This window comes from Streptomyces sp. BB1-1-1, assembly GCF_031597775.1.
Lineage (GTDB): Bacteria > Actinomycetota > Actinomycetes > Streptomycetales > Streptomycetaceae > Streptomyces > Streptomyces thinghirensis.
The window spans coordinates 6,725,172-6,837,212 of record NZ_CP134203.1 but is presented as its reverse complement, the minus strand read 5'-3'; the positions used below and the strand labels follow the sequence as shown (position 1 = coordinate 6,837,212).

Here is a 112,041-nt window from a genome sequence, read left to right as displayed (position 1 = left end):
TCTCCGAACCAACCACTGAGGTTTTACGTATAACGTCCGTCGCCATACGTACCATGTCGCCTGTTCAGGAGTCCAGACGAAAGCGCAGGCGAACGGTGGCACGAGGCAGCACCCGCCCCACGAGCCGGGACGTCGCCCAGGCCGCCGGCGTCTCCCAGGCGGCGGTGTCCCTGGTCCTCGGCGACAAGTGGCGCGGCCGCGTGTCGGAGCCCACGGCCCAGCGGGTCCGGGAGGCCGCGCACCAACTGGGCTACCGCCCGAACCTGGCCGCCCGCAACCTGCGCCTCGGCCGCACGCGCACGGTGCTGCTGGTCGTCCCCGCGCTGACCACGGAGTTCTTCGCGGAGGTGTACACGGGCGCCGCGCGGGTCGCCGCCGAGCACGGCTTCGGGGTGGTCCTCTATCCCTCCCCCGAGGGCGTCGGCCCGGCCCGGGACCCCTTCGCCTCGGCCCGGGCCGCCCTGGACGGTGTCATCGCGTCCTCGATGGCGGCCGACGCGCTCAGCGCGATCCGGGGCGACCAGCTTCCCCTGGTCATGCTGGACAGCGACCCGGAGGGCAGCCTGGGCGCCGCGACGGTCAACCTGGACATCGCCGACGGCATCCGCCAGGTCGCGGAGCACCTTCTGTCCCTCGGCCACCGCCGCTTCCTCCACCTCGCGGCGGACGTCCCGTCCTGGACCTTCGAGGTGCGCGCCCGGGAACTGGCCACACGGCTGGCCGCCGCCCCCGGCACCGACCTCCGCACCGTCCACGCCCCCATCTCCATCGAGGGCGCCCAGCGGGCCACGGAGGCCGCGCTCGCCGCTCCGGGGCCCCGGCCCACGGCGCTGGTCTGCGACGACGACAAACTCGCGGTCGGCGCCTACAAGGCGGCCCGGCGGGCCGGGCTCCGCGTCCCCGACGACCTCTCGGTCACCGGTCTGGACGACCTCGGCCTCGCCACGGCCATCGACCCGGAGCTGACGACCGTACGCCTGGACGCGGAACTCTTCGGTGAGCGCGGGATGCGCGCCCTGCTGGCGGTCATGGAGGGACAGGCACCCCAGGAGGGCGACATCCCGGTGCACCTGGTCGTACGGGGCTCCACGGCACCGCCACCGCAAGACTGAGCGGCGCCGGGGCACATGGCACCCGGCGCCGCGCGAAGGCTTCCGTGCAGCGGCTGTCCGCTACTCCTCGCCCTTGTCCCCGCCCTCGTCCTCGTCCGGCAGGGGCAGGTCGTCCGTGTCGGCGGCTCCGGCCGACGCTCCCGATTCCAGCAGTCGTGACAGCTGCGCCCCCACGATCCGCTTGAACTTCCGCTTCTGGGGACGCGTGCGGTCCAGCACCGCCACTTCCAGCCGCTCCGCCGGGATCTCCCGCTCGCTGCCGTTCGTGTCGCGGGACAGCGACTGCACGGCCAGCTTCAGCGCCTCGGCCAGCGTCATGCCGTCCCGGTGCCGCTGGTCCAGGTATCCGCTGATCTGCTCGGCGTTGCCCCCGACCGCGACCGAGCCGTGCTCGTCCACGATCGAGCCGTCGTGCGGCAGCCGGTAGATCTGGTCGCCGTCGGCGCTGTCGCCGACCTCGGCGACGACCAACTCCACCTCGTACGGCTTCTCGGCCTGGCTGGAGAAGATCGTGCCCAGCGTCTGGGCGTACACGTTGGCCAGGCCGCGAGCCGTCACATCGTCACGGTCGTACGTGTAGCCGCGCAGGTCGGCGTAGCGCACGCCACCGATCCGCAGGTTCTCGTACTCGTTGTACTTGCCGGCGGCCGCGAAGCCGATCCGGTCGTAGATCTCGCTGAACTTGTGCAGCGCGCGGGACGGGTTCTCGCCGACGAACACGATGCCGTCGGCGTACTGCAGCACGACCAGGCTGCGGCCACGGGCGATGCCCTTGCGGGCGTACTCCGCCCGGTCGGCCATGGCCTGCTGGGGTGAGACATAGAACGGCGTCGACACCGGTTATCCATCCCTTTCTGGAGACGTCACTGGACCACCTGACAACACGGCCGCACCCGCTACAGCAGCGCGGCCCGCGGACCGTCGGGGTGTTCGAGCCGCCGCTCCAGCACCGCGCGGGCGAGCGCCGAGCCCTCGTCCTCGCTCAGCCGGCGGAAGCCGTCCTCGGTGATCACAGTGATGATCGGGTAGATCCGGCGGGCGACATCGGGACCACCGGTCGCCGAGTCGTCGTCTGCCGCGTCGTACAGCGCCTGGACCACGAGCGTCGTGGCCTGCTCCTCGGTCAGGTCCTCGCGGAAGAGCTTCTTCATCGCGCCCCGGGCGAAGATCGAGCCCGACCCGGTGGTCGCGTAGTTCTGCTCCTCGGAGCGCCCGCCCGTCACGTCGTACGAGAAGATGCGGCCCCTGCCCCGGTCCACGTCGTACCCGGCGAACAGCGGCACCACGGCCAGCCCCTGCATCGCCATGCCCAGGTTGGACCGAATCATCGTGGACAGGCGGTTGGCCTTGCCCTCCAGGGACAGCTGGGCCCCCTCGACCTTCTCGAAGTGCTCCAGCTCCAGCTGGAACAGCTTCACCATCTCCACGGCCAGTCCCGCCGTGCCGGCGATGCCCACCGCCGAGTACTCGTCGGCCGGGAAGACCTTCTCGATGTCCCGCTGAGCGATCATGTTGCCCATGGTGGCCCGCCGGTCACCGGCGAGGACGACACCGCCGGGGAACGTCACCGCCACGATCGTGGTGCCGTGCGGCGCCTCGATCACACCCTGCACCGGCGGCAGCTGCCGGTTGCCCGGGAGCATCTCCGGCTGGTGCTCACCGAGGAAATCCATGAACGAAGAGGACCCAGGCGTCAGGAAGGCAGCTGGTAGACGCCCGGTGCTACGAGTGTTGGCTTCCACGCGATTCCTTCCACGTATGCGACAGCTATGCCACGGACCCTACCCGGCTGCGGGCAGTGATCCACATACTCGGCGGGAACCATGGAACGAACACCCCGGCCCCCGTCTCAGGCCGCGCGCGGCACGGTTCCCACCGCACCGCGCGCGACTCTCACGTTCTGCTCGTCCGCCCCTCATGCGGCCCGCGGGCCTGTGAAGCGAAGGAGAAGCAGGCCTTCAGCAGGCCTACTGGCCACCCTTCTGCACGAAGGACCGCACGAAGTCCTCCGCGTTCTCCTCGAGGACGTCGTCGATCTCGTCCAGGACGGAGTCCACGTCGTCGTTCAGCTTCTCCTGGCGCTCCTTGAGGTCCTCGGAAGCCTGCGCGTCCTGCGCCTGCTCCTCGACCTCCTCGGTGGAACGCGTGGCCTTCTGCTGCCCGCCGCCGGTGTCCTTGGTCGCCATAACCCTCACCCCGCTCGGTTCGCCCGACACAGTTGCTCGGTCAAGATCAGACCCTACAAGCCGGGTCCGACATCGGCCCCGCAGTTTCCTCAACGTACGGGTGCCACCTCGATGGTTCCCGGACCCGGGTGTTTCCACCCTGTCCGGCCGATTCCTCCCGTGTACCCGCTCGGCCCGGTCACCCGCCCGACAACACCTTGACCAGGTCTTCCGCGGTGCGGCAGCGGTCCAGGAGCTCCTTGACGTGATTACGCGTTCCGCGAAGCGGTTCCAGGGTTGGCACCCGCTGGAGCGAGTCCCGGCCCGGCAGATCGAAGATCACCGAGTCCCAGGAGGCCGCCGCGACGTCGTCCGCGTACTGCTCCAGACAGCGCCCGCGGAAGTACGCGCGCGTGTCCTCCGGCGGCTTCGTACGGGCCCGCTCGACCTCCGTCTCGTCCAGCAGCCGCTTGATGCGGCCGCGGTCCACCAGACGGTTGTACAGGCCCTTGTCGGGCCGTACATCGGCGTACTGGAGGTCCACGAGGTGCAGCCGGGCCGCGTCCCAGTCCAGGTCGTCGCGGCGGCGGTAGCCCTCCATGAGCTCCCGCTTGGCCACCCAGTCCAGCTCGCCGGCCAGGCTCATCGGGTCGTTCTCGAGCCGGTTGAGGGTGTCCTCCCAGCGGCCCAGGACGTCCTTGGTCTGGTCGTCGACGTCCGCCCCGTACCGTTCCTCGACGTACTTGCGGGCCAGCTCGTAGTACTCCATCTGGAGCTGCACCGCGGTCAGTGTCCGGCCGCTGCGCAGCGTGACCAGGCGCTTCAGCGACGGGTCGTGCGACACCTGGTGGAGGGTGCGCACCGGCTGGTCCACGGCCAGGTCGACGGCGATGAACCCGTCCTCGATCATCGACAGCACCAGGGCCGTCGTACCCAGCTTCAGATAGGTCGAGATCTCCGACAGGTTCGCGTCACCGATGATCACGTGCAGTCGCCGGTACTTCTCGGCGTCCGCGTGCGGTTCGTCGCGCGTGTTGATGATGGGCCGCTTCAGCGTCGTCTCCAGGCCCACCTCGACCTCGAAGTAGTCCGCGCGCTGACTGAGCTGGAAGCCGTGCTCGTGCCCGTCCTGGCCGATGCCGACGCGGCCGGCGCCGGTGAAGACCTGGCGGGAGACGAAGAAGGGCGTCAGGTGGCGCACGATGTCCGAGAAGGCGGTCTCCCGCTTCATCAGGTAGTTCTCGTGCGTGCCGTAGGAGGCGCCCTTGTTGTCGGTGTTGTTCTTGTAGAGGTGGATCGGCTGGGCACCGGGCAGCTGGGCGGCCCGCTCGGCGGCCTCGGCCATGATCCGCTCGCCGGCCTTGTCCCACAGCACGGCGTCCCTCGGATTGGTGACCTCCGGAGCGCTGTACTCGGGGTGGGCGTGGTCGACGTAGAGCCGTGCCCCGTTGGTGAGGATCACGTTGGCCAGGCCGATGTCCTCGTCGGTGAGCTGGCTGGAGTCGGCGGACTCGCGGGCGAGGTCGAAGCCCCGCGCGTCCCGCAGCGGATTCTCCTCCTCGAAGTCCCAGCGGGCCCGGCGGGCCCGGTGCATCGCCGCCGCGTAGGCGTTGACGATCTGGGACGAGGTGAGCATGGCATTGGCGTTCGGGTGGCCGGGGACGGAGATCCCGTACTCCGTCTCGATGCCCATTACTCGCCGTACGGTCATGCGGCCCTCCTTGCCCGGCGGCGCCCGTCGTGGGCGCCGCTCAAGTACCGCTGGCGCTCCGATGCGTGTGCGGTGCCCGTCCCCGCACTGCGCGACTCGGCGGTACGGAAGAGCCTAGAACGCCTTTGCGCTGGTGGGGAGATCATTTGCGGCATTGCCTTGCTCCAGTCGGGGCTCCGGAAAACAGTCGGCTGCGGGTACCCGCTGAGGGCACCCGCAGCCGCCCCGCCTTTTACAGGTACTGACCGGTGTTCGCCACCGTGTCGATGGAGCGTCCGGTGTCCGCGCCCTGCTTTCCGGTGACGAGCGTACGGATGTAAACGATCCGCTCGCCCTTCTTTCCGGAGATCCGGGCCCAGTCGTCCGGGTTGGTGGTGTTGGGCAGGTCCTCGTTCTCCTTGAACTCGTCCACGCAGGCCTGGAGGAGGTGGGAGACGCGAAGGCCCTTCTGGTTCGCTTCCAGGAAGTCCTTGATCGCCATTTTCTTGGCGCGGCCCACGATGTTCTCGATCATGGCGCCGGAATTGAAGTCCTTGAAGTAGAGGACTTCCTTGTCGCCATTGGCGTAGGTGACCTCCAGGAAGCGGTTCTCCTCGGATTCCGCGTACATCTGTTCCACCGCGGTCTGGATCATGCTCTGGACGGTGGCCGCCCTGTCCTTCTCGTGCTCCGTGAGGTCGTCCACGTGGAGCGGGAGGCGCTCGGTGAGGTACTTGCCGAAGATGTCCTTGGCCGCCTCGGCGTCCGGACGCTCGATCTTGATCTTCACGTCCAGCCGGCCGGGCCGCAGGATGGCGGGGTCGATCATGTCCTCACGGTTGGAGGCACCGATCACGACCACGTTCTGCAGGCCCTCCACACCGTCGATCTCGGCGAGCAGCTGCGGGACGATGGTGTTCTCCACGTCCGAGCTGACACCGGAGCCACGGGTACGGAAGAGGGACTCCATCTCGTCGAAGAAGACGATGACGGGGGTACCCTCGCTGGCCTTTTCCCGAGCCCGCTGGAAGACCAGGCGGATCTGCCGCTCGGTCTCACCCACGTACTTGTTGAGCAGCTCGGGGCCCTTGATGTTGAGGAAGAAGCTCTTGCCGGCGGCCTGGCCGGTCACCTCGGCGACCTTCTTGGCCAGCGAATTGGCGACCGCCTTGGCGATGAGCGTCTTGCCGCATCCGGGAGGCCCGTAGAGCAGGACGCCCTTGGGCGGACGCAGCTCGTGCTCCCGGAACAGGTCGGGGTAGAGATAGGGGAGCTCGACCGCGTCGCGGATGGCCTCGATCTGTCCGCCGAGGCCACCGATCTGCTCGTAGCCGATGTCGGGGACCTCTTCGAGGACGAGTTCCTCGACCTCGCTCTTGGGAACGACCTCGTAGACATAGCCCGAGCGGGGTTCGAGCAGGAGTGCGTCGCCGGGGCGGATGTTGATCCCGCGCAACGGCTCCGCGAGGCGCACCACCCGCTCCTCGTCGGTGTGCCCGAGCACCAGGGCTCGCTCGCCGTCCTCCAGGATCTCCTTGAGGGTGACGATGTCACCGACGCTCTCGTACTCCATGGCCTCGACCACGTTGAGAGCTTCGTTGAGCATCACTTCCTGGCCGCGCCTGAGCTCGTCGAGCTCGACGCTCGGGCTGACGTTCACCCGTAGCTTGCGGCCGCCGGTGAAGATGTCTGCGGTGCCGTCCTCGTTCGCCTGAAGGAAGACACCGAAGCCCGCCGGTGGCTGGGCCAGCCGGTCGACCTCTTCCTTGAGGGCCACGATCTGGTCGCGGGCCTCGCGGAGTGTTCCGGCGAGTCGTTCGTTCTGGGCGGACACGCCGGCCAGGTTGGTCTGCAGCTCGACAATCCGCTCTTCGAGAATTCTCGTGTGCCGCGGAGATTCGGCGAGCTTGCGTCGCAGGACGGCGATCTCCTGCTCAAGGTAGGCCACCTGCCCGGCCGGGTCCTCGGACCCGCGTCCCGGGCGGATGCCGCGGTTCATGTCGTCGTCGTGGGCTGCCACGGTCCTCACCTCCTCCAAGGGGAGCTGGACGCTTCCAGACCCTACCTGGGTGGGTGTCGATTGAAACCCCTAGATCACAAAGACTGTCGGGGTGTGTCCGATCTTCACCCTTGCGCTCTCCCTCACGCCAGGGGAATACCCACGGAACGTGAGTGGAACCCAGCCGGAGGTAGGGTCGAAGCGTTCAACACCCGTCAGAGCTGGCCGGATTCCCGAACGGCTCGGCGCAGGAAACGGCAGGAGAGATGACCGTGCAGCAGGAGGCCGGAGTCGACGGCGAGGCACTGGAGGTCTGGATCGATCAGGACCTGTGTACCGGCGACGGCATCTGCGCCCAGTACGCGCCCGAGGTGTTCGAGCTGGACATCGACGGTCTGGCCTACGTCAAGGGCGCGGACGACGAGCTTCTGCAGGCCGCTGGAGCGACAACGCCCGTGCCGTTGCCGCTTCTCACGGACGTGGTCGACTCCGCGAAGGAGTGTCCGGGCGAGTGCATCCACGTACGTCGCGTTTCGGACAGGGCCGAGGTCTACGGTCCGGACGCAGAGTGACCAAACCGTGACTCAATCCGCACGCTCCGTGACCGCTGTCTGATGTGTCACACCATCCGTCGCAGGACGGCGGTCAAACGGTCCGCGCCTGGGACGGCGCGTCGCGGACGAACGCACCGTTCTCCCACTGCCACTTCACGTCGTCCGTGACGTCGGGGCAGCAACTGGGCACGTCGGCCGTCGAGTAGCCGAGAAGCGTGGCGTGGACGGCGCCGCCGCGCACCGCGAAGTCGGTGACCGTCCGGCGGTCCCGGGGGTTCACGAGGGTGGCCACGACGCGGGGCTTGCCGCCGTCGGAGTCCCGCGTGATGACGTACACCCCGTCGGGCGGGGTCCCCATGGGCGCGTCGCAGTGCACGACGGCCACCGTCTCGGGCCGGCCGTCGCCGTCGAGGTCGCCGGAGGCCTTCTTCTGCACGACTGCCTTGACCGGACCGCACTCCAGGGGAAAGGCGACGGCCGCCGGATCTGGCGGGGTCCCGTGCGCCGGGGCGTTCTTCGTCTCGGGCGCGGCGGTCTGCGCCGCCGTCGCGGCGTCGGGCTGAAGGACCGAGGAGAGGGCCACCACACCGGCGAGGGCCGTGGCGGTGGCGACCCAGTGGATCGGGCGGGCGTGGGTGTGTGACAGATCCGGAACGGCGGGGTGCTGCACGAGGAGTGTCTCCTGTGAGGGCTGTGCCGGCGGGGGGTGGCCAGCATCGTGCCACACGTCACAGTGCGGGGGAACGGCGGGGTGGGTAGTCGGCCGGGCTGCGCCGTTCCGCACCGCGTCTCCGGGTTCGGCCGCGGGACCCGGTCGAGGCCTCGGGGCCCGGTCGAGCCGCGGGCCCCGGTCAACACGAAAGCGCCGTGGTGGAGTTCCCGAAGGGTCTCGGGAACTCCACCACGGCGCCTGTACGTTGTTCGCGGCACGGGCCGCCTCAGCGGCCGGAGCCTCCGCCGGCGTTGGGGCCCTCGTAGTCCTCGCCGTAGGCGCCCTTGGCGGGGCGGCGGCGGCGCATGGGCGGCTCGACGCCGTCCGCGAGGCGGCGGGCGGTCAGCAGGAAGCCGGTGTGGCCGATCATCCGGTGGTCCGGGCGGACGGCCAGGCCCTCGACGTGCCAGTTGCGGATCATCGTCTCCCAGGAGGTCGGCTCGTTGAAGCAGCCGATCTCGCGGATGGACTCGACGGTTCGGGCGAGCTGGGTCGTCGTCGCGACGTAGCAGCACAGGATGCCGCCGGGCACGAGCGCCTTCTTGACGACGTCCAGGCACTCCCAGGGGGCGAGCATGTCGAGGATGACGCGGTCGACGTCGGTGTCGGACAGGTTGTCCTGGAGGTCGCCGACGGTGAGCTGCCAGGCGGGGTGCGGGCCGCCGAAGTAGCGCTCCACGTTCTGCTGGGCGATCTCGGCGAAGTCCTCGCGGCGCTCGTAGGAGTGCAGCATGCCCTGGTCGCCGATGGCGCGCAGCAGGAAGCTGCTGAGGGAGCCGGAGCCCACACCGGCCTCCACGACGCGTGCGCCGGGGAAGATGTCGGCGAAGGCGAGGATCTGCCCCGCGTCCTTCGGGTAGACGACGGCTGCCCCGCGGGGCATGGACAGGACGTAGTCGGGGAGCAGGGGGCGCAGCGCGAGGTAGGCGACGTTCCCGGTGGTGCGGACAACGCTGCCCTCGGGAGCACCGATCAGTTCGTCGTGGGGGAAGGAACCCTTGTGGGTGTGGAAGTTCTTCCCGGCCTCGAGCGTGAACGTGTAGTGGCGGCCCTTGGGGTCGGTCAGCTGAACCTGGTCCCCGACCTTGAAGGGCCCGCGCCTGCGGGCGGCACCGGTCGGTTCGGACATGTGACCAGCCTACCGGTTCCCCGCCGGGGGCTTGACCAGCGTAGGAGGGTGGTGGCCGCGGTGCGTGCGAACGGCGCGGGCCGTATGGGGTTGCTCGCGCCCCGCGGCGGAGCCGCTGTTGTCACAGCCCCGCGCCCCTCCGGGACGCGTTCAGCTGGGCCTTGCCATGGCCTTGACGAAGGCCCGCTCGACGTCGGCCGCGGACAGCACGCCGTAGATCTCGCCGGTCTCCTCGACCACCAGGTACTCGGTGGCCGGGTTGGCGCGCAGAGCGTCCAGGAGTTCCTCGCCGGACAGTTCGGCCGACAGGCGCATGCCGTCGGTGAGGTCCTGGGCGAGGGTGCTGACCGCCACCCAGGGGCGCCGGTGCTCGGGCACGCCGACGATGGCGGCCTCGCGGACCAGCGAGACGGGGGTGCCGTCGCCGTCGACGACGACCAGGGCGCGGGCCCCGGAGGCGTTGGCGCGGCGCAGCGCCTCGGAGAGCGGGGTGTCGGCCGGGACGGGGACGGCGCGCCTGGTGAGGGCGCGGGCGCGCAGCTCCGGGAGGTGTTCGCGCAGGCGGGCCATGCGCAGACTGTTCCCGGCGCCGGTCCAGATGATCGCGGCGAGGATCGCGGCGAGCAGGGCGTCCAGGACGGTGTCCATGCCGACGTCGTCCGCGGCGCCGGAACCGAGGGACTGGGTGAGCAGCGGCAGGCCGACCAGCACGGCGATGGCGAGGGCCCGGCCGACCCAGGCGGCGGCGATCGTGCCGTGCATCGGCTTGCCGGTGATCTTCCAGACGACGGCGCGGAGCATCCGGCCGCCGTCGAGGGGAAGGCCGGGCAGCAGGTTGAAGGCGGCCACGAGGAGGTTGGAGACCATCAGGCCGGCCAGCAGGACGCCGGGGACGCTGTCGGGCTCGACGGGCAGCAGGGCGGCGTAGAAGACGCCGGCGAGGACGAGGGAGAGCACGGGGCCGACGAAGGCCAGCACGAACTCGCGGCCGGGGGTCTCGGCCTCCTTCTCGATCTCGGAGACGCCGCCGAAGAACTGGAGCTGGATGCGGCGGACCGGGAGCTTGAAGCGGAGGGCGGCGACGGTGTGGGCCAGCTCGTGGACGAGGACGGAGGCGTAGAAGGCGACCGCGAAGAAGAGGGCGACCAGGTAGCGGGCGCCGCCCAGCCCGGGCAGCACGCGGTCGAGCTGACCGCCGAACACCCAGGTGATCAGGGCGGCGACCAGGAACCAGCTCGGCGCGACGTACACGGGCACGCCGAAGGGCCTGCCCATCAGCAGCCCGCCCCCGGGCTCCGGCTTCCGCTGCGGGGGCCGGCCGGGACCGGGGCCGACCTTGGTGTGGGCCTCGCGACCGTCAGGACTGCCCGCGCCGTTCACGGACGGCCCGGTGGACGGTTGGCCGGCGCCGTCCCCGCCCGGGGCCTGCCCGCCCTGCGCGTCGCCCGCGCCGGCGTGCTCGGGCACCGGGCGCCGCGGGGAGCCGACGGGGTCGGCCTCGCGGGACGGGGACGGCGAGTTCGGGGGCGGGGTCGGGGCCGGGGCGGGGTCCTGCGGGGTGTTCCGGGCGGGCTCGTTCGGTGCGGGCTCGTTCCGTGCGGTGGCTCCCGCGGTGTTCTTCCGTAGCGTCTCGGGACCCGGCGACGGGCGGCCCGGCGTCTCGGGATCCGGCGTCTCGGGATCCGGCGACGGACGGCCCGGCGTCTCGGGACCCTGCGACGGGCGGCCCGGCGTCTGCTCGGGCGGGCTGGAGTCCGCGGGGCCCGGCTGCGCGGGCTCGGCGGCCGGGGCCGTGGGTCCTGCCTGGGGCTCGGCCGACTCGTCGTTGCCGGACCGCGGCTGCCCGCTCCCGCCGCTCACGTCCACGGTGTCCCCTCGTTCGAAGCGTCTCCCGCGCCTGCCGGGCGAGAGGGTCTCGTGTCGATGGTATGCGTCCGTCGCGGACCGTTCCGCCCCGGCACCCCTGTCCTTCCCTTCCGTCGCACGGGTCACGGCCGCCGGCCGGGTCACTGTCAGTGGCGGGCCGTAAGGTCTGTGGGCATGGAGACGAGCATCGAGGATGTCGCGGAGGACGCCGGCGGACCCGCCCGACCGGCGGCGACGGTGGCGGACCACGGAGACGCGACGGTGGACCCGGCGGTGGACCCGGCGGTGGACCCGGCGGCGGCCGCCGTCCCCTCACCCGTGCCCGTGGCCATAGCGCCGGCCTCGCTCTCGCCCTCCCGGGCCGGCGACTTCATGCAGTGCCCGTTGCTGTACCGGTTCCGGGTCATCGACCGCCTGCCGGAGAAGCCGAGCGAGGCGGCGACGAGGGGCACCCTGGTGCACGCGGTGCTCGAGCGGCTCTTCGACGCCCCGGCGGCCGAGCGCACGGCACCGCAGGCGAAGGCGCTGGTCCCGGGCCAGTGGGACCGGCTGCGGGAGAGCAGGCCAGAGGTGGACGAGCTGTTCGCGGACGACCCGGAGGGCGAGCGGCTGGCTCGGTGGCTCGGCGAGGCGGAACAGCTCGTGGAGCGCTGGTTCACCCTGGAGGACCCGAGCCGGCTGGAGCCCGCCGAGCGCGAGCTGTTCGTCGAGGCCGAGCTGGAGTCCGGGCTGCGCCTGCGCGGCATCATCGACCGGGTCGACGTGGCACCCACCGGCGAGGTGCGGATCGTCGACTACAAGACGGGCAAGGCGCCCCGGCCGCAGTACGCGGAGGGCGCGCTGTTCCAGATGAAGTTCTACGCGCTGGTGGTGTGGCGGCTGAGGAAGGTCGTCCCGCGCCGCCTGCAACTCGTCTATCTCGGCAGCGGCGACGTGCTCACGTACGACCCGGTCCTCGCCGATCTGGAGCGGGTCGAGCGCAAGCTGCTGGCGCTGTGGGAGGCCATCCGGCTGGCGACCGAGACGGGCGACTGGCGGCCGCGTCCCACCAAGCTGTGCGGCTGGTGCGATCACCAGGCGCACTGCCCGGAGTTCGGCGGCACTCCCCCGCCCTATCCGCTGCCGGTGAGGGCGGCCGACTCCGGCGGCACCGAGCAGGGCAGAATGGGACCGGACTAGCGAAGGAGACTTACGTGGCCATCCGCGTCCTACTGGTCGACGACCAGCCGCTGCTGCGCACCGGCTTCCGGATGATTCTTGAGGCCGAGCAGGACATCGCTGTCGTCGGCGAGGCCGGAGACGGCCTCCAAGCACTCGACCAGGTGCGGGCCCTGCAGCCCGATGTGGTGCTGATGGACATCCGCATGCCGCGGATGGACGGTGTGGAGGCGACCCGGCAGATCACCGGGCCCGAGCGGGACGGCCCGGCGAAGGTGCTGGTGCTGACCACCTTCGACCTCGACGAGTACGTCGTGGAGGCGTTGAAGGCGGGCGCCAGCGGTTTCCTGCTGAAGGACGCCCCGGCCAACGAACTGGTGCAGGCGATCCGCGTGGTGGCGAGCGGCGAGGCGATGCTCGCGCCGAGCATCACCAGGCGGCTGCTCGACAAGTACGCCACCCACCTGCCGTCCGGCGACGAGCCGGTGCCGGACGCGCTGCACACGCTGACCGAGCGTGAGGTGGAGGTGCTGAAGCTGGTGGCCCGCGGCCTGTCCAACGCGGAGATCGCCGCCGACCTCTTCGTCAGTGAGACCACCGTGAAGACACACGTGGGTCATGTGCTGACCAAGCTGGGTCTGCGTGACCGGGTGCAGGCCGCGGTGTACGCGTACGAGAGCGGCCTGGTCCGCCCCGGCGCGCAGTAGACCGCTCGACACCCGTCCCGACGCGCGACACCGGCGCGTACGAAACCCGAAGGGCGCCCTCTTCCCGCGAGAAGAGGGCGCCCTTCGGTTCTGTCCGGCGGGACGTCAGCCGCTCACACCCCGGCCCAGCTCCCACAGCTGGAGCGTCGAGGAGGAGTTGAGCACGTAGGCCGTGCCCGTGACGTCGTCCCCGGCGGCGACGTACTGCTTGCCCTGCCACAGCGGGATCACCGGGACGTCGGTGGCGGTGATGTCCTGGATCTCGGTGAGGCTGTCCACGGCGGAGAGCCGGTCGGCCTCGCGACGGGACTCGGGGATCAGGGTGTTCCTGATCTCCGGGTTCGCGTACGGCGAGTTGAGGGTGTTGTCCTTGTCGAGGAACGGCGCGATGAAGCTGTCCGCGTCCGGGAAGTCGGGGAACCAGCCCATGCCGAAGACGTCGTACTCGCCCTTCAGCTCCGCCGGGCGGAACTTGTCCCAGGGCGTGCCCTTGATGTCGATGTCGAAGAGACCGCTGTCGTTCAGCTGCTTCTGGAGCTGCTCGAACTCCTGCTTGGTCGCGGCACCGTAGTGGTCCGTCGTGTAGTGCATGGTCAGCTTCACCGGCGTCTTGATGCCGGCGTCCTCCAGCATCCCCTTGGCCTTGTCCACGCTCGGGTCGCCGTACTTGTTGAAGAACGAGTTGGAGTGACCGGTGATGCTGGCCGGGACCATCGAGTACAGCGGCTCGGCCTGGGAGCCGTAGACCTCGGAGACGAGTTCGCTGCGGTTGATGAGCTGGGCCATCGCCTGGCGGACGGCCTTGTCCTTCACCGTCGGCGCGTCCGTGTTGAAGCCCAGGTAGCGGATCTCGAGGCCGGCCACCTCGATCAGGTCGACGTCGCCATCCGTGGCGTTGGAGAGCTTCCGGATCTGGTCCGGCGTCATCGCACGCGTCATCACGTCGATGTCACCCTTGTCGAGCGCGGCGCCCATGGCCTCGGCGTCGTCGAACGACACCATCTCGACCTTGTCGTTGTTCACCTTCAGGCTCCCCTTGTAGTCGGGGTTCTTGGTGAACACGGCCTTGGTCATCTCGTCGTTCTTGACCTCGGCCTTCATGGTGTACGGGCCGGAGCCGGTCAGCTCGAAGCCCTCGCGCAGCTTGCCCTTCTCGTAGTCGTCCGGGTTGACGATGCCCGCGACCGGGGTCGACAGCTTGAACGGGAAGGTGGCGTCGGCGGTGTTGAGGTGGAAGATGACCTCGCGGTCGCCCTGCGTCTCGACGGTGTCGACGGTCGACAGCAGGCCGTACACCTGGCTGTCGGCCTTGATGGACAGGGCACGCTCGATGGAGAACTTCACGTCCTCCGCGGTGACGGCGTCTCCGTTGGCGAACTTCAGGCCGTCGCGCAGGGTGCAGGCATAGCGCTCGTTGCCGGTATCGGTGAATCCGCACTTCTCGGCCGCCTCGGGTACGGGTTCACCGTCGCCGCGGGGCTGGATCATCAGGGTCTGCGTGGTCTGACGCAGGATGTTCCAGGAGCCGACATCGTAGGCGTACGCCGGGTCGAAGGGCGCGGGTGCCTCCTCCGAGGCGGTGAACCGGTCCGTGGTGCCGACGACGATCGCGTCCCCGCCACTGCCGCTGTCGGACCCGCCGCAGGCGGCGAGCACCGGCGCGAGCAGGCCGACGACGGCCGGCAGCACCAAAGTCTTGCGGTTCATGCTCGAGTTTCTCCAGAGCTGTCGGTCCGTGTATCCGGCATGCAGGGGTGTCGCGGCGGATCACGGGGGTAGTGGCCGATGTTCTCGCGACGAGATTAGTCCGCGCCCGCACGGGGGCTCGCAGCCACCGGAGTTGAGGACTCATCACAGAGCGAAACCGGTCGTGGACACACCGAAAACCCGACAGTGGAAGGATTAGTGCAGGGTTTCACCAATCAGGACACAAGGGCGCCTCGACAACGTTCGCCAGGCGCGAGCCAGCACACCTGCGCCACCCTGTCGACCCCTGACAACGTGGCGAACGTCACACATCAGCTTCTGCCGGCGAGTACCTGAATTCGGCCATCCGGAGCGGCGGAATTCCCCCGCCGGGCGCCCCCCGTGGTCTCCCGCGGATGTTCCGGGAATTGCCGCGTTAACGCCGCCCCACGCTGGGTGAACGCCTAGCGCATTTGTGTCATCAGACCGCGCAGAAATGTCAGGTCGACTTCTTCCAGCGAGTCGACCACCGTGCGGCGTACGGCCGGGGTGATGGGAGCGACGGAGGGAACGGCCACGACGTGGCAGCCGGCGGCCTCTGCGGCGGCGACCCCGGTCGCGGTGTCCTCGACGACGGCGCACCGGGCCGGGTCCACCCCGAGGCCGGCCGCGGCGGCCAGGTACGGGTCCGGGTGGGGCTTGGTGCGCGGCACCTCGTCGCCCGCGACGGTGAGGCCGAAGTGCTGGGGCCCCAGCGAGGTCAGCACGCGGTCGATGATGCGCCGGTGCGAGGCGGAGACCAGGGCCGTGGGGATCTCGTGCGCGGAGAGTTCCGCGAGCAGCCGGGCGGCTCCCGGCATGAGCGGCAGGGTACGGCCGATGCGCTTCTCGAAGCCGTCGTTGAGCAGCACGCTGAGTTCGGCGAGGGTGATGTCGGCCCCGGTGGCCTCGATCAGGAATCCAGCGCTGCGGCTCATGGGGCCGCCGACGACCACGTGGCGCCAGGAGTCGTCGAGGGTGTGGCCGAGGGAGGCGAAGACCTCGGCCTCGACGTCCCACCAGAAGCCCTCGGTGTCCACCAGGGTGCCGTCCATGTCGAGGAGCACTGCCTGGAGGGCTGAGCCTTCGGCCGTACGGGTTCCGAGCGCGGGGACCGTACTGGTCATCCACGTACCTCCTTGAAGGGACGATCAGGCCGGTTCCCACAAAGGGAACCGGCCTGCGGTGGACCGACCAGTGTACGTCGTGCGAGACAGGAACGCCTGGTGTGGCCGCCGAAGCGGCACGGAGGCGTCCCACGGCGCCTCAGCGGGCGTTGAAGTACTTCGCCTCCGGGTGGTGGATCACGATGGCGTCGGTGGACTGCTCGGGATGGAGCTGGAACTCCTCCGACAGGTGGACGCCGATGCGCTCCGGCTGGAGCAGGTCGGCGATCTTGGCGCGGTCCTCCAGGTCCGGACAGGCGCCGTAGCCGAGGGAGAAGCGGGCGCCCCGGTACTTCAGGGCGAACATGTCCTCCATCTCGGCGGGGTCCTCCCCGGCGAAACCGAGCTCGGAGCGGACGCGGGCGTGCCAGTACTCGGCGAGGGCCTCGGCGAGCTGTACGGACAGGCCGTGCAGTTCGAGGTAGTCGCGGTAGGCGTTGGCCTGGAACATCCGGGCCGTCTCCTCGCCGATCCGGGAGCCGACGGTGACGACCTGGAAGCCGACCACGTCGATCTCGCCGGACTCCTCCGGGCGGAAGAAGTCGGCCAGGCACAGGCGCCGGCCGCGCCGCTGGCGCGGGAACGTGAACCTGGTGCGCTCGTTGCCGGCCTCGTCGAGGACGATCAGGTCGTCGTCCTTGGAGACGCACGGGAAGTAGCCGTAGACCACGGCCGCTTCCAGCAGGTTCTCCGTCTGGAGCCGGTCCAGCAGCCCGCGCAGTCGCGGCCGGCCCTCGGACTCGACCAGTTCCTCGTACGAGGGTCCCTCGCCGGTCCTGGCCTGCTTCAGGCCCCACTGGCCCTTGAACAGGGCGCCCTCGTCGAGCCAGGACGCGTACTCCTTGAGCTGGATGCCCTTGACGACGCGCGTGCCCCGGAAGGGCGGCTCGGGGACCGGGTTGTCGGTGGCGACGTCGGAGCGGACATGGCCCTCCTCGGGACGCTCCTCGACCTCCACCGCGGCGGCGCGGACCCGGCGCTGGCGCAGTTCGGGCAGTTTCGCGCCGGGCACGCCGCGCTTGATGCCGATCAGGGCGTCCATCAGCCGCAGGCCCTCGAACGCGTCACGGGCGTAGCGGACCTCGCCGTCGTAGATCTCGTGGAGGTCCTGTTCGACGTAGGCGCGGGTGAGCGCGGCGCCGCCGAGGATGACGGGGTAGTCGGCGGCCAGCTTGCGCTGGTTGAGCTCCTCCAGGTTCTCCTTCATGATCACCGTGGACTTGACCAGGAGCCCGGACATCCCGATGACATCGGCACGGTGCTCACTGGCCGCCTCCAGGATCGCGGAGACCGGCTGCTTGATACCGAGGTTGACGACGTTGTAGCCGTTGTTGGACAGGATGATGTCGACGAGGTTCTTGCCGATGTCATGGACGTCGCCGCGGACGGTGGCCAGCACGATCGTGCCCTTGCCGTCGTCGTCGGTCTTCTCCATGTGCGGCTCCAGATGGGCCACCGCGGTCTTCATGACCTCCGCGGACTGGAGCACGAACGGCAGCTGCATCTGCCCGGAACCGAACAGCTCACCGACCACCTTCATGCCGTCCAGCAGCGTCTCGTTGACGATGTCCAACGCCGGACGCTGTGTCAGGGCTTCGTCCAGGTCGGCCTCCAGGCCGTTCTTCTCGCCGTCGATGATGCGGCGCTTGAGGCGCTCGTCCAGCGGCAGGGCGGCCAGCTCGTCGGCCTTGGAAGCCCGCAGCGACTTGGCCGTGGCACCCTCGAACAGCGCCATCAGCTTCTGCAGCGGGTCATAGCCCTCCCGGCGACGGTCGTAGATCAGGTCCAGGGCCGTGGTGACCTGCTCCTCGTCGAACCGCGCGATCGGCAGGATCTTCGAGGCGTGCACGATCGCCGAGTCCAGACCCGCCTTCACACACTCGTCCAGGAACACCGAGTTGAGCAGGATCCGGGCAGCCGGGTTCAGCCCGAACGAGATGTTCGACAGCCCCAGCGTGGTCTGCACGTCCGGGTGACGGCGCTTGAGCTCACGGATGCCCTCGATGGTGGCGACACCGTCACCCCGGGACTCCTCCTGACCGGTGCAGATCGTGAAGGTCAGACAGTCCACGAGGATGTCCGACTCGTGAATGCCCCAGTTCCCGGTCAGGTCGCCGATCAGCCGCTCGGCGATCTCGACCTTCTTCTGAGCGGTGCGGGCCTGGCCCACCTCGTCGATGGTCAGCGCGATCAGCGCCGCCCCGTGCTCCCGCGCCAGCCTGGTCACCTTCGCGAAACGGGACTCGGGGCCGTCGCCGTCCTCGTAGTTGACCGAGTTGATCACCGCCCGGCCGCCCAGCTTCTCCAGCCCGGCCCGGATGACGTCGACCTCGGTGGAGTCCAGGACGACCGGCAGCGTCGACGCGGTCGCGAACCGCCCGGCCAGCTCCTCCATGTCGGCGACCCCGTCGCGGCCGACGTAGTCCACACACAGGTCCAGCATGTGCGCGCCCTCACGGATCTGGTCCCGGGCCATCTCCACACAGTCGTCCCAGCGGCCCTCCAGCATCGCCTCACGGAACTTCTTCGACCCATTGGCGTTGGTCCGCTCACCGATCGCCAGGTAGGAGGTGTCCTGCCGGAACGGCACCGTCTGGTAGAGGGAGGCCGCGCCGGGTTCGGGACGTGGGTCGCGGGCGGTCGGCGTGGTCTCGCGGACTCGCTCCACCACCTGGCGCAGGTGCTCGGGCGTGGTGCCGCAGCAGCCGCCGACCAGGGACAGGCCGTACTCGCGCACGAACGTCTCCTGCGCGTCCGCCAGCTCCGGCGCGGTCAGCGGATAGTGCGCACCGTCCTTGCCCAGGACCGGCAGACCCGCGTTGGGCATGCACGACAGCGGAACACGCGAGTGCCGGGCGAGGTAGCGCAGGTGCTCGCTCATCTCCGCCGGACCGGTCGCGCAGTTCAGACCGATCATGTCGATACCCAGCGGCTCCAGCGCCGTCAGCGCCGCACCGATCTCCGAGCCCAGCAGCATCGTCCCGGTCGTCTCCACCGTCACCGAGCAGATCACCGGCACGTCCAGCCCCAGGGCGTCCAGCGCGCGCCGCGCACCCAGCACCGACGCCTTCGTCTGCAGCAGGTCCTGCGTCGTCTCCACCAGCAGCGCGTCCGCGCCGCCGGCGACCAGACCCTCCGCGTTGCGCTGATAGGCATCGCGCAGAACGGTGTACGGGGCATGGCCCAGGGTCGGCAGCTTCGTGCCCGGGCCCATGGAGCCCAGCACCCACCGCTGCCGGCCGTCCCGCGCGGCGAACTCGTCGGCCACCTCACGGGCCACCCGCGCACCCGCCTCCGACAACTCGTGCACACGCTCGGGAATGTCGTACTCCCCCAGCGCCGAGTGGTTCGCACCGAAGGTGTTCGTCTCCACACAGTCCACGCCGGCCGCGTAGTACTCCTCGTGCACCGAACGCACGATGTCGGGCCGGGTCAGATTCAGGATCTCGTTGCAGCCCTCCAACTGCTGGAAGTCGTCCAGCGTCGGGTTCTGCGCCTGCAACATGGTGCCCATCGCACCGTCGGCCACCACCACACGGGTGGCGAGTGCCTCGCGCAGGGCGGACGCACGGGTCCGGGTGTCGGCGGACGGGGTGGATGGCGACGAGGCCATGAAAGGGCTCCCTAGGATGCGACGGCTGTCGGCTTTGCGCTGCCCGGTGCCGTCCGCTGGGAACGTCCCGGGGGAGAACGCACGCCGCCAGGGTAGCCGGGACCGGGGGCTGATGGTCGGGGCGTCCACGAGACGGACGAGTATGGCGGGGCGGACGCCCGCCGACGGTGCCCGCCGAAGGGGTGAACATCCCGGCCCCGGGACGGGCCGGAAACGGGCCCGGGCCGGTCCGGAGACAGGCCGGGAACGGTCCGGGGGCGCTCCGGAAGCGGTCCGGAGACGCGCCCGGGGCGGTCCGGAGGCGGTCGATGGGCCGCTGATGGGCGGGCCGGGACGCAGGCCCGGCCCGCCAGGACGTGGCCGGAGTGCAACAGTTGCCCGCCGACCATTAGCGGGAGGTCGGCATCGACCGGTAGTGTTCGGCATTGCCGAACGACGTCAGCGACGCCGCGGTCGGCAGTCGAAGGGACGGAGGCAGTACGTCGATGGCACGGAACATCCAGTCGCTCGAACGGGCGGCCGCGATGCTGCGCCTGCTCGCGGGCGGCGAGCGGCGGCTCGGCCTGTCGGACATCGCCTCGTCGCTGGGCCTGGCCAAGGGCACCGCCCACGGCATCCTGCGCACCCTCCAGCAGGAGGGCTTCGTCGAGCAGGACGACACCTCCGGGCGCTACCAGCTGGGCGCCGAGCTGCTGCGCCTGGGCACCACCTACCTCGACGTGCACGAGCTGCGGGCACGCGCCCTGGTGTGGACGGACGACCTGGCGCGGTCCAGCGGTGAGAGCGTCCACCTCGGCGTCCTGCACCAGCAGGGCGTCCTGATCGTGCACCACGTCTTCCGGCCCGACGACAGCCGGCAGGTGCTGGAGATCGGGGCCATGCAGCCGCTGCACTCCACGGCACTGGGCAAGGTGCTGTCGGCCTACGACCCGGTCGCGCACAGCGAGGCCCTGGAGGCCGACCGCAAGGCGTACACGGACCGGACCGTCTGCGAGCCGGACAGGTTCGAGCACATCCTGGACATCACGCGCGCGCGTGGCTACGCGGCCGACGTCGAGGAGACCTGGGAGGGCATCGCCGCCATCGCCGCCCCGATCCACGACCGCAGGCGCATGCCGGTCGGCGCGGTCGGCATCACCGGGGCCGTGGAGCGGCTGTGCCGGGACGGCGAGCTGCGGCCCGAGCTGGTCGCGGCGGTACGGGACTGCGCCCGCGCGGTGTCGCGGGACCTGGGCGCCGGACGGTTCTAGGGCACGCGGGCACGAGTCGGAAAGCCGAAGGCCGGGACGCCGAACGCGTTCCGGCCTTCCGCGTTCCCCGGCAGCTCCCCGGCAGGACACGCCGCGCCCGAAGATCGATAGCCCACGACGATCAATAACGATCGTGCTTTCGATTACAGAGCTCTTGACGCATGCGCGACGCCGAAGCGAGACTCGCGTCCATCGGTCGGCATTGTCGAACACCTACCGGCAATACGCGTTAGAGTGTGACAACGCCAAGGGCCGCCATCGCTCTCACACCGAGGGCGCCGGAACACCCGGAGGGACCCGGGGTTCGGCTTCCCCTGGACGAAGGACAAAGGAGTCGCGGGTGTCCAGCTCCGACATCTTCATCGGCGAGACCATCGGTACCGCCATACTCATCCTGCTCGGCGGCGGGGTCGTCGCCGCCGTGACGCTCAAGGCCTCCAAGGCCCGCAACGCCGGCTGGCTCGCCATCGCCTTCGGCTGGGGCTTCGCCGTCATGACGGGGGCGTACATCTCGGGCCCGGTGTCCGGCGCCCACCTCAACCCCGCCGTGACGGTCGGCATCGCGATCAAGGACGGCGAGTGGGGCAACGTCCCCATCTACTTCGCCGGACAGATCCTCGGCGCCATGATCGGTGCGACCCTGGTCTGGGTCGCCTACTACGGCCAGTTCCAGGCTCACCTCACCGACCGGGAGATCGTCGGCGGTCCGGGCGCGCAGGACACCACGGCCAAGGCGGTCCAGGCCCAGGAGAAGGGCGCCGGCCCCGTGCTGGGCATCTTCTCCACCGGCCCAGAGGTGCGGAACGCGGCGCAGAACCTCGCGACGGAGATCATCGGCACCTTCGTCCTGCTGCTCGCCATCCTCACCCAGGGCCTGAACGACGAGGGCAACGGCCTCGGCGTCCTGGGCTACCTGATCACCGGATTCGTGGTGGTCTCGATCGGCCTGTCCCTCGGTGGACCGACCGGCTACGCGATCAACCCGGCCCGTGACCTCGGCCCGCGCATCGTGCACGCCCTGCTGCCCCTGCCCAACAAGGGCGGCTCCGACTGGTCCTACGCCTGGGTCCCGATCGTCGGTCCGCTGATCGGCGGTGCGCTCGCCGCAGGTGTCTACAACGTCGCGTTCGCCTGAGCGGGCTTCCGCTCGGCCATCATCGAGCCGCAGAACACGCGCCGTACGCACCGGCCACCACACCACGGAACCCCAGGAGCACACTGTGACCGACGCTCACACCGCAGGCCCCTTCATCGCCGCGATCGACCAGGGCACGACCTCTTCCCGCTGCATCGTCTTCGACCGCGACGGGCGCATCGTCTCCGTCGACCAGAAGGAGCACGAGCAGATCTTCCCCAAGCCGGGCTGGGTCGAGCACGACGCCACCGAGATCTGGACCAACGTCCAGGAGGTCGTCGCCGGGGCGGTCGAGAAGGCCGGCATCACCCGCGACGACATCAAGGCCATCGGCATCACCAACCAGCGCGAGACCACCCTCGTCTGGGACAAGAACACCGGTGAGCCCGTCCACAACGCCATCGTCTGGCAGGACACCCGCACCGACGCCCTCTGCCGGGAACTGGGCCGCAACGTCGGCCAGGACCGCTTCCGCCGCGAGACCGGCCTCCCCCTGGCCTCCTACTTCGCCGGCCCCAAGGCCCGCTGGCTGCTCGACAACGTCGACGGCCTGCGCGAGCGCGCCGAGGCGGGCGACCTGCTCTTCGGCACCATGGACACCTGGGTCATCTGGAACCTGACCGGCGGGGTGAACGGCGGCAAGCACGTCACCGACGTCACCAACGCCTCGCGCACCATGCTGATGAACCTGCACACCATGCAGTGGGACGAGAAGATCGCCGAGTCGATCGGCGTGCCGACGCAGATGCTCCCCGAGATCCGCTCCTCCGCCGAGGTCTACGGCGAGATCACCGGCGGCCGGCTGGGCGACCTGCTCGGCGGCATCCCGGTCGCCTCCGCGCTCGGCGACCAGCAGGCGGCCCTGTTCGGCCAGACCTGCTTCTCCGAGGGCGAGACCAAGTCGACGTACGGCACCGGCACCTTCATGGTGATGAACACCGGTGACAAGCTCATCAACTCCTACTCTGGCCTGCTGACCACGGTCGGCTACAAAATCGGCGACCAGGACACGGTCTACGCCCTGGAGGGCTCGATCGCCGTCACCGGTTCGCTGGTGCAGTGGATGCGCGACCAGATGGGCCTGATCTCCACCGCCGCCGAGATCGAGACCCTGGCGATGCAGGTCGAGGACAACGGCGGCGCCTACTTCGTACCGGCCTTCTCCGGCCTGTTCGCCCCGTACTGGCGCTCCGACGCCCGCGGTGTGATCGCCGGCCTCACCCGGTACGTCACCAAGGCGCACCTCGCGCGCGCCGTCCTGGAGGCCACCGCCTGGCAGACGCGGGAGATCGCGGACGCCATGACGAAGGACTCCGGTGTGGAGCTGACCGCCCTCAAGGTCGACGGCGGCATGACCTCCAACAACCTGCTGATGCAGACCCTCGCCGACTTCGTGGACGCCCCCGTGGTGCGCCCGATGGTCGCCGAGACCACCTGCCTCGGCGCCGCCTACGCCGCCGGTCTCGCCGTCGGCTTCTGGAACAGCACCGACGACCTGCGCGCCAACTGGCGGCGGGCCGCCGAGTGGACCCCCCGCATGGACGCGGAGATCCGCGACCGTGAGTACAAGAGCTGGCTCAAGGCCGTCGAGCGGACCATGGGCTGGCTCGAGGACGAGGAGTAAGAACCGCAATGACCACTCAGTCCACCCTGCAGTCCGTGCCTGCCCTGGGGACGCACCCGGCCTCCGGCTCGAACCCGAGCCGGGCCGAGACCCGGGAGCAGCTCTCCAAGGCGTCGTACGACCTTCTCGTGATCGGCGGCGGCATCCTGGGCATCTCCACCGCCTGGCACGCCGCGCAGTCCGGCCTCAGGGTGGCCGTGGTCGACGCCGGCGACTTCGCCGGTGCCACTTCCTCCGCCTCCTCCAAGCTGCTCCACGGCGGCCTGCGCTACCTGCAGACCGGCGCGGTGAAGCTGGTGGCGGAGAACCACTTCGAGCGCCGTGCGGTCTCCCGCCAGGTGGCCCCCCACCTGGCGAACCCGCTCACCTTCTACCTCCCCGTGTACAAGGGCGGGCCGCACGGCGCGGCGAAGCTCGGCGCCGGTGTCTTCGCGTACTCGGCGCTGTCCGCCTTCGGTGACGGCGTCGGCCACCTGCTCTCCCCGGCCAAGGCCGCGCAGGACGTGCCGGAGCTGCGCACCGACAACCTCAAGGCCGTGGCCGTGTACGGCGACGACCAGATGAACGACGCGCGCATGGCGCTGATGACCGTCCGCGCGGCGGTCGATTCGGGCGCGGTCGTCCTCAACCACGCCGAGGTCACCGGCCTGCGCTTCACCAAGGGCCGGGTGACCGGCGCCGAGCTGAAGGACCGGCTGACCGGCGACGAGTTCGGGGTCAGCGCACGCCTGGTGCTCAACGCCACCGGCCCCTGGGTCGACCACCTGCGCCGCATGGAGGACCCGAACGCGGCCCCGTCCATCCGCCTCTCCAAGGGCGCGCACCTGGTGCTCAAGCGCACCGCGCCGTGGAAGGCCGCGCTGGCCACCCCGATCGACAAGTACCGGATCACCTTCGCCCTCCCCTGGGAGGACATGCTGCTGCTCGGCACGACCGACGAGGAGTTCGAGGGCGACCCGGGGGACGTCGCGGTCAACGACAAGGACATAGCGCAGATCCTCGACGAGGCCGCGTTCTCCATCCGCGACCAGCAGCTCGACCGGGACCTGATCACGTACTCCTTCGCGGGTCTGCGCGTGCTGCCGGGCGGTCCCGGTGACACGGCGAAGGCCAAGCGCGAGACGGTCGTCAGCGAGGGCCGGGGCGGCATGCTGTCCGTCGCGGGCGGCAAGTGGACCACCTTCCGCCACATCGGCCGTACGGTCATGAAGAAGCTGGAGGCGCTGCCGGGCCACCCGCTGGGCGACGACTTCGAGCCGATCGCCTCGCTGCCGAAGAAGCTGCCGCTGCCCGGCGTGGCCAACCCGCGCGCGGTCGCGCACCGGCTGCTGGTGGACGGCCCGGCGCCCGGCCCGCGCATGGCGGCGGACACCGCCCGGCACCTGGCCACGCACTACGGCTCGCTGGCCTTCGACATCGCCCGCCTGGCCAACGACAACCCGGAGCTGGCCGAGCGGGTCCACCCCGACGCCCCGGAGATCTGGGCGCAGGTCGTGTGGGCCCGGGACAACGAGTGGGCCGAGACGCAGGACGACGTGCTGCGCCGGCGGACCACGCTGACGATCCGCGGCCTGGCCACGGACGACGTCCGCGCGAAGGTCCAGGACCTGCTCGACAAGAAGTAGGACCTGGCCACCCGCTGCGTGAGGCGGCGGCTCCGCGCCGATGGAGCCGCCGCCTCACGCGTGCGCGTCGCACGCCGCGCCGCCCTTCATAATGTCGAGAGACATCGGATGTCTGAGCGGCATCCCGGAGATACAGGGAGGTCGGCCGTGGCGGTCACCGACGAGGCGATCGAGAAGATCAAGGGCATGATCGTCTCCGGCGCGCTGCGGCCCGGCGACCGGCTTCCCAAGGAGAGCGAGCTCGCCGCCGGCCTGGGGCTGTCCCGCAACTCCCTGCGCGAGGCCGTGCGCGCCCTGTCCCTGATCCGGATCCTGGACGTGCGGCAGGGCGACGGCACCTACGTCAGCAGCCTGGATCCGCAGCTCCTGCTGGAGGCCATCGGTTTCGTCGTCGACTTCCACCGCGACGACACGGTGCTGGAGTTCCTCGCCGTGCGCCGCATCCTGGAGCCGGCCGCGACCGCGATGGCGGCCTCCCGGATCACCGACCGGGTGCTGGACGAGCTGGAGGGCGGGCTGGACGCCCTCGGCGCCGAGCCGTCGGTGGAGGAACTGGTCGCCTGCGACCTGGAGTTCCACCGGGGCATCGTCGGAGCCTCGGGCAACTCGGTGCTCTGCTCCCTCCTGGACGGTCTGTCCGGGCCCACCACCCGGGCCCGCGTCTGGCGCGGGCTCACCCAGGAGGACGCGGTCAGCCGCACCCTGTACGAGCACCGCGCGATCCTCGGCGCGCTGCGCGGCCGGGACGCGGAGGCGGCGCGTTCCTGGGCGACGGTGCACATCGCGTCCGTGGAGCAGTGGCTGCGCTCCACCCTCTGACCCGGCTCCGATCCGGCCTTGGCGGCGGGTGTCCGGCCGCCGGGAACGGGGCAGTGATGCGTTCACTCCCCCGTGCAAGGGGGCTGCGGGCGGTCCCTCGGCACGCCGTAAGGTTGGGGGGTACGCGAGGGCACGTCGGAAGGAGGCGCTGGGTGATCGAGCTCGAGGGGGTTCCCGAGCTGGTCGACCCGGTCATGGTGGCCGCGTTCGAAGGCTGGAACGACGCCGGCGACGCCGCCTCCACCGCGGTCGCGCATCTCGACAGGGAGTGGAAGGGCGAGGTGTTCGCGGCGCTGGACGCCGAGGACTACTACGACTTCCAGGTCAACCGCCCCACGGTGTTCATGGAAGCCGGCGTCCGCAAGATCACGTGGCCGACGACGAGACTCTCGGTGGTCCGGGTCGGCGGCGACAAACCACGCGACCTGGTCCTCGTCCGCGGCATCGAACCGTCCATGCGCTGGCGGTCGTTCTGCAACGAGCTGCTGGGCTTCGCCCACGAGCTGGGCGTCGAGCTGGTGGTCGTCCTGGGCGCCCTGCTGGGCGACACGCCGCACACCCGTCCGGTCCCGATCAGCGGAACCACGTCGGACGCCGACCTGGCCCGGCGCATGGACCTGGAGGAGACCAAGTACGAGGGTCCCACGGGCATCGTCGGCATCCTCCAGGAGGCGTGCACGCACGCGGGCGTACCGGCCGTGTCGCTGTGGGCCGCGGTGCCGCACTACGTGTCGCAGCCGCCGAACCCGAAGGCCACGCTGGCCCTGCTGAACCGGCTGGAGGACCTGATCGACGTGCGCATCCCGCTGGGCGAGCTGCCCGAGGACGCGCGTGCCTGGCAGGTGGGTGTGGACCAGCTGGCCGCCGAGGACAGCGAGGTCGCCGAGTACGTCCAGTCGCTGGAGGAGGCCCGGGACACCGCGGAGCTGCCGGAGGCGTCGGGCGAGGCGATCGCCCGCGAGTTCGAGCGGTATCTGCGGCGCCGGGACGGCTCCGGACCGGGCGGGCCGGGCGGCCACGCCACTGCGGACGGCGGCGACGGCACCTCCGGGACGCCGTATCTGCGGGACAATCCCAGCGGCCGTACGCGTCCGCCGAGGCCGCCGAAGACGAGCGGGGACGACGAGGAGTCGTCGGAGGACTGAGCGAACGGCAGCAGGGGCGCTTCCCGCCGGGAAGCGCCCCTGCTTTCGTCTGTGCACCTGCTGATTCGGTATGTGCGCCCGCTTACAGCGCCACGCCCAGCAGCGCGTCGACCGCGCGGGAGACGACGCCGGGCGCGCCGATGTCCGTGCCGCCGCTCTCCTGCTGGAGCGCGGCCCAGCGATCGACGGCGTCGAGCGCGGCCGGGGAGTCCAGGTCGTTCGCGAGGGCCTCGCGGATCTCCTCGACGAGCGCCTCGGCGGGCGGGCCGTCGGGCCGGGAGACGGCGGCGCGCCAGCGCTCCACCCGGGCGAGCGCGTCCTGAAGCACCTGGTCCGTCCACTCCCAGTCGGAGCGGTAGTGGTGGGCGAGCAGCGTGAGCCGGATGGCGGCCGGGTCGACACCCTCGCGGCGCAGCTGCGAGACGAAGACCAGGTTGCCCTTGGACTTGGACATCTTCTCGCCGTCGAGACCGACCATGCCGGCGTGCACGTACGCCTTGGCCATGGGGAACTCGCCGGTGAGCGCCTGAGCGTGCGAGGCGCCCATCTCGTGGTGCGGGAAGGCCAGGTCGGAGCCGCCGCCCTGGACGTCGAAGCCCATGCCGAGGTGGTCGAGGGCGATGGCGACGCACTCGATGTGCCAGCCGGGGCGCCCGCGGCCGAGCGAGCCGCCGTCCCAGCTGGGCTCGCCCTCGCGAGCGGCCATCCACAGCATCGGGTCGAGCGGGTTCTTCTTGCCCGGCCGGTCCGGGTCGCCGCCGCGCTCGGCGGAGAGCAGCCGCATGGCGGCGGCGTCGAGGTGGGAGACGCCGCCGAAGTGGGGGTCGGACTCGACGGAGAAGTAGGTGTCGCCCTCCAGCTCGTACGCCGCGCCCGCGTCCCGCAGCCGCTCGACGAGCGGGACGATGCCGGGTATGGCCTCCACGGCGCCTATGTAGTGCCGCGGCGGCAGCATCCGCAGCGCCGTCATGTCCTCGCGGAAGAGGACGGTCTCCTTCTCGGCGAGGGCGGTCCAGTCGACGCCGTCGCGCACGGCCCGCTCCAGCAGTGGGTCGTCGACGTCGGTGACGTTCTGGACGTAGTGAACCTGCCGCTTGTTGTCGAGCCACACGCGCTGTACGAGGTCGAACGCGTTGTAGGTCGCCGCGTGCCCCATGTGGGTGGCGTCGTACGGCGTGATGCCGCAGACATAGATGCGGGCGACGGGACCGGGGTCGAGAGTGACCAGGCCGCCGGTCGCGGTGTCGTGGATCCTCAGGTCGCGACCCTGACCAGGCAGGGCGGGGACCTCGGAAGCGGGCCAGGCATGCATGTCATGAGCGTAACCGGACGGGTGTTCCGTACACGAACCGGACCGGGCCGGATGGCCGGTTAGGCGCTCTTGCGCGAAACCGGCCGTTGTGCGGTGGGGGCGGTACCGGCTCGCTAGACCGGCGGCCAGGGGATGGCCGGCCACTCGCCGCTCGGCTCCGGGTGCTTCCCGGAGGCCAGCAGCGCGTCGACACGCGCGCGCGTGGCGTCGAGTTCGGCGGGGGTGATCAGCGCGCCGAGCCGGATCGCCAGGGTCCCGCCGTCCTTCAGGGCTTCTCCGAGGGCGTCGAGCACCGCCAGGGCCTCCCCGGTGAGCGGGTCCCCCGCCCAGCCCCACAGCAGGGTGCGCAGCTTGTTCTCGGCGTGGAAGGTCACCCCGTGGTCGATGCCGAACAGCCGTTCCCCGTTCGCGGGCAGCAGATGGCCGCCCTTGCGGTCGGCATTGTTGAGTACGGCGTCCAGCACGGCGAGCCGGCGCAGCCGCTCGTCGTCGGCGTGCACGAGCAGCGCGGTACGGCCCTCGCCGACCTCGGCGAGGGCGATCGCCTTCCAGCCGGGTCCGGGCTCCTCGTCCTCCACCAGGGCCAGCAGCTCCGTCTCCGGCACCGCCTCGATCCACAGCTGGCACATGCCCTCGCCGTACGGACCGTCGCGCAGCACGGTGGGCGGCACGAGCCCCCAGCCGGTCGCCTCGGAGACCTCGTACGCGGCGACCTCGCGCTGGGCGAGGCTGCCGTCGGGGAAGTCCCACAGGGGCCGCTCCCCGGCGACCGGCTTGTAGATGCAGGCCGCCTCGCGTCCCTCGTGCGTCACCGTGCAGTACAGCGCCGCGTTGGAGGCGTCACGGATGCGTCCGCGCACGGTCAGCTCGCCCCGGGCGAGCAACTCGGCGGCCGCCGCGTCGGTGGTCACGCTCCGCGGCGGTATCCGTTCTGGCGCGGACATACGTGTCCTTCCGGGTCGAGCGGGAGGCTGCACAGCGGGCACGGCGGCCGCCCGGCGTTGACGACGTCGAGGGCGCGCTTGGCGAAGGCCCTGGCCTGCGCGCCGGTGAGGCGGACCCGGAGCATCGGGGGGCCGTTCTCCTCGTCCTGGAGCAGCCGCTCCTCGGCCTCCGCCAGGTCCTCCTCGGACTCGGCGTCCAGCTCCACGAGGGCCTGCGCCTCGACGATCATGCGCTGGTCCTCACCGTCCCAGGCCAGCGCCATGGTGCCGACCCGGAACTCCTCCTCGACGGGGGTGTCCAGCGGGGCGGTGTCGGCGGGTTCCGTGGGCGCCATGGCGGGGACGACGGTGCTGCCGCCGCTGCGCCGTACGACCTCGTCGAGGAGTTCGTCCATGCGCTCGGCGAGAGCGGCGACCTGGGTCTTCTCCAGGGCCACGCTGGTCACCCGGGAGCCTGCGGTGGCCTGGAGGAAGAACGTACGGCGCCCGGGCAGCCCGACCGTACCGGCCACAAAACGTTCCGGTTGGTCGTAGAGGAACACCTGACGGGACACGTCCTGTCTCCATGGAAGTCGGGGGAAGGTAAGCGGGGGCACTGCTGCAACCGCTTCACCCTACTGCGGCCGACGATCACGGTGCGCCCGCACCACCACCGACGGGGGCCTGGTCGCCAGGGGGCTCCTCGTGCGGGGCCAGGGAGGCGAAGTCACCGGTGTCGCCGAGGCGGACGAGGAACGGGCGCAGCCGGGTGTAGCGGATCGCGGTGACGGAACAGGGCTCGACGGAGATCCGCTGGAAGAGGTCGAGATGGAGGCCGAGTGCCTCCGCGACGAGGGACTTGATGATGTCGCCGTGGGAGCACATGAGGTAGACGGCGTCGGCGCCATGGTCGCGCTCCACGCGCGCGTTCCACTCGCGCACCGCCTCGGCGGCTCGGGTCTGCATCGCGCGCATCGACTCGCCGCCGGGAAACGCCGCGGCGGAGGGGTGCGCCTGCACCACCTCCATCAGGGGCTCGTCCTTGAGCTCGGCGAGCTTGCGGCCGGACCAGTCGCCGTAGTGGCACTCCCCGATCCGTTCGTCGGTGTGCGCCTTCAGCCCGGGCCGGGCGTCGAGCAGTGGGCGGATCGTCTCCTGGCAGCGCTGCAGCGGGCTGGCGACGATCTCTGAGAGGGGCAGGGCGGCGAGCCGGCCGGGCAGCGCGGCGGCCTGCGCGGCCCCGCGTTCGTCGAGGGCGACGCCGGGCGTCCAGCCGGCGAGCAGCCCCTCGGTGTTGGCGGTGGAACGTCCGTGCCTAACCAGGATCAGCGTGGGCATGCGGCCAGGGTAGGCGTACGGCGCGGTGCGAGGGCGCCGGGGCGAAGGGAGAATGCGTTCGGTGATCGTCGACTGTGCCATCTACCGGGACGGGCACCGCACGGACGGACCCGAGGACTTCTCCGACGCGCTCGGCGAGGCGCGGACCGCGGGCGGCTTCGTCTGGATCGGGCTGCACGAACCGACGGAGGACGAGTTCGACCTGGTCACCCAGGAGTTCGGGCTGCATCCGCTGGCGGTGGAGGACGCCCTGAAGGCCCACCAGCGGCCCAAGCTGGAGGTGTACGAGGACTCGCTCTTCGCCGTCCTCAAGCCGGTGGTGTACGAGCCGGAGAGCGACGCCGTCTCCACCGACGAGCTCATGATCTTCCTGGGCGACGCCTTCGTGGTCGTCGTCCGGCACGGCGAGGGCGCCCCGCTGAAGACCGTACGGCAGCGACTGGAGCACGAGCCCGAGCTGCTCGGCAAGGGGCCCACCGCGGTGCTGTACGCGATAGCGGACGCCGCCGTCGACCACTACCTGGACGTCGCCGTCGAGCTGCAGAACGACCTGGAGGAGCTGGAGGCCGAGGTCTTCTCCCCGGACGGCGGCGGCTCGCGGCACACCGCGTCCCGGATCTACACCTTCAAGCGGCAGGTACTGGAGTTCCGCCGGGCGACGGGCCCGCTGGCGCCGCCGCTGGCCCGGCTGGCGGGGACGGGGACGGGGGCGTTCGGCGCCGGGGTGCCGTTCGTGAACGAGAAGGCGCGGCCGTTCTTCCGCGACGTGAGCGACCACCTCACGCGCGTGAACGAGTCGGTGGAGGGCCTGGACCGGCTGGTCTCGGACATCCTGTCGGCACACCTGGCGCAGACGAGCGTCCGGCAGAACGACGACATGCGGAAGATCTCCGCGTGGGCGGCCATGGCGGCGGTCCCCACGATGCTCGCGGGGGTCTACGGCATGAACTTCGACCACATGCCGGAGCTGCACTGGGAGTGGGGCTACCCGGCGGTGATCGTGCTGATGGCCGCTCTGGAGGTGCTGCTGTTCCGGCTGTTCAAGCGCCGGGGCTGGCTGTAGGGCCAGGTGGCCCGCGGTCGGCCGTCAGGCGACCTCCGGGGCCGCGGCGGCGGGACCGCCCAGCGCGTCGCGCCGTTCGGGTGTCCGCAGCGTCACCATGCGGTGCCAGCCGGCCAGCCGCTCGTAGGCGTACATCGCGTGGATGCCCGCCGCGAGCATCGCCGACCTGGTGCGCGGCCAGCCGAGGAGGCGCCCCATACGGTCCATCACCGCGAGGCTGACGTCCCGGTGGACGCGGATCTCGGCGAGCGCGCACTCGCGCAGCGTCCGCTGGATGTACCGGCCGTGTCCGGCGGCGGCGAAGCGCAGCAGCTCCTCGTGGGAGTAGGCGAGGTGGTTGTCCTCGTCGGCCGAGATCATCCGGACGGCCCGGCCCAGGTCGGGGTGGTCCGCGAAGTACTTGAGGAGCATCGCCATCTGCTCGGCCGCGCGCTGCTCGGTGACCCTGCTGTGCGCGAGGTAGGTGATGATGTCCCGTTCCGTGAGGGGCGCGTCGGCCTTGAGCTTCTCGTGGGCGAGGCCGATGCCGTGCCGCTCCAGGAGCATGGTGTAGTCGGTCTCGGGGGGCACCGCGACGGGTTCGAGGCCGCGCTTCTTCAGCAGGGCGTGGAAGATCCGTCCGTGCTTGTCCTCGTCCGCGCCGTGCCGGGTGATCTTCGGGGCGAGCGCGCGCTCGCTCTCCGGTACGAGCGCCGCGATGCGCGCGTTCTCCCAGCCGCCCTGCGACTCGCCGCTGGCCGCGATGGAGCAGAAAAGACGGAACGACTCGTCGTTGTCGAGGATCTCCTGGAACAGACTCTTGGCCGAAAGCATCGGTGGCACCTCTCTGCCTCTGCAAGGTGGCGCAGGTTCCGCAGACTCCGCAAAGACCGAGTCAAGTGCGGGAGATGAGGGGCGGCAACAGGTACGGGCGGCAACTCAGCCAAAAGAAGGACGGCCGGGAGCGCGAGGAGGCGTAACCACACGCGCGTGGGCGCGTTGTTATCCGTGACGGCCGTGGCGGGGAAGACCCCCGAGCCCCCACCACGGCCGCAGAAACCCACCGACGGACCTGGCTCCCTACGCGAGTCCGGCCCGCTCCAGGGCCTCCGTGCCGGCGCGGAGCGCGGCGAGCCGCTCGTCCAGGGTGAAGCCCGCGGGCGCGAGGGTCAGCGTGGTGACGCCGGCGGCGGCGTAGGCCTTCATCCGGTCCGCGATGCGGTCCACGGAACCGAGCAGCGTCGTCTGGTCGATCAGGTCGTGCGGGACGGCCGCGCCGGCACCCTGCTTGTCGCCGGACAGGTACTTTTCCTGGATATCGGCGGCCTCCGCCTCGTAGCCCATGCGCTGGGCGAGCTGGTTGTAGAAGTTCTGCTTGCGGCTGCCCATGCCGCCGACGTAGAGCGCGGTGTAGGGCCGGAAGGTGTCGGCGAGCGTCGTGACGTCCTTGTCGTCGCCGAGGGCCAGCGGCAGGGTCGGGCAGACGTCGAAGCCGTCGAGGGTCTTGCCCGCCTTCTCGCGCCCGGCGCGCAGGTGCCGGATCGCGGTGTCCTCCAGGTGGTCGGCGGACGGAAAGATGAGCAGGGCGCCGTCGGCGATCTCGCCGGTCTGCTCCAGGTTCTTCGGGCCGATCGCGGCGATGTACAGCGGGATGTGCTCGCGCTGCGGGTGCACGGTCAGCTTGATCGGCTTGCCGGGGCCGCCGGGCAGCGGCAGCGTCCAGTGCTGCCCCTCGTACGACAGCCGCTCCCGCGTCATCGCCTTGCGCACGATCTCGACGTACTCGCGCGTGCGGGCCAGCGGCTTGTCGAACTCGACGCCGTACCAGCCCTCGGAGACCTGCGGTCCGGAGACGCCGAGGCCGAGGCGGAAGCGGCCCTTGGAGAGGGAGTCCAGGGTGGCGGCCGTCATCGCGGTCATCGCGGGCTGGCGGGCCGGGATCTGGAAGATGGCCGAGCCCACGTCGATGCGCTCGGTCTGGGCGGCGACCCAGGTGAGCACGGTGGCCGCGTCGGAGCCGTAGGCCTCGGCGGCCCAGCAGACGGCGTAGCCGAGCCGGTCGGCCTCCTGGGCGACGGCCAGGTTGTCCGCGTCCATTCCGGCACCCCAGTAGCCGAGGTTGATCCCGAGCTGCATGGCCGATTCCCCTTACTGATGAGTAACGTTTTCTGGGCCCCGACCTTAGCGCGGGAATTCGGTTGTCCACAGGCCCCCACAGCGCAAGCCGTGGCCAGTAATGTCGGCGTTCATGGAGCAGAGGCATCTCGGCCGCACCGGCCTGCGCGTGTCCCGCATCGGTCTCGGCACCCTGACCTGGGGCCGGGACACCGACGAGCACGACGCCGCGGACCTCCTGAAAACCTTCTGGGAAGCGGGCGGGACCCTCGTCGACACCGCGGACGTGTACGGCGACGGGGAGTCCGAGTATCTGCTCGGGCGGCTCATGGAGGGCCTGGTTCCGCGTCGGGACCTGGTGATCTCCACGAAGGCCGGCAGCGTGCCGGATCCCGACCGCCGCTTCGACGGTTCGCGCGCCCACCTGCTCTCCGCGCTGGACGCCTCGCTGGCCCGTCTCGGCACGGACCACGTCGACGTGTGGCACCTGCACGCCTTCGACCCGCACACGCCGCTGGAGGAGACGCTGCACGCCCTCGACGTGGCGGTGAGCAGCGGACGCGCCCGGTACGCGGGAGTGTCCAACTTCTGCGGCTGGCAGCTGGCCAAGGCGGCGACCTGGCAGCTGGCGGCACCGGGCGTGCGGAACCGGCTGGCGAGCACGCAGATGGAGTACTCGCTGCTCCAGCGGGGCATCGAGCGCGAGGTGCTGCCGGCCGCCCTGGACCTGGGCATCGGTCTGCTCCCCTCCTCGCCGCTGGGCCGCGGGGTCCTCACCGGCAAGTACCGCAAGGACGCGACGCCGTCGGACTCGCGCGGCGCCTCGGAGCATCTGGCCCCGTTCGTCGCGCCCTACCTCGACGACACGGCCGGTCACATCGTGGACGCGGTGGCGACGGCGGCGGACGGGCTCGCGGTGACGCCGCTCCAGGTGGCGCTGGCCTGGGTCCGGGACCGGCCCGGCGTGGTCGCCCCGATCGTCGGCGCGCGCAACGCGCAGCAGCTCACGGCGGCGTTGTCAGTGGAGACCCTTAGTCTTCCTGACGAGATCTGCCGGGCTCTCGACGACGTGTCGACGCCCGTGCACCGCTATCCCGATCACGACTGGAGCACGCTGTGAGCACGGAGCCCGAGCCCGTCTCTGAGGACACCGCGGACGCCGTGGACGCCGGGCCGGAGACCCCGGGCACCGCGGACGGGGCCGAGCCGGACGCCGCCGGGGGCGAGGTACCGGCCGACGGGACCGAGGTGCCGGCCGACGGCCGGGCTCCCGACGCCGAGGCTGCTGCCGGGGAGGCCGGCGACGCGGGGGACGAGATGCCCGCCGGGCAGCCGGGTGGTGAGAGCGCGGACGGCGGCGGCGCGGCGGCTCAGGTCTCCGAGGCCGAGGCCGAGCTGGCCGCTCAGCGGCTCGTGCGGGAGCGGATCGAGCGGCGGAAGGCCGAGAAGCAGGCCCCGATCGACGCCGGGACCAAACTCAGCGGCACGGCGGCCGATCTGCTCGCCGCGGTGAGGGCCGTGGAGAGCGGCGAGAAGCCGGCGGCCACGGTCTTCGGCGACCCCGAGCCCGCCCCGCGCCGTCCCGCCCCGGAACCGGTACGGCAGCCTCGGCCGGCGCCGGCCGAGGCGACCGCCGGGCCCGCTGGACCCGCGCCGGAGACCGTCCAGTCCGTGCGGGGCGTACTGGCCGAGGGCGGCGCCCCCGAGACGCTCGCACCGCAGACCGCCGCGCTCCTCGGTGAGGGCGCGGAGGAGGCGCTGCGCGCCGACCCCTGGCAGCTGCTCCGGGTCGGCGGAGTGCGGCCGGAGCAGGCCGACGGCTTCGCCCGGGCGCTGCTGGGCGCGGCGTGCGGCCCGGACGACGAGCGGCGCGGCCGCGCGGTCACGGTGTGGCTGCTGGAGCAGGCCGCCCTGGCCGGGCACACGGCCCTGGAGCTGCCCCGGCTCACGGCCACGCTGGCCCAGCGCGGCGTGCCGGACCCCGACGCCGCCGTGCAGAGCACACTCGCGGAGGGCGAGGCGCTGGCCTTCCAGGACGCCCTGGAGGAGACCGGTGTCCGCCAGGACGACACCGCGGGCGGGGCGGAGGGGACGGACGAGGACGAGGAGCGTCCGGTCCGGGTCCTGGTCGGTCTGGAGCGGTACGCGCTCGCCGAGGAGAGCCTCGCCGACGGCCTGGCCCGGCTGGCCAACTCGGCGCCGAAGCAGGACGGTTCCGCGGCGGACTGGGAGCGCGCCGCCGCCTCCGCGCAGGGGTCCGCCGCCGACCTGATCCGCGCCGTCGCGGACCACGGGCTGGTCCTGCACACCGGCGGGGAGGCGTCCCTGGCCGAACCGGCGGCCCTGCTGCACGCCGCGCACGCCTTGGGCCTGCGCGCCTGGGCCGCCGCACCCGGACCACTCGGCCGTGACCGCTTCGCCGCCCTGCTGGGCGACCCGTCGTCCGCGCCACAGCCTCCTGCCCCCACCGCCCCGGACGTCTCCGTCCCCGCCGGTCCCGCCGTCGTCACCCTGGCCGGGTTGCTGGCCGGGGCCGAGGGGCCGGGGCGGGACGCGGACGGTGCGCTGGACCTCGATCTGCTGGTCGTGCTCGACGCGCCGCAGCTGGACGTCGAGGCGGGCGCCCTGCTGGCGGAGTCGCTGCCGGACGGGGCGCGGCTGGTGCTGGCCGGGGACCCGGCGGTGCTGGGGTCCGTGGGGCCCGGGCGGGTCTTCGCGGATCTGCTGGCGGCGCGCGTCTGCCCCCAGACCGCCTCCCGGCGCCCGGACCCGGGCCCGCTCGGGGAGCTGGTCTCCGGCATCGGCATCGGAGAGCTGGGCCAGGTGGAGGCGCCCGGCAAGGAGGTCGTGATCGTGCCGGTGCGGGACGCGGGCGAGGCCGTGCACCGCACCGTCCAGCTCGTCGCGGACTCGGTTCCGCGTGCGATCGGCGTCCCCACCGAGGAGACCCAGGTGATCACGCCGGGCCACGGCGGCGCGGCGGGCACCCGGGTCCTCAACGCCGCATTGAAGGAGCGGCTGAACCCGGGCCCCGGCCGCTTCGGCGGCTTCGACCCCGGGGACCGTGTCGCCTACTCCCCCGTGCCGGGCCGTACGCTGCCGGGCCGGGTGGTGAAGGCCGACGCCGACGGGCTGCACCTGTCGTGCGCGGGCGAGGCCGTCGTCGTACCGAAGGAGCGGGTGGAGCAGTCCGTACGGCACGGATGGGCGCTGACCGCGCACCAGGCGGTGGGCGGCCGTTGGCCGGCGGTGGTCGTGGTCCTGCCCGGCGATGCCGCGCAGGCCCTCAGCCGCCCCTGGATCTACACGGCGTTCGGCCGGGCCGCCCGCCACCTGTCCGTGGTGCACGGCGTGGAGCAGGCGCTGCCCCGTGCCGTGGCCGAGGTCCCGGCGAAGCCGCGCACGACCCGTCTGCCGGTGCTGCTCGCGCCGCAGGTGCCGGTGGACGGCTGATCCCGGGAGCACACCGGGCCGCGTAAGCCCGGACACCTCGCCCAGGCCGCCCTGCCGGACCGGCCTGGGCGAATGCGACGGCGGCGGTCACGGGGACAATCCCCGTGACCGCCGCCGTCGTGCCGTTCAGCGACCCGCCGCTCAGCGGCCCGCCTACAGCCGCGCCCGCTCACCGTCCTCGTCACGGTCGTCGGCCTCGTCCCCGTGCGGGTCGAGGTCCTCGTCCGCGTCCAGATCCTCGTCCGTGTCCAGATCCTCGTCCAGATCCGTGTCGAGGTCCTCCTCCAGCTCCCGCACGCCACCGCCACCGGCCGCGTCGTCCTCGTCGTCATCGAGGCCGTCGTCGAACTCGTCGTCGAACACCGCGCTGACGTCGAAGCGGCAGACCACCCGTTGCGGGTCGGCCTGTTCGAAGGGGGCCTCCAGCCACTCGCCGGGTTCGGCGGCCTCGTCCGCGGCCGTCACCCAGAGCGTGGAGTCGCCCTCCTCCAGGCCGAACTCCTTGTGTCGGGAGGCGATCTCGTCCGGCTCGAACTCGCCGAACAGGAGGCCGAGCGCCCCGTGAACCGTGCCGGAGGCCTCGATGCCCGCCCCCTCGTCGTCCGCCGCCTCGATCCGCCGGGCCTGGGCCATCAGCCGCTGCGGCTCGGCCACGGCGTAGTCACGTCGGATCAGGACGCTCAGCGCGCTGGGCTCCTCGGGGCCCGTGTACGGCGGCATCGAGTCGTCCGCGCCGGGGATCTCGAAGGGGGTGACCTCGTCGTAACGGTCGTAGAGCAGTTCGTCGTACGCCTCCGCGGCCGCGGCCAGCTGGTTGAACGCGTCGTAGACGGTCGGGTCGTCCTCCCCCGACCGGCGTTCGACCGCGGCCAGGTGGCGGTCGAGCGCGGTCTTGACCGCCTCGGCGGCGGCGCGTACCTCGGCAGCGGTGGGCTGCGCAGCATCAGACATAGTGCAGACGCTATCCGTACCGGGCACCAGCCCGCACAATAGATGCGATGCCGGAATACGAATTTGTCGACGTGTACCTGCCGCGCGGGGTTTCCCGCAAGGAGACGACACGTCTGCTGACCGACCACGCCGAGTACGGACACTGGGAGTTGTACCGCCTGAGCCTGCTGCGCGACGGCAGCCGCAAGGTGCGGCTGCGGCGGCGGATCATCCGCCAGGTACGGGCGACCTGGTGAGCCGGTACCTGGTGAGCCGGTGACCGGGCTCGACCACGCGCGAGTGACGGAACCGGAGACGGAACGGGCCCCGCCGGTGCGGGGCCCGCTGTACGTGCCGGTCGCCCGGCCCGAGCGGCGTCACGCCGAGGCGCGCGCCTTGCGGTAGAGCACCGTGCCCGCGAGCAGCGCGCCCGCGCCCACCGGCAGGGCGAGGCCCAGAGGCAGGTCGCTGCCGGTCTCGGCGAGTTGCGCGTCGCCCTGCGGCTGGGCGACGGTCCGGGTGCCCGGCTGGTTGACGTGCGAGGAGCCCCCCGGCGTCTCGTCGCCCGAGTCGGGCGGGCTGCCCGGAGTGCCGGGCTCCCCCGGGTCTCCGGGGTCGCCCGGGTCTCCGGGGTTGCCCGGGTCTCCAGGGTCGCCCGGGTCTCCAGGGTCGCCCGGCTCCCCGGGGTCGCCCGGGTCCCCGGGCGGCGTCTCGTGGCCATCGCCGGGCGGCGTCGAGTGATCCCCGCCACCGCCGTTGCCACAGTCGTTGCCGGTGGTCGGGTTGAGGGCGCCGACGACGTCGACGCTGTTGCCGCAGACGTTCACCGGCACATGGATCGGCGCCTGCACGTGGTTGCCGGAGCCGACGCCGGGTGAGTCGGTGGCGTGCCCGCCGGCGTGCGAGCCCCCGTGCGAGCCGCCCTGCCCCTCGGAGTCGCCGTAACCGCCGGACGCGCCGCCGCTCTGGTTGGCGCACGAGTTGCCCATCGCCGGGTTGAGGACACCGATGACGTCGACCGTGTTGCCGCAGACGTTCACCGGCACGTGCACCGGTGCCTGCACCGTGTTGCCGGACAGTACGCCGGGCGAACCCGAACTCGAGCCGTGCGCCCCCGAGTCCGCGTGGGCGGTGCCGCCCGCGGCGGCGATCACGCCGGTGGCGGCCGCCATCGTCATCAGGCCCTTGCGGGTGACCTGTCGCATTTCCTGAATCCCTGCCTTGCCCTAGTCCCGCTAGTACCGAGAATGCCGAGAACGCCGGGAATTCCGACGTCGCCGTCGTTCCCCGCCCTCGAAGGGCTCCAAAGGCCGCCGGCCCCGGAGCGCGTGGCGCGCGCTCCGGGGCCGGCGGACTCAGACCCTCACAGGGCGAGGCACAACGTCACTTGTTGATGCAGACGTTGCCGAAGGCGGGGTTCAGCAGACCGATCACGGAGACCGTGTTGCCGCAGACGTTCACCGGGACGTGCACGGGCACCTGAACGACGTTGCCGGAAAGGACGCCGGGCGAGTGCACGGCGGCACCCTGGGCACCGGAGTCGGCGACGGCCATGCCCGCGCCCGCGAGAACCAGACCGCCGGTGGCAGCCGCGGCGGCGACGACCTTCTTGAACATTATTCCTCCTAGTTGGCAAACGCGATCCCAGCTTGCTGATCGCATCACCTGTAACGAGGAGGAACTAATGAGGCTACGAGCTTATGAGCGCATTCACTCTTCCCGGTCGACTCCCGCACGTGCGGCCGAATACCGTCGCGTGCGGAAGTCACGTTTCATCGGGCGAATCCGGACGTGTCGGCGAATCAGGGCCCGTCGATGAATCAGGACGCGTCGATGAATCAGGACCCGTCGATGAAGCGGTCGAGCACCCGCACGCCGAACTGCAGCCCTTCCACCGGCACCCGCTCGTCCACTCCGTGGAACATGCCCGCGAAGTCCAGCTCCGGCGGCAGCTTGAGCGGCGCGAAGCCGAAGCAGCGGATGCCGAGGTCGTCGAAGGACTTGGCGTCGGTGCCGCCGGAGAGCATGTAGGGCACCGCGCGCGCGATCGGGTCCTCGGCGCGCAGGGCGGTCTGCATGGCGTCGACGAGCCGGCCGTCGAAGTCGGTCTCCAGCGCCTTGTCGGCGTGCACGTCCTCGCGCCGCACGCGCGGGCCGAGGATGCGGTCGAGGTCGGCGAGGAACTCCTCCTCGTAGCCGGGCAGGAAGCGTCCGTCGACGTGCGCGGTGGCCTGGCCGGGGATGACGTTGACCTTGTAGCCGGCACCGAGCTGGGTGGGCGCCGCCGAGTTGCGCAGGGTCGTGCCGATCATCCGGGCGATGCCGCCGAGCTTGGCGAGGGTCTCCTCCATGTTCTCGGGGTCGAGTTCGGTGCCGAGCGCGTCGGACAGCTCGTCCAGGAAGGCCCGTACGGTCTTGGTGACCCTGACCGGCCACTTGTGCCGGCCGAGCCGGGCCACGGCCTCGCACAGCTCGGTGATCGCGTTGTCGTCGTTGGTCATCGAGCCGTGCCCGGCCGTGCCGTCGACGGTGAGCCGCATCCAGTGCATGCCCTTCTCGGCGGTCTCGACGAGGTAGAGCCGCAGCTTCTCGTTGACCGTGAAGGAGAACCCGCCGACCTCGCCGATCGCCTCGCTGACACCCTCGAACAGCTCGGGGTGCTTGCGCACCAGGTGCTTGGCGCCGTACGTCCCGCCGGCCTCCTCGTCCGCGAGGAACGCCAGCACGATGTCGCGCGGAGGCTTGCGCCCGCTGCGCAGCCGGTCGCGGACGACCGCGAGGGTCATCGCGTCCATGTCCTTCATATCGACCGCGCCGCGCCCCCACACGCACCCGTCCGCGATCTCGCCGGAGAAGGGGTGGTGGGTCCAGTCGTCCGCGTTGGCCGGGACGACGTCGGTGTGGCCGTGGATGAGGAGCGCGGGCCGGGACGGGTCCTCGCCCTCGATCCGGGCCACCGTGGAGGCGCGTCCGGGGTGGGACTCGAAGATCCGTGGTTCGAGTCCGACCTCGGCGAGCTTCTCGGCGACGTACTCGGCCGCCTTGCGCTCGCCCGGACCCGAGTGGTCGCCGTAGTTGCTGGTGTCGATCCGGATCAGCTCGCGGCAGAGGTCGACGACCTCGTCCTCGCCGGTGACGCTCCTGGCCGTGCCCGAGTCGCTCACGTGGTTCCTCCCGCTGTCACTGCTGGTGGGTCCCCCTCATCCTCCTCCCCGGACCGTCCGGGCCCAAGGAGGGGGTGATCGGCCATCCCGGAAAGCCTGGTAATGTTTACGTCGTCGCCGCGGGCAACAGCCCGCACGACAGACACCTTGTCCGGGTGGCGGAATGGCAGACGCGCTAGCTTGAGGTGCTAGTGCCCTTTATCGGGCGTGGGGGTTCAAGTCCCCCCTCGGACACCAGTCGAGACCCCTGCCGCGGCAGGGGTCTTCTGCTTTTCCGGGGCGTGTCCCGGACCGGGCACAATGGCCGCCATGACCACGCCTTCCTGCCCGTGCGGGCTGTCCGGGCCGTACGAGAAGTGCTGCGGCCGCTTCCACGCGGGAGCCGCCTCCGCGCCGACCGCCGAGGCCCTGATGCGTTCGCGCTACAGCGCCTTCGTGCGCCTGGACGGGGGCTACCTGCTGCGGACGTGGCACCCGAGGACGCGTCCCGAGCGCCTCGACCTCGACCCGGGAATGCGGTGGACCGGTCTGGAGATCCTGGGCACGAGCGACGGGTCCGCCTTCCACTCCACCGGGACCGTGACCTTCCGGGCGTCCTACCGCGGTGGCTCGCTGCACGAGCGGAGCCGGTTCGAGCGCGTCGACGGGGCGTGGGTGTACGTCGACGGGGAGTTCCTGGCGTAGATCCGCCCGGCATGGCTTCAGGGCGCCAGGATGTCCAGTTCCTGCAGCGCCCCGACGGTGATCTCCCGGGTCAGCCGCTCGGCGCGCTCGGCGTCCCGGGCCCGCACCGCCTCGGCGACCTGGACGTGCAGGGTGACGGCGGCCGGGTCGGGATCCTCGAACATCACGTCGTGGTGGGTGCGCCCGGCCAGGACCTCGGCGACGACGCCGCCGAGGCGGGCGAACATCTCGTTGCCGGAGGCGGTCAGGATGACGCGGTGGAAGGCCACGTCGTGGAAGAGGTACGCCTCCAGTTTGTGGCCGCGCGAGTTGGCGACCATGCCGAGCGCGCACTCGGTCAGCTCGGCGCACTGCTCGGACGTGGCGTGCCGTGCCGCCAGGCCCGCCGCCACCGGTTCGACGGCCGAGCGCAGCACGGTCAAGGAGCGCAGCTGCCGCGGGCGTTCGGAGCCGGCCAGGCGCCAGCGGATGACCTGCGGGTCGTAGACGTTCCACTCGCACTCGGGCAGGACGGTGACGCCGACGCGGCGGCGCGACTCGACCAGGTGCATGGACTCCAGCACTCGCACGGCCTCCCGCATCACGGAACGCGACACCTCGAAACGCTGTGCCAGCTCGTCCGTGCGCAGAACGCTGCCCGCAGGGTACTCGCCCGCTGTGATCGCGGGGCCGAGGGTGTCCAGTACGCGGCCGTGCAGCCCTCGGCCCGGTGTGCTCATGCACTCAGCGTACGGGGCAGATCACGGGAACAAAAAGTCAGACTTATATGTCACAGACTCTTGAATTCGTCGTACCTAATGGGTTTCAGTTACGTCGACATCACGTGTCGACGAAGACAGCAGACAGCGAGAGTGCGATGCAGCGACTGCACACCCCCCATGTCGTCGTGGTCATGGGCGTAGCGGGCACCGGTAAGACCACCATCGGCCCCCTGCTCGCGGCCCGGCTCGGCGTTCCCTACGCCGAGGGCGACGACTTCCACCCGCCGGCCAACATCGCCAAGATGACGGCCGGCACCCCGCTCACCGACGAGGACCGTTGGCCCTGGCTGGACGCCATCGGCGACTGGGCGCACGGGCGGGCGGGGCTCGGCGGGGTGGTGAGCAGTTCGGCGCTGAAGCGGTCGTACCGCGACCGGCTGCGGGCCGGCGCTCCCGGTGTCGTCTTCGTACACCTCACGGGCAGCCGCGAGCTGATCGAGGAGCGGATGTCGGGGCGGCAGGGGCACTTCATGCCGACGGCCCTGCTCGACTCCCAGTTCGCCACGCTCCAGCCCCTGGAGCCGGACGAGGCGGGAGTCGCGGTGGACGTCGCCGGCACCCCGGAGGAGATCGCCGAACGGGCGATGAACGCCCTGACGGACCTTCCCGAGCCGACCCAGTAACCCCCCACGCCCTCCCCCGGGGTCGTGCCGCCATGCGCGGACACGGCCCCGACCTCCCCCGAATCCCCATCACCGCAAGGGAACCACCGTGACCAGACTCAGCGTCGAGATGCTGGCAGCGGACACCGTCGAGCCGATCACCTCGGCCGGCCATGCCCAGCTGGGCATCGCCGTGCTCCTGGGCATCGCCGTCATCGTCCTGCTGATCACCAAGTTCAAGCTGCATGCCTTCCTGTCGCTGACCATCGGGTCACTGGCGCTCGGCGCGTTCGCCGGGGCGCCGCTGGACAAGGTCATCACCAGCTTCACCGCCGGGCTCGGCTCCACCGTCGCGGGTGTCGGCGTGCTGATCGCCCTCGGCGCGATCCTCGGCAAGATGCTCGCCGACTCCGGCGGCGCCGACCAGATCGTGGACACCATCCTCGCCAAGGCCAGCCCGCGTTCGATGCCGTGGACGATGGTGCTGATCGCCTCCGTCATCGGACTGCCGCTGTTCTTCGAGGTCGGCATCGTCCTGCTGATCCCGGTCGTCCTGATGGTCGCCAAGCGCGGCAACTACTCCCTGATGCGCATCGGCATCCCGGCGCTGGCCGGTCTGTCCGTGATGCACGGTCTGGTCCCGCCGCACCCCGGCCCGCTGGTCGCGATCGACGCGGTCGGCGCCAACCTCGGTGTGACGCTCGCGCTGGGTGTCCTGATCGCCATCCCGACGGTGATCATCGCCGGTCCGCTGTTCTCGAAGTACGCGGCCCGCTGGGTGGACGTCCCGGCCCCCGACCGCATGATCCCGCAGCGCGCCTCGGAGGAGCTGGAGAAGCGCCCCGGCTTCGGCGCGACCCTGGCCACGATCCTGCTGCCGGTCGTGCTGATGCTGGCCAAGGCGCTCGTCGACATCATCGTCGACGACCCGGAGAACCTGGTGCAGCGCACCTTCGACGTGATCGGCAACCCGCTGATCGCCCTGCTCGCCTCCGTGATCGTCGGCATCTTCACGCTGCTGCGTCCGGCCGGCTTCGGCAAGGAGCGCCTCTCGGGCCTGGTCGAGAAGGGGCTCGCGCCCATCGCGGGCATCCTGCTGATCGTCGGCGCGGGCGGCGGCTTCAAGCAGACGCTGATCGACTCCGGCGTGGGCCAGATGATCCTGGAGATCTCCGAGGACTGGTCGATCCCGGCCCTGCTGCTGGCCTGGCTGATCGCGGTGGCGATCCGGCTGGCGACGGGTTCGGCGACCGTGGCGACCGTCTCGGCGGCCGGTCTGGTCGCGCCGCTGGCGGCCGACATGTCGACGACGCACGCGGCCCTGCTGGTCCTGGCCATCGGCGCCGGTTCGCTCTTCTTCAGCCACGTCAACGACGCCGGTTTCTGGCTGGTGAAGGAGTACTTCGGCCTGAACGTCGGCCAGACCATCAAGACCTGGTCCGTCATGGAGACGATCATCTCGGTGGTCGCGGGCGCTCTCGTCCTGCTCCTGTCACTGGTCATATAGCCGCACGACCCAACGGTCATCCAGGAGTACGACGATGACGGCTCACCCCCTCTTCGACATCGGCGGGCGCACGGCCCTGGTGACCGGTTCCAGCCGGGGCATCGGGCTGGCCCTCGCCCGGGGCCTGGCGGAGGCCGGCTGCCGGGTGGTCCTCAACGGACGCGACGGCGACCGCCTCACCAAGGCCGCCGCCGGCCTCCCCGGCGACGTCCACACGGCCGTGTTCGACGTGACCGACGGTCCGTCCGTGGCGGCCGGGATCGCGGAGGTCGAGGAGCGGGTGGGCCCGCTCGACATCCTGGTCAACAACGCCGGCATGCAACTCCGGGCGCCCCTGCTGGAGTTCGCCGACGCCGACTGGCACCGCATCCTGGACACCAATCTCACCAGCGCCTTCCTGGTCGGCCGGGAGGCGGCGCGCCGGATGACGGAACGCGGCCACGGCAAGATCGTCAACATCTGCTCGCTGCAGAGCGAGGTGGTCCGTCCGGGCATCGCGCCCTACGCGGCCACCAAGGGCGCGCTGAAGATGCTCACCAAGGGCATGTGCGCGGACTGGGGCCCGTACGGCGTCCAGGTCAACGGTCTCGGTCCCGGCTACATCGAGACCGAGCTGACCCGGCCCCTCGTCGAGGACGAGGAGTTCGGCGCCTGGGTCCGCCGGCGCACTCCGGCCGGCCGCTGGGGCCGTACGGAGGACCTGGTGGGCGGGCTGCTGTTCCTCGCCTCGCCCGCCGCGGACTTCGTCGGCGGACAGATCCTGTACGTCGACGGCGGCATGACGAGCGTCCTGTGAACCCCGCACGCGACTCGCTTGCCCCACTCGCCCCACTCGCCCCCGAGGAGGCGGCTTCGATGCTCGGCTGTGTCATCCACGGCGCCGGCGATCTGCGCGTCGAGGAACTGCCGGTCCCCCGCCCCGGCCCCGGCGAGGCGCTGGTCGCCGTCCGCTACGGCGGCGTGTGCGGCTCCGACCTGCACTACTGGCGGCACGGCGGGGTCGGCGACTTCCGCCTGAAGGAGCCGATGCTGCTGGGGCACGAGGTGGTCGGAACAGTCGTGGCATACGGCTCCCCGGACACGGACACGGACGCGCCGGGCCCGGCCGCCGGTACGGCCGTCGCCGTGCACCCGGCGACCCCGTGCGAGGTGTGCCCGGAGTGCGCGGACGGGCGGCGCAACGTCTGCCGGGACACCCGCTACCTGGGCAGCGCTGCCCGCGTCCCGCACGTCCAGGGCGGTTTCGCGGCGCGGATCGTCGTCCCAGCCGAACAGCTGCGCCCCCTGCCCGCCGGCCTCGACCCGCGCCGGGCCGCCCTCGCGGAGCCCCTCTCCGTCGCGCTGCACGCCGTACGCCGGGCCGGGGACCTGACCGGCCGGCACCTGCTGGTCACCGGCGCCGGGCCGATCGGCTGCCTGGTGGTCGCGGCGGCGAAGGCGGCGGGCGCGGCGCACGTGACGGTGACGGACCTGCTGCCCGCCGCCCTGGAGTACGCGCGTGCCGCCGGCGCCGACACCCTCGTACGGGCCGACGCCCCCGAAGACGCCGGGTGGCCGGCCGGGGTGGACACGGCGATCGAGGCCTCGGGGGTGGCCGCGGGGCTGGACACCTGCCTGCGACTGGTCCGGCGCGGCGGTGTCGTCGTGCAGCTCGGCATGCTGCCGCCGGGGCAGAGCCCCTTCGCCGGGAACCTGGTGGTGAGCCGGGAGATCGAGCTGCGCGGAGCGTTCCGCTTCGACGACGAGTTCGACGAGGCGCTGGAACTGCTCGCGGCCGAGCCCGCGTTCGACGCGCTGGTCAGCACGGTGGTGCCGGTCCAGGACGCGGAGTCGGCGTTCGTGCTGGCCGCGGACCGGGGCCGGTCCTGCAAGGTGCTGCTGGACTTCGGCGCGGCCTCCGGCTCCTGAGCCACTCCCCCGGTACTTCCCTGGCGGAGGGCGCACCCGGATGATGGGAGACTCCCGGTGCGCGTCCGGGGGCGGTCACGTCGGGGGGCGTCATGGGGGTTTCGCTCGGCACGCGGGTCGCGGGTCTGTGCCTCGCCGGGACGGTGGCGGTGGTCGCGGCCTCCTGTGTCGCCGGTGAAGCCGGACCACCCAGTGGTGGCCGGGACGTGAGCGTGGCGGGCGGGCTGTCGAACGGCGGCCCGGACGGTACGCCGCGCAGAGCGGCCGAATCCTCCGAGCCCGCCCCTTCCTGGCGCCCCGACGGCAGCGGCGGCCCGGTGGGCGCACCGGCACCCGACCGTCCGTCACAGCCACCACCGCCCACCCTCGCCACCCCGACGCCCACGCCCCGCTCGGACCGACCGGCGAAGGACGAGGGCGCACCGCCTCCCACCGCCCCCGCCTGGCTCCCGCCCGGCCCCGCCTCCCCCGACACGGACGCCGTACCGGACCCGGCCGGCCTCTACGACCGGCTCCGCACGCCCGCCACCGGCTGCGCGGACGTCCTGCGCACGATCCCGTCGCTGCCCCCGACCGACGACCGGCGGTTGCTGCGCGGTCTGGCCAACGGCTGCCTGGCGGTGCAGGGCCGGGGCGGCAGCTGGGAGACGGCGGCCCGCGACCACGCGGAGCTGGCGGGACGCCCGGACGGCTGCAAGGGCCGCGCCGCCTATGCCGTACTCACCGGCCTGCTGCAGTTCCACGAACAACATCCCGGCGCCACGGTGCGGCTCGGGAGCGCACCGGACGGTGCCCCGGCGTGCGCGTACGGGATCGCCGCGGTGGACGCGGGACCCGACGGAACCGCCCGGCCCGGCGAGGTGATCCTGATCGAGCTGCGCGGCACGTACTTCGACCACGCCGAGCTGCTCCGCGACGGCGGCGTGTCCGTCGACGGGGTGAGCGTGCCGGGCCCCTTCACCCCACTCCCCGGGTCACGGCCCGACCACCTGCGCCTCACCGTCACGCTTCCGCCCTTGTCCGCCGCCCCCGGAACGCCGGTCGACGTGCGCGTCCGGTACGGCGGTACGGAGGTGGCCCGGGAGGGCGCCTTCACGCTCGCCGCCCCGGATCTCACACCCTCGGCGTCCCCGTGAGGGTCAGGAGGACGCCGCCTTGTCCAGCTGGAACGCCTCGTTGCCCTGGCCGATGCGGGCGTGCCGCTCGGGTGCGCGGGAGCGCAGGACGAGGCCCTGGACGAGGCCCGCGATCGCGGCGAGGCCGATGATGCCGGGCAGCATCCAGCTCAGGGAGGAGTCGGGGCCCGCGCCGACCAGGACGTCGAAGTCCTTGACCGTGTAACCGGCGATCACCACGAGGGCCACGCCCGCGACGGTGGAGGTGGCCAGCCGCACGCCCTGGGTGCCGGCGGCGCCACGGCGGACGAAGAAGGCGACGACGGAGAACGAGGCCGCGGCCATCAGCACGATCACGCCGAGGGCGCCGATGTTGCCGCCCCAGGTGAACAGGTGCAGCACGGGCTGGGTCGGGTCGCCGTTCGGCTTGTCGTCGGCGATCGCGAAGCCGATGACCACGACCGCGGACACGGCGGTCTGGAGCAGCGAGCCGGTGCCCGGGGCGCCGCTGGAGCCGCTGGTCCGCCCGAAGGCGGCGGGCAGCAGCCCCTCCCGCCCCATGGCGAAGGCGTACCGGGCGACGACGTTGTGGAAGCTGAGCAGAGCGGCGAACATGCCGGTCACGAAGAGCACGTGCAGAACGTCGGTGAAGGTACCGCCCAGCCGGTCCTCGGTGAGGAAGAACAGGAGCCCGGCGCTCTGCTCCTGCGCGGTGCCGACGATCTTGTCGGGTCCGGTGGCGACGGTCAGGGCCCAGCTGCTGAGCGCGAAGAAGACCGCGACCCCGCCCACCGCGAGGAACATGACACGCGGCACGAGCACGTGCGGCCGGCTGGTCTCCTCGGCGTACACGGGCGCCTGCTCGAAGCCGAGGAAGGCGGCGATGCAGAAGCACAGCGCGGTCCCCACGCCCGCTCCCGTCAGGGTGTCGGGGTTGAAGGCGTGCAGCGACAGCCCCTGCGCTCCCGGATCGGCGACGGCGGCGATGTCGAACACGACCACGAGCGCGACCTCGATGAGCAGCAGAACACCCAGCACGCGCGCGTTGACGTCGATCTTCAGCCAGCCCAGCGTGCCGACCGCGAGCACGGCCAGCAGCGCCGGTATCCACCAGGCGACCTCCAGGTCGGCGTAGGTGGCCAGGAGCCCGGAGACCTCGAAGCCGAAGATGCCGTAGATGCCGACCTGGAGTGCGTTGTAGGCGACCAGCGCGACCATGGCGGCGCTCGCGCCGGCGGTGCCGCCGAGTCCGCGGGAGATGTACGCGTAGAAGGCCCCAGCGTTGTGGACGTGCCGGCTCATCTCGGCGTACCCGATGCTGAACAGGATCAGCACCACGCCCAGCAGCACGAAGAGCAGCGGCTGCCCGACGATGCCCATCACCGCGAACGTGGTGGGCATGACCCCGGCGACCACCATCAGCGGGGCGGTGGCGGCCAGCACGGAGAGAAGCAGGCCCCCGGTACCGAGCCGGTCGGCGCGCAGCGCCCGCTCCTGCCCCTTGAAGGTGCTGATGGCGCCACCGCTCGCGGATCTGCTCCTGCTCGAACTGCCCGTGGTCATCGGAGGACGTCCTTCTCTCGTTCGTCGGGGGTGTCAGGCCGTGCCGAGCGCACTCGCGCGGGCGGCTCGGAAGGCGGCGTACGGGTCGCGGTCCGGGTACGACCAGGGGGCGGGCGTGACATGTTCGCCGATGCGGTGGAACAGGGCGGCGGCCTCGGCGCCGCGGCCCTCGCAGTATTTGGCGTGGGCGAGGAAGTTGAGGTCGATCAGCCGGCGCGGGTGGCCGTCCTGCTCCCACTCCAGCCACCAGTCGAAGGCCGCCTTCATCACCAGCCGGGCACGGCGGCCGACCCAGTGGCCACAGGCGTTCGGGTCGGCGGACTCGTGGCCGGCGGCGGCGAGCACGCGGTAGCGCTCGGCGTGCGCGACGACCGGGAGGATGGCCAGCGGGGAGTCGGCGGGGGCCTGCTCGGCCGCCCAGTTGGCGAAGTCGTACACCTCGTGCAGCGGGTCGGCACCGCCGTCGCCGCCGCGTTCGGCGAGCCGGGCCACCATCAGGTGATGGGCGTGGTGGTGATCGGCGTATCGCGCCCGCACCGCCTCGAAGACCCGGACGACCTCGTCCACCGCGCCGAGCGAGCGCTCCAGCAGGAGAAGCCCGAGCCAGGGCGTCGGATCGTTCGGGACGAGCGCGGCGGCCTCCCGGCACATCTCCCGGACCCGGGCGGGCTTCTCCTTGCCGCGCAGGGCGCGGTGGACCAGGGCGAGGGCGAGCAGTATCGAGGCGTCGGCGGAATCGGGCTCGGCCAGCAGCCACTCGCGGGCCCAGGGGGCGCTGTAGGGCTCCTTGGCGAGCACGGTCACCCGGTGCCCGCGGCGGTCCCAGTCGTCCCCCGTGTGGACCAGCAGGGAGCGGGCGGACTGCCATCGACCCTGGGCCAACGCGGCACGGGCGGAGGCGAGTTCGGCGTCGTCGAGGGCGTCGTCGAAGGCCTGGGCCGCGCGTTTGCGGCCGCGGCCGAGGGGAGGCGGAGGTGGGGACACCGCGGGAAACTTCCTCACGCGACGCGGTAGGTCGTCGTAGCCGGTCTGCCATGAACTGATCACGCACAGCAAAGCGGCAGCCAACGCTTTCCGTCAAGGCCCGGCATCCCGTTACACGCGTCAACTGACCTGAGACCAAAGGAACTTGCCCCATACCGCCACACCACCCCCTCCCCATTTCCTCGGCGAGGACGTGGCCGCTGCTTGGATGGACGGATGAGCGCTGCTGACGAGATCCTCGACATCGTCGACGAGAACGACCGCGTCACCGGGCAGGCCCGGCGGGGCGACGCGTACGCCCAGGGCTTGCGTCACCGCTGCGTGTTCGTGTTCGCCCGGGATCCGGCCGGACGCGTCTTCGTCCACCGCCGCACGGCGACGAAGCTGGTGTTTCCATCCCTGTACGACATGTTCGTCGGCGGGGTGGTGGGCGCGGGCGAGTCCTACGACGACGCGGCACTGCGGGAGGCGGAGGAGGAACTGGGGGTGACGGGGCTGCCGCGCCCGGAGTTCCTCTTCAAGTTCCTGTACGACGACGGCGCCGGGCGGACCTGGTGGTCGGCGGTGTACGAGGTGCGCTGCGATGGGCCGGTTGCTCCGCAGGTGGAGGAGGTGGCCTGGCACGGGTTCCTCACGGAGACGGAGGTGGAACGGCGCCTCGGGGAGTGGGAGTGGGTGCCGGACGGGTTGGACGCGTATGCGCGGCTGCGGGCTTGGCGGGGGTGACGTGCAGGTCGTGACGGTGCGGGCCGGGGGTGGGTCGCGCGGCCCGGCGCTACGGGGTGCCGCTGCGCCCACCCGTGCCGCCCCAGCGGCACGACTGCCCGCAGCTGGGGGGGCGGCACACGACTGCCCGCAGCTACGCGGGGCTGGACGGAGAGCCGCGTGCGGCGTGGAGGGGCGTGTCGGGGGGTGTTCGCCCGCAGCGGTTGGCGCGTCAACAGACGGCACTTCTGTGGCCGACCGATTCCGCGCCGTTCCGAGGACGGACACCCCCCGGCGCGCCCCGACCCACGACGAAACAGAACGCGCTACCCGAACCCCCACCAAACCCGCGCAGGCCGCCGCAGGCATTCCGTGTCCGCCCGATAGGGTCCCCGCGTGATCGAATTCGTGCGGAACGCCCGGCTCTGGTTCGCGCCCGAGGAGATCCGGCGGGAGGGCAGCACCCCCGACTACCGGTTCTCCCTGGCGAACGAGCGCACCTTCCTCGCCTGGCTGCGCACCGCTCTCGCCCTGATCGGCGGCGGCTTCGCGGTGGACCAGTTCCTGCCCGACCTGCGCTGGGGCTGGCGGGTGGGCCTCGCGCTGGCGCTGCTCGCGGCCGGCGTGTTGTGTTCGCTGCGCGCGGTGAACCACTGGGTGCGCTGCGAACGGGCCATGCGCCGCGGCGACGACCTCCCCGTCTCCCGCTTCCCGGCCCTGCTCAGCCTGGTCGTCGCCGTGGTCGCCGTGGCGATGGTCCTCGTGGTCCTCGTCGGATGGGAGGGCTGAGCATGAGCGCCGCCCCGGACCCGGACGCCGACCCGGCCGACCCGGCCGACCCAGGCCGTGACCCCGGACTCCAGCCCGAACGCACAAGACTCGCCTGGCGCCGCACGACCCTGTCCGGCACCGTCGTGGCCGTACTCGCCGCGAAGACCGCACTGCACGGCGGCGCGACCCCCGCCACGATCGTCGCGGGCACCCTGTGCTGCGCTCTCTGGCTTACTTTCCTGCGCATCGCCCACGGCCGCATCCGCACCCTGGCCTCGACGAACAGACCCCGCGCCCTGACCCCTCCGTACGCCACGGCGGCCACCCTGTGCACGGTGGCACTGGCGGTGTGCGGCGCGTTCCTCGTCTTCTAGACCCGGTGAACGCCCCCCCCGCGCCCCGCGCCCCGCTACTCCCACCCCACCGTCACCACGATCTTCCCCCGAGTCCGCCCCTCCTGGTTCAACCGATGCGCGTCCGCCGCCCGCTCCAACGGAAACGCCTCCGACACGTGCACGCTCACGACCCCCTGCTCCGCCAGCTCACTCAACCGCAGCAGATCCGCCGCGTCGGGACGCACGAAGAGGTACCGCCCGCCGTACTCGACGACGTCCGCGTCGGCGATCGACACGAGGCGCCCCTCGGTGGCGAGCAGGTTCGCCGAGACCGTCAGCGTCTCGCCGCCGACCGTGTCGAACACCGCGTCCACACCCTCGGGCGCCAGCCCCCGCACCCGTTCGGCCAGCCCCTCCCCGTACGAAACCGGCTCCGCGCCCAGCCCTCGCACGAAGTCATGGTTGCGCTCGCTCGCCGTACCGATGACCCGCGCCCCGAGATGCCGCCCGAGTTGCACGGCGATCGAGCCGACCCCGCCCGCGGCCGCGTGCACGAGGACGGTCTCGCCCCGCTTCACCTCCAGCGCCTTCACCAGCACCTGGTACGCGGTCAGCCCGGTCAGCGGCAGTCCGGCCGCCTCCTCGTAGGTGAGGTTGCGCGGCTTGCGCGCGAGGGTGCGCACGGGCGCCGCGACGTACTCGGCGAAGGTCCCCCGGGACAGGAAGTCCTCACGGACGTAGCCGATGACCTCGTCCCCGACGGCGTACTCCGTGACGGAGGCCCCGGGCCGCACGACGACCCCCGAGACGTCCCACCCGGGAATCACGGGGAAGACGGGCTGGAGGATGGCGTCGAGATGGCCGTCGCGGCACTTCCAGTCGACGGGATTGACGGCGGCGGCCCGCACCTTCACGAGCACCGAGTCGGGCCCGACCCGCGGATCCGGGACGTCCCCGTACTCCAGAGTCTCGGGACCGCCGTACCGTGCGTAACTGATCGCCTTCATGGCTCCGACCCTCCGGGGTACCCGGACACCACGCAAGCTGAATGTCCGGATATGCACCGATAAGGTGAGGCCATGACCACTCTCCACCAGGAACACCCCGCCCAGGACCACGCTCATGACCACGGCCCGGACTGCGGCCACACAGAGGTGCCCCACGGCGACCACGTCGACTACGCGCACGACGGGCACCTGCACCGGCAGCACAGCGGCCACTGGGACGAGTGCGAGCCCTCCGGGCACACCACGCACGAGAGCCACGACCACCGGCACGGCGAAGGCTGCGGACACGCGGGCGTCCCCCACGGCGACCACGTCGACTACCTGCACGACGGCCACCGCCACGCCGCCCACGACGGCCACTGGGACGACCACTGACAACGGCGACCCACCCCGCCCCACACCACCACCCACCCCCCAGACCCACCCATACCCGCACATCACCCCCCACCCGACGGCTCCCCGCGCCCCCGCGCGGGGAGCCGTCGTCCTATCGTGGCGCCGATCACGTTCCGCTCCCCTACTGGACGGCATACCGACCGGTCGGCATCATGAGTCGGGTACTGTTCACCTGCCCGTAGGAGCGACGATGAGCCCCGACCACCCGCCCGGACTCGATCTCGACCGGTTGCGCGGCCTGCTCGACCGCGAGCGGCCCGGCCTGGTGACCGGCCCGCTGTCCGGCCGGCTGATCGAAGGCGGACGGTCGAACCTCACCTACGCGGTCTCGGACGGTACCGCGCGCTGGGTCGTACGACGACCCCCGCTCGGCCATGTCCTGGCCACCGCGCACGACATGAAGCGCGAGCACCGTGTCATCAGCGCCCTGCACCCGACGGACGTACCGGTGCCGCGCCCGGTCCTCCTCTGCGAGGACGAGGAGGTCATCGGGTCGCCCTTCTACGTCATGGAGTTCGTCGAGGGCACCCCCTACCGCACCGCCGACCAGCTCGCCCCGCTCGGCCCCGAGCGCACCCGGGCCGCCGTGCTGAACCTGGTCGACACGCTCGTCGAGCTGCACGCGGTGGACCCCGCCGCCGTGGGCCTGGGCGACTTCGGCCGCCCCGAGGGCTTCCTGGACCGCCAGCTGCGCCGCTGGGCCAAGCAGCTGGACGCCTCCCGCAACCGCGACCTGGCCGGCATCGACGAGTTGCACGCCACCCTCGGCCGGGAACTGCCCCGCTCCCCCGCCCCGACCGTCGTGCACGGCGACTACCGCCTGGACAACGTCCTGATCGGCGGCGACCGGGACGAGATCAACGCGATCCTCGACTGGGAGATGTCCACCCTCGGCGACCCGCTCACCGACCTCGGCCTGCTGGTGATGTACAGCATGCCGCTCGGCATGCCCGACTCCCCCGTCTCCACCACGGCCCAGGCCCCCGGCCACCCCGCCCCCGCCGAGCTGATCGAGCGGTACGCCGCGCGCTCGGGGCGCGACGTGTCCGCCGTCGCCTGGTACACGGCGTTCGCCTGGTTCAAGCTCGCCGTGATCCTGGAGGGCATCCACTACCGCTACACGCTGGGCCAGACCGTCGGCCGCGGCTTCGACCGCATCGGCGACCTCGTCCCCGTCTTCATCGAGCACGGCTTGACCACCCTTCAGGAAGGCTGAACCGTCATGGACTTCGCGTTCGACGCACGCACCGACGAACTCCGCGCCAAGCTGCTCGCCTTCATGGACGAGTACGTCTACCCGGCCGAGCAGGTCGCCCACGAGCAGCGGGCCCGGCTCGCCTCCCCCTGGGACACCCCGCAGGTCGTGGCGGACCTGAAGGCCGAGGCCCGCCGCCAGGGCCTGTGGAACCTCTTCCTCCCCGACGCCGAGCACGGCGCCGGCCTCACCAACCTCCAGTACGCGCCGCTCGCCGAGATCACCGGCCGCAGCCCGCACCTGGCGCCGACGGCGACGAACTGCGCGGCGCCGGACACCGGGAACATGGAGGTGCTGACCCAGTTCGCCGACGAGGCGCAGAAGAAGCAGTGGCTCCAGCCACTGCTCGCCGGTGAGATCCGCTCGGCGTTCGCGATGACGGAGCCGGACGTGGCCTCCTCCGACGCCACGAACATCACCACGCACATCGAGCGCGACGGCGACGAGTACGTCATCACGGGCCGCAAGTGGTACATCTCCGGGGCGATGAACCCGGACTGCCAGATCTTCATCGTGATGGGCAAGACCGACCCGGACGGCGAGGACATCCGCCGCCAGCAGTCCATGGTGCTGGTCCCGCGGGACACACCGGGCGTCACCGTCGACCGGGCCATGCAGGTCTTCGGCTACGAGGACCACTACCACGGCGGCCACGCCGAGGTGACCTTCGACCACGCGCGCGTGCCGGTGTCGAACCTGATCGGCGAGGAGGGCGGCGGCTTCGCCATCGCCCAGGCCCGCCTCGGTCCGGGCCGTATCCACCACTGCATGCGGCTGATCGGCATGGCCGAGCGGGCCATCGAGCTGATGTGCCGCCGCGCGGTGTCCCGCGACGCGTTCGGCAAGGCGCTGGCCCAGCAGGGCGTGGTGCACAACTGGATCGCGGACGCGCGCGTCACCGTCGAGCAGCTGCGGCTCCTCGTCCTGAAGACCGCCTGGCTGATGGACACCGTCGGCAACCGGGGCGCCCACACCGAGATCCAGGCCATCAAGATCGCCACGCCCCGCGCGGTGGTCGACATCATCGACCGGGCGATCCAGCTGCACGGCGCGGGCGGCGTGAGCCAGGACTTCCCGCTGGCCGAGCTGTACGCGGGCGCCCGGACGCTGATGATCGCCGACGGCCCGGACGAGGTCCACCAGCGCTCGCTGGCACGCCGGGAGATCAAGAAGTACCTCTGAGCGAGGCGGCGCCCCCCGGGACCCGGGGGGGGCCGTCACCTCACGGCCGCAGTGCCCGCAGCAGCAGGTCGGCCAGGTGGTCGGCGACCTCCTGCGGGCCGAGCGGGCCGTCGGGCCGGTACCAGGTGGACAGGTGGTGGACGGAGCCGAAGTGGTAGTCCACCACCAGGTCGGCCGGGGACTCCTTGGTGAAGACGCCGGCCTGCTGGCCCTCCTCGATGAGCGCCCGGAAGCGCTCGTGGTACCGCCGGCGCTCCGCGCGCACCTGCTTGTTCTTCTCCGGGCTCAGCTGGTGCATGGAGCGGAAGAAGATCGACGCGTCGTCGAGGTTGTCGATGGTCGTGACGACGACGTCGGCCGCCGCGTCCCGCACCCGCTTCTCGACCGGATCGCCGGAGTCCGCGAACGCGTCCAGGCGTTCCTGCTGGAGGCGCAGCACGCGCGCGTAGATTTCGTGCAGGAGGTCGTCCTTGGAGCCGAAGTAGTGGTACAGCGCTCCCTTGGTGACGCCGGCCGCCTCCACGATCTCCTGTACCGAGGTGCGGTCGTAGCCCTGCTCCGCGAAGAGCCGGGTGGCGGCGGCCAGGAGCCGCTGCGGCACCGGAGTGCCGTCCCCGTCCGTGGTCCTGGGCACTGCCGTCACCTGCCTTTCCGTTCTTGACTGTCCGTCTTCACTGTCCGTCGTCGTGCCTACGGGAACGCAGTTCCCGACGGAGGATCTTCCCACTCGCCGTCTTCGGCAACTCGGGCAGGATCTCCACCTGACGCGGGTATTTGTAGGCGGCCAGTCTCTCCTCGCAGTACGCGGCGAGCGCGTCCGGGTCCGTCTCGGCACCCGGACGGAGGCTGATGTACGCCTTGACGGTCTCCCCGCGGTACCCGTCGGGCACGCCGACGACGGCGGCCTCGCGCACCGCCGGGTGGGTGTAGAGGACGTCCTCGACCTCGCGCGGCCAGACCTTGAAGCCGGAGGCGTTGATCATGTCCTTCTTGCGGTCGACGACGTAGAGCCACCCCTGGGCGTCCATGAAGCCGATGTCGCCGGTGCGCAGCTCGCCGCCGGGGAAGGTCTCGGCGGTGGCGTCGGGGCGCCGCCAGTAGCCGGGGACGACCTGCGGACCGCTGACGACGATCTCGCCCTGCTCCCCGAAGGGCACCTCGGCGCCCTGCTCGTCGACGATCCGGACGACCGTCTCGGGGCCGGGCACGCCGACGGCGAGCGTCCCGGAGACCGGGTCGACGGGCGCCTCCAGGTGGGGCGGTACGGAGGCGCAGGGAGCGGTGCACTCGGTGAGTCCGTAGCCGTTGCGGATGTACGGCCCGAAGCCCGCGCGGAACTTCTCCACCAGGGCGGGCGGCAGTGGGGCGCCGCCGGAGGAGATGTTGGCGAAGGAGGCGAAGTGCTCGCGGGTGACGGACGGATGGGCGGCCAGCGCCATGAAGGCGGTGGACGGGCCGACCGTGTAGTGCGGCCGGTGCTCGGCGAAGGCGTCCAGCACGACACCCGCCTCGAAGCGGTACGCCAGGACGAGGGTGCCCACGCTGTTCAGGCAGGCGCCGAACTCGCAGACCATGCCGGTGATGTGGAACAGCGGCGCCAGCGCGAAGTAGACCGGCGCCTCGGGCAGACCGAGCCCGGTGCGCTGCCGCTCCGCGTTGTACATGATGTTGCGGTGCGTGTTGGTGGCGCCCTTGGGCGTGCCGCTGGTGCCCGAGGTGTAGCTGATGAGCGCGGTGTCGCCGGGCTCGGGGTCCCGGCCGGCCGGAGCCTCGTGTCCGGCGCGGGCGGCCTCCGCGAGGTCGTCGGCGTCGGTGGCGCCCGGCAGCCGCTCGAAGGTCAGCACGCGCGCGTCCTGACGGGTCTGGAAGTCCAACTCGCACCCCGTGAGCACGATCCGCACCGGCGAGTGGGCCGCCGTCTCGCGCAGGTACGACTCCCAGGCCCGGTCGGAGCAGATCAGCGCGGCCACCTCGCCGTCCCGCAGGACGTGGCCGACCTCCCCCGACTTGTACATGGGGTTGACGGGCACGACGACCGCGCCCGCCTTCCAGGCGCCGAGGACGGCGAGCACGAAGTGCGGCGAGTTCTGCAGCAGGACCGCGACCCGCTCGCCGCGCTCCAGGCCGCGCGCGGCGAGGTGCCCGGCGACGGAGTCGCTCAGCTCGTCCACCTCGCGGTAGGTGAGGCGGCCGTCGAAGTAGGCGAGGAAGGCGCGGTCGGGAGCCTCGGCGGCGGCCCGGCGCAGGGCGTGCACCAGGGAGGCGTCCGGGTCGAGCGGGGCCTTCTGGGCGTCGGTCAGCAGGTCCAGCCAGGGCTTGGCCGCGTAACGGGAGCCGGTCATCGGGCCGTCGCCTCCTCCCACTGCCGCTGGAGCCGGTTCATGCCGTGCAGCCAGCGGTCGGGCTCGGCGGCGCGGGCCTGGTAGTACTCGGCGACCTCGGGGTGCGGCAGGATCAGGAAGCGGTCCTCCTCGATGCCCTTGAAGAGGGCGTCCGCGACGTCCTGCGGCTCGATCGCGGTGGGCTGGAGCACCAGTTCGCCCGCGCTGCCGCTCGCGGTGAGCATGTCGGTGCGCACGCCCTGCGGGCAGATGGCGTGCACCTTGACCCCGCGGTGGCGGTACGTGAGGGACAGCCACTCGGCGAAGGCATAGGCGCCGTGCTTGGTGACGCTGTAGGGCGCGGCGCCGATCATGGTGAGCAGTCCGGCGGCCGAGACGGTGGAGACGAAACGGCCGCTGCCGCGCTCCAGCCAGTCCGGGATCAGTTCGTGGGCCGCCCGTACGTGTGCCATGACGTTGACGTCCCAGGCGAGCGCCCAGACGGCCTCCTCGGCCGCCTCGGAACCCCCGGAGCCGACGCCCGCGTTGGCGCAGTACACGTCGACCGTGCCGCCGAGCGCCTCGCGCGCCTCGGTGACGATCGTGGAGGCGTCGCCCGGGACCGCGATGCCGCCGATCTCGTCGGCGACGGCCTCGGCCCGGTCGGCGTCCAGGTCGTTGACGACGACCCGGGCGCCCTCGGCGGCGAAGCGGCGGGCCAGCGCGGCACCGATGCCGCCTCCCGCTCCGGTGACGACGACTCCGGCATCCTGCACGGTTTCCACCATCGGTCTCCTTCGACACGGCTGCGACACGGCTGCGCCACCACATGCGGGCTCTGCCGCAGCGCCAGACTAACCAGTCGGTATGTGCGACGGAAGAGGCGAACCGCGGTCTACTCCATTCCGTGCGGCACGCGGCGCGGGTTAGCGTGCGTGCGCATGACACCCGCCGCGATCACGGAGGTCACCGCATGACGCTGTCCAGACGGAACCTGCTCGCCACGACGGCCGCGGTGGCGGCCACCGCCACGGCCGCCACGACCGGCACGGCACAGGCGGCACCCGGAGGCCACGGCGGCCGCCGGCTGCGCACCGGCTTCGAGCGCCTCGCCGACGGCGGCTACGCCCTCCTCGACGGACAGAAGGTCGGCGTCGTCACCAACCCGACCGGCATCACCCGGGACGTACGCCACATCGTCGACGTCATGCACGCCGACGACCGCGTGGACCTGACCGCCGTCTTCGGTCCCGAGCACGGCTTCCGCGGCACCGCGCAGGCGGGCGGCTCCGAGGGCCGCTACGACGACCCCGCGACCGGGCTGCCGGTCTACGACACGTACCTGAAGAGCGGACAGCCGCTCGCGGACATCTTCACCGCGTCCGGCGTGGACACCGTCGTCTTCGACATCCAGGACGTCGGCGCGCGCTTCTACACGTACATCTGGACGCTGTTCGACTGCATGGAGTCGGCCCGGCTCGCGGGCAAGCGGTTCGTGGTCCTGGACCGGCCGAACCCGGTGACCGGGCGGGCGGCTCTCGGCCCCATCCTGCACAAGGAGTTCGCGACCTTCGTCGGCCGGCAGCCGATCGCCCAGGCGCACGGCATGACGGTCGCCGAGCTGGCGCGGCTCTTCAACGGCGAGTTCCTGACGTCGCCGGTGCCGCTGGAGACGGTGCCGATGTCCGGCTGGAAGCGCTCGGAGTTCTTCGACGCCTCCGGGCTGCCCTGGGTGCCGCCGAGCCCCAACATGCCGACGCCGGAGTGCGCGCTCGTCTACTCGGGCACGTGTCTGTTCGAAGGCACCAACCTGTCGGAGGGGCGCGGCACCACCCGCCCGTTCGAGCTGATCGGGGCGGAGGGCATCGACGGGAGCTGGGCCGCCGCCGCGAACGGCCTCGACCTGCCCGGCGTGCGCTTCAGGGAGGCGTACTTCGCGCCCACCTTCTCCAAGTTCCAGGGGAAGACCGTCGGCGGCGTGCAGCTCCATGTGCACGACCGGGCCGCCTTCGACCCGGTGCGCACCGGGATCGCCCTCCTGGTGACCGCAAAGCGGACCTGGGACGGCTTCGCCTGGCGGTCGGACAACTGGATCGACAAACTCACCGGCTCCACGCAGGTGCGCACGATGATCGACGCGGGCGCGGACACCGACGAGGTGGTGGGCGGCTGGGCGAAGGAACTGGCGGCGTTCCGCGGGACGCGCCGCCAGTACCTCCTCTACAGGTGACCGTGCGACCGGCCGGTCACCGGTGGGACGTGAACTCCACGACCTGCTGGTAGGTCGGCCGGTTCTGCCAGCTGATCCCGCCGTGCTTGATGCCGCCCAGCGTGCGGTGGATCACCGAGTCGGCACACCACTGGTCGCCCGCCGAGCAGTTGTCGTCGCCGGGATAGACCTGGGCGGGCGTCCGGCCCGCCGCCTCCTTCAGGGTGGAGAGCAGCGTGTCCCGGCAGGCGGCGAGGTCGCCGTCGCCGCAGTACGCGCGCGCGAGCGGTCCCTGGACGGACTCGCCGAGCACGGACCGGATGTCCTTGTCGACATAGCTCCACCAGCCGTACTGGAAGGCGCTGCCGGCGTGTGCGCCGGTCGGGCCGTGCGCGGCGGACGGGGACTCGTCGACGGGCAGGTTGCGGGTGAAGGCGTTGTACAGGTCGCTGCCGAGGCCCGGTTCGAACTCGGCCTTCACCAGCAGCGGCCACCAGGCGTCCAGGGTGCGGATCGCGTCGGCGTGGGCGTACTTCTTTGAGCCGGCCGAGGTCTCCGTGCGCAGGGCGCCCGCCGCGTGCCACGCCTTGAGCCGGTCCACGGCCTCCTCGGCCGCGGGGTCGGTCACCGGCGCGGAGCCGATCACCTTCAGCAGGTCCGGCAGTACGTCCTCGGCCCGCAGGTCGGCGAGGCCCGCCTCGGCCATGGCCTTCACCAGTGCGGCGCGGGTGACGCCGCCGTCGGCGACCAGCTTCTTCACGCGGTCGTCGAGGAGGTCGCCGCGGTGGACGGAGCCGTTGCCCCAGGGCGCGGTGGCGTAGTCCCTGGCCTGTTTGTTGTTCCAGGAGACGTAGTAGTCCTGGTCGAGGGACTGGGGGTGGGCGGACGCCGGTGTGTACTCGGCCGTGTTGGCGGCCGGGTCCCAGTCCTTCCACTCGTGCGCCGCTCGCGCCCAGACCGGGAAGTCGGCGTCGACGCCGTCGGCCCGTACCGGGTTGTCGCCGCTGTTGTAGTACGCGGTGTGCTCGGAGTCGGCGTAGAACCAGTTGAAGGTGTAGTTGATGTTCTGGACGGCGCTCCGGAAGCGCTCGGGGCCGTTCAGGTACTCGGGGTCGTTGAGCATCTGGAAGCCGATGATCGAGTCGGCCTCGTGCATGAATGAGGAGCGCAGGCTGGTGTAGGCGACCTTCTTGCCGCCGACCGTGGCGCGGTACTCGACCGGGCCGTACTTCGTGCGCCAGACCCGCATCGTGTAGGAGCCGGCCGCGGTGGAGTCGGCGACGGTCGGCTTCCAGGCGTTCTTCCGCTCGATCTTCTCCATCGGCGTGCAGGTGCCGCGGTAGAGGTAGTGGTAGTCGTCCTGGCACAGTTCGACCGCGTAGGTGTCGATGATGTCCTGGCCGGAGGTGGTCGCGCTCCACGCGTAGTCCTGCCCGCGGCCGAGTTCGACGTACATGCTCAGGCCCGCGAAGGAGGCGCCGCGGGCGCTGATGCCCGGGCCCTGGATCTCCTGGAGCATGAGGAGCTGCGGCGCGAAGTAGCCGGTCTGCGGGCCGAAGACGGCGACCGGGTGGCCGCTCTCGGTGTGCTCGCCGCTGACGACGAGGGCGTTGGACATACCGCGCCGGGCCGAGGTCACGGCCGCGTCCGCCGCAGTGGCCGAGGCGCCGGTCGCGCTCGACGCGGCGGCGCTGCCCGTACGGTCGTACACCAGCGGTTCCGCCTCGACCGAGCCGGCGTCGGGCAGGGCGCGACCCTGCGGGTCGTCCGGCTTGGGCAGGTACGGGAAGCTGCCGGCGTGCTGGGTGAGGACCGCCTCGGGGTCGTTGCGCTGGCGGAAGGACTCCCAGACCTTCGTGCCCTCGGCCACGCCGTACTTCTCCTGGGCGGCGAGCAGCGAGAGCGCGTTGCTGACCTCGCCGCCGCCGCCGGCGCCGAAGAGGGATCCGATGACGGAGGCCAGCGCGATCAGGTCGGTGCGCTTGAAGTGCTCGATGGTGCCGGCGTTGGTGATGGCGTTCTTGTGGCCGGTCAGGACGTACTCGCCGGGGAAGTAGCGGCCCTTGTCGGAGGCGTCGATGTAGGCGTTGATGCCGGCGACGTAGGCGTCCACGTCGGCCAGGGCCAGTTCGCCGCGCTCGCCGGCCTTGGCGGCGGCGCTCTCGATCTGGGCCGCCAGTTCGGCCTCGGTGTACGGGGCGCTGCGCCAGAACTGCTGCTCCAGTCCCTGGTTGGCGGGGGCGCCGCCGGCGAAGGGGGTCAACTGGCCGCGTCCGACGTGCCGGAAGAGGTCCATCAGCCACAGCCGGTCCTGGGCCGCCGCGTAGCCGGCGCCGAACTCGGTGCCGTAGCGGGTGGTGCCGGTGATGTGCGGCACACCGGTCCTCTTGTCGCGGACGATGGTCACGTCGCCGCGCCCCGCCGGGCGGACGGTGGAGGCCACCTGGCCGTCGGGGACGCCGAAGGAGGCGTCGTTGAAGAAGGTGTTGATCTTGTCGTTGGTGAGGCCGGAGTAGCCGGTGGCGAGGCCGGCGTAGGGCCCGAGCTGGTCCTCGGCGTGGGCGGGCTGGGTGCCGAAGGCCTGGTTGAGGAGGATCTGGGCGAGGGTGGCGTTGCCGTTCTGACCGGGCGGCAGGATGTCGGAACACTGGCCGCCGCAGTGGTCGTTGGCCGCCGCTTTCGAGATCGTTCCGGCTGTCGCCGGTGTGGTCTTTTCCGAGGTGGGAGCCGTTCCGGCGGCCATCGCGGGGGAAAGCGGCGACAAAAGGCCGGCAATAAGGGCGCATACGGACGCGCCCTTCAGGAACCCGTGGAAGCCGCGGGGAGTTCTCAGTCTGTCGAGGGCGTTGCGTGGGGTGCGCCGTGGCATGGCAGCTCCTCCCGACGTGGGGTGCGCCGGACGTTACCGCCGGTATCCCCGAGTTGGAAGATGAACACGCGTCACTTTTTTTGAGCGGGTGGATCGGCTTATGAGGGGCATCGGAAATCGGATGGAGCCGAATCGCGTGTCGATACGTCTATTCGGCGACGTCCGTTCGACGACGCCGAAGTGACCGAAGTACAGGTGCAGGTGTGACGGAGGTGCAGGGCGATGGCCGGTTTCCGGAGTCTGGCGAGACAGGTCCGCGATCCACGGTGCGACCTGGCGCTACGGCGCTATTCGCTGCGCAAGTGCCTTGAGCGGTTCGCCCCTTATGGGCACAGGGCGACCTGGGACCATCTGTGCTCCCGGGCCGGGTTCGGACCCGAGGACCGCTCCCCCGACCCAGCGCGGCTCGTGGCCGCACTGGAGGAGCTGGAGGCGGCGCGTTCGGTGTGGCTGGCCTACGAGGTCGGATTCGCCGAGCGGCGCAGGAAGGAGAAGCACGACGGGCTGCGCAGGCCGGGCAGCGTGGACGACTGGCACCGGCTGACCTGGGGCGGTTTCGGGGTCGCCTGGTGCGACGACCCCCGCGTCCATCCCGACGGGCCGCTGGCGGAGGTGCTGCGCGGCCTGATCTCCGCACTGGAGCGTGAACCGGGGTCCGTGTGCCCGGTGTGCGACGGGGAGCGCCTCGTCTGGAAGTACGACCTGGACCACGAACCCTCGACGGGACCGGTCTGCACGGACTGCGGGATCCTGGTCCCGCGGCCCGTCCTCACCCCCGACGCGCTGGCGGACGCCCGGCGGGGTCGGTTGCTGATGACGGCGTAGGGGGTGTCGTTCGGATCAGGCCGGCTCCGGGCAACGGTGCCTTGCGACTCACCCGAGCGGGGTCTGGTGCGTGCAGCTGCAAGGCGGAGGAGGGCGACAGGGCGGAGCCCTGGCAACCGACGACAACGCCGCAGATGAGCGTGCCAGACCCCGCGACCCCGGCAGGATCCGAACGACACCCCCTGACCGACCGCGGAGGTGTGCCGGGGATGCCGCACCTCCGACGGCCCGTTCGGGCCTCGCGGCCCGCGGGTGTTGTCAGTGGCGCCCCGCACCATGGGGGAATGGTGCAGGTGTGTGTGAACGGAGCCCGTGGCAGCGTCGACGGCGCGGTGGTGCCGCTGTCGCCGGAGGCGCTCGCCGAATCCGTCGCGGCGGCGGTGTCCGCCGGGGCCACGGATGTCCATGTCCATCCCAAGACACCGTGCGGACAGGACTCGTTGTCGCCCCGCGTGCTCGCGGCCACGCTGGAGGCGATACGCGCACGGGTGCCGGCGTCGGTGCCGGTCGGCGTGACGACGGGCGCCTGGGCCGAGCCCGATCCCGTCGCCCGGGCGGCCCGGGTACGGAGCTGGACGATCCTGCCCGACCACGCCTCGGTCAACTGGCACGAGCCGGGCGCCGAGGAGGTCGCCGCCGCCTTGATCGAGCGCGGGGTGGGTGTGGAGGCCGGTATCTGGTCGGGCACGGATGGCGCGGCCCGGTTCCTGCGCTCACCGCTCGGGCCGAAGGTGCTGCGGGTCCTGGCGGAGGTCACGGACACCGACCCGGCGACCGCGGAGGACACCGCGCACGCCCTGCTGACCGCACTCGGCACGGCCCACGGCCGCCCCGTCCTGCTGCACGGCGAGGACGCCGGTGCCTGGCCGGTCCTGCGGCTGGCCGGCCGGCTGGGCCTCCCGGCCCGCATCGGCCTGGAGGACACCCTGTTCCTGCCGGACGGCCGCCGGGCCGCGTCCAACGCCGAGTTGGTCACCGAGGGGCTGGCCGAGTGGGACGCGGCACGACAGGGCGGCGTCCGACGCGGCGCCGGGTGACCGGACCGTCAGTCGCAGCACTCCACTTCCGGTCCGTGGCCGCGCCCACGGCCACGGCTCGTGGCCGCGGCCTTGCGCCGGGTCGTGGAGTCGCGGCGCTCCACCAGCAGGCGGGAGCCGGTGAGGCGTTCGCCGAAGACGTCGTCGGGGTTGGACAGGACACAGGTGTCCAGGGACAGGCAGCCGCAGCCGATGCAGTCGGTGAGGTGGTCGCGCAGCCGGTTCAGCTGCTTGATCCGCTCGTCCAGTTCGGAGCGCCAGGCCTCGGAGAGCCGGGCCCAGTCGTCCTCGGTGGGCGTGCGCTCCTCCGGCAGCTCGGCGAGCGCCTCGCGGATCGTGGCGAGCGGAATGCCGACGCGCTGCGCCGCGCGTACGAAGGCGACCCGGCGCAGCGCGTCGCGGCTGTAGCGGCGTTGGTTGCCCGAGGTGCGGCGACTGCTGATCAGCCCTTTGGACTCGTAGAAGTGCAGGGCGGAGACGGCGGCGCCGCTGCGCGCGGCGAGCTGGCCGACCGTGAGCTCGTGAATCTTCTCGGGAATCTGAGGCACTCCTCGAACCCTACCGACCCCGTCACCCGTGCGGCGCCCTCCGGCCCGTTGACATGAGCGTCGCGCGCGACCATGCTAAGCAGTCGCTTAGAGTCGCGTGAGTAGGTCGAGCGAGCAGAGAGGCCGGGACATGGCAGAGCCGAGGATCTTCACATCCGCCGACGAGGTGAAGGCGGCGGTGGGCGAGCAGCTGGGGTACACCGACTGGCTGGACGTCGACCAGAAGCGGATCGACCTGTTCGCGGAGGCGACCGGCGACCATCAGTGGATCCACGTGGACCCGGAGAAGGCCGCCGCGGGCCCGTTCGGAACCACCATCGCGCACGGCTATCTGACCCTGTCGCTGCTCCCGCTCTTCGGACCGCAGCTGATCGCCGTCGAGGGCGTGAAGATGGGCGTCAACTACGGCACCAACAAGGTCCGTTTCCCCTCCCCCGTCCCGGTCGGCTCGCGGCTGCGCGCCACGGCGACGATCACCGGCGTCGAGGACGTCAAGGGAGGGATTCAGGTGGCCGTCGCCTTCACCGTGGAGCGCGAGGGCGGCGACAAGCCGGTGTGCGTCGCCGAGTCGGTCTCGCGCTACTACTTCTGAGCGGCGCCGGTTGGTTCGGCTCCCACCATCCGCAGCACGAGGTCGGCGTAGAGCGCGCCGACCTCGTCGGGCGTCCGGGGGCCGTTCACGTTGAACCAGCGGGCCACGTCGATGCAGAGCGACAGCACGGCGAGCGTCGTGCCCTTCACGTCCGGCACGTCGAACTCCCCCGACGCCACACCGTCGTCGATGATGCCGCGCACCGCGGCATCGCACTGCCGGCGCAGCGTGAGGATCTCGTCGCGGGCCTCGGGGCCGAGCGCGTCCAGCTCGTACTGCACCACCCGCGCGGTCGTGCGCCGCCCGGCGTGCCAGCGCACGAAGGAGCTCACGGCGTCGGCGAGCCGCTCGGCGGCACTGCCCTCGCCCTGGGCCGCGGCCCGCAGGATGGCGACCGCCCGGTCGTGGCCGATCCGGCTGATGCGGTGGAGCAGCTCTTCCTTGGTCTTGTAGTGGATGTAGAGCGCGGCCGGGCTCATACCGGCCCGCCCGGCGATGTCGCGGGTCGTGGTCGCGTGGTACCCGCGCTCGGCGAAGGCCTCCACCGCGGCGACCAGGAGCCGCCGGGCCGCGTCCGGGGTGACCTCTTCCCACGGCTCGATGTCGCCGCCCGTCGTCTCGGCCGCCGTACTCATCGCTTGTTCGCCCCTCTCGGTGACAGGAGCACCACCATACCGCCGAAGCTGAGCGATCGCTTAGTGCGACCTTCGGGCGGACGCGTCACCCGAGTTTCTCGAAGGGGTCGTGTTCGGCGAGGAGCTTCTCCAGTCTGGCCTGGTCCACGCGGCTCACGATCTGCCCGGCCTCCTGACGGTCCCGGATGATCTTGGCCAGCGTGAAGGCCGAGGTGACGAGGTACAGGACGGCGACGGCGAGGAAGGCACGCACCCAGGCGTCGGCCTGGAGGTTGTAGATACCGACGGCGGTGGCGATCATCGCCACCGCGAACGAGGCCACGGCCTGCCCGTAGAAGGCCGCCGTGCTCTGCTGCTTGACCGGTGTGTCACTCATGGGGCCAAGCATCGGCGGATGTGGCCCCCGCCACATCCGCCGTCGTACTCAGTCCACGTACTCAGAAGGCCGAAACCCCGGTCAGCGCACGCCCGATGACCAGCTTCTGGATCTGGCTGGTGCCCTCGTAGAGGGTCATCACGCGCGCGTCGCGCAGCAGCTTGCCGGCCGGGTACTCGTCGATGTAGCCGTAGCCGCCGAAGACCTGGAGGGCGTTGTTCGCGGCGCGCACGGCCGCTTCCGAGGCGAACAGCTTGGCCTTGGAGGACTCGACGGTGAAGGGCTGCCCGCGGTCGATCAGGTCGGCCACCCGCCAGGTCAGCAGCCGGGCCGCGTCCACGTCGAGGGCGATGTCGCTGATCAGCTCCTGCACCAGCTGGTGGTGGGCGATGGTCTTCCCGAACTGCTCGCGCTCGCCCGCGTACTTCACGGCTGCGTCCAGCGCGGCCTGGGCTATGCCGACGCAGCCGGCCGCGACCGACATCCGCCCCTTGGCGAGGGCCGACATGGCGACCGAGAAGCCCTTGCCCTCGGGGGCCAGCATGGCGGAGGCGGGTACGCGGACGTCCTCCAGCACCACCTCGGCGGTGGCCTGGCCGCGCAGCCCGAGCTTGCCGTGGATGGTGCGGCGGCCGAGCCCGGGGGTGTCGGTGGGCACGAGGAAGGCGGAGACGCCCTTGTGGCCGGGGGCGTCCGTGGAGCGGGCGAAGAGCAGCACGACATCGGCCCAGGTGCCGTTGGTGATGAACATCTTCGTGCCGTTGATGACGTAGTCGTCGCCGTCGCGGACCGCGCGGGTGGAGAGATTCCCGGCGTCCGAACCCGTGCCGGGCTCCGTGAGGCCGAAGCAGCCGACGTACTCGCCGGAGGTGAGCCCCGGCAGCCAGCGCCGCTTCTGCTCCTCGTCGCCCCAGGCGGCGATCGTCTTGGCGACCAGGCCGAGGGAGACGGACACGATCCCGCGCACGGAGCTGTCGCCGCGGCCCAGTTCCTCCGTCACCAGGCAGTACGCGAGGTGGTCGCCGCCGGAGCCGCCGTACTCCTCGTCGACGGTCAGCCCGAGGAAGCCGACCTCGCCGAGCTTCTTCACGATGGACCGGTCCACCTCCTCGGCCCGGTCCCAGGCGACGACGTGCGGGGCGATCTCGCGCTCCACGAAGTCCCGCGCGAGCTGCCGTACGGCGCTCTGCTCCTCGCTGAGCTCCAGGTTCATGCCGAGTCACCCCACAGAAAGACAGATCTCGAACGGCGGATCTTGGACCGATATTGAACGGCGGACATTTAAATTAGCACTGCTAGTTTACAGCCGCAGCCCTACTATGTGCGCCATGGCCCGACCGCGCAAGCCCCTGCTCAGCACCGACCGGATCGTCGAGACGGCCCGCGCGCTGGTGGACGCGGAGGGCCTCGCGGCCGTCTCCACGCGCCGGCTCGCCGCGGAGCTGGGAGTCAGCGGGCCCTCGCTCTACAACCACTTCCGCACCAAGGACGAGATCCTGGAGGCGGTCGCCGACTCGGTGAGCGCGCAGGTCGACCTGTCGATGTTCGAGGACGGCCGGGAGTGGCGGACGGCGCTGCACGACTGGGCCGTCTCCTACCGGGCGGCGCTGCGCGACCACCCCAACATCGTCCCCGTGCTGGCCCACGGCCCCGGCCGCCGCCCGGCCGCGCTGCACCTCGCGGACGCCGTCTACGGCGCGATGGTCGCGGCGGGCTGGCCCCCGGCCCAGGCCACGTCCATCGGCGCGCTGATGCGGTACTTCATCATGGGCTCGGCGCTGGGTTCCTTCGCCGGCGGCTTCGTGGACGACGCCGGTGCCTACGACCCCGCCGACTACCCGCACCTCCAGCAGGCGCACCTCCTGGCCGAGCAGCAGGAGAAGATCGACGAGCGGGCCTTCGAGACCGGGCTGACGGCCCTGCTGGACGGGCTGGCGCAGCAGTACGCGCAGGTGGCGCGGGGCGCCTGAGAACACTTCGGTGCCCACCGAACCGTGCGTACCGCATCCTGGGACGCATGACCGACAAGGACGCCGAGGCGCCCGGGCTCGCGCGGCTGGCCGGGCTGATCGCCGACGAGACCAGGGCCGCCTGTCTGCTGGCACTGCTCGACGGGCGGGCGTGGACCGCCGGTGAGCTGGCCCGGCACGCGGGGGTCGCCGCCTCGACGCTGAGCGAGCACCTCGGCAAGCTCGTCGCGGGCGGACTGCTCGCCGAGGAACGGCAGGGGCGGCACCGGTACGTGCGGCTTGCCGACGAGCGGATCGCGCAGCTGTTGGAGGACCTGGCCGCGCAGGTCGCGCCCGAGGCGGCGGCACGGCGTCCGCGCACCCTGCGGGCGGCCGGCGCCGGATCGGCGATGGCCCGGGGCCGCACCTGCTACGACCACCTAGCCGGGCGGCTCGGCATCACGGTCACCGACGCGCTGACCGGGCGCGGCCTGCTGCGCCAGGACACCGGCTTCGCGCTCACGGACGCCGGGCTCGGCTGGTTCGAGACCGCCGGCATCCCCCTGAAGCCCACCGGCCGCCGGCCGCTGGCCCGGGCCTGCCTCGACTGGACCGAACGCCGTCCGCACCTCGCGGGCGTCGCGGGCGCGGCCCTGTGCCGGCACGTCCTGGACACGGGCTGGTGCGTACGCATCGGCTCGGAACGCGCGGTGAAGGTGACGCCGGCGGGCGAGGACGCGCTGTCCGAGCTGCTGGGCATCGACCCGACGGGGCTGCGCTGAGCACAGCTTCCCGGTCCGGAATCCGCCAGCGGGAGCATCCTCGCGCCGCCTAGGGGGTGTCGTTTGGATCAGGCCGGTTCCAGGCAACGGTGCCCTGCAACTGACCCGAGTGGGGTCTGGTGCGTGCAGCTGCAAGGCGGAGGAGGGCGACAACGCGGAGCGTTGGCAACCGACGGCAACGCGGCAGATGCGCGTGCCAGGCCCCGCGACCCCGGCAAGATCCAAACGACACCCCCTAGCCTCTGGAGCATGATGAGCACCGCCCGTCCCGCCCCTTTTCGTCGTCCGGAAGTCCTCGCGGCAGGCGCCGCCACGGTCACCGTCGTCCTGTGGGCCTCCGCCTTCGTGTCGATCCGCAGCGCGGGCGAGGCCTACTCGCCGGGCGCCCTGGCGCTCGGGCGGCTGCTGTCGGGCGTGCTGACGCTCGGCGTGATCTGTCTGCTGCGCCGGGAGGGACTGCCGGCGCGGCCCGCCTGGCGGGGCATCGCGATATCGGGGCTGCTGTGGTTCGGCTTCTACATGGTCGTCCTGAACTGGGGCGAGCAGCAGGTGGACGCCGGCACGGCCGCCCTCGTGGTGAACGTCGGGCCGATCCTCATCGCGCTGCTCGGCGCCCACCTGCTGGGGGACGCGCTGCCGCCGCGGCTGCTGGCGGGGATGGCGGTGTCGTTCGCCGGTGCGGTGACCGTGGGCCTGTCGATGTCCGGCGAGGGCGGTTCCTCGCTGTTCGGGGTGGTGCTGTGCCTGCTGGCCGCGGTGGCGTACGCGGGCGGCGTGGTGGCGCAGAAGCCCGCGCTGGGGCACGCGAGCGCGCTCCAGGTGACGACCTTCGGGTGCCTGGTCGGGGCGGTGCTCTGCCTGCCGTTCGCGGGGCAGCTGGTGACCGAGGCGGCCGACGCGCCCGTCTCCGCGACGCTCAACATGGTGTACCTGGGCGTGTTCCCGACCGCGCTGGCGTTCACGACGTGGGCGTACGCGCTGGCCCGTACGACCGCGGGCCGCATGGGCGCGACCACGTACGCCGTGCCCGCGCTCGTCGTGCTGATGTCGTGGCTGGCGCTGGGCGAGGTGCCGGGGCTGCTGACACTCGCGGGCGGCGCGCTGTGCCTGGCGGGCGTGGCGGTGTCCCGGTCCCGCAGGCGGGCACGGGCCGCGGCCCCGGCCGAAGTCACGGAGTCGCGGCCCGAGAACGCCTCGCGGTCAGCGTGAACGCGCCCTGTCGGACAGCACCTTGATGGACATCAGGGCGATCACCGACAGGCCGATGATGTAGCCGGAGACGGCCATCGAGGTGCCCGTCGCCTCCAGGAGCAGCACCATGACGAAGGGCGCGAGCCCGCCCCCGCCGACGGCCGCGATCTGGTAGCCGAGCGAGGCGCCGGTGTAGCGCATCTCCGGCGTGAACAGCTCGGCGAACAGCGCGGCCTGGGGGCCGTACATGATGCTGAGGAAGCAGCTGGCGACGAAGGTGCCGACCGCCAGCCACACCAGTGAGCCGGTGTCGATGAGCAGGAACAGCGGGACGGCCCACACCGCGATGCCGACCGCGCCGACGGTGTAGATCCGGATGCGGCCGAACTTGTCGGACAGGGCGGCGGCGGCCGGGATCAGCACCAGCTGGGTGAGGCTGACGCAGAGCGAGACGGCGAGCACCGCGCCGTGCTCCATGTCCAGTTCGCGGGTGGTGTAGTCGAGGACGCCGGTGATGAGGATGTAGAACGTCGCGGTGTTCACGGCGAAGGAGCCGCCGGCCAGCAGCACGGTGCCGAGGTGATCGCGCATGATCGTGCGCAGCGGCGAGGACTGCTCGCTCTGCTCCTTCTCGGCCAGCGCGCGCTCGGCCTCCCGGAACTCGGGGGTCTCCTCGACGCGGGTGTGGATGTACCAGGCGAGTACGAGGACGAGCAGGCCGACCACGAACGGCACCCGCCAGCCCCAGGCCTCGAAGGCCGACTCCGAGGTGAACGCGCCGGCCAGCAGGAAGACGGTGTTGGCGGTGACCACGCCGATGGGGACACCGAGCTGGACGACGCTGCCGTAGATGCCGCGCTTGCCCTCGGGCGCGTACTCGGTGGCCAGCAGCATCGCGCCGCCCCACTGGGCGCCCACGGCGATGCCCTGGACGATGCGCAGCAGGACGAGCAGGATCGGGGCGGCCACACCGATGGTCTCGTACGTGGGCAGCAGGCCGATGCCCGTGGTGGCCACGCCCATCAGGGTGAGCGCGAGGACCAGCATCGGCTTGCGGCCCTTCTTGTCGCCGAGCTGGCCGGCGACGATGCCGCCGATCGGCCGGGCGAGGAAGCCGACGGCGAAGGTGGCGAAGGCGGCCAGGACCCCGGCGGTGGGGCTGCCGGCCGGGAAGTACAGGTCGCCGAGGACGAGGGCGGCGGCGATGCCGAAGACGAAGTAGTCGTACCACTCGACGGCCGACGCGAGGGCGGCGGCGGTGGCGACGCGACGGCGGTTGGGGGCCGCGGGCGGGGCGGTGGTGGGGAGGGGCTGAGCGGAGGGGGTGGTGTCCATACGTGCACGCTCCGGGTGGTGCGGGGGGACGTCGGGGACGTGTGGGACGTTCCCGGGAACGTACTGACCGGACGGTATGTGGTCAACGGTCGTGCGAGATGTTTATCGAACGGCGATCGTGGCGGCGTGGGTGGCGAGAGCGGTGGTACGAACGGCACGCGGACGCAGGGAACCGGGGCGCCGGGGTGGCCCCGGCACCCTCGTGCCCCGCGTGCGTGCGATGCCTGCGGCTAGAACACCACCAGCGCCCGCCCGCCCTTGCCGGCCAGCATGTTCTCGAAGGCCGCCGGGATGCCGTCCAGGGCGATGCGCTCCGTGACCAGGGAGCCCAGGTCCAGGCGTCCGGCGCGGACGTGTTCGGCCAGCACCGGGAGGTCCCGGGCCGGGTCGGCGTTGCCGTAGACGCAGCCGGAGAGGGTGCGGCCCCAGTGGAAGATCTCCAGGGCGTTGAAGGTGACCTGCTGGTCCTTGCCGCCGATGCCGACGACCGTGGTGCGGCCGCCGCGTCGGGTGGATTCCCAGGCGGTGCGGATGGTGACCGCACGGCCGACGCACTCGACGGCGACGTCCACGCCCTGCTTGCCGGTGAGGGCGCGGATCTCGCGGGCGGTGGTGTCGGAGGCGATCAGGTAGTCGGTGGCGCCGGCGGCGCGGGCCAGTTCCTCCTTCTCGGGGGACACGTCGACCGCGACGATCTTCGAGGCGCCCGCGATGCGGGCCGCCTGGAGCGTGGCGAGGCCCACTCCCCCGACGCCGAACACCGCGACCGTCTCGCCCTCGCGGACCTTCGCCGAGTGATGGACGGCGCCGTAGCCGGTGAGGACGGCGCAGCCGAGCAGGGCGGCGTCGGTGAGCGGGATGCCGTCCGGGACGGGCAGGACGCAGGCCGCGGACACGACCGTCTCCTCGGCGAACGCGGCGACGTTCAGGCCGGGGTGCAGGTCGGCGCCGTCGTCGGCGCGGCGGGCGTGCACGCCCGCGGCACCGGCCAGGGCGTTCGCGCACAGCCAGACCTCGCCGAGCGAGCAGGCGTGGCAGGCGCCGCAGGACGGGGCCCAGTTGAGGACCACGTCGTCGCCGGGCGCGACGCGGGTGACGCCCTCGCCGACGGCGAGGACCGTGCCGGCGCCCTCGTGGCCGAGGACGGCGGGGACGGGCACGCGCATGGTGCCGTTGGACAGGGACAGGTCGGAGTGGCAGACCCCGGCGGCGGCGAGCTTCACCCGGACCTGCCCCGGTCCGGGCTCGGGCAGCTCGATCCCGGTGACCTCCAGCGGGGCGCCTACGGCGGGTACGACGGCGGCACGGACAGCGGTGCGGACGGCCATGACGTGGACAACTCCCCTGGAGCTAGAACTGGAGGGACTTGGTCTGGAGGTACTCGGACAGGCCGTGCGGCCCCAGTTCGCGGCCCACGCCGGACTGCTTGTAGCCGCCGAAGGGCGCCAGCGGGTTGAACCGGCCGCCGTTGATGTCGACCTGGCCGGTGTCCATCCGGCGGGCGAAGGCGACGGCCTCCGCCTCGTCGCCGGCCCAGACGGCGCCGGCGAGGCCGTAGACGGTGCCGTTGGCGATCCGGAGGGCGTCCTCCTCGTCCTCGTAGCGGAGGATGGACAGGACCGGCCCGAAGATCTCCTCCTGGGCGATGGTCATGTCCTCGCGCACGTCGGCGAAGACGGTCGGGCTGACGAAGTAACCCCGCTCGCGCGGGGCTTCGGGGCCGCCCGCGACGACGCGCGCGCCCTCGGTGACGCCCTTCTCGATGTAACCGCGCACCCGCTCCTGCTGCTTGGCGTTGACGACCGGGCCGATCCGGTCGCCGTACTTCGCGGCGGCCTCGGCGGCCAGCTGCACGGCCTCGTCGTACCGGTCGGCGTGCACGAGCATGCGGGTCCAGGCGCTGCACGTCTGGCCGGAGTTGGACATGACGTTGGCGACGCCGACGTTCACGGCCTTGGCCAGGTCGGCGCTCGGGAGGATGACGTTGGCGGACTTGCCGCCGAGTTCGAGGGCGACCTGCTTGACGGCGGCGCCGGCGAGGGCGCCGATCCGCCGGCCCACGGCCGTGGAGCCGGTGAAGGAGACCAGGTCGACGCCGGGGTGCTCGGCGAGGGCCTGGCCGGCGACCGGGCCGAGGCCGGTGACCAGGTTGAAGACGCCCGCCGGGACGCCGGCCTCGTGCACCGCCTCCGCGAAGAGCTGGGCGGTGAGCGGGGTGTCCTCGGCGGGCTTCAGCACGATGGTGCAGCCGGCCGCGAGCGCCGGGGCGACCTTGGCGACGATCTGGTGGAGCGGGTAGTTCCAGGGGGTGATGGCCCCGACCACGCCAACCGGCTCGTGGTGGACGACGGAGTTGCCGATCTTCTCCTCGAAGGCGTACGTCGCCGCCAGCTCGGCGTAGGAGCCCGCGACCGTGATCGGGGCGGCGGCGTGCACGGCCTGCGAGAACTTCAGCGGCGAACCCAGCTCCGCGGTGACCGTCTCGGCGACCTCGTCCTTGCGGGCCACCAGTACGTCCCGCAGGGCGGCCAGGCGGGCGGCCCGCTCGGCGGGCGGGGTGGCGGCCCAGGCCGGCAGGGCGGCGCGGGCGGCCCGTACGGCGGTGTCGACGTCCAGGGCGGTGCCGGCGGGGACCTTGCCGATCACCTGCTCGTCGGCCGGGTTCACGACCTCGATCGTGTCCCGGCCGTCGGCGGGCCGCCAGGCTCCGTCGATGTACATGCCGTCATGTGCCTTCATCGCGTTCCTTCCGGGCGGGCCTCGTCGTCCGCGCCCCAAACTAGCGCCGATAGTTTTACGGCACCAGGGGCGGCCCCCATGGTGGCGCGGGTCACCTTCCCGGCGGGCCCGGTCCCGGCGGGATCACTCCCCCAGGTCCGGCAGCCGCGCCGGGGCGGGGCAGATCCGCTCGCCGTGCTGGTCGAAGACGAACAGGTGGGCGAGGTCGACGAGGAGGGGGACCTGCATGCCGTGACGCAGGTCGATGTCGGGGGTGGTCCGGACGATCAGGTCACCGGGGAGGCGGCCGTCGGGGGCGGCGACCGCGGGTCCGGCGACCTCGGGGTCGTCCATGACCACCACCGGTCCGGCGCGCAGGGCGCCCGCCCGCTCCTTCAGCCGGTCCAGGACCGTGCCGTCGCGGCGGCGGCGCCTGGCGGGGCGGGTGGCGGGGCGCGGAGCCTCCAGGTCGGGCACGACGGCGGGCCGCGAGCCGGTGTTGAAGTGGACGAGGACCTCGTGCCCCTGGAACTCCACGTGCTCCACCAGGCCGGTGAGCAGCACCTCGCCGGGGCGGGCGGAGGCGGGCTTCGCGATCCGGACGGCCTCCGAGCGCAGGCCGACGATGACCTCTCGGCCCTGCTGGACGCGGAGCAGCTGGTGGTCCAGGGAGAGCGGCTCGGGCAGGCGCAGGAACTGCTTGCCCAGGCTGATGGTCATCGCGCCGTCGAGCGGCGCGCGGACGAGGCCGCGCAGGAGGTTGATGCGGGGGGTGCCGATGAAGGCGGCGACGAAGACGTTGCGCGGCAGGGCGTACACGGCGCGCGGGCTGTCCACCTGCTGGAGCACGCCGCCGCGCAGGACGGCGACGCGGTCGCCGAGGGACATGGCCTCGGACTGGTCGTGGGTGACGTAGATCGTGGTGACGCCCAGCTCGCGGGTCAGTTTGGTGATCTCGGCGCGCAGGTGGTTGCGGAGCTTGGCGTCGAGGTTGGACAGCGGCTCGTCCATGAGGAAGGCGCTGGGGTGGCGGGCGATGGCCCGGCCCATGGCGACGCGCTGGCGTTCGCCGCCGGAGAGCTGGGCGGGGAAGCGGTCGAGGAGGTCCTCGATGCCCAGCATGCGGGCGGTGGCGTCCACGCGGGGGCCGGGGTCGGTCTGAGGAGCCTCGACGCGCAGCGGGAAGCCGATGTTCCCGCGGGTGGTCATGTTCGGGTACAGGGCGAAGTTCTGGAAGACCATCGCCATGCTCCGCTCGGCGGGGAGCAGGTCGTTGGCGTACGCGCCGTCCAGCAGCAGCCGCCCGTCGGTGATCTCCTCCAGGCCGGCGATCATGCGCAGCACGGTGGACTTGCCGCAGCCGGAGGGGCCGAGCAGGACGAGGAACTCGCCGGGCGCGATGTCCAGCGACAGCCGGTCCACCACGCGGACGCCTCGCGCGTAGGTCTTGCTCACGTCGTGCAGGGAGATGGCGCGTGTCATGGGAGGTGCCCCCGGGGGCTCACTGAGCGCTGGTGCTCCGCGGTCGGACGCCCTCGTGCGGGTCGTACGGGGCGTTTGAGTCACGGAAGCTAACGGAATGTGCGCGGCCGGGGGAAGACACTGGACCGTATCTCGGTGCCACCGTCCACCTGGTGAGAAAGCGGACGACCGAATTCAGGATCGGGGCGTCTTGGGTGAGGGGCCGGTGGGAGCCGCGGGGCGGCGGATGGGATGCGGCGGACGGGCCCTGGCCGTCCTAGCGGGCCGATCGGCGTAGCGGGCGGCGCCGGGGTGTGTCGTCGGGGGTGTCCTCGGTGGGCGGGAGGCCCGCGGGAGGCTCGGTGGGTGGGTGGTTCGTGGTCGGTTCGGTGGACGGGGCGCGCAGGGCGATGCCGGAGGACAGGAGCAGCAGGGCGCCCAGCATCACGAACGGCGCGGCCACGCCCGCGACGCCGGCGATCAGGCCCGCCGCGGCGGGTGCGGCGACCTGGCCGAGGCGGTTGCCGGTCAGGCGCAGGGCGAGGGCGGTGGAGCGGGCTCCGTCGGGGGCCGCCTGGACGACGGTCGTCATGGACAGCGGCTGGCCGACACCGAGGCAGAAGCCGAGGACGGCCAGCATCAGCGCGAGCGCCCACACCGGCACCGGCAGCGCGACACCGGCGCACAGCAGAGCGGCCAGCAGACACGTGACCGTGAGCAGCGCGGTGCGGCCGAGCAGCCGCAGCAGCGGCGTCAGCACCAGCCGGCAGGCGATGGTGGCCGCCGCGCGGAGGCTGAGCAGTACGCCGATCACGGCCGGGGAGATGCCCCGGTGCTCGCCGACCACCGGCAGGTAGGCGGTGAGGATGTCGGTGGCGGACAGGACGGACAGGCTGATCAGGATGCCCGCGGGCACGCCCCGGGCGCGCAGGATGCTCCCCACGGGCACGCGCGCGCCCGCCTCCGTGCGGGACTTGGCGGCCCCCGGGTGCTCTATGCGCCACAGCGACGTGAACGCGACCGCCGCGCCCGCGCCCGCCACCACCAGGGCCAGGGCGCTGCTGCGGGCCATGTCGTGGCCGCCGATCAGCGCGCCCGCCGCGATGGGCCCCACGAGTTGGCCGAGCGAGGCACCGATGGTGAAGTGGCCGAAGTTGCGGTCCTGTTCGTGCGGCGCGGACTGGCGGGCGACCAGCGACTGGGCGCCGATGACGAAGCAGAGGTGGCCGAGGCCCATGACGCCGCTCCACAGGGCCATCGCCCACAGGGAGCCCGCGACGCCGCTCAGGGCGCAGCCGCCGGCGATGAGCACCACGCCGACGGGCAGCAAGGGCGCGCACCGGCCGTGGTCGGTGCGGCGGCCGAGCGGGACGGCGGCGAACAGCGGCAGCAGCGCGTACACGCCGGCGATGACGCCGACCGCCTGTTCGTCCGCGCCCAGCGCGAGGGCCCGGTAGGAGACGGCGGGCCGGGCCATCGACACCGCCCCCTGCGCGAAGCCGAAGGCGATGACGAGGCGGAGCAGCCAGCCGCGGTTGCCACCGGGCGCCATGATCGTGTCCTTCCCGCGAACCCGAAATGCCGGCTCCCTGAACGAGTTCCCAGGGAGCCGGGCCGATCATCAGATGATGCCGAACAGGATGCCCGCCGCGAGAATCACGAGGCTCGTCAGAACCGCCCACTTCACCACGAACCGCGTGTGGTCGCCGAACTCGACCTTGGCCATGCCGACCAGGACGTAGACGGCCGGGACGAGCGGGCTGGACATGTGCAGCGGCTGGCCGACGATCGAGGCGCGGGCGATCTCCAGCGTCGACACGCCGTGCGCCTGACCGGCCTCGGCGAGCACCGGCAGGACGCCGAAGTAGAAGCCGTCGTTCGACATGAAGTAGGTCAGCGGCAGGCTCAGCAGACCGGTGACCAGGCCCATCTGCGGGCCCATGCCGTCGGGGATGGTGTCCACGAGCCAGTTGGCCATGTGGTCGACCATGCCGGTGCCGGTGAGGACGCCGGTGAAGACGGCGGCGGCGAAGACCATGCCGGAGACGTTGAGGACGTTGTCGGCGTGGGCCGCGATCCGGGCCTTCTGGTCGGGGATGTGCGGGAAGTTGACGGTGAGCGCGAGCGCGGCGCCGAGCAGGAAGAGCACCGGGATCGGCAGCACCTCCATGATCATGGCGCTGAGCAGCGCGACCGTGAGCAGCGCGTTGAACCAGTACAGCTTGGGGCGCAGGGTGGGCCGGTTCGGGTCGAGGCCCTTGAAGTCGTCGTCGGAGTCGGCGTCGGACTCGCCGTTTTCGGCGGCGGCGTCCTGGGACCCGAGGGACCCACCCCCGCCCGCAGATGCCTTCCCCGAACCCGCACCCGCACCCGCACCCGCACCCGCACCGGAGGCCGTGCCCGAACCCGCGCCGACCAGCACCGTCTCGCTCTCCGGCTCCCGCACCAGCGCCTCGTCCAGCGTCAGCGTGCCCAGCCGCCTGCGCTCGCGCAGACCCAGCACGTACGACAGGGTGATGACCGCGAGCAGACCGACGGCCAGGGCCGGGATCATCGGGACGAAGATGTCGGTGGCGTCGACCTTCAGGGCGGTGGCGGCGCGGGCGGTGGGGCCGCCCCAGGGCAGGGTGTTCATCACACCGTTGGCCATCGCGGCGACGCCGGTCATCACGACCAGGCTCATCTTCAGGCGCTTGTACAGCGGGTACATCGCCGAGACCGTGATCATGAAGGTGGTGGAGCCGTCACCGTCCAGCGAGACGATGGCGGCGAGCAGGGCCGTACCGACGACGATCCGCATCGGGTCGGCCTTGCAGAACTTCAGGATGGCCCGGACGATCGGGTCGAAGAGCCCGACGTCGATCATCACCCCGAAGTAGACGATCGCGAACATGAGCATCGCCGCGGTGGGGGCGAGGCTGGACACGCCGTCGATGACGTAGTCGCCGAGGTGGGCGCCCTTGCCGACGAACACGCAGAACAGCGCGGGGATCAGCACGAGCGCCGCGATCGGCGACATCTTCTTCATCATGATCAGGACCAGGAAGGTCGCGATCATGGCGAAGCCGAGGATGGTCAGCATGTGTGAGTACCTAACGTTCGCCCTTGAACATTCCACCGGGGCAGGCGGTGCGAGCGACGTTAGGTGGCGCAAAGCAGCGTTAACAAGACGTTGACATGCGAGCAATAAGCGCAAAACTCCAGGTCACAGCGGTACGCCGGTCAGGGCCGGGGCGCGGGGGCGATCGCGACGGGTATGCCGTTGAGGACCGCGTTGCCCGAGAGCGGGTCGAGCAGGGTGCCGTCGAGGAGCTGGTTGACGTTGACGCCGGGCTCGGTGGCGGCGTGGGTCAGACGGGTGCCGGGGCGGCCGTGGCCCCAGCCGTGCGGAAGGCTGACCACGCCCCGCCGCACCGCGTCGGTGACCTCCGCGGGGGCGGTCACCTCTCCCCCGGCGCCCGTCACGCGCACGGGCTCTCCGCTGCGCACGCCGAGCCGTTCGGCGTCGTCGGGGTGGAGGTGCAAGGTGCAGCGGTTGGAGCCGCCGGTGAGGGCCGGGATGTTGTGCATCCAGCTGTTGTTGGACCTCAGATGGCGCCGGCCGACGAGGACGAGCCCGTCGGGCCGCTCGGTCAGGGCCTGCCTGAGCCGCGGCAGATCGCCGGCGATCGGCCCCGCCAGCAGCTCCACCTTGCCGCTGCGGGTCTTCAGCGGCTGCGGCAGCCTGGGGCGCAGCGGGCCGAGGTCGATGCCGTGCGGGTGGGCGAGCAGCCGCCGCAGGGACAGCCCGTCGGGCCGTACGCCGAAGCCGTCGCCGTAGGGGCCGAGGCGCAGCATCATGTCGAGCCGCCGCTCGGGGCCGTTGTCGCCGGTGAGCTGGGCGGTCAGTTCGCCCGGGTCGCGTCCGTGCACGGGTGAGTGCGGCTCCCGTACGGCCTTGCCGAGGGTCTGTTCGATCACCATGGCGTCGACGGCGGCCGGGTCGGCGCCGTGCCTGCCGGTGGCGGCCAGGATCAGCCGGGCCAGGATCTCGGTCTCGGCCATCCGGCCGGGTTCCAGCGGGACGGCGGGGCGGGTGTAGCGGACCTGGTTGCGCACGGCGAGCGTGTTGAAGGCGAAGTCGTGGTGCGGACTCTGGGCCGGCGGGGGCGGCGGCAGGACGACGTGGGCGTGGCGAGAGGTCTCGTTGAGGTAGGGGTCGACGCTCACCATGAAGTCGAGCGAGGCCAGCGCCTTGTCGAGCCGGTCGCCGTCGGGTGCGGACAGCACGGGGTTGGCGGCGATGGTGACCAGCGCGCGGACCGGCTCGCCCGCCTCGACGGCGGTGGCGGTGCGGGTGTCGGTGGCGGTGGCGGTGTCGATCTCCTCGGCGAGGGCGGACAGGGGCAGTTCGCCCTTGGCCTCGGGGTGTCCGCTCACCCGGGAGTGCCAGCGGCCGAGCGCGAAGCCGTGGCCGGGTCCGGCGGGGCGGGGAGTCCTGTCGGTGGCGGCCTGCGGGAAGAGGGCACCGCCGGGCCGGTCGAGGTTGCCGGTGAGGATGTTGAGGACGTCCACGAGCCAGCTGGCGAGCGTGCCGTGCGGGACGGTGCAGCTGCCGATGCGGCCGTAGACGGCAGCGGTGGGGGCGGCGGCGAGTTCGCGGGCGAGGGCGCGCGTCACGTCGGCGTCCACGTCGCAGGCGGCGGCGACGGACTCCGGCGTGAAGTCGGCTACGGCAGCGGCGAGTTCCGTGACTCCTTCGACATGCGGGGCGAGTGCGCCGAGGTCCACCAGGCTCTCTTCGAACAGTACGTGGGCCATCGCGGCGAGGAGCAGGGCGTCGGTGCCTGGGCGGATCGCCACGTGTCGGTCGGCGAGCCTGGCGGTGCGGGTGCGGCGCGGGTCGATGACGGTGAGGGTGCCGCCGCGGGCCTTGAGCGCCTTGAGGCGGCCGGGGAAGTCGGGAGCCGTGCAGAGGCTGCCGTTGGACTCCAGCGGGTTGGCGCCGATGAGGAGCAGGTGGTCGGTGCGGTCGAGGTCGGGCACCGGGATGGCGTTGGCGTCGCCGAAGAGCAGCCCGCTGGAGACGTGCTTGGGCATCTGGTCTACCGTCGACGCGGTGAAGAGGCTGCGGGTGCCGAGGGCGCCGATCAGGACGGTCGGGTAGAGGGCGCCGGCCATGGTGTGCACGTTGGGGTTTCCGAGGACGACGCCGACGGAGTTCGGCCCGTACCGCTCGACGACGGGCCGGACACCGGCGGCGATCGCGTCGAACGCCTCCTCCCAGGTGGCCTCGCGCAGCTCGCCGTCCCTGCGCACCAGGGGGGCGCGCAGCCGGTCGGGGTCGGAGTCGACGGCCCCGAAGGAGGCGCCCTTGGGGCAGATGAACCCGCGGCTGAAGACGTCGTGGCGGTCCCCTCGGGCCGCGGTGACCGTGGTGCCGTCGATGGTGAGCGCCAGGCCGCAGGTGGCCTCGCACAGGGGGCAGATACGCAGGGCGGTGCGGGACACGGGTCCTCCCGTAGGGCGGCGGCAGCGACGCTCTCTCGCGGCGAGCATACCGACCGGTAGGCATGTTGGGGAGCCCTGTCGGGTGATCCCAAGCCCCGGCGGAGGGCCATGGGGCACCGCCCCGTCAGTCCAGCACCCGCCCCAGATACGCCCGGAGCAGTTCCCGGGCCTCCTCGATGATCTTCTCGTCCCCGCCCGGCGCGACCCGGAAGGCGAGCTGCACGAGGGTGTCGGCCGTCTCCACGGCGACGAGGAAGGTGCGGCGCAGATCGTCGTCCGGGCGGCGGCCGAGGTAGCCGGAGAGCAGCTCGGTGAGCCGGTCGGCGACGCGGTGGTTGGGGACGGCGTGGCGGCCGCCGACCGGTATCTGGTTGCCGAAGTCGATCAGGGAGAAGCCGGGGGCGGTCCGTTTCATCGCCAGGTACTCGTCGAGCACCGCGTCCAGCGCCCCGCGCCAGCCGCCGTCGCCCGTCTCCGTCAGCCGTTCGGTCACGCGCTCCGCGTAGCGCTCCAGGTTGCGCTGGGCCAGCGCGTCGGCCATCTGCCGCTTGTTGCCGAAGAAGCGGTACACGGAGCCGATGGGGACGTCCGCGCGCAGCGCCACGGCCCGGGTGCTCAGGGCGTCGTAGCCGACCTCGTCGAGGAGGTCCGCGCAGGCGTCGAGGATCCGGGTCAGCCGTTCGGCGCTGCGCCGCTGCACGGGGGCACGGCGGAGCGAGGTCGCGTGGGACACGGTCTTCATGATGCCCTTCCGCCGCGGTCCGGTGAACTGTGACCTTCAGTACGGCGGTGGCCACCCGCTCCGCTCACCGCACCGCCGTGCGTGCGGGAGGCGACCGGCCCTGCGTCTCCCCCGGCTCCATCTCCTCCGGCTCCGTCGGCTCCCTCGGCTCCGTCTCCGACGCCGTGATGTCCGCCGTGCTCTCGACGGGTTCGCCGTCGACGGCCCAGACGGTGCCGTCGTCGGCGTACAGGCGGACCGTGAGCTGGTGGGTGCCGCGGGGCACGAGGTCGGCGGCGAGGCGGTACTCCGGTCCGCGCAGGCGGGTGAGGAGGTCGCCGTCGAGGAAGAGGTGGGCGACGCCGCGGCCGGCCACCGCCTCCGCCTCCGTCCCGGCCGGCGAGAACCTGAAGTCGCGGACGGTCAGGCGTACGACCCAGCTGTCGTCGGTCTCGGGCTGTACCTCGATACCGACCTCGGGAGCGCGCTCGCCGTCCACTTCCCGGTAGCGCCGGCCCTCCTCGTCGGTGGCGTCGAGCAGCCTGCCCACCGGCGTGGCCGAATCCCGGGCCTCCGGTTCGCCCGTACCGCCCGTATCACTGGAGCCGCAGCCGGCGGGTCCGGTCAGCAGCAGGACACAGACCGCGAGCACGGCGAGCACTCCCCGCATCCACGACATGACGGGAGACTAGAACACCGGTCCGACAGTCCGGATCCCCCGGGGGTCTGGTTCCGGTCATCCTCCTCCGGGACTACCCGCGTGGACCAGAACCCCGTACGACCTCTTGCGCACGGGAAACCGCAATCCTACGGTGTCCCATAGGAATCGGGTGGGAATCGGTTTGCGAGGGAGCGATCAATGAGCGGGGACGCGCGGAAGACCGCGGAGGGGCTGGCCTACCTGTCCGGTTTCGGCAACGAGCACAGCTCGCAGGCCGTTCCGGGCGCCCTGCCCGAGGGCCGGAACTCGCCGCAGCGGGCGCCGCTGGGACTGTACGCGGAGCAGCTGAGCGGCACGGCGTTCACGGAGCCGAGGGCGGACAACCGGCGCTCCTGGCTGTACCGGATCCGCCCGTCGGCCGCGCACCCGGCGTTCGCCCGCGCGGGCAACGGCGCGATCCGCACGGCGCCCTTCACCCAGGCCGTGCCGGACCCGAACCGGCTGCGGTGGAACCCGCTGCCCGAGCCGGAGACGGGGACCGACTTCCTGGCGGGCCTGTGGACACTGGGCGGCAACGGCGACGTCGCCCAGCGCACCGGCATGGCCGTGCACCTGTACCACGCCACGGCCTCCATGGAGCGCGTCTTCAGCGACGCCGACGGCGAACTGCTGATCGTCCCGGAGCACGGCGGCCTGCTGCTGCGCACCGAGTTCGGACTGCTGCACGCCGAGCCCGGCCATGTGGCGCTGATCCCGCGCGGGGTCCGCTTCCGCGTGGAACTGCTCGACGAGAGGGCCCGCGGCTACGTCTGCGAGAACTACGGCGCCCCCTTCCGCCTCCCCGACCTCGGCCCGATCGGCGCCAACGGCCTGGCGAACGTGCGGGACTTCATGGCACCGGTCGCCGCCTACGAGGACGTCGAGGGCCCGGTGGAGGTGGTCAACAAGTTCTGCGGCAACCTCTGGACCGCGACCTACGACCACTCCCCGCTGGACGTGGTCGCCTGGCACGGCAACCATGTGCCGTACGTCTACGACCTGCGCCGTTTCAACGTCATCGGCACCATCTCGTACGACCACCCGGACCCGTCGATCTTCACGGTGCTGACCTCTCCGTCGGACACCCCCGGCCTCGCGGGCGTCGACTTCGTGGTCTTCGCGCCGCGCTGGCTGGTGGGCGAGGACACCTTCCGGCCGCCGTACTTCCACCGGAACGTGATGAGCGAGTACATGGGCCTGATCGAAGGGGCCTACGACGCCAAGGCGGAGGGCTTCGTTCCGGGCGGCGGCTCGCTGCACAACATGATGTCGGCGCACGGTCCGGACCGGGAGACCTTCGACCGGGCGAGCGCGGCCGAGCTGAAGCCGCAGCGGATCGACGACGGGCTGGCGTTCATGTTCGAGACGCGCTGGCCGGTGACCCTCACGCCCCACGCGGCCCGCGCCGAACACCTGCAGCAGGGTTACGACGACGTCTGGCAGGGCCTGGAGCGTCACTTCCGCCCCTTGCACTGAGGATTCCCTACCGGTACGGATGGCCCGTGACCTCCTTCGCCCCGGACTCCATCGTCCTGAACCGCAAGCTGCCGCTGTGGTACCAGGTGTCGCAGTCGCTGCGCGCCTCGATACTCGGCCGCTCGCCCCGGGACCCGCTGCGCCTGCCCACGGAGGAGCAGTTGGCCGGTCACTACGGGGTGAGCGTGCTGACCATGCGGCAGGCGCTGAAGGAGCTGGAGGACGAGGGGCTGATCACCCGGCACCGCCGGCGCGGCACGTTCATCGAGCCCGACGCCCGGCGGGGCGCCCCGGTGCGGCTGCTGGGCTCCGTCGACGCGATCGTGGCCCAGCAGTCCGGCATGAAGGCCGAGCTGCTGGGCCACGGCACCGGGCCCGTGCCGCCCGAACTGGCCGAGTTCTTCCCGGACCTGGCGGAGACGGCGACGTACCACCGGCTGCGCTGCGACGAGAAGACGGGTGAGCCCACCAACCACGCCCACAACTACGTCCGGCCCGAGGTCGCCGCCCGCATCGACGTGGACGACCTGGCCCGCTGGCCCATGACCAAGGTGCTGCGGGACGTGGTGGGCATGGACATCAGCCGGATCACGGACACCGTGGAGGCCCGGCTCGCGGACCCGGAGACGGCGCGGCTGCTCGAAGTCCCGCTGCTCAGCCCGATCCTGCACTACACGGGCATCACGTACGACACGGCGGGGCGGGTGCTGGACGTGGCGGTCATCCACTACCGGGGGGACCGTTTCTCGTTCACGGTCACCCTGGATGCCACGTGAGGCCCGGGCGCCCCGTCGTACGATGCCCAGCGTGACGCACGACGACGCTCCGCCGCTGGCGGACCTCATGCCGTGGTCCGTCGCACCGCCGCGGCTCGGCCGGGGGTGGCCGACGGCACCCGACGCGGCGTCCCTCAAAGCCCGCTGGGACGCCCTGATGAAGGCCGAGGGACCCGACCGTGAGGGCCTGTTGGAGCCGACGCGCTCGCGGACCGCGCACACGGCGGTCGGACAGCTGCCGGGCGGGGCCGGCGGCACCGAGAAGCTGGCGCGCGCCTCGGGGCCGTGTCCGGAGCCGGTGCGTGTGCTGCGCGCGCCCTTCGACGAGCAGTGGCTCATTCCCGACCACCGGCTGATCGACGCGGCCCGTCCCGAGCTGTGGCGGGTGGCGGACGAGCGACAGGTCTTCGTGGTGGAGGCGCCCGACGCCGCCGGCCCTCCCCTGCTCGTCGCGACCTCGCGGCTGCCGCTGCTCGGCGGCGCCCGGGTGCGCCCGCTGTACCGGCGTCCCGATGGGGCGGAGCCGAACCTGGCCCCCGGCCTCCTCGACCACCTGGCCGCCCGGCTCGGCCGGCGTCCCGCGCCGGAGGACGTGCTGGCCTGGGCGGTGGCGACCGTGCGGGAGGGCTCCGTCGTCCCGCTGACCGCGGACCCCGCGCTGTGGGAGCGCGGTGTCGGCCTGGGCCGGCGCGCCCTGTGGTTGATGCGCCGCGACGGGGAGCGCCCCAAGCTGCCCGGCGGCCGTCGCCCGTACGTCCGCGCCCCACTGCCCGGGCGCCCGCTGACCCTGCGCTACGACCGGGACGAGGAGGCCCTGCACCTGGACGAGGGCCGGGTCTCCCCCGTGCCGCCCGGCGCCTGGGACTTCGAGGTGGGCGGGGTGCGGGTGCTGGAGCAGTGGTTCGCGGCCCGTACCGCCGAGGGCGAGCCGGGCACGCTGGCGGCGATCCGCCCGGCCACCTGGCCGCAGACCTGGACGTCCGAGCTGCTGGAACTGATCACGGTCCTCGCCCTGCTCGCCGAACTGCGGCCGCGGTGCCGGGAACTGACCGTGACGGACGGGATCACGTCGGCCGAGCTGCGCGAGGCGGGCGTCATCCCGGCGCCCCCGGCGGCCCGTCGGCCGGCCTCCGTCCTGGACGGCCGGGAGGAGGGGCCGGAAGGGCAACTGGCGCTGCTGTAGGCCCGCCCCGACTCGGGCCGCCGGGATCTTCCCGCTCAGGCCCCGCGCGGAGCACCGCTCGAAGCCCCGCTCAGGCCCCGCTCAGGCGAACCCGTCCAGCACCCGCGTCAGCGCCCGCTCGAAGACCGCCTCCAGGTCGATCGGACCGGCGTCCTGGGCGAAGGACGCCGCCAGCCGCGGGTAGGCGCCGCTCGCGACCTGCCGGCCCAGGTAGGCGATGCGCATGGCGTTCTCCTGCTCCTCGGACCAGGGCAGTGAGCGGGTGCGCTCGACGGTGGCGATCTCGTTGCTGACGTAGGTCGTCACGACGCCGTTCACCATGGCGACCAGCTCCATCTTCGTGCCGTAGGGCGCGTCGAAGGGGTCGAGGCAGGCCAGGCAGTGCTCCAGGTAGCGCAGCGCGTTGGGGCTGAAGCCGTAGACCGGGGACATCAGGCGGGGCAGCCAGGTGTGGCGGTGCATCAGCGCCCGGGTCTGGTGGGCCACCCGGATCATGTCGGCGCGCCAGTCGCCGCTCGGCTCCCACAGCTCGTGCTCGGCGCTGACGGCGTCCATCATCAGCTCGTACAGGTCCTCCTTGCGGGGGACGTAGTTGTAGAGCGACATGGTGCCGCAGCCCAGCTCGCCGGCCACCCGGCGCATGGAGACCGCGTCCAGTCCCTCGGCGTCGGCGATCCGCACCGCGGCGGCGGCGATGTCGGCGCGGGTGTACGCCGGTCTCGGCCCCCGGCCGGTGCGCTCGGGGCGCGACCAGATCACTTCGGGTACGGCCGCTCGGCCCGCCATGGTTCATCACCTCGGCCACCATCCTAGTTACGTACAGCGTACGTAGTGCGCTATGGTCGCCCCATGACTACTACGTACGCTGTACTTAGTGAGGGCCTGGAGAAGCGCTTCGGCGATGTGCACGCGCTCCGCGGACTGGATCTGGCGGTGGCCGAGGGCACGGTGTGCGGGCTGCTCGGGCCGAACGGGGCGGGCAAGACCACGGCGGTGCGCCTGCTGACCACGCTGCTGCGGCCGGACGCGGGTTCGGCGCGCGTCGCCGGGCACGACCTGGTACGCGAGGCCGCCGCCGTCCGCCGCCGGATCGGTGTGACGGGGCAGTACGCGTCGGTGGACGGGGACCTCACCGGACGGCAGAACCTGCGGCTGTTCGCCCGGCTGCACCGGGTGCGGGACGCGTCCGCGCGGGCCGACGAGCTGCTCGACCGGTTCGCGCTGACCGACGCCGCCGACCGGCCCGCGTCCACCCTGTCGGGCGGCATGCGGCGCCGTCTCGACCTGGCCGCGAGCCTCGTCCGGCGCCCCGAGGTGCTGTTCCTGGACGAGCCGACCACGGGTCTCGACCCGGCCAGCCGCAATCAGATCTGGGACGCCGTACGCGCCCTGAAGGCGGAGGGCACGACCGTGCTGCTCACCACGCAGTACCTGGAGGAGGCCGACCGCCTCGCCGACGACATCGCCCTGGTGGACCGGGGCCGGGTCGCGCACACGGGGTCGCCGGCCGAACTCAAGGCGCTGGTGGGGGCGTACGCGGAGGCCGTCGTCGCGGACGGGGACGCCATGGCGCGGGCGGCGGCGGTCCTGGACCGGCTCACCGGCGCGGAGCCGGCGCTGGACCACGACCGGCGCACCGTCGGCGCGGTCAGCACCGATCCGACGCTGACCCTGCCGCGCCTGGTGCGCGAACTCGACGCGGCGGGCGTTCCCCTGCTGGACGCGAGCCTGCGTCCGCCGACCCTCGACGACGTCTTCCTCCGCCTCACCGGCGACAACAAGGAGCTTGTGGCATGAGCACGGTGACCCACGACCTGGCGTACGACGGCACGGCGATGCTGAGCCGGCAGCTGCGGCGGCTGCGGAACAATCCGGGGCTGCTGATCCTCACCCAGACGATGCCGGTCACGATGCTGCTGTTCTTCGGCTACGTCTTCGGCAGCGCGCTGGCGATGCCGGGCGCGGAGTACCGGTCCTTCCTGGTGCCGGGCCTGCTGGTCGCGACGGCCGCGAACGGCATCATGACGGGCATGTTCCAGGCCGCCCAGGACACGCACCGGGGCGTGACGGACCGTCTGCGGACCCTGCCGGTGAGCCGGGCCGCGGTGCCGCTCGGGCAGTCGGTCGCGGACGTGCTCGTCACGGCCGCCGGGACGGTGCCCTTCCTGCTGGTCGGACTCGCGGTGGGCTGGCGGGTGGAGGGCAGTGTGCTCGGCGCGGTGGGTGCCGTGGGGCTGTTGCTGCTGTTCCGGTTCGCGACGACGTGGGTCGGGATCTTCCTGGGGCTGCTCACCCGGAACGAGGAGGCCGCCGGTCAACTGGGCGGCGCGACCTTCATCCTGCCGCTGCTTTCCAACGCGTACATCCCGACCGAGGGACTGCCGGGCTGGCTGCGCACGGTCGCCGAGTGGAACCCGATCAGCGCGGTGACCACGGCGCTGCGCGATCTCTTCGGCAACGCGCCCGTGCCGGAGGGGGCCGCCTGGCCGGTGGCGCATCCCGTCGCCGGGTCGCTGGCCTGGTGCGCGGTGCTGCTCGCGGTCTTCGTCCCGCTCGCCGTACGCCGGTACGCGCGCGGGGAGGGCTGAGCGGGCCGATGGGCGCCACGCCGGGTGGGAATCGGCGGGACGGATGTACGGGAGATACGGACGTACGGGCGAGACGGGCGTACGAACGGTTACGGGGCGTACGGAGGATTACCCGCGCTCGGGAGCACACCGGGGCGCCGCTGCGTGCCGTGGGGATGACGGACTGCGCGGCGCCGCGCCGGGTCGGTGTGACCGCCGGCGCGCGGGCCTCAGTTGCCGCCGAACAGCGAGCGGCGCAGTCGGCGCAACGGCGCGAACAGCGAGACCCGGCGCACCCTGGCACCCCTGCTGCTGCGCTTGTGCGCGGGCTCACGCGCGGTCAGCTCACGCATCAGCGACGTCGCCTCCACCGTCTCCCGTTGCGGGAGGGCAGGCCCTCCGAGCACCGCGAGATGACGGTCGAGACGCGAGCTGGTCGCGCTGCTTCCGCAAGTGATCGCAGGGACCCTTGCCCTGCTGCGCACTGTTATCTGTTCCATGTCACTCCCCACCCGTACGAGTCCACCCGGCCCGGGCAGAGTAACCCTATCGCCCCGGTACGGCATGCGTGTATCGCGGTCACAGGATTCACCTTCCCCGTAAGGGGGTTGACGATTACTCTCCGAATCCAACAGATTCCAGGGTGAGTTGGACAACCGGCCTGCTCGTCGGGCGGGCCGAACCCCCGTCGGGCTCGATCGTCACGGCCAGTGATGTGGCGGCCCGGTTCAGGCCGGAGGCGATCAGGGGCGTGTCGCCGTCGAGGAGCCCGAGGGAGCGCGGTACGGCGCCGGGGCGCATGAGCCAGAGTTGGTGCACGCGGTCGCCGGACGGCTCGCCGTACCCGCTCAGGGTGACGACCGCGCGCCCCTCGGACGCTGAGGCGACCACTCCGATACCGCGGCCCCGGTCGTCCTCGCCGCTCGTCGCGCGGGCGTCCGGCGCGGCCAGAACGTGGGCGATCTCACGTGCCCGGTCCCGCGCGGTGTCCAGTTCGCCCTGTGTCCGGTTCGCCTGGACGGCGAAGAGCGAGGCGACCACGAGCGCCGCGGCGGCCGTCGCCGTGGCGAAGGGCACCAGCAGGGAGCGCGGCCGGGACGCGCGGGAGCGCTCCGGCGGCGGCTGGGCGCCCCACACGTGCGGCGGCAGCCGGCGCACGGGCCCGCGCACGGGCGCGGGCTCCTGCGGAGTGCTCCGTACGGCGGCCAGGACCCGCTCGCGCAGGGCGGCCGGCGCCGGGGCGGCCGTGGACCAGGCCAGCCGGACGGCGTCCTCGGACAGCGCCCGCACCTCGGCGGCGCAGCGCTCGCACCCCTCCAGGTGGCGTTCGAAGCGGACGCGTTCGGCGCCTTCGAGGGCGTCCAGGGCGTACGGGGCGGCGAGCGAGTGGAGGTCGCCGCGGCGCGGCAGCCGGCCGAAGAGGTTCATGCGGCACCTCCCAGGCAGTCGCGCAGGCGGTTGAGTCCGTCTCTCATCCGTGTCTTCACCGTGCCCAGCGGAAGGGAGAGGCGCTCGGCCACCTCCCGGTAGGTGTAGCCGTCGTAGTAGGCGAGGGTGACCGACTGGCGCTGCAGTGCGGTCAGGCGGTCCAGGCAGCGGCGCACCCACTCGCGTTCGAGGCCCGCCTCGACCTCCTCGGAGACCTGGTCGAAGGCGGGGTGGTGGGCGCGGCGGGCCTCGCGCTGCTCGCGTTCGCCGGCCGCGCGGGCGCTGCGCACCCGGTCGACGGCGCGGCGGTGGGCGACGGTGAGGATCCAGGACAGGGCGCTTCCCCGGCGCGGGTCGAACCGGGCGGCGGACCTCCAGAGTTCGAGCAGCACCTCCTGCGCCACCTCCTCCGACTGGGCGGGGTCGCGCACCACGCGCCGTACGAGTCCGAAGACCGGTCCGGAGACCAGCCCGTACAGCTCCTCGAAGGCCTTCTGGTCACCGTCCGCCACGAGCATCAGCAGCTCGTCCGCCTCCACCCGGTCCCCCTCTCCCCGCGGGCCGCGCCCGGCCCGTCCGCGTCACCACCGGGCGCGCGCGGCGTGCGCGCCCTCCGCAGGAGTTACGGATAGGTGGGCGGAAAACGCGGGTCGGACGGGCACGGGTTGGCGGCGGAACCGGATTCCGGGTTCTTTGCAGGGTCTTCCGGGCTCTGCTCGGGCCCTTCCCGGGAAGGGCGGGCAGTGTTCGCGGGCGTCGCGCTTCGTCGTGGGTGCCGCTCTGCTGGCCGTAGGGCTGACGGCGGGGCCTTGACCGTCGACGGAGTACGGGACGGTCGTGGCGTCGTGGTGACCGGTGTGCCGAGGGGCGGCCCGGGACTGCCGAACGGCGTCCGCCCGGACGCGAGTATTCCTGCTCTGCAGGCCCGGCTCCGTTTCCCAGCCTCGGGAATTCGGCGGCTGGGCGGCCCCTCGGGCTGGGCCTACGTCGAACAGGCTCGCACCGACGCGACGGCGGCCTCCCGCTACCTGCGGACCGAGCCTTGAAGCGAAGCGCTCCCTGGAGTTGAAGCCCAGCAATGACCAGGCCCTCGCCGACTGCGCCGCTCCCGCCGCCGCCCGGCACTACTTCGCGGAGGCGCTGGCGCACGCCGACCGCGCTCTGAAGGCGAACCGTTCCTATTCAATGTGAAGGAGAGAGTCTTGGACCCATTCCTTCTCACTGCGGACATCCCGAACGGTTTTGAGTGTCCTGGTCGCCCGTGTTCGCTCCACGTCCGGCGGCACGGATCGGTTCCGTGGTCCGGGAACGCGGGGGCGGGGTCCCTCACGCCCAGAGGTTTCGGGTGGGGCCTGGACGGTCCGATGCCCGCATCCATCGCTCTGGTGGGGACGGGGCGGTGCCGTCCGACGCCGGACTGGATACCCCTGGGCGCGTCGCCCGATCGCGATGCTCGCCGCATCGTGACGGGATGTCTTACGGGTGGTGCTGTTCAGTGGCTTCTGCCAGTGCTGGGCGCCCCACTTCGATGTGTAGGCCGGATCCACGGCGATGACCGTGATCCCCGTCTGGTCGGCCATGGAGGTCAGACGGGCGCGGAGCCGGCCGGTGGGCATACCGGAGACCAGCTGCCGGAACCGTGTGCGCCCGCCGTGCTTCTCACGGGTCTTCTCGGCGGTGAAGTCCAAGTCCTCGACGGCGACCGCCTTTGCCCCACAGGCCCGGGCCCAGTGCAGCAACCGGGTCAGGGCGTGGCGGACCTGCGCGTCACGGTGACCGGCCGGTCCGGTCACGTCGTAGGAGAACCGGCGTGGGTGCCCGACAGGGTTGCCGTGGACGTCGAGGCGCCAGGCGGCGAGGTGGTCGGCGTTCATGTCAACACCGATCACTCCCTCCGTCAGCGCCGCGGTCAGCGGAATAGTGCGGGTGACGGGCTTATGTCAGGAGCCGGTCACATACCAGCGGCCGCGTAGGGCGTCGTAGTGGATGCGGTAGGCGACAGCCCGGTTCGCCGCGACGCGGTCGGCCCATTCCTGCCCACGGTGCGCGAACCGGATCCGGCCGGTGAGGACATACCGGCCATGTGGGGCATTGGCCAACTCTTTGAGCGGCGCCGGTAGCCTGATGCTGACCTCACCATCCGGGCTGACACGGACGGTCTCATTCCCGAACCGTTTCCCGCTCTCCCCGTCCGCCTGCAAGAACCACCGTTCCGCTTCCCAGCGCTCACGCCACTGGGCCTCGGTGAGCCGGGCGGCGGGCAGGTGATGCCGGAGACGGGCCAGGCGCTTGCCGCCTCGTACGACGTGCACGGCCCCCGCCGCCCAGTCGGCGCGTGCCCGCGCCAGCCGGTCCTCCAGGACGTGCAGACGGCGGGCCTTGGCATGCCGCTCCCGCCGACTACGGTAACCACCCGGCGCCTTCTTCGAGCCCTTCTGCCCGACGGGCATCGACAGCCGCTGCCGCAGGACCCGCACTCCCGCCTCGAGAGACTGGATGTGGGCGCGGGCGCAGCGGCGGGCCAACGCCCATTGGTCGTGCGTGGCCTTGGTGATGGCACCCGCCCAGCGAGCCGACGACACCGGCGTCAGCTTTCGCTTGCGCACCGCCAACGCCCCGGCATCGTGGCCCAGGCCGTCACGGCAGCGAGCCTTCAGGTCACGAGAGGCCAACGCGCCCAGATGCGCACCCAGCCGCCGGAGCACCTCCGTATCTACCGCCGTGAGCTGCTTGAGCCGGGTACGGACCGCGACTCCCGACGGACCCAGTGCAACGAACGGCGCCGCAACCTCCCGCAGACCATCCCCCCCCCGCACCCCCGGATCAGGCCTGAAGACCCATTCACCACACCCAACGAGCAGATCCGTCAGAGGTCACATCTTCGACAGATGAACTTCCGTTCCCTCCCCTCATGCCAAAGCAGACCCCCGATCTCGTTGCCGTGGCCCGCCGGGCGTACGGCAACGCCTCTGCATCGCGGCCGCTGACATGCAGGGCGCAAGCGATGGCGTCCACGGTCTGCACGGTGCGGCGGCGGTCCCACTCGGCATGGGCCGCGCGCAGCCCCGCGCCCTTGTCGCCGTGGTCGGCGGCGAGGGCGGTTCCAGGTCGACGTTGACGCCGCCGGGCCGGGCGAGCGCCGTCGACGCGGGCTCCGCAGCCGTACGCTCGATCGTCATATGGCTCGGCACTGCTCGCGTACGGCGTCGGGCTCGCCCTCACCCTCACCGCGGCCGGTGTCGCGGTCGTGCGGCTCAGCGGCGGCGCGAGCCGCCTGCTGCGCCGGCGTCCCCGGTGGACGTCGGGCCCGCTGGCCGGGCTGGTGCGCCGGGCCACTCCCCCCCGGGTCGGCGTTCGTGGTGGTGGTCCTCGGGGCCGGATTGGTGTTCAGGGGGCCGCATCCGCCCTCGGCTGAGCTACTTTTGGGATGCATGCGGGAGTGATCCGGGCCCGTTCCCGGGAAATGTCCGCGCGAGACCTCATAGGGGGCGCCGGTGTCCGGAGAACCCGGCGGTGAGCGCGTGATCGACGGCCGCTACCGCCTCCTGTCCCCCCTCGGCGAGGGCGGCATGGGCACGGTGTGGCGCGCCCGCGACGAGGTGCTGCACCGTGAGGTCGCCGTCAAGGAGGTGCGCGCGCCCGCCGGGTTGCCGGAGACCGATGTGCGCCGGATGTACGCGCGGCTGGAGCGCGAGGCGTGGGCCGCCGCCCGGGTCGCCCACCACAACGTGGTCACGGTGTACGACGTGGCCACCGACGACGGTCGGCCCTGGATCGTGATGGAGCTGGTCCGCGGGCTGTCGCTGGCCGACCTGCTGGAGGCCGAGGGCCCGCTGGAACCGCCGCGGGCCGCGCGTATCGGTGCCGAGGTGCTGGCCGCGCTGCGGGCCGCGCACGGGGCGGGGGTGCTGCACCGGGACGTGAAACCGGCCAACGTGCTGCTGTCGAACGACGGCCGGGTGGTGCTCACCGACTTCGGGATCGCCATGGTCGAGGGGAGTTCGGCGCTGACCATGACCGGCGAGGTCATCGGCTCGCCCGAGTTCCTCGCTCCGGAACGGGCGCTGGGCCGCACGCCCGGTCCCGAGTCCGACCTCTGGTCGCTGGGCGTGCTGCTCTACGCGGCGGTCGAGGGCGCCTCGCCCTTCCGTCAGGACACCCCGCTGAGCACCCTGCGGGCGATCGTCGACGAGGAGTTGCCGCCGCCGCACCTGGCCGGTGCGCTCGCGCCCGTCATCGAGGGCCTGCTGCGCAAGGACCCGGCGGAACGGCTCCCGGCCGAGCGTGCCGAGCGGGAACTGCGGATCCTGGGCGCCGGAGGCGGCGCGCCGCCCGCGGACACGTTGCCGGCCGGCGCGTACGCCCCGACCGTCGCGGCTCGTCCGGAACCGGTCCGGCCGACTCCGCCGATGCCGATGCCGATGCCGGGGCCAGGGTCGGCGGCTGCGACGGCCGCCCGGTCCGCACCCACCTCGCCCGGGGGCCGGGACCGGCGCGCGCGTGCGGTGCTGGTCCTGGGGCTGGTGGTGCTCGCGCTCGCACTGGCCGGACTGACGTACGCGCTGCTGAACCGCTCGGACGGCGGGGGCGGTACGGAGGGTTCGGGCGGGAGCCAGGACCCTGGGGCGAGTTCGGCCGCGCCGAGCCGGACGGAGTCGAGTGAGGAGCCGAGCCCGTCGGCCTCCTCCGGCAGCCACAGCACGGAGAGCAGTCCCGCACCGCAGTCGGTGAAGGTCTCCGTGGCGGGCTCGCACACCGAGTACTCGGGGGTCTGTCCTCCGCCGCACGACCGGGCGCCCGCCTTCACGGCGACGTTCACGGTGGGGCGGCTGCCCGCGCGGCTCGGCTACCGCTGGGTGACGGAGGACGGGTCGGTCTCCGACCCGGGGTGGAAGACGTTGTCCTTCCCCGCGGGAGGTGACCGCTCACGACAGGACACGGTCGTCGTGACGACGAACGACGACAGCGGCACGTTCGAGAGTGCCGTCCGCGTGGAGGTGCGGTCTCCGGTGGAGGCCACGTCGAACTCGGTGGCGTTCTCCGTGGCCTGTGGGACGGGGACGGAGACGGAGACGGGGGGAGAGACCCCGACGGGCGGGGCCTCCCCCTCCTCTTCTCCTTCTCCTTCCGCTTCCGGTCAGGCGGCGCCGTTGAGGACCGGCAGGTAGCCGCCGGACTGGCCGGCCGCGGTCGGGTGGTACGACTCGCCGATGTTGAGCCAGTTCACGCTGTGCAGCCAGGAGCTGCCGGAGCAGATCTCATGGCCGGTGAAGGTGGGACGTACGTCGCCGAAGGTGAAGCCGTGGTCGGCGGCGCGCTTGGCGATGGCGGTGTTGAGGTGGTCGGAGGCGTCGTTGATGGCCTTCCGCTTGGTCTCGGAGAGGCCGATGCAGGAGGTGCCGAGCTGGTAGAAGCGCGGGTAGCCGATGACGACGACGTGGGCGCTGGGCGCCTTGCCGCGGATGGCCGAGTAGACGCTGTCGAGGTTGCCGGGCAGCGTCGAGTCGACGTACGCCTTCGCGGTGGCGATCCGCGACAGGCAGGAGCTGTCGGACTGGAGCACACACGCCGTCATGACGTCGGCGAAGCCGGCGTCGTTGCCGCCGACGCTGATCGAGACCAGGCCGGTGGCGGAGCTGAGCGGGCCGAGCTGTCCGGCGAGAACATCACCCGTTCGCGCGCCGGCACAGGCGGTGAAGTCGAACGACGAGGGTGAGTTGGCGGCGGCCCACAGGTACGGATGGGCCTTCGTGCTGCGCTTGCAGTCGCCGCTGGAGGCGATGTAGCTGCCCGCTCCGACCCCGGAGGAGTAGGAGTCGCCGAGCGCCACATAGCCCTCGGCGGCGGCTTGTTGGGCCGCCTGAGCGGTCGCGGCCCCGGTGAGGGCGGCGCCGGCGGCGAGGAGGAGTGAACTCAGGAAGCCGACAAGTCGGGAACGTCTCATGGAACCTCCTTTAGCAGGATCTCCGCTACGACCGTGGTAGCGACTACGCGCGTCGACAGGAAGTGTCCATGCCAAGAAATGGCTGACAGTCATTCAATATCGGACGAAAGTCAGCGCGAACGCCAGTGCGCCCTTGACGCTCTCCTGCGCGCTGCGTCACATTGAGGCCCGGCATCTTGGGCTTCGGGGGGCAAAGCGGAACGGTCCGGGGGACCGAACGCCGCGCGAAAACGCCCCGCAAGAAGAACGGATGACGGCAAACCAACAAAAACGTGAGACCTGGTTCCAGGTCTTGCCATACGGGTTCAATCGTCAATACCGTCATACATCTCCCGCATCGGTACGTCGGCAAGCGGCTCAGGGGAGGGCTCGAGGCCGCGGCGGACCGGGGCGGGACGCGCGGTAGGGGGGTGCCGTGCTCGGTGACCGCATCGGTGACCGGGCCGTGCCGCGCAGTCGGCTGCCGTTTCTTTCCGGCGTCGACAGGCTTCGCCAGCTCACCTGGCACGCACGGAGATCCATGCCGTCGCGCCGTGGGTGATAACCCCCCTTTCGAACCGGATACAGAGCCGGACCGCCCCTGGGGCGGGCGGTCCGCCGGACGAGAGGGAACAGACTCATGAGCTCAGTCCTGCAGCCGGCGTCGACGGGCAACGATCCGTCAGCCGATCAGACTTCCGATCCGTCACCGGCCGAGAAGTACCGGCCCGTCTCCTCGCATCTGGCGATAGCCCCGCCGGTGAGCGTGGTGATACCCGCCATGAACGAGGCGGAGAACCTTCCCTACGTCTTCAAGACACTGCCCGACTGGATCCACGAGGTCGTCCTCGTGGACGGCAACTCCACCGACGACACCGTCCGGGTCGCCCGGGAGCTGTGGCCGGACGTCAAGGTCGTCGAGCAGCGCGGCAAGGGCAAGGGGGACGCGCTGATCACCGGCTTCAAGGCGTGCACCGGCGACATCATCGTGATGGTCGACGCCGACGGTTCGGCCGACGGCCAGGAGATCGTGTCCTACGTCTCCGCGCTCGTCTCCGGCGCCGACTTCGCCAAGGGCTCCCGCTTCGCCAACGGCGGCGGCACCGACGACATGACCTTCATCCGCAAGCTCGGCAACCGCGCCCTGTGCGCGGTGGTCAACCGGAAGTTCGGCGCCCGCTACACCGACCTCTGCTACGGCTACAACGCCTTCTGGCGGCACTGCCTGGACAAGATCGACCTCGACTGCACCGGCTTCGAGGTGGAGACCCTGATGAACATCCGGGTCGTCAAGGCCGGCCTGAAGGTCCAGGAGATACCCAGCCACGAGTACCTGCGCATCCACGGCGTCAGCAACCTGCGCGCCGTGCGGGACGGGCTGCGGGTGCTCAGAGTCATCCTCGACGAGCGCTCCAACCGGCGCGCGCTGCGCAGCCGTACGCACGCGCCGACGCTCGCCTCGGTCGGCTCGGCCACCCCCGTCGCCCCGGTCGTCCCGGTCCGGAGGAAGGCGTCTTGAGCGGTACCGACGCCCCCCTCACGATCTCCGTCGTGATCTGCGTCTACACCGAGGACCGCTGGGAGGACATCCTCGCGGCGGTCTCCTCGGTGCGGGCGCAGTCCCACCCGGCCCGGGAGACGCTGCTGGTCGTCGACCACAACGAAGCGCTCCGGGACCGGCTGCTGAAGGAGTACAAGGAGACGCGGGAGGTGCGGGTGCTCGCCAACGCGGGCCCCCGCGGCCTGTCCGCCGGACGCAACACCGGCATCGCCGCCTCGCGCGGGGAGGTGATCGCCTTCCTCGACGACGACGCCGTGGCCGAGCGCGACTGGCTGCGGCACTTCGCCGAGGGGTACGCCGACCCGGCCGTCGTCGCCGTCGGCGGGCGCACGGTGCCGATCTGGGCGTCGGGGCGCCGGCCCGACTGGTTCCCGGAGGAGTTCGACTGGGTGGTGGGCTGCACGTACCGGGGTCTGCCGCCCGGCCGGGTCCGGGTGCGCAACGTGCTGGGCGGCAACGCCTCCTTCCGGCGCGAGGCGTTCGACGCGGCGGGCGGCTTCGCCACCGGCATCGGACGCGACGGCGACAAGCGCCCGCTGGGCTGCGAGGAGACCGAGCTGTGCATCCGGCTCACCCGCGCCCGGCCCGACGCCGTGCTGCTGATCGACGACCGGGCGGTGATCCACCACCGGGTGCCCGAGGTGCGCGAGCACTTCGGTTACTTCCGCACCCGCGCCTACGCCGAGGGCCTGTCCAAGGCCCTGGTGGCGCGCAGCGTCGGCGCCGGCAAGGGCCTGGAGTCCGAACGCCGGTACGCCACCCGGGTCCTGCCGGCCGGTGTGGTGCGCGGGCTGCGCGACGCCGTGCTGGCCCGGCCGGGCGGCGCGGGACGGGCGGGCGCGATCGTCGCCGGCGTGCTCACGGCGGCGGGCGGCTACGTGGTGGGGAGCGTACGGGCGCGGCGCGGCGGGGCGACGTTCTCCGTGGCGCCGGTCGAGGGGGGCGCGCATGGCTGAGGAGTACGAGGAGTACGACGCGCGCGTGCCGATCCTCATGTACCACGCGGTCGCGGCCGACCCGAACGACGCGACCCGCGTGCTGTCGGTGACCCCGGAGGCGTTCGCCGAGCAGATGGCGGCGATCGCCGACCGGGGCAGCACCCCGATCGGCACCGCGGAGCTGGCCGCCGCATGGCGCTCCGGCCGGCCGCTGCCGAAACGGCCCGTCCTCATCACCTTCGACGACGGCTACGAGGGGGTGCACCGGCACGCCCTGCCCGCCCTGGCCAAGCACGGCTTCCCGGCCACCCTGTTCGTCACGACCGGCTGGCTGCGCGGCCCGTACGACACCGGGGGCGCCCTGGACACGATGCTGGACTGGGACCAGGTCCGCGAACTGGCCGCCGGCGGCGTGGAGATCGGCGGGCACAGCCACACCCACCCGCAGCTCGACCAACTCGGCGAGCAGCGGTTGCGGTTCGAGCTGATCCACTGCAAGGAGATCGTCGCCGACCAACTGGGCTCCGTACCGGCCTCGTTCGCCTACCCCTACGGGTACTCCGACCGCCGGGTGCGGCGGGCGGTTCGGGAGACGGGGTACGCGCAGGCGCTCGCCGTCGGCAACGGCCTGGCGCGCCGCGCCCAGGGGCCGTACGCCCTGCGCCGGGTCACCGTGCGCAGGAGCACGGGGCCCGACGAGTTCGCCCGGCTGGTCGAGGGCCGCGCGATCGCCCGTACCTTCGCCCGGGACCGGACCCTCACCAAGGGGTACGCCGTGCTCCGCAGGACACGGCAGGTGCGGGGGCGGGTGTCGGGGGCCGGTGCCTGAACCGCCGGCCGCCCTACCGCCGGCCGCCCGGTCACCGGCCGCCGCGTGCCGTCCTTGCCGCGTGTGCCCGGGAAACCGGGTGCACGCGGCGGCCGTGTGCCGGATCATGGCGGCATGTCCGTGAACCCGCACGAGGCCCTGCCGATCCGGCTCAACGTCGACGACAGCGACTCCCCGTCCGATGTCGTCGACGCGCTGTTCCTCGGCCGTTTCGCCACGGGCGAGCAGCCGTACTCGCACGCGGCGAACATCGACCGCGTACGGTCCGGTGCGACGCTGCTGCCACCCGGCGCGCGCGTGCTCCGGATCGCCCGCGACGACGACCGCAGCGCGACGCTGGCGGAGGGCGACGGCTGGACGCTGCTGATCTCGCGCTGGAACCGGGGCGCCGACGTCACGGTGACGGCGACCAGCGCCGACCTGGCCGAGAAGGTGCTCGGCGACGCGACGGACGGCGCGGCGGACGAGCCCGAGCCGCAGCCGGAGAACGTGACGATGGGCTTCTGGTACGTCTCCCCGCGGCGCGGCCCGCACCGCACCACCCGGCAGATCTCCGCGGGCACCTGGGACGAGGTCCGGGCCAACTACACGGCCCCGGTCGCGGACGCCATGGACGGCCTGATGAAGACGACCCCCGAGGACATCGCGGGCCGGCTGCTGCTCCTGCACGGGCCGCCCGGCACCGGCAAGACGTCGGCGCTGCGCACGCTCGCCCGGTCCTGGCGGGACTGGTGCCAGGTGGACTGCGTCCTCGACCCCGAGCGCCTCTTCTCCGACGTGGGCTACCTGATGGACATCGCCATCGGCGAGGAGGACTCGGCGGGCAAGGGCCGCTGGCGGCTGCTGTTGCTGGAGGACTGCGACGAGCTGATCCGCGGCGAGGCCAAGCACACGGCGGGCCAGGCGCTCTCCCGGCTGCTGAACCTCACGGACGGGCTGCTCGGCCAGGGCCGCAACGTCCTGGTCGGCGTCACCACCAACGAGGACCTGGAACGCCTCCACCCCGCCGTCGTCCGTCCCGGCCGCTGCCTGGCCCGCATCGAGGTCGGCCCGCTGACCCGCCGGGAGGCGGTGGACTGGCTCGGCACCGAGGAGGGGGTGGGCCGCCAGGGCGCGACGCTGGCGGAGCTGTACGCGCTGCGCCGGGGCACCTCGCCGACCTCGCTGCCGGAGCCGCGGGACGGCGCGGAGGCCGGACTGTACCTGTAGCAGGGGCGGTCGGGTGTTTTGATGGGGGTATGACCCTGTTCGTCGGCACGTCGGGCTGGCAGTACCGGGACTGGCGGGACGTCCTGTACCCGCCCGGCCTGCCCGTCCGGCTGTGGCTGGAACGGTACGCGGCCGGCTTCGCGACGGTCGAGATCAACAACGCGTTCTACCGGCTGCCGTCGCGGGAGACCTTCGAGGCGTGGCGGGACCGGGTGCCGGCGGACTTCGTGGTCGCGGTGAAGGCGAGCCGCTACCTCACCCACATCAAGCGGCTGCGGGACCCCGAGGAACCGGTCGACCGCCTGATGACCCACGCGGCCGGTCTGGGCGACCGCCTCGGCCCGGTCCTGCTGCAGCTCCCGCCGACCCTGCGCGGCGACGCGGCCCTCCTGGACGCCTGTCTCGCCTGCTTCCCGCCCGGCACCCGGGTCGCGGTGGAACCCCGGCACGAGTCCTGGTGGACGCCCGAGGTGCGGGAGGTCCTCACGGCGCGGGGCGCCGCACTGTGCTGGGCCGACGTCCGGGCCCGCCCGGTCGCCCCGCTGTGGCGCACCACCGACTGGGGCTACGTCCGCTTCCACCAGGGGCGAGCCGCCGCCTGGCCGCACTACGGCCGCCGGTCCCTGGCGACCTGGGTCCAGCGCATCCGGGACGTCTGGCCCCAACAGGACGTCTACGCGTACTTCAACAACGACCCGAACGCGGCAGCGGTGAGCGACGCACAGACTTTCGCCAGACTGGCCCGTACTTGTGGACTCACGGTCACTCGAACCCCCTAGGGGCGCGGGGCTGAGACATTGTGCGGCTCCGCCGCGCGGGCGCGACAAGCCACGACGCACCCGCAGACAAGAACAGGCCCCCGCCAGAACGGCGCTCACCCCCCGTAGGCCACCCGCAGGGCATCCCGCACCGCGGCCTCCGCATCCCCCTCCGAAACACCGAGCCTCCGCGCTCGCGACGCATACTCCTGCGCGGCGGACGCCACCTCCCGCTCGGCGGCAGAACCCGCGGCAGCGACGAACGTCCCGTTGCGCCCCCGCGTCTCGATCACCCCGTCCCCCTCCAGCGCCCGGTACGCCTTGGCGACCGTGTTCGCGGCGAGCCCCAGGGACTCCGCCAGCCCACGCACGGTCGGCAGCCGGTACCCGACCGGCAGCGCCCCCGATCGCGCCTGTTCGGAGATCTGCGCGCGCACCTGCTCGTAGGGCGGGGCACCGTCGTCGATGTAGATCTTCAAGGTCACGCGGCGATTGTCCCGCATCCCCCGGAAAATGAGAGGCATCCGACCACCCACCCGCCGTAGCGTGCGCTCACATGACCGTTCTTGTGCGCGACCTGCGTCCCGACGATCCGGCCGACGCCACGGCCTTCGCTCATGTCCGGCACGCCGCCCTGCCGTTCATCCTGTGGACGACCGAGGCCGTCGTCCACCGGCTCGTCCACACCCACCCGGACGCCCGGAGCCGGTCCCTCGTCGCGGAGGAGAACGGGGAGATGATCGGCACGGCCCAGGTCGGGCTGGTGCACGACAGCCCGGAACCCGGCCAGGCGTACCTCAACATCTACGTCCACCCGGACCGACTCCGGCGCGGTGCCGGCGGTCTGCTGGTGCGTACGGCCGAGGAGTACCTGGCCACCGAGGGGGCGACGAAGCTGTTCGCCTGGGTGCTGGACGAGCCCGGCAACCTGGCCTTCGCCGAGCGGCACGGCTACGCACGTCGGCGCTCCGCCCACTTCCTCCGCATCGACCTGGCGAACGGCACGCTCCCGCCCCTGCCGTCCCCTCCCCCGGGCGTCGAACTGCGCACCGCCGCCGACTTCGCCGACGACCCCCGCCCGATGTTCGAGCTGGACGCGGAGACGCTGGAGGACGAACCGAGCGATGTCGACGTCCAGTTCACGGACTACGAGGCCTGGCTCGCCGAGACCTGGCGGCATCCGCTGCTGAACCGTGAACTGACCACGGTCGCGGTCGTCGACGGCCGCCCCGTCGCCTTCAGCGTCGCCTACACCGACGGCGGCACCCGCTATTCGACCGCGATGACCGGCACGGTCCGTTCCCACCGCGGCCGGGGTCTCGCCAAGCTCACCAAGACCGACTCCCTGTACCGGGCCCGCGCCGCCGGCTACACGGAGGCGCTCACCGGAAACGACACCGACAACGCTCCGATGCTCGCCATCAACAAGTGGCTCGGGTACGAGGTCTGCGGGACGGAGGTGCGCCATGTCCGCGAACTCGGCTGAGTCGCCGACCAGGGTGGACGTCGTCCTGGTCAAGGCGGGCCGTACGAAGATCCGGTACGCGAGCGAGTTGCTGCACGACGACGGCACCCGCCTGGCGGTCCGCGCCCCCTGGGCCGGCGCCGGCGTCCGCGACTTCGGCTTCGTGCGCTTCGAGGCGGGCGACGTCTTCACCGAGTACTACTGGCGCGACCGGTGGTACTCGGTGAAAGAGGTCCGGACGGCAGCCGGCCTGCTCAAGGGCTGGTACTGCGACATCACCCGCCCCGCCGTACTGACCGGCACGGAGCTGGTCGTGGAGGACCTCGACCTGGACCTGTGGCGCTCCGCGGACGGCACGGACGTACTGCGTCTCGACGAGGACGAATTCGCCGAGAGCGGCCTGCCGGAGCGAGACCCCGCCGCCGCGTCCGCCGCCGTGATCGCACTGAACGAACTGGAGCGACTGGCCCGCGGGGACGGATTCACGAGCCTGTTGGACTAGGGCCTGTCCTCACTCGGGCATCGCGATCACCGCGTACCGCTCGTCCGCCACCTCTCTCCCCCACAGCGACGGGTCGTCCGACAGCCGTTCCACGCGCGTCGCACCGGCGAGCGGGGCGAGGAGGGAGGTGAGCCGGTGGGAAGCCATACCGACCGGGGCGACGCTCCCCCACACGCCCTCGACCAGGACCAGCCGCCCTCCGGGGCGCAGCAACTCCCGCCAGTGCCGCAGCACCCGGCCGGGGTCGGGCAGCGTCCACAGCACGTGCCGGACCAGCACGACGTCGAAGCGCTGCTCGCCCACCGGCGGTGCCGCGGCGTCACCGGTGAGGAACACCGCGTCACGGCCGGCGAGTTTGGCCCTGGCCAGCGCCACCATGGCCGGGGACAGATCGACGCCGGTGACGCGGTGTCCCTGTTCAGCCGCGAGGAGCGACAGACTGCCGGTGCCGCACCCCAGGTCGAGAACGTCGCCGGGCCGCGCGGGCAGCCAGGACGCCAGTCGGACCGCCCAGGCCCGGCGCACGTGCGCGTCGCGCAGACCGTGGTCCGGGTCGTCGTCGAAGGTGGCGGCCTCCGCGTCCCAGTCGATACTCGACGGAGTCGTCTCGTCACTGTGGTTCGCCATGCCGCCAAGAGTGACACCCGCCACTGACAACGGGATCGGGACACCGGATCGTGACAACCGCCACTGACAGGTATGCATCGATGAGTAAGTCTCGGGGAAAGGGTCTACCTCCGTGAGAACGCGGAACCCGGTGGATCCGTAAGGAGGCAGCCATGCGCCGTCTGACCGTGCAGAAGCCCCTGAAGAAGACCGACGCCCGCCGAGTCCGTGAGGAGGCCGACGAGCGCCCCTCGGGACGCCCGGAGGTCCGCAAGGACATCGCGCGCACCTGGTGGCCGGACAACTGACCGGGCCGGTCACGCCATGAGACGTGTCAGAGCAGCCGCTTACGGTAGTGGACGCGGTCGTAGGGCCCGTCCACTCGGCGTTCCACGACCTCGTACCCGTACTTCGGGTAGATCTCCTGGTTCTCCCACATCAACGCGTTCGTGTAGAGCCTGACCTCGGGCAGGCCCAGCGCACGCGCGTGTGCGTCCACGAACCGCAGCAGCCGCCGCCCCACGCCCCTGCCGTGCGCGTCGGGGTGGACGGCGACGCTGTCGAGGAAGAGGTGGTCGGGGAACGCCTCCAGGACCACCAGGCCCACTGGACCCACTGGGCCCGCGAGGCCCGCTGCGGGCTCGCCCGTGGCTTCCGCGACGAACACCTTCCCCGCGGCCACGTTCGCCGCGTGATCGGCCTCCATCGGCTGCGGCACCACCCCGATGCGCTCGATGTAGGGGCGGTACGCGGCGTCGGTGACCGCCTTCACCGCCGGTAGGTCGGCGGCCGTCGCCGGCCGGATCCGCTCTTCTGTCATGGCTCGAACGGTAGCTACCTCAGCGCAGCCTGAGCACTCCCTTAACGCGACCATAAGGATCTCCGTCACCCGTCGCCAGCAGGCGATTCCACGGTTTCTTGGGGCTAGTTTGCTGATCACCCCCACGGGTTCACGGCCCAAGTCCCACGTCCCCAGTGACCGTTCGAGGAGTTCCCCATGCCCGCACCGTCCGCGTCCCGCAAGGTCGCCGCCCTCGCCGTCGCCGGCCTCGCCCCGCTCGCCCTGACCACGCTGGCCGCCGCTCCCGCGGCCGCGCACGGTTCGATGGGCGACCCGGTCAGCCGAGTGTCGCAGTGTCACGCCGAGGGCCCGGAGAGCCCGAAGTCGGACGCGTGCAAGGCGGCGGTCGCGGCGGGCGGCACGCAGGCGCTCTACGACTGGAACGGCATCCGCATCGGCAACGCCGCCGGCAAGCACCAGGAGCTGATCCCGGACGGCAAGCTGTGCAGCGCCAACGACCCGGCCTTCAAGGGGATGGACCTGGCCCGCGCCGACTGGCCCGCGACCAGTGTGAGCAGCGGCTCGTACACCTTCAAGTACCGCGTGACGGCCCCGCACAAGGGCACCTTCAAGGTGTACATCACCAAGCCCGGTTACGACCCGGCCGAGCCGCTGGGCTGGGGCGACCTGGACCTGTCCGCACCGGTCGCCACGGTCACCGACCCGGCCGCCTCCGGCGGTTTCTACACCTTCTCCGGGTCCCTCCCCGAGCGTTCCGGCAAGCACCTGCTGTACGCGGTGTGGCAGCGCTCGGACAGCCCGGAGGCGTTCTACTCCTGCTCCGACATCGCCTTCGGCGGCGACAACGGCGCTGCCGGGAGCGGCGACTCCGCGAAGGGCGACTCCGCGGGCGGTGCCGCCCCGGCCGCCTCCGCTCCGTCCGAGGAGCAGATCGCGGCCGCGGCCGACAAGTCGACGATCGAGCACCACGGCCACGGCGACCAGGACGCCGGGACGACGACGGACCCGACGGGCCCGGCCGCCCCGGACGAGGCTGCGGCCGAGGCAGCGGCAGGGGCGGCGGAGGACACCGCGACGCCGGCCGCCGGTGGGGAGCCCAACCAGGTCAAGGCCGCCGGCGCGGGCACCGAGAACCTCGCCGAGACCGGCGGGGACAGCACCACGCCCTACATCGCCGTCGGTGGCGCCGCCGCCCTGGCAGTCGGCGCGGCCGTGCTGTTCGCGTCGGTCCGCCGGCGGGCCACGGCCGGGGGCCGGCACAGCGGCTGACCCAGGACACGGGGGAAACGCGGGGCCTGTCCGGCGGCTCAGACCGGACAGGCCCCGCTCGGCGTGCCGTGCGCCTCGCCGGCCGAAGACCGCGGGCAGCAGAGGCTCACCAGGCGGGCCGCACGGGCCCGTTGGGCGCGACCCGCAGCAGACGGTCACGCAGCGCGTGGACCTCGCCCTCACCGAGCACGTCGACCCACGCGCGCACGGCCTCCGCCGCCGCCTCCTCCGCGGCCCTCGTGCAGGCCCAGCCCGACTCGGTCAGCACGACCAGCCGGGCCCGCGCGTCGGCGGGGTGCGGCCGGCGTTCGGCGTACCCCTTGCGGACCAGCTCGTCGACGAGCTGGCTGGCGGCCTGCTTGGTCATCCCGAGATGCGCGGCGAGGTCGGTGACCGTCGCGCCGTCGGGGGCCAGCCGGGCGAAGGCGAATCCGTGCGCGGGCCGCAGCCCTTCGAAGCCACGGGCGACGACACCCTCGTGGATGCGCTGCGTGAGCCCACCCGCGGCGGCGAGCACGGCGGCGGACAGGGCCATGGCGTCGGAGTTCTGCACGGGGGCATTGAAACACCCTTGACGTATTGGTCAAGCACCTTGACCATAGAGGCCGACAAGATGGTCAAGCCACTTGACCAAAAGGGCTTGACCAGACCCCCGCCGGCAGGAGTCCGCCATGCCCGTCGTCCGCTCGTCCGAAGCCGTGACCCACGAGATCCACGGCGCCCGTTTCGTCTCGTACGCCACCCCGCGCAGCGGCAGCAAGGAGCTGTGCGCCTGGCGGGGCGAGATCCCGGCGGGCACGAAGGCGCCCGCGCACACCGTCAACCGGGAGGAGATCTTCCACCTGCTCACCGGCGAACTGCTGATCACCCTCGACGGCCGCACCGAGCGCGTCACCGCGGGCGACACGGTGATCATCAACCCGGGGGCGACCCTCGCCGTCGAGAACCCCACCGACCGGACCGCGACGTCCTGGGTCACCACCTCCGTCGGCCTGGAGGCCGAGCTGGCCGACGGCACCCGGATCACTCCCCCGTGGGCCAACTGACCCGCGGGGGCCTCACGCCGCCAGCGACCCCGGCATCACCGCCCTCGGCCCGAACTTCGCCCGCGCGCGGTCCGCGACCTCCTCGATCCGGCGGACCTTCTCGTCCACGGGGTCGAAGGTGAGCTGGTGGGAGGCCTGCTCGGCGGAGGCCAGACCCTCGGCGCGCAGGGCGATCGAGCGGACCCGGGCACGCTGGAGGCCGAGCGCCTCGTACATGTCGTACGCGGCCCGCGTCAGCGCCGCCGAGTGCGCGGTCGGCTCCTTCAGGGTGCGGCTGCGGGTCGTGGCGGAGCGGTCGGCGTAGCGCACGGTGAGGGTGAGGGAACGGCACACCTTGTCCACGGCGCGCAGCCGGGCGCCCAGCTCCTCGGTGGCCGAGAGCAGGGCACGGCGGTGCCGGGCGGGGTCCAGTTCGTCGCGGTCGAAGGGGCGGTCGGCGGCCAGAATGGGGGTCCCCCCGCTCGAGCGAAGCCGAGAGTGGGGGAGGGAGACGCCGTTGGGGACGACCCGGCCGCGGTCGACACCGTTCGCCTTCTCATGCAGCTCGCGGCCGGTCCTCGCGCCGACGAGGCGCTGGAGTGTGGACAGGGGCGCGGCGGCGACCCGGCCGAGGGTGTCGAGGCCGTACTCGCACAGCGTGCGGGCGGTCGCGGTGCCGACGCCGGGCAGCGCGGCGACGGGCTTCCCGGCGAGGAACTCCGCCACCGCCCCCTCCGGCACCGCGCGGGTCAGCCCGGGGCGGGCGTCCCGCAGCGCCATGCGGGCCGGCATCGGGCTCGGTCCGGCGCCGATCACGCAGTCGACGCCGTACAGCGCGAGGGCGCGGACGCGGATCACCGAGGCCAGTTCCACGGCGTCGCGCCCGAAGTACCGCTCGGCGCCCCGCAGATCGGCCAGCGCCCCGTCCGGCGGCAGCGCCTCGACGACCGGCGTGAACTCCTCCAGCAATCCGAGCAGCTGGGGCAGGGCCGCCTCGTACATCGGCGGCAGCTGGAAACGTACGCAGAGAATGGTCATCCCGCACTCCCCGGACTCTGGTGCCACAACTTCCTTCCCACCGCGGGCCCTTCGCCCGCGGGGCGCAGATCGGCCCATGGATGCATCTCGTACCCCGTGGGCATGCGGATGCGCCGTTGTTCCATCGGGTCCTGGGCCGCGGAACCCGTCGGCGCCGGCTGCCCGTCCGAACCGGCGAGGCGTCTGCGCGTCGGTCCGTCCTCGGGATCGTCGCCCTGGCTTGTGCCCGTACCGGCCAGCCGGGCCGCGACGCCCTCCAGCCCCTCCTCCCGGCGCACCTCCAGCAGGTCGGCGAGGTTCCAGGCGGCGGAGCCCACGACGCTGAGGCTGCGCGGGCCGCGCCGCTGCACCACTCCGCGCACCAGCAGTAGCCAGGAGTGGAAGACGGTGTGCGCGCAGGCGTCGTGCGAGTCGTCGAAGAAGGCTAGGTCGACCAGGCCGGTGCCGTCGTCGAGGGTGGAGAAGATGACTCGGCGGCCGGAGCGGATCGGCGGTGTCTGGGTGGCCGCCTTGGCGCCCGCGACCAGCACCGTCTCCCCGTGCCGGGCCTCGCGCAGCCGCTTGGCCGACATGACGCCCAGCTCGTTCAGGAAGGTGCGGTGGTCGTCCATCAGGTTGCGCGAGGCGTCCATGGAGAGCACGCCCAGCTCGGCGCTGAGCTTCTCCGCCGAGGTGAGGTCGGGCAGCCCGGCGGAGGCGGTCCTGCGTCCGCCGGACAGGGGGAGCTGGTCGCCGCGTCCGGCGCGGGCGCCGCGGTGCAGCTCGGTCAGGTGCAGTTGCAGGTCACGGCGGTTGGCGCCGAACGCGTCCAGCGCGCCGACCTGGGCGAGCCGTCCGGCCAGCGGCCTGCTGGGGCGGGCCCGTTCCCAGAAGTCGAGCAGGGAGGCGTACGGCTGTCCCTCGGCGATCCGCTCCGCCTCGGCCTCGCTGATGCCGTGCACGTCCAGGAGGGCGAGACGGAGGCCCCACACCTTCGCCCGACGCGGAGATTCAGACACCAGTTCGACCCTGTGTGCGACCCCCGACTTGTTCACGTCCAACGGCAGGATCGGCACCCCGCGCCGCCGCGCGTCCGCCAGCAGCAGCCGCTTGGGGTACATGCCGGGGTCGTGCGTGAGCAGACCGGCGTAGAAGGCGGCCGGGTGATGGGCCTTCAGCCACGCCGACTGGTACGTCGGCACGGCGAAGGCGACGGCGTGCGCCTTGCAGAAGCCGTACGAGCCGAAGGCCTCGACGATCTCCCAGGTCCGCTGAATCGTTTCCGCGTCGTACCCGTTCGCCGTCGCGTGCTGCGCGAACCACACCTTGATCCGCCCCTGCGACTCCGGGTCGGACAGCCCCCGCCGTACCCGGTCCGCCTCGCCGCGTCCGCAGCCGGTCATGATGTCCACGATGTCGATGATCTGCTCGTGGAAGACGACGACTCCGTACGTGCCCTTCAGAGGCTCCGACAGGTCCTCGTGCGGGTAGCGCACCGGCGCCCGCCCGTGCCTGGCCTCGATGAACGGCCGCACCATGTCGGCGGCGACCGGACCGGGCCTGAAGAGCGAGATGTCGACGACGAGATCGTGGAAAGTGGCCGGCTGGAGCCTTCCGACCAGGTCCCGCTGCCCCGGCGACTCGATCTGGAAGCAGCCCAGCGTCTCGGCGGAGCGGATCATCCGGTACGTCGCCGGATCGCCGTCCGGCACCGCGTCCAGGTCGACCTCGGCGCCCGACGCCCGCTTCACCTCGGCGACCGCGTGCGCCATCGCCGACTGCATCCGCACGCCGAGCACGTCCAGCTTGAGCAGCCCGAGGTCCTCGACGTCGTCCTTGTCGAACTGCGCCATGGGGAAGCCCTCGCCGCTGGTCGGCATGACCGGCGTACGGGAGAGCAGGGAGGCGTCGGAGAGCAGCACTCCGCAGGGGTGCATGGCGACGCCGCGCGGGAGGGCGTCGAGGCCCTCCACCAGCTCCCAGAGCCTGCCGTACCGCCCCCCTCCTTCCCGCCGGGATTCCCCCGCCAGTTCCTTGAGTTCGGGCAGCTCCTCCAGGGCCGCGCGGGCGTCGCGGGCGCGGATGTGCGGGAAGGACTTGGCGACGCGGTCGATCTCGGCCGGGTCCATGGACAGCGCGGCGCCGACGTCGCGGATGGCGTGGCGCACGCGGTACGTCTCCGGCATGGCGACCGTGGCGACCCGCTCGGTGCCGAAGCGGCCGATGATCGCGCGGTAGACCTCCAGTCGGCGCGCGGACTCCACGTCGATGTCGATGTCGGGCAGCACCACCCGCTCCCTGGACAGGAAGCGCTCCATCAGCAGCCCGTGCTCGACCGGGTCGGCGTGCGCGATGCCGAGGAGGTGGTTGACGAGCGAGCCCGCGCCGGAGCCGCGCGCCGCGACCCGGATGCCCATGTCCCGTACGTCGTCCACGACCTGGGCGACGGTGAGGAAGTACGAGGCGAAGCCGTGGTGGGCGATGATGTCCAGCTCGTGGTGCATCCGCTCCCAGTAGTGCCGCGCACCGGGTGAACGGTCGTAGCCGCGCCGCACCATGCCCGCCGCCGCCCGGGAGGCGAGCGCGCGCTGGGCGGTGCGGCGGCCGGCGCCCACGAGGTGCGGTTCGGGGAAGTGGACGGCGCCCATGCCGAGGTCGTCCTCCGGGTCGACCAGGCACTCGGCGGCCGTCGCCCGCGTCTG

At 71.9% G+C, this 112,041-nt stretch carries 103 protein-coding genes, 1 tRNA gene and 4 pseudogenes (1 of these 108 cut by a window edge); 52 read left to right on the top strand and 56 right to left on the bottom strand.

The features are described from left to right. Nucleotides 1-95 precede the first annotated feature (95 nt). A complete protein-coding gene (locus RI578_RS31305) occupies nt 96-1,112 on the top strand; it encodes a LacI family DNA-binding transcriptional regulator (RefSeq protein ID WP_310874200.1) in 1,017 nt (338 codons plus the stop codon). 60 nt (nt 1,113-1,172) lie between these two features. Here RI578_RS31305 and prcA read toward each other — a convergent pair whose 3' ends face one another. From prcA to arc, 6 genes and pseudogenes are all read right to left on the bottom strand, one after another. Beyond that, nucleotides 1,173-1,949, bottom strand: coding sequence for a proteasome subunit alpha (prcA, locus tag RI578_RS31300; RefSeq protein ID WP_310874199.1), 777 nt, complete (start codon nt 1,947-1,949; stop codon nt 1,173-1,175). Nucleotides 1,950-2,008: 59 nt separating this feature from the next. Further along, the gene (gene prcB / locus RI578_RS31295; RefSeq protein WP_121746026.1) at nt 2,009-2,854 is read right to left on the bottom strand and encodes a proteasome subunit beta; all 846 of its coding nucleotides are present in this window, start codon (nt 2,852-2,854) and stop codon (nt 2,009-2,011) included. Beyond that, a pseudogene (locus RI578_RS31290) lies at nt 2,806-2,931 on the bottom strand (recombination endonuclease VII); the annotation flags it as partial. The pseudogene RI578_RS31290 and the gene prcB, both read right to left, overlap by 49 nt. Before the next feature lie 148 nt (nt 2,932-3,079). Further along, entirely contained in the window at nt 3,080-3,298 is a 219-nt protein-coding gene (locus RI578_RS31285; protein WP_053128307.1) for a ubiquitin-like protein Pup, read from the bottom strand. Between the two features lie 178 nt (nt 3,299-3,476). Next, complete coding sequence (dop, locus tag RI578_RS31280) at nt 3,477-4,988, bottom strand: depupylase/deamidase Dop (RefSeq protein WP_345635130.1); 1,512 nt, start codon at nt 4,986-4,988, stop codon at nt 3,477-3,479. Nucleotides 4,989-5,220: 232 nt separating this feature from the next. Continuing rightward, nucleotides 5,221-6,987 carry a proteasome ATPase gene (gene arc, locus RI578_RS31275; RefSeq protein ID WP_310874198.1) on the bottom strand — a complete coding sequence of 589 codons (1,767 nt, stop codon included), beginning with the start codon at nt 6,985-6,987 and terminating at the stop codon, nt 5,221-5,223. 245 nt (nt 6,988-7,232) lie between these two features. Here arc and RI578_RS31270 point away from each other — a divergent pair, with 245 nt between their 5' ends. Then, nucleotides 7,233-7,538 carry a ferredoxin gene (locus tag RI578_RS31270; RefSeq protein WP_310874197.1) on the top strand — a complete coding sequence of 102 codons (306 nt, stop codon included), beginning with the start codon at nt 7,233-7,235 and terminating at the stop codon, nt 7,536-7,538. Nucleotides 7,539-7,611: 73 nt separating this feature from the next. On the opposite strand, the gene RI578_RS31265 is transcribed toward RI578_RS31270, so the two are convergent. From RI578_RS31265 to RI578_RS31255, 3 genes are all read right to left on the bottom strand, one after another. After that, nucleotides 7,612-8,190: a hypothetical protein gene (locus tag RI578_RS31265; RefSeq protein WP_310874196.1), complete on the bottom strand. Its 579-nt coding sequence runs from the start codon at nt 8,188-8,190 to the stop codon at nt 7,612-7,614. 268 nt (nt 8,191-8,458) lie between these two features. Beyond that, nucleotides 8,459-9,361, bottom strand: a complete 903-nt coding sequence (locus tag RI578_RS31260) for a tRNA (adenine-N1)-methyltransferase (RefSeq protein ID WP_310874195.1) — start codon at nt 9,359-9,361, stop codon at nt 8,459-8,461. Nucleotides 9,362-9,511: 150 nt separating this feature from the next. Then, nucleotides 9,512-11,227, bottom strand: coding sequence for a site-2 protease family protein (locus tag RI578_RS31255; protein WP_310874194.1), 1,716 nt, complete (start codon nt 11,225-11,227; stop codon nt 9,512-9,514). Between the two features lie 174 nt (nt 11,228-11,401). Here RI578_RS31255 and RI578_RS31250 point away from each other — a divergent pair, with 174 nt between their 5' ends. Both RI578_RS31250 and RI578_RS31245 read left to right on the top strand, forming a co-directional pair. Then, nucleotides 11,402-12,406 (top strand): RecB family exonuclease, encoded by a 1,005-nt coding sequence (locus RI578_RS31250; RefSeq protein ID WP_310874193.1) that lies wholly within the window; start codon nt 11,402-11,404, stop codon nt 12,404-12,406. A gap of 14 nt (nt 12,407-12,420) precedes the next feature. Next, entirely contained in the window at nt 12,421-13,092 is a 672-nt protein-coding gene (locus RI578_RS31245; protein ID WP_121746033.1) for a response regulator transcription factor, read from the top strand. 105 nt (nt 13,093-13,197) lie between these two features. On the opposite strand, the gene RI578_RS31240 is transcribed toward RI578_RS31245, so the two are convergent. From RI578_RS31240 to metH, 3 genes are all read right to left on the bottom strand, one after another. After that, nucleotides 13,198-14,799 carry an ABC transporter substrate-binding protein gene (locus RI578_RS31240; RefSeq protein WP_310874192.1) on the bottom strand — a complete coding sequence of 534 codons (1,602 nt, stop codon included), beginning with the start codon at nt 14,797-14,799 and terminating at the stop codon, nt 13,198-13,200. Between the two features lie 443 nt (nt 14,800-15,242). Beyond that, the gene (locus RI578_RS31235) at nt 15,243-15,944 is read right to left on the bottom strand and encodes an HAD family phosphatase (protein ID WP_310874191.1); all 702 of its coding nucleotides are present in this window, start codon (nt 15,942-15,944) and stop codon (nt 15,243-15,245) included. Between the two features lie 139 nt (nt 15,945-16,083). Next, a complete protein-coding gene (metH, locus tag RI578_RS31230; RefSeq protein WP_310874190.1) occupies nt 16,084-19,596 on the bottom strand; it encodes a methionine synthase in 3,513 nt (1,170 codons plus the stop codon). A 485-nt stretch (nt 19,597-20,081) separates the two neighbouring features. On the opposite strand from metH, the gene RI578_RS31225 reads away from it, so the two are divergent. The 6 genes from RI578_RS31225 to parJ all read left to right on the top strand — a co-directional run bounded on the left by RI578_RS31225 (nt 20,082) and on the right by parJ (nt 27,194). Next, nucleotides 20,082-20,846: an IclR family transcriptional regulator gene (locus RI578_RS31225; RefSeq protein WP_310874189.1), complete on the top strand. Its 765-nt coding sequence runs from the start codon at nt 20,082-20,084 to the stop codon at nt 20,844-20,846. A gap of 340 nt (nt 20,847-21,186) precedes the next feature. Continuing rightward, a complete protein-coding gene (locus RI578_RS31220; protein ID WP_310874188.1) occupies nt 21,187-21,981 on the top strand; it encodes an MIP/aquaporin family protein in 795 nt (264 codons plus the stop codon). An 85-nt stretch (nt 21,982-22,066) separates the two neighbouring features. Then, nucleotides 22,067-23,605, top strand: a complete 1,539-nt coding sequence (gene glpK / locus RI578_RS31215) for a glycerol kinase GlpK (RefSeq protein ID WP_310874187.1) — start codon at nt 22,067-22,069, stop codon at nt 23,603-23,605. Between the two features lie 8 nt (nt 23,606-23,613). After that, nucleotides 23,614-25,230 (top strand): glycerol-3-phosphate dehydrogenase/oxidase, encoded by a 1,617-nt coding sequence (locus tag RI578_RS31210; protein WP_310874186.1) that lies wholly within the window; start codon nt 23,614-23,616, stop codon nt 25,228-25,230. 147 nt (nt 25,231-25,377) lie between these two features. Then, the gene (locus tag RI578_RS31205) at nt 25,378-26,049 is read left to right on the top strand and encodes a FadR/GntR family transcriptional regulator (protein ID WP_310874185.1); all 672 of its coding nucleotides are present in this window, start codon (nt 25,378-25,380) and stop codon (nt 26,047-26,049) included. Nucleotides 26,050-26,201: 152 nt separating this feature from the next. Continuing rightward, entirely contained in the window at nt 26,202-27,194 is a 993-nt protein-coding gene (gene parJ / locus RI578_RS31200) for a filament polymerization regulator ParJ (RefSeq protein ID WP_310874184.1), read from the top strand. Between the two features lie 82 nt (nt 27,195-27,276). Here parJ and mshC read toward each other — a convergent pair whose 3' ends face one another. The 4 genes from mshC to RI578_RS31180 all read right to left on the bottom strand — a co-directional run bounded on the left by mshC (nt 27,277) and on the right by RI578_RS31180 (nt 30,767). After that, nucleotides 27,277-28,506, bottom strand: coding sequence for a cysteine--1-D-myo-inosityl 2-amino-2-deoxy-alpha-D-glucopyranoside ligase (gene mshC, locus RI578_RS31195; RefSeq protein WP_310874183.1), 1,230 nt, complete (start codon nt 28,504-28,506; stop codon nt 27,277-27,279). 113 nt (nt 28,507-28,619) lie between these two features. Continuing rightward, nucleotides 28,620-29,450 (bottom strand): SCO1664 family protein, encoded by an 831-nt coding sequence (locus tag RI578_RS31190; protein WP_310874182.1) that lies wholly within the window; start codon nt 29,448-29,450, stop codon nt 28,620-28,622. Next, the gene (locus RI578_RS31185; RefSeq protein WP_121746046.1) at nt 29,414-30,004 is read right to left on the bottom strand and encodes a DUF3090 domain-containing protein; all 591 of its coding nucleotides are present in this window, start codon (nt 30,002-30,004) and stop codon (nt 29,414-29,416) included. The genes RI578_RS31190 and RI578_RS31185 overlap by 37 nt, the downstream gene beginning before the upstream one ends. 76 nt (nt 30,005-30,080) lie before the next feature. After that, nucleotides 30,081-30,767 carry a histidine phosphatase family protein gene (locus tag RI578_RS31180; protein WP_310874181.1) on the bottom strand — a complete coding sequence of 229 codons (687 nt, stop codon included), beginning with the start codon at nt 30,765-30,767 and terminating at the stop codon, nt 30,081-30,083. Nucleotides 30,768-30,828: 61 nt separating this feature from the next. Between RI578_RS31180 and corA the strand changes: the two genes are divergently transcribed. Beyond that, on the top strand, nt 30,829-31,830 hold the full coding sequence (gene corA / locus RI578_RS31175) for a magnesium/cobalt transporter CorA (protein ID WP_310874180.1): 1,002 nt from the start codon (nt 30,829-30,831) through the stop codon (nt 31,828-31,830). A 24-nt stretch (nt 31,831-31,854) separates the two neighbouring features. On the opposite strand, the gene RI578_RS31170 is transcribed toward corA, so the two are convergent. Both RI578_RS31170 and RI578_RS31165 read right to left on the bottom strand, forming a co-directional pair. Beyond that, nucleotides 31,855-32,643: a ferritin-like domain-containing protein gene (locus RI578_RS31170; RefSeq protein ID WP_310874179.1), complete on the bottom strand. Its 789-nt coding sequence runs from the start codon at nt 32,641-32,643 to the stop codon at nt 31,855-31,857. 246 nt (nt 32,644-32,889) lie between these two features. Next, nucleotides 32,890-33,945, bottom strand: coding sequence for an LLM class F420-dependent oxidoreductase (locus RI578_RS31165; RefSeq protein WP_310874178.1), 1,056 nt, complete (start codon nt 33,943-33,945; stop codon nt 32,890-32,892). A 112-nt stretch (nt 33,946-34,057) separates the two neighbouring features. On the opposite strand from RI578_RS31165, the gene RI578_RS31160 reads away from it, so the two are divergent. Further along, nucleotides 34,058-35,044 (top strand): aldo/keto reductase, encoded by a 987-nt coding sequence (locus RI578_RS31160; protein WP_310874177.1) that lies wholly within the window; start codon nt 34,058-34,060, stop codon nt 35,042-35,044. Further along, entirely contained in the window at nt 35,041-37,377 is a 2,337-nt protein-coding gene (locus RI578_RS31155) for a helix-hairpin-helix domain-containing protein (protein ID WP_310874176.1), read from the top strand. The genes RI578_RS31160 and RI578_RS31155 overlap by 4 nt, the downstream gene beginning before the upstream one ends. A 153-nt stretch (nt 37,378-37,530) precedes the next feature. On the opposite strand, the gene RI578_RS31150 is transcribed toward RI578_RS31155, so the two are convergent. Next, a complete protein-coding gene (locus tag RI578_RS31150; RefSeq protein WP_310874175.1) occupies nt 37,531-38,328 on the bottom strand; it encodes a hypothetical protein in 798 nt (265 codons plus the stop codon). A 47-nt stretch (nt 38,329-38,375) separates the two neighbouring features. Between RI578_RS31150 and RI578_RS31145 the strand changes: the two genes are divergently transcribed. Next, nucleotides 38,376-38,564: a DUF5703 family protein gene (locus tag RI578_RS31145; RefSeq protein ID WP_055416095.1), complete on the top strand. Its 189-nt coding sequence runs from the start codon at nt 38,376-38,378 to the stop codon at nt 38,562-38,564. A 120-nt stretch (nt 38,565-38,684) separates the two neighbouring features. On the opposite strand, the gene RI578_RS31140 is transcribed toward RI578_RS31145, so the two are convergent. The 3 genes from RI578_RS31140 to RI578_RS31130 all read right to left on the bottom strand — a co-directional run bounded on the left by RI578_RS31140 (nt 38,685) and on the right by RI578_RS31130 (nt 41,471). After that, a complete protein-coding gene (locus RI578_RS31140) occupies nt 38,685-39,512 on the bottom strand; it encodes a chaplin (RefSeq protein ID WP_310874174.1) in 828 nt (275 codons plus the stop codon). A 178-nt stretch (nt 39,513-39,690) separates the two neighbouring features. Then, nucleotides 39,691-39,924: a chaplin ChpH gene (chpH, locus tag RI578_RS31135; RefSeq protein WP_121746052.1), complete on the bottom strand. Its 234-nt coding sequence runs from the start codon at nt 39,922-39,924 to the stop codon at nt 39,691-39,693. Between the two features lie 221 nt (nt 39,925-40,145). Then, nucleotides 40,146-41,471, bottom strand: a complete 1,326-nt coding sequence (locus RI578_RS31130) for a M20/M25/M40 family metallo-hydrolase (protein WP_310874173.1) — start codon at nt 41,469-41,471, stop codon at nt 40,146-40,148. A 149-nt stretch (nt 41,472-41,620) separates the two neighbouring features. Here RI578_RS31130 and RI578_RS31125 point away from each other — a divergent pair. Together RI578_RS31125 and RI578_RS31120 are read left to right on the top strand one after the other, a co-directional pair. After that, nucleotides 41,621-41,708, top strand: a tRNA-Leu gene (locus tag RI578_RS31125). Between the two features lie 72 nt (nt 41,709-41,780). After that, entirely contained in the window at nt 41,781-42,155 is a 375-nt protein-coding gene (locus RI578_RS31120; RefSeq protein ID WP_310874172.1) for a YchJ family metal-binding protein, read from the top strand. A 17-nt stretch (nt 42,156-42,172) separates the two neighbouring features. Here RI578_RS31120 and RI578_RS31115 read toward each other — a convergent pair whose 3' ends face one another. Then, nucleotides 42,173-42,874 carry a FadR/GntR family transcriptional regulator gene (locus RI578_RS31115; protein WP_310874171.1) on the bottom strand — a complete coding sequence of 234 codons (702 nt, stop codon included), beginning with the start codon at nt 42,872-42,874 and terminating at the stop codon, nt 42,173-42,175. 137 nt (nt 42,875-43,011) lie between these two features. On the opposite strand from RI578_RS31115, the gene RI578_RS31110 reads away from it, so the two are divergent. The 5 genes from RI578_RS31110 (at nt 43,012) to RI578_RS31090 (ending at nt 48,069) form a co-directional block, all read left to right on the top strand. After that, complete coding sequence (locus RI578_RS31110) at nt 43,012-43,539, top strand: gluconokinase (RefSeq protein ID WP_310874170.1); 528 nt, start codon at nt 43,012-43,014, stop codon at nt 43,537-43,539. 88 nt (nt 43,540-43,627) lie between these two features. Next, nucleotides 43,628-45,025 carry a gluconate:H+ symporter gene (locus tag RI578_RS31105; protein ID WP_310874169.1) on the top strand — a complete coding sequence of 466 codons (1,398 nt, stop codon included), beginning with the start codon at nt 43,628-43,630 and terminating at the stop codon, nt 45,023-45,025. A 34-nt stretch (nt 45,026-45,059) separates the two neighbouring features. After that, a complete protein-coding gene (locus RI578_RS31100) occupies nt 45,060-45,821 on the top strand; it encodes an SDR family oxidoreductase (protein ID WP_310874168.1) in 762 nt (253 codons plus the stop codon). A 59-nt stretch (nt 45,822-45,880) separates the two neighbouring features. Beyond that, on the top strand, nt 45,881-46,933 hold the full coding sequence (locus RI578_RS31095) for an L-idonate 5-dehydrogenase (RefSeq protein ID WP_310874167.1): 1,053 nt from the start codon (nt 45,881-45,883) through the stop codon (nt 46,931-46,933). Between the two features lie 92 nt (nt 46,934-47,025). Then, the gene (locus RI578_RS31090; RefSeq protein ID WP_310874166.1) at nt 47,026-48,069 is read left to right on the top strand and encodes a hypothetical protein; all 1,044 of its coding nucleotides are present in this window, start codon (nt 47,026-47,028) and stop codon (nt 48,067-48,069) included. Nucleotides 48,070-48,072: 3 nt separating this feature from the next. Here the strand turns inward: RI578_RS31090 and RI578_RS31085 are convergent, their stop codons facing one another. Continuing rightward, nucleotides 48,073-49,611 carry an APC family permease gene (locus RI578_RS31085; RefSeq protein WP_310874165.1) on the bottom strand — a complete coding sequence of 513 codons (1,539 nt, stop codon included), beginning with the start codon at nt 49,609-49,611 and terminating at the stop codon, nt 48,073-48,075. 33 nt (nt 49,612-49,644) lie between these two features. Next, nucleotides 49,645-50,595: a hypothetical protein gene (locus tag RI578_RS31080; protein WP_310874164.1), complete on the bottom strand. Its 951-nt coding sequence runs from the start codon at nt 50,593-50,595 to the stop codon at nt 49,645-49,647. A gap of 216 nt (nt 50,596-50,811) precedes the next feature. Here RI578_RS31080 and RI578_RS31075 point away from each other — a divergent pair, with 216 nt between their 5' ends. From RI578_RS31075 to RI578_RS31065, 3 genes are all read left to right on the top strand, one after another. Continuing rightward, nucleotides 50,812-51,321, top strand: coding sequence for an NUDIX domain-containing protein (locus RI578_RS31075; RefSeq protein ID WP_310874163.1), 510 nt, complete (start codon nt 50,812-50,814; stop codon nt 51,319-51,321). Nucleotides 51,322-51,696: 375 nt separating this feature from the next. Further along, nucleotides 51,697-52,089 carry a DUF202 domain-containing protein gene (locus tag RI578_RS31070; RefSeq protein ID WP_310874162.1) on the top strand — a complete coding sequence of 131 codons (393 nt, stop codon included), beginning with the start codon at nt 51,697-51,699 and terminating at the stop codon, nt 52,087-52,089. Between the two features lie 2 nt (nt 52,090-52,091). Beyond that, nucleotides 52,092-52,445 carry a DUF202 domain-containing protein gene (locus RI578_RS31065; protein ID WP_310874161.1) on the top strand — a complete coding sequence of 118 codons (354 nt, stop codon included), beginning with the start codon at nt 52,092-52,094 and terminating at the stop codon, nt 52,443-52,445. 35 nt (nt 52,446-52,480) lie between these two features. On the opposite strand, the gene RI578_RS31060 is transcribed toward RI578_RS31065, so the two are convergent. After that, nucleotides 52,481-53,413, bottom strand: a complete 933-nt coding sequence (locus tag RI578_RS31060) for an NADP-dependent oxidoreductase (RefSeq protein ID WP_310874160.1) — start codon at nt 53,411-53,413, stop codon at nt 52,481-52,483. 72 nt (nt 53,414-53,485) lie between these two features. Here RI578_RS31060 and RI578_RS31055 point away from each other — a divergent pair, with 72 nt between their 5' ends. The 3 genes from RI578_RS31055 (at nt 53,486) to RI578_RS31045 (ending at nt 56,246) form a co-directional block, all read left to right on the top strand. Further along, entirely contained in the window at nt 53,486-53,788 is a 303-nt protein-coding gene (locus RI578_RS31055; protein WP_310874159.1) for a hypothetical protein, read from the top strand. A 211-nt stretch (nt 53,789-53,999) separates the two neighbouring features. Further along, a complete protein-coding gene (locus RI578_RS31050) occupies nt 54,000-55,025 on the top strand; it encodes a phosphotransferase family protein (protein ID WP_310874158.1) in 1,026 nt (341 codons plus the stop codon). Nucleotides 55,026-55,031: 6 nt separating this feature from the next. Beyond that, nucleotides 55,032-56,246, top strand: coding sequence for an acyl-CoA dehydrogenase family protein (locus RI578_RS31045; protein ID WP_310874157.1), 1,215 nt, complete (start codon nt 55,032-55,034; stop codon nt 56,244-56,246). A gap of 40 nt (nt 56,247-56,286) precedes the next feature. On the opposite strand, the gene RI578_RS31040 is transcribed toward RI578_RS31045, so the two are convergent. The 3 genes from RI578_RS31040 to RI578_RS31030 are packed head-to-tail and all read right to left on the bottom strand — an operon-like array spanning nt 56,287 to nt 59,355. Next, complete coding sequence (locus tag RI578_RS31040; protein ID WP_310874156.1) at nt 56,287-56,880, bottom strand: TetR/AcrR family transcriptional regulator; 594 nt, start codon at nt 56,878-56,880, stop codon at nt 56,287-56,289. A 37-nt stretch (nt 56,881-56,917) separates the two neighbouring features. After that, nucleotides 56,918-58,588: an AMP-binding protein gene (locus RI578_RS31035; RefSeq protein WP_310874155.1), complete on the bottom strand. Its 1,671-nt coding sequence runs from the start codon at nt 58,586-58,588 to the stop codon at nt 56,918-56,920. Next, nucleotides 58,585-59,355, bottom strand: coding sequence for an SDR family oxidoreductase (locus RI578_RS31030; protein WP_310874154.1), 771 nt, complete (start codon nt 59,353-59,355; stop codon nt 58,585-58,587). Before RI578_RS31030 ends, RI578_RS31035 begins: the two co-directional genes overlap by 4 nt. A 185-nt stretch (nt 59,356-59,540) precedes the next feature. Between RI578_RS31030 and RI578_RS31025 the strand changes: the two genes are divergently transcribed. After that, complete coding sequence (locus RI578_RS31025) at nt 59,541-60,797, top strand: DUF1343 domain-containing protein (protein WP_310874153.1); 1,257 nt, start codon at nt 59,541-59,543, stop codon at nt 60,795-60,797. Between the two features lie 16 nt (nt 60,798-60,813). Here RI578_RS31025 and RI578_RS31020 read toward each other — a convergent pair whose 3' ends face one another. Next, nucleotides 60,814-63,645 (bottom strand): penicillin acylase family protein, encoded by a 2,832-nt coding sequence (locus RI578_RS31020; protein WP_310874152.1) that lies wholly within the window; start codon nt 63,643-63,645, stop codon nt 60,814-60,816. Nucleotides 63,646-63,867: 222 nt separating this feature from the next. On the opposite strand from RI578_RS31020, the gene RI578_RS31015 reads away from it, so the two are divergent. Continuing rightward, a complete protein-coding gene (locus tag RI578_RS31015) occupies nt 63,868-64,470 on the top strand; it encodes a hypothetical protein (protein WP_310874151.1) in 603 nt (200 codons plus the stop codon). Between the two features lie 284 nt (nt 64,471-64,754). Next, complete coding sequence (locus RI578_RS31010) at nt 64,755-65,507, top strand: 3-keto-5-aminohexanoate cleavage protein (RefSeq protein WP_310874150.1); 753 nt, start codon at nt 64,755-64,757, stop codon at nt 65,505-65,507. 8 nt (nt 65,508-65,515) lie between these two features. Here RI578_RS31010 and soxR read toward each other — a convergent pair whose 3' ends face one another. Next, on the bottom strand, nt 65,516-66,055 hold the full coding sequence (soxR, locus tag RI578_RS31005) for a redox-sensitive transcriptional activator SoxR (protein WP_310874149.1): 540 nt from the start codon (nt 66,053-66,055) through the stop codon (nt 65,516-65,518). Nucleotides 66,056-66,185: 130 nt separating this feature from the next. On the opposite strand from soxR, the gene RI578_RS31000 reads away from it, so the two are divergent. Continuing rightward, nucleotides 66,186-66,647, top strand: a complete 462-nt coding sequence (locus RI578_RS31000) for a MaoC family dehydratase (RefSeq protein ID WP_310874148.1) — start codon at nt 66,186-66,188, stop codon at nt 66,645-66,647. Here the strand turns inward: RI578_RS31000 and RI578_RS30995 are convergent. From RI578_RS30995 to RI578_RS30985, 3 genes are all read right to left on the bottom strand, one after another. Next, nucleotides 66,638-67,282, bottom strand: coding sequence for a TetR/AcrR family transcriptional regulator (locus tag RI578_RS30995; RefSeq protein WP_310874147.1), 645 nt, complete (start codon nt 67,280-67,282; stop codon nt 66,638-66,640). The genes RI578_RS31000 and RI578_RS30995 overlap by 10 nt on opposite strands. Nucleotides 67,283-67,367: 85 nt before the next feature. Next, entirely contained in the window at nt 67,368-67,658 is a 291-nt protein-coding gene (locus RI578_RS30990) for a YiaA/YiaB family inner membrane protein (protein WP_019325286.1), read from the bottom strand. 61 nt (nt 67,659-67,719) lie between these two features. Next, a complete protein-coding gene (locus tag RI578_RS30985; RefSeq protein WP_210961793.1) occupies nt 67,720-68,871 on the bottom strand; it encodes an acyl-CoA dehydrogenase family protein in 1,152 nt (383 codons plus the stop codon). A 115-nt stretch (nt 68,872-68,986) separates the two neighbouring features. Between RI578_RS30985 and RI578_RS30980 the strand changes: the two genes are divergently transcribed. The 3 genes from RI578_RS30980 to RI578_RS30970 all read left to right on the top strand — a co-directional run bounded on the left by RI578_RS30980 (nt 68,987) and on the right by RI578_RS30970 (nt 71,598). Then, nucleotides 68,987-69,628, top strand: a complete 642-nt coding sequence (locus RI578_RS30980; protein ID WP_121746075.1) for a TetR/AcrR family transcriptional regulator — start codon at nt 68,987-68,989, stop codon at nt 69,626-69,628. A gap of 47 nt (nt 69,629-69,675) precedes the next feature. Continuing rightward, the gene (locus RI578_RS30975; protein WP_310874146.1) at nt 69,676-70,389 is read left to right on the top strand and encodes a winged helix-turn-helix domain-containing protein; all 714 of its coding nucleotides are present in this window, start codon (nt 69,676-69,678) and stop codon (nt 70,387-70,389) included. A gap of 249 nt (nt 70,390-70,638) precedes the next feature. After that, the gene (locus RI578_RS30970) at nt 70,639-71,598 is read left to right on the top strand and encodes a DMT family transporter (protein ID WP_310874145.1); all 960 of its coding nucleotides are present in this window, start codon (nt 70,639-70,641) and stop codon (nt 71,596-71,598) included. Here the strand turns inward: RI578_RS30970 and RI578_RS30965 are convergent. The 9 genes from RI578_RS30965 to RI578_RS30925 all read right to left on the bottom strand — a co-directional run bounded on the left by RI578_RS30965 (nt 71,590) and on the right by RI578_RS30925 (nt 83,984). Beyond that, on the bottom strand, nt 71,590-72,915 hold the full coding sequence (locus tag RI578_RS30965; RefSeq protein WP_310874144.1) for an MFS transporter: 1,326 nt from the start codon (nt 72,913-72,915) through the stop codon (nt 71,590-71,592). The genes RI578_RS30970 and RI578_RS30965 overlap by 9 nt on opposite strands. Before the next feature lie 230 nt (nt 72,916-73,145). Further along, nucleotides 73,146-74,243, bottom strand: coding sequence for a Zn-dependent alcohol dehydrogenase (locus tag RI578_RS30960; protein WP_310874143.1), 1,098 nt, complete (start codon nt 74,241-74,243; stop codon nt 73,146-73,148). Nucleotides 74,244-74,265: 22 nt separating this feature from the next. Next, nucleotides 74,266-75,654, bottom strand: coding sequence for an aldehyde dehydrogenase family protein (locus RI578_RS30955; protein ID WP_310874142.1), 1,389 nt, complete (start codon nt 75,652-75,654; stop codon nt 74,266-74,268). A gap of 123 nt (nt 75,655-75,777) precedes the next feature. Next, nucleotides 75,778-77,115, bottom strand: a complete 1,338-nt coding sequence (locus RI578_RS30950; RefSeq protein WP_310874141.1) for an ABC transporter ATP-binding protein — start codon at nt 77,113-77,115, stop codon at nt 75,778-75,780. A gap of 256 nt (nt 77,116-77,371) precedes the next feature. Further along, a complete protein-coding gene (locus RI578_RS30945; protein WP_310874140.1) occupies nt 77,372-78,646 on the bottom strand; it encodes an MFS transporter in 1,275 nt (424 codons plus the stop codon). 69 nt (nt 78,647-78,715) lie between these two features. Further along, nucleotides 78,716-80,176, bottom strand: coding sequence for a citrate:proton symporter (locus tag RI578_RS30940; RefSeq protein WP_310874139.1), 1,461 nt, complete (start codon nt 80,174-80,176; stop codon nt 78,716-78,718). A gap of 140 nt (nt 80,177-80,316) precedes the next feature. After that, on the bottom strand, nt 80,317-82,584 hold the full coding sequence (locus tag RI578_RS30935) for a molybdopterin oxidoreductase family protein (RefSeq protein ID WP_310874138.1): 2,268 nt from the start codon (nt 82,582-82,584) through the stop codon (nt 80,317-80,319). Nucleotides 82,585-82,708: 124 nt separating this feature from the next. Continuing rightward, nucleotides 82,709-83,326: a TetR/AcrR family transcriptional regulator gene (locus tag RI578_RS30930; RefSeq protein ID WP_310874137.1), complete on the bottom strand. Its 618-nt coding sequence runs from the start codon at nt 83,324-83,326 to the stop codon at nt 82,709-82,711. Between the two features lie 64 nt (nt 83,327-83,390). Next, entirely contained in the window at nt 83,391-83,984 is a 594-nt protein-coding gene (locus tag RI578_RS30925; RefSeq protein WP_310874136.1) for a hypothetical protein, read from the bottom strand. 180 nt (nt 83,985-84,164) lie between these two features. Between RI578_RS30925 and hmgA the strand changes: the two genes are divergently transcribed. The 3 genes from hmgA to RI578_RS30910 are packed head-to-tail and all read left to right on the top strand — an operon-like array spanning nt 84,165 to nt 87,440. After that, on the top strand, nt 84,165-85,481 hold the full coding sequence (gene hmgA / locus RI578_RS30920) for a homogentisate 1,2-dioxygenase (RefSeq protein WP_310874135.1): 1,317 nt from the start codon (nt 84,165-84,167) through the stop codon (nt 85,479-85,481). A gap of 26 nt (nt 85,482-85,507) precedes the next feature. Continuing rightward, entirely contained in the window at nt 85,508-86,257 is a 750-nt protein-coding gene (locus tag RI578_RS30915) for a GntR family transcriptional regulator (RefSeq protein WP_210961806.1), read from the top strand. Between the two features lie 22 nt (nt 86,258-86,279). Then, the gene (locus RI578_RS30910; protein WP_310874134.1) at nt 86,280-87,440 is read left to right on the top strand and encodes a type ISP restriction/modification enzyme; all 1,161 of its coding nucleotides are present in this window, start codon (nt 86,280-86,282) and stop codon (nt 87,438-87,440) included. 81 nt (nt 87,441-87,521) lie between these two features. Here the strand turns inward: RI578_RS30910 and RI578_RS30905 are convergent, their stop codons facing one another. Continuing rightward, entirely contained in the window at nt 87,522-88,226 is a 705-nt protein-coding gene (locus RI578_RS30905) for a TetR/AcrR family transcriptional regulator (RefSeq protein ID WP_310874133.1), read from the bottom strand. Nucleotides 88,227-88,289: 63 nt separating this feature from the next. Here RI578_RS30905 and RI578_RS30900 point away from each other — a divergent pair, with 63 nt between their 5' ends. Further along, entirely contained in the window at nt 88,290-89,237 is a 948-nt protein-coding gene (locus tag RI578_RS30900) for an ATP-binding cassette domain-containing protein (protein ID WP_310874132.1), read from the top strand. After that, nucleotides 89,234-90,028 carry an ABC transporter permease gene (locus RI578_RS30895; protein ID WP_310874131.1) on the top strand — a complete coding sequence of 265 codons (795 nt, stop codon included), beginning with the start codon at nt 89,234-89,236 and terminating at the stop codon, nt 90,026-90,028. Before RI578_RS30900 ends, RI578_RS30895 begins: the two co-directional genes overlap by 4 nt. A 209-nt stretch (nt 90,029-90,237) precedes the next feature. Here the strand turns inward: RI578_RS30895 and RI578_RS30890 are convergent, their stop codons facing one another. The 3 genes from RI578_RS30890 to RI578_RS30880 form a co-directional block, all read right to left on the bottom strand. Next, complete coding sequence (locus tag RI578_RS30890) at nt 90,238-90,507, bottom strand: hypothetical protein (protein ID WP_055416136.1); 270 nt, start codon at nt 90,505-90,507, stop codon at nt 90,238-90,240. A 115-nt stretch (nt 90,508-90,622) separates the two neighbouring features. Continuing rightward, nucleotides 90,623-91,435: an anti-sigma factor gene (locus RI578_RS30885; RefSeq protein WP_310874130.1), complete on the bottom strand. Its 813-nt coding sequence runs from the start codon at nt 91,433-91,435 to the stop codon at nt 90,623-90,625. Then, nucleotides 91,432-91,974: a sigma-70 family RNA polymerase sigma factor gene (locus RI578_RS30880; RefSeq protein WP_310874129.1), complete on the bottom strand. Its 543-nt coding sequence runs from the start codon at nt 91,972-91,974 to the stop codon at nt 91,432-91,434. The genes RI578_RS30885 and RI578_RS30880 overlap by 4 nt, the downstream gene beginning before the upstream one ends. Nucleotides 91,975-92,500: 526 nt before the next feature. Here RI578_RS30880 and RI578_RS30875 point away from each other — a divergent pair. Continuing rightward, nucleotides 92,501-92,626 (top strand): hypothetical protein, encoded by a 126-nt coding sequence (locus tag RI578_RS30875; protein ID WP_310874128.1) that lies wholly within the window; start codon nt 92,501-92,503, stop codon nt 92,624-92,626. Here RI578_RS30875 and RI578_RS30870 read toward each other — a convergent pair. Further along, nucleotides 92,614-94,251 (bottom strand): annotated as a pseudogene (locus RI578_RS30870) (IS200/IS605 family accessory protein TnpB-related protein). The gene RI578_RS30875 and the pseudogene RI578_RS30870 sit on opposite strands and share 13 nt — an antisense overlap. 118 nt (nt 94,252-94,369) lie before the next feature. Then, nucleotides 94,370-94,584 (bottom strand): annotated as a pseudogene (locus tag RI578_RS30865) (hypothetical protein); the annotation flags it as partial. 41 nt (nt 94,585-94,625) lie between these two features. On the opposite strand from RI578_RS30865, the pseudogene RI578_RS30860 reads away from it, so the two are divergent. Both RI578_RS30860 and RI578_RS30855 read left to right on the top strand, forming a co-directional pair. Beyond that, a pseudogene (locus tag RI578_RS30860) lies at nt 94,626-94,850 on the top strand (nickel transporter); the annotation flags it as partial. Nucleotides 94,851-94,929: 79 nt separating this feature from the next. Further along, complete coding sequence (locus tag RI578_RS30855) at nt 94,930-96,603, top strand: serine/threonine-protein kinase (protein ID WP_310874127.1); 1,674 nt, start codon at nt 94,930-94,932, stop codon at nt 96,601-96,603. Here RI578_RS30855 and RI578_RS30850 read toward each other — a convergent pair. Then, the gene (locus RI578_RS30850) at nt 96,573-97,379 is read right to left on the bottom strand and encodes an SGNH/GDSL hydrolase family protein (protein WP_310874126.1); all 807 of its coding nucleotides are present in this window, start codon (nt 97,377-97,379) and stop codon (nt 96,573-96,575) included. The genes RI578_RS30855 and RI578_RS30850 overlap by 31 nt on opposite strands. A 619-nt stretch (nt 97,380-97,998) precedes the next feature. Here RI578_RS30850 and RI578_RS30845 point away from each other — a divergent pair. From RI578_RS30845 to RI578_RS30825, 5 genes are all read left to right on the top strand, one after another. Then, on the top strand, nt 97,999-98,877 hold the full coding sequence (locus RI578_RS30845) for a glycosyltransferase family 2 protein (RefSeq protein WP_310874125.1): 879 nt from the start codon (nt 97,999-98,001) through the stop codon (nt 98,875-98,877). Continuing rightward, nucleotides 98,874-99,875: a glycosyltransferase family 2 protein gene (locus tag RI578_RS30840; RefSeq protein WP_310874124.1), complete on the top strand. Its 1,002-nt coding sequence runs from the start codon at nt 98,874-98,876 to the stop codon at nt 99,873-99,875. Before RI578_RS30845 ends, RI578_RS30840 begins: the two co-directional genes overlap by 4 nt. Further along, nucleotides 99,868-100,686 carry a polysaccharide deacetylase family protein gene (locus RI578_RS30835; RefSeq protein WP_310874123.1) on the top strand — a complete coding sequence of 273 codons (819 nt, stop codon included), beginning with the start codon at nt 99,868-99,870 and terminating at the stop codon, nt 100,684-100,686. Before RI578_RS30840 ends, RI578_RS30835 begins: the two co-directional genes overlap by 8 nt. A 114-nt stretch (nt 100,687-100,800) precedes the next feature. Continuing rightward, a complete protein-coding gene (locus tag RI578_RS30830; RefSeq protein ID WP_310874122.1) occupies nt 100,801-101,895 on the top strand; it encodes a DUF5925 domain-containing protein in 1,095 nt (364 codons plus the stop codon). A 29-nt stretch (nt 101,896-101,924) separates the two neighbouring features. Next, nucleotides 101,925-102,674 (top strand): DUF72 domain-containing protein, encoded by a 750-nt coding sequence (locus RI578_RS30825; RefSeq protein WP_310874121.1) that lies wholly within the window; start codon nt 101,925-101,927, stop codon nt 102,672-102,674. 95 nt (nt 102,675-102,769) lie between these two features. On the opposite strand, the gene RI578_RS30820 is transcribed toward RI578_RS30825, so the two are convergent. Further along, nucleotides 102,770-103,138, bottom strand: coding sequence for a GntR family transcriptional regulator (locus RI578_RS30820; RefSeq protein ID WP_310874120.1), 369 nt, complete (start codon nt 103,136-103,138; stop codon nt 102,770-102,772). 71 nt (nt 103,139-103,209) lie between these two features. Between RI578_RS30820 and RI578_RS30815 the strand changes: the two genes are divergently transcribed. Both RI578_RS30815 and RI578_RS30810 read left to right on the top strand, forming a co-directional pair. After that, complete coding sequence (locus tag RI578_RS30815) at nt 103,210-104,139, top strand: GNAT family N-acetyltransferase (protein WP_310874119.1); 930 nt, start codon at nt 103,210-103,212, stop codon at nt 104,137-104,139. Next, nucleotides 104,120-104,620, top strand: coding sequence for a DUF402 domain-containing protein (locus RI578_RS30810; RefSeq protein WP_310874118.1), 501 nt, complete (start codon nt 104,120-104,122; stop codon nt 104,618-104,620). The genes RI578_RS30815 and RI578_RS30810 overlap by 20 nt, the downstream gene beginning before the upstream one ends. 9 nt (nt 104,621-104,629) lie before the next feature. Here RI578_RS30810 and RI578_RS30805 read toward each other — a convergent pair whose 3' ends face one another. Beyond that, nucleotides 104,630-105,247: a class I SAM-dependent methyltransferase gene (locus RI578_RS30805; protein WP_310874117.1), complete on the bottom strand. Its 618-nt coding sequence runs from the start codon at nt 105,245-105,247 to the stop codon at nt 104,630-104,632. Between the two features lie 152 nt (nt 105,248-105,399). Between RI578_RS30805 and RI578_RS30800 the strand changes: the two genes are divergently transcribed. Continuing rightward, nucleotides 105,400-105,534, top strand: a complete 135-nt coding sequence (locus RI578_RS30800) for a hypothetical protein (RefSeq protein WP_121746099.1) — start codon at nt 105,400-105,402, stop codon at nt 105,532-105,534. A gap of 26 nt (nt 105,535-105,560) precedes the next feature. On the opposite strand, the gene RI578_RS30795 is transcribed toward RI578_RS30800, so the two are convergent. Further along, a complete protein-coding gene (locus tag RI578_RS30795; protein WP_310874116.1) occupies nt 105,561-106,046 on the bottom strand; it encodes a GNAT family N-acetyltransferase in 486 nt (161 codons plus the stop codon). Nucleotides 106,047-106,223: 177 nt separating this feature from the next. On the opposite strand from RI578_RS30795, the gene RI578_RS30790 reads away from it, so the two are divergent. Then, nucleotides 106,224-107,297 carry a lytic polysaccharide monooxygenase gene (locus RI578_RS30790; RefSeq protein ID WP_310874115.1) on the top strand — a complete coding sequence of 358 codons (1,074 nt, stop codon included), beginning with the start codon at nt 106,224-106,226 and terminating at the stop codon, nt 107,295-107,297. Between the two features lie 106 nt (nt 107,298-107,403). Here the strand turns inward: RI578_RS30790 and RI578_RS30785 are convergent, their stop codons facing one another. Next, complete coding sequence (locus tag RI578_RS30785) at nt 107,404-107,850, bottom strand: MarR family winged helix-turn-helix transcriptional regulator (RefSeq protein ID WP_310874114.1); 447 nt, start codon at nt 107,848-107,850, stop codon at nt 107,404-107,406. 118 nt (nt 107,851-107,968) lie between these two features. Here RI578_RS30785 and RI578_RS30780 point away from each other — a divergent pair, with 118 nt between their 5' ends. Then, nucleotides 107,969-108,343, top strand: coding sequence for a cupin domain-containing protein (locus RI578_RS30780; protein WP_310874113.1), 375 nt, complete (start codon nt 107,969-107,971; stop codon nt 108,341-108,343). A gap of 12 nt (nt 108,344-108,355) precedes the next feature. Here the strand turns inward: RI578_RS30780 and RI578_RS30775 are convergent, their stop codons facing one another. Together RI578_RS30775 and RI578_RS30770 are read right to left on the bottom strand one after the other, a co-directional pair. Continuing rightward, nucleotides 108,356-109,360 (bottom strand): DNA polymerase thumb domain-containing protein, encoded by a 1,005-nt coding sequence (locus RI578_RS30775; RefSeq protein ID WP_310874112.1) that lies wholly within the window; start codon nt 109,358-109,360, stop codon nt 108,356-108,358. Next, a protein-coding gene (locus tag RI578_RS30770) for a DNA polymerase III subunit alpha (protein WP_310874111.1) crosses the window boundary here: on the bottom strand, nt 109,357-112,041 show its 3' portion. Its footprint extends 864 nt past the window's final position; 2,685 of the gene's 3,549 nt are visible here — the last part of the coding sequence; the start codon falls outside the window, past its right edge; it ends in the stop codon at nt 109,357-109,359. The genes RI578_RS30775 and RI578_RS30770 overlap by 4 nt, the downstream gene beginning before the upstream one ends.

Bases quoted from the DNA above. Each gene is read 5' to 3' on its own strand.
- RI578_RS31145 (WP_055416095.1), top strand. From the start codon at position 38,376: ATGCCGGAATACGAATTTGTCGACGTGTACCTGCCGCGCGGGGTTTCC.
- RI578_RS30845 (WP_310874125.1), top strand. From the start codon at position 97,999: ATGAGCTCAGTCCTGCAGCCGGCGTCGACGGGCAACGATCCGTCAGCC.
- RI578_RS31045 (WP_310874157.1), top strand. From the start codon at position 55,032: ATGGACTTCGCGTTCGACGCACGCACCGACGAACTCCGCGCCAAGCTG.
- RI578_RS30775 (WP_310874112.1), bottom strand. From the start codon at position 109,360: ATGACCATTCTCTGCGTACGTTTCCAGCTGCCGCCGATGTACGAGGCG.
- RI578_RS30805 (WP_310874117.1), bottom strand. From the start codon at position 105,247: ATGGCGAACCACAGTGACGAGACGACTCCGTCGAGTATCGACTGGGAC.
- RI578_RS30950 (WP_310874141.1), bottom strand. From the start codon at position 77,115: ATGACACGCGCCATCTCCCTGCACGACGTGAGCAAGACCTACGCGCGA.
- RI578_RS30780 (WP_310874113.1), top strand. From the start codon at position 107,969: ATGCCCGTCGTCCGCTCGTCCGAAGCCGTGACCCACGAGATCCACGGC.
- RI578_RS31035 (WP_310874155.1), bottom strand. From the start codon at position 58,588: ATGACCGGCTCCCGTTACGCGGCCAAGCCCTGGCTGGACCTGCTGACC.
- RI578_RS31095 (WP_310874167.1), top strand. From the start codon at position 45,881: ATGCTCGGCTGTGTCATCCACGGCGCCGGCGATCTGCGCGTCGAGGAA.
- RI578_RS30815 (WP_310874119.1), top strand. From the start codon at position 103,210: ATGACCGTTCTTGTGCGCGACCTGCGTCCCGACGATCCGGCCGACGCC.
- RI578_RS30985 (WP_210961793.1), bottom strand. From the start codon at position 68,871: ATGAACCTGGAGCTCAGCGAGGAGCAGAGCGCCGTACGGCAGCTCGCG.
- RI578_RS31065 (WP_310874161.1), top strand. From the start codon at position 52,092: ATGAGCGCCGCCCCGGACCCGGACGCCGACCCGGCCGACCCGGCCGAC.
- RI578_RS30990 (WP_019325286.1), bottom strand. From the start codon at position 67,658: ATGAGTGACACACCGGTCAAGCAGCAGAGCACGGCGGCCTTCTACGGG.
- RI578_RS30795 (WP_310874116.1), bottom strand. From the start codon at position 106,046: ATGACAGAAGAGCGGATCCGGCCGGCGACGGCCGCCGACCTACCGGCG.
- RI578_RS30975 (WP_310874146.1), top strand. From the start codon at position 69,676: ATGACCGACAAGGACGCCGAGGCGCCCGGGCTCGCGCGGCTGGCCGGG.
- RI578_RS30890 (WP_055416136.1), bottom strand. From the start codon at position 90,507: ATGGAACAGATAACAGTGCGCAGCAGGGCAAGGGTCCCTGCGATCACT.
- RI578_RS31090 (WP_310874166.1), top strand. From the start codon at position 47,026: ATGGGGGTTTCGCTCGGCACGCGGGTCGCGGGTCTGTGCCTCGCCGGG.
- RI578_RS30965 (WP_310874144.1), bottom strand. From the start codon at position 72,915: ATGGACACCACCCCCTCCGCTCAGCCCCTCCCCACCACCGCCCCGCCC.
- RI578_RS31000 (WP_310874148.1), top strand. From the start codon at position 66,186: ATGGCAGAGCCGAGGATCTTCACATCCGCCGACGAGGTGAAGGCGGCG.
- RI578_RS31085 (WP_310874165.1), bottom strand. From the start codon at position 49,611: ATGACCACGGGCAGTTCGAGCAGGAGCAGATCCGCGAGCGGTGGCGCC.
- RI578_RS31115 (WP_310874171.1), bottom strand. From the start codon at position 42,874: ATGAGCACACCGGGCCGAGGGCTGCACGGCCGCGTACTGGACACCCTC.
- RI578_RS30905 (WP_310874133.1), bottom strand. From the start codon at position 88,226: ATGGCGGGCCGAGCGGCCGTACCCGAAGTGATCTGGTCGCGCCCCGAG.
- RI578_RS30825 (WP_310874121.1), top strand. From the start codon at position 101,925: ATGACCCTGTTCGTCGGCACGTCGGGCTGGCAGTACCGGGACTGGCGG.
- RI578_RS31180 (WP_310874181.1), bottom strand. From the start codon at position 30,767: ATGCCCACGCTGATCCTGGTTAGGCACGGACGTTCCACCGCCAACACC.
- RI578_RS31055 (WP_310874159.1), top strand. From the start codon at position 53,486: ATGACCACTCTCCACCAGGAACACCCCGCCCAGGACCACGCTCATGAC.
- dop (WP_345635130.1), bottom strand. From the start codon at position 4,988: ATGACCGTACGGCGAGTAATGGGCATCGAGACGGAGTACGGGATCTCC.
- RI578_RS31165 (WP_310874178.1), bottom strand. From the start codon at position 33,945: ATGCAGCTCGGGATCAACCTCGGCTACTGGGGTGCCGGAATGGACGCG.
- RI578_RS31050 (WP_310874158.1), top strand. From the start codon at position 54,000: ATGAGCCCCGACCACCCGCCCGGACTCGATCTCGACCGGTTGCGCGGC.
- RI578_RS31260 (WP_310874195.1), bottom strand. From the start codon at position 9,361: ATGTCCGAACCGACCGGTGCCGCCCGCAGGCGCGGGCCCTTCAAGGTC.
- RI578_RS31110 (WP_310874170.1), top strand. From the start codon at position 43,012: ATGCAGCGACTGCACACCCCCCATGTCGTCGTGGTCATGGGCGTAGCG.
- RI578_RS30945 (WP_310874140.1), bottom strand. From the start codon at position 78,646: ATGGCGCCCGGTGGCAACCGCGGCTGGCTGCTCCGCCTCGTCATCGCC.
- RI578_RS31025 (WP_310874153.1), top strand. From the start codon at position 59,541: ATGACGCTGTCCAGACGGAACCTGCTCGCCACGACGGCCGCGGTGGCG.
- RI578_RS31285 (WP_053128307.1), bottom strand. From the start codon at position 3,298: ATGGCGACCAAGGACACCGGCGGCGGGCAGCAGAAGGCCACGCGTTCC.
- RI578_RS30960 (WP_310874143.1), bottom strand. From the start codon at position 74,243: ATGGCCGTCCGCACCGCTGTCCGTGCCGCCGTCGTACCCGCCGTAGGC.
- RI578_RS31170 (WP_310874179.1), bottom strand. From the start codon at position 32,643: ATGCTTTCGGCCAAGAGTCTGTTCCAGGAGATCCTCGACAACGACGAG.
- RI578_RS31150 (WP_310874175.1), bottom strand. From the start codon at position 38,328: ATGTCTGATGCTGCGCAGCCCACCGCTGCCGAGGTACGCGCCGCCGCC.
- RI578_RS31235 (WP_310874191.1), bottom strand. From the start codon at position 15,944: ATGACCAGTACGGTCCCCGCGCTCGGAACCCGTACGGCCGAAGGCTCA.
- RI578_RS31225 (WP_310874189.1), top strand. From the start codon at position 20,082: ATGGCACGGAACATCCAGTCGCTCGAACGGGCGGCCGCGATGCTGCGC.
- RI578_RS30790 (WP_310874115.1), top strand. From the start codon at position 106,224: ATGCCCGCACCGTCCGCGTCCCGCAAGGTCGCCGCCCTCGCCGTCGCC.
- RI578_RS30925 (WP_310874136.1), bottom strand. From the start codon at position 83,984: ATGTCGTGGATGCGGGGAGTGCTCGCCGTGCTCGCGGTCTGTGTCCTG.
- RI578_RS31100 (WP_310874168.1), top strand. From the start codon at position 45,060: ATGACGGCTCACCCCCTCTTCGACATCGGCGGGCGCACGGCCCTGGTG.
- RI578_RS30810 (WP_310874118.1), top strand. From the start codon at position 104,120: ATGTCCGCGAACTCGGCTGAGTCGCCGACCAGGGTGGACGTCGTCCTG.
- RI578_RS31270 (WP_310874197.1), top strand. From the start codon at position 7,233: ATGACCGTGCAGCAGGAGGCCGGAGTCGACGGCGAGGCACTGGAGGTC.
- RI578_RS30995 (WP_310874147.1), bottom strand. From the start codon at position 67,282: ATGAGTACGGCGGCCGAGACGACGGGCGGCGACATCGAGCCGTGGGAA.
- RI578_RS30800 (WP_121746099.1), top strand. From the start codon at position 105,400: ATGCGCCGTCTGACCGTGCAGAAGCCCCTGAAGAAGACCGACGCCCGC.
- RI578_RS30895 (WP_310874131.1), top strand. From the start codon at position 89,234: ATGAGCACGGTGACCCACGACCTGGCGTACGACGGCACGGCGATGCTG.
- RI578_RS30910 (WP_310874134.1), top strand. From the start codon at position 86,280: ATGCCCAGCGTGACGCACGACGACGCTCCGCCGCTGGCGGACCTCATG.
- RI578_RS31120 (WP_310874172.1), top strand. From the start codon at position 41,781: ATGACCACGCCTTCCTGCCCGTGCGGGCTGTCCGGGCCGTACGAGAAG.
- RI578_RS31020 (WP_310874152.1), bottom strand. From the start codon at position 63,645: ATGCCACGGCGCACCCCACGCAACGCCCTCGACAGACTGAGAACTCCC.
- RI578_RS31160 (WP_310874177.1), top strand. From the start codon at position 34,058: ATGGAGCAGAGGCATCTCGGCCGCACCGGCCTGCGCGTGTCCCGCATC.
- RI578_RS30885 (WP_310874130.1), bottom strand. From the start codon at position 91,435: ATGAACCTCTTCGGCCGGCTGCCGCGCCGCGGCGACCTCCACTCGCTC.
- RI578_RS31010 (WP_310874150.1), top strand. From the start codon at position 64,755: ATGGTGCAGGTGTGTGTGAACGGAGCCCGTGGCAGCGTCGACGGCGCG.
- RI578_RS30955 (WP_310874142.1), bottom strand. From the start codon at position 75,654: ATGAAGGCACATGACGGCATGTACATCGACGGAGCCTGGCGGCCCGCC.
- RI578_RS31060 (WP_310874160.1), bottom strand. From the start codon at position 53,413: ATGAAGGCGATCAGTTACGCACGGTACGGCGGTCCCGAGACTCTGGAG.
- RI578_RS31030 (WP_310874154.1), bottom strand. From the start codon at position 59,355: ATGGTGGAAACCGTGCAGGATGCCGGAGTCGTCGTCACCGGAGCGGGA.
- RI578_RS30835 (WP_310874123.1), top strand. From the start codon at position 99,868: ATGGCTGAGGAGTACGAGGAGTACGACGCGCGCGTGCCGATCCTCATG.
- chpH (WP_121746052.1), bottom strand. From the start codon at position 39,924: ATGTTCAAGAAGGTCGTCGCCGCCGCGGCTGCCACCGGCGGTCTGGTT.
- RI578_RS30970 (WP_310874145.1), top strand. From the start codon at position 70,639: ATGATGAGCACCGCCCGTCCCGCCCCTTTTCGTCGTCCGGAAGTCCTC.
- RI578_RS30980 (WP_121746075.1), top strand. From the start codon at position 68,987: ATGGCCCGACCGCGCAAGCCCCTGCTCAGCACCGACCGGATCGTCGAG.
- RI578_RS30940 (WP_310874139.1), bottom strand. From the start codon at position 80,176: ATGCTGACCATCCTCGGCTTCGCCATGATCGCGACCTTCCTGGTCCTG.
- RI578_RS31075 (WP_310874163.1), top strand. From the start codon at position 50,812: ATGAGCGCTGCTGACGAGATCCTCGACATCGTCGACGAGAACGACCGC.
- RI578_RS30850 (WP_310874126.1), bottom strand. From the start codon at position 97,379: ATGAGACGTTCCCGACTTGTCGGCTTCCTGAGTTCACTCCTCCTCGCC.
- mshC (WP_310874183.1), bottom strand. From the start codon at position 28,506: ATGCATGCCTGGCCCGCTTCCGAGGTCCCCGCCCTGCCTGGTCAGGGT.
- RI578_RS30930 (WP_310874137.1), bottom strand. From the start codon at position 83,326: ATGAAGACCGTGTCCCACGCGACCTCGCTCCGCCGTGCCCCCGTGCAG.
- RI578_RS31140 (WP_310874174.1), bottom strand. From the start codon at position 39,512: ATGCGACAGGTCACCCGCAAGGGCCTGATGACGATGGCGGCCGCCACC.
- RI578_RS30830 (WP_310874122.1), top strand. From the start codon at position 100,801: ATGTCCGTGAACCCGCACGAGGCCCTGCCGATCCGGCTCAACGTCGAC.
- RI578_RS31210 (WP_310874186.1), top strand. From the start codon at position 23,614: ATGACCACTCAGTCCACCCTGCAGTCCGTGCCTGCCCTGGGGACGCAC.
- RI578_RS31240 (WP_310874192.1), bottom strand. From the start codon at position 14,799: ATGAACCGCAAGACTTTGGTGCTGCCGGCCGTCGTCGGCCTGCTCGCG.
- RI578_RS31190 (WP_310874182.1), bottom strand. From the start codon at position 29,450: ATGTCCGCGCCAGAACGGATACCGCCGCGGAGCGTGACCACCGACGCG.
- RI578_RS31015 (WP_310874151.1), top strand. From the start codon at position 63,868: ATGGCCGGTTTCCGGAGTCTGGCGAGACAGGTCCGCGATCCACGGTGC.
- metH (WP_310874190.1), bottom strand. From the start codon at position 19,596: ATGGCCTCGTCGCCATCCACCCCGTCCGCCGACACCCGGACCCGTGCG.
- RI578_RS31250 (WP_310874193.1), top strand. From the start codon at position 11,402: ATGGAGACGAGCATCGAGGATGTCGCGGAGGACGCCGGCGGACCCGCC.
- hmgA (WP_310874135.1), top strand. From the start codon at position 84,165: ATGAGCGGGGACGCGCGGAAGACCGCGGAGGGGCTGGCCTACCTGTCC.
- RI578_RS30900 (WP_310874132.1), top strand. From the start codon at position 88,290: ATGACTACTACGTACGCTGTACTTAGTGAGGGCCTGGAGAAGCGCTTC.